Consider the following 115,343-nt stretch of genomic DNA (forward strand, 5'->3'; position numbering starts at 1 on the left):
CAGAACTGACGACATCCGGTGATGCGTGGATCTGCCATTCAGGGCGGCTCGCCAGAGCGTCTCCCCAGCAGGCTATTCCGCCTTCACCGTCGTGAATTTCCTGCCCTTGTCCGATAAGGCAGATGATGGCCGCAAATCCGTCATGCCGGTGCATGATGTCGAGGAGATGCGCGGGTTCAGACTGCGTCAGACGAACAGGCCGTTGTGCGCTTTTGCGAATAGCCTGATCGGCGTTCCAGGAACGCTGGGCTTCGTCGATGACCATGATCCGTTCTGGCGGGCACTCTGCGGCGCGCCCAACATAGTAATCCCGGAATTTGGTCAGGGACTGAATTGTGGATTCCATGCGCTGTTCTACGGCTGCGCGTTTCTGACCCTGTGCCACGGCGTCACGGGTCAGGGCTTCACGCAGAACGTGGACGAGCGTTGGGTTTCCGGTGAGGAATGTCGCGGAGTTGTCGGGCTCCGCAGTGCCGAACGCAGCTTTCAGGCCGCAAAGCGTTTTCCCGGCGCCAGGAATGCCCGAGACAAAAATGATTGTTTTCCGGTGTTGTCTCCGGGCGGCTTCAAGGAGTTCCGTAATACGCTCAGACGTCAGGGTCAGATTGGTCGCGTCTGCTCTCGCTGTGTGAATATCTGCGACGCTGTGCGTGGAATAAATGAGGCGAGCCGCTTCGACGATGCTCGGGACGGGATTGTAGGGTGCCTGTTCCCACTCATCTGGTCGCATGCGCGTTACTGAATGCAGTGTCCGGCGCGCAAGATCCGACAAAAGCTCCGCCAGGTTTGGTGCATTGCACTTCAGAACTGGCGTGACGCCAGATCCTAAGAGGAGCGGCGATGTTTGCGCAGGCTGTGCGGCTTCTGTTGCAATCAGAATGGGGATAATCGGGTGACGTCGGCTGCCCGCGTGAAAGTCTTGAAGGTCCAGCGCGTAACCTTCGGTCTGGGCAAGAGCCGCAGCGTCGAATTGAGACGCACCAACCTTGAATTCAAGAACGAACGTCGCGTCCGGGGAAATGAGGACCGTGTCGATCCGGCCGCCCAGACGGGGAATGGGGAATTCAAACAGGATTTGCCAGCCTGCCGTGTGCGGCAGGGCGGTTAGCGTGGTGCGGAGAAGATCAAGTTGGGTGGCCCAGGCACGGAGTTGCTGGGGTTCGCTGGAGAAGCGCCTCCGCCCGGCTTCGTGGGCGAGGCGCTCTCCAATACGATCCGGGTCCGTATTGAGGAACGTGGCGACTGGGCCGGACCACCACGCTCCCATTAGGCTCAGCCCTCGATCTGACCGAAATCGGCGATCAGGGCTGTGGTTGTGCGGAAGGTGGCTAGAAGCTTCAGGCGGTTAGCGCGAATGTCGGCTTCCGGAGCATTGACGGTAACAGCATCGAAAAAGCGGTCCAGCGTCAGCCGCAGGGTCGCAATGGCCTGCATGGCATCGGTGAAACGCTCGTCTTTCAGGGCTCTCTCGATCGCAGGCACGGCACTGTTCAGGCCATCTGCCAGAGCGCGCTCTTCGTCCTGCGCGTAGAGAGACGCATCCGGTGTTCCCTTATGGGGACCGTCCTTCTTGTCTTCGATGCGCAGAATGTTGGCGGCGCGCTTGGCTGCAGCGAGAAGGTTTTTGCCGTCTTCCGTCTGGATCATGTCAGACAGCGCCGAAGTACGAGCCAGAAGGCGTACAAGATCGCCGTCCAGACCGCCTGCCAGGGTGGCAGCCAGAACGTCGTGGCGCTCGCCTTCACTGCGAAGCTGAACGCGCAGACGGTCTGCCATGAAGTCCAGCAATTTGGCGAGTTCCCCGCCAGTGCGACCATTTGCCGCCTTGGCAAAGAGGTCCGTCAGATCCAGGCGCAGGCCGTTGTCACGAATAGTGCGGATTACGCCCAGTGCCGCACGACGCAGGCCGTACGGATCTCCGGAGCCGGTTGGCGTCTCGCCAATGGCAAAGAAGCCAGCCAGCAGATCCAGACGATCCGCAAGGGCCACGGCAATCGAGACAGGCGCTTTTGCCGTATCGTCGGACTGGCCGCGCGGCATGTAATGCTCGGCCACAGCCTTTGAAACGGCGTCGCCTTCGCCATCATGTGCTGCGTAATAGCCGCCCATGACGCCCTGAAGTTCCGGGAATTCGCCGACCATACCGGTCGTCAGATCAGCTTTAGACAGCAGGCCTGCGCGCTTTGCCTGTTCGATCTGCTCTCCGCTCAGGCCCATGGCAGAAGCGACAGTTCCGGCGAGGTCGGAAATCCGCTTGGCGCGCTCGCCCTGCGTTCCCAGCTTCGCATGGAAGGTCACGGCATCGAGGGCTGCCACGCGGTCCGCGAGCTTTGTTTTGCGATCCAGATCCCAGAAGTGGCGGGCATCGGCGAAACGGGCACGCAGAACGCGCTCGTTTCCGGCGATCGTCAGCTTGCCGCCATCCTTGAACGGCAGGTTAGCGACGAAGGCGAAGAACGGCGCGGCTTTGCCGTCTGCATTGCGCAGGGCGAAATAGCGTTGATTGATGCGCATCGAAACCTGCATGACTTCGGCAGGCAGGTCCATGAATGCGTCGTCGATGCGGCCCAGAAGTGGAACCGGATATTCGACCAGACCGGCGACTTCATCGACCAGTCCTTCGTCTTCCACAACCGTGATGCCCTGCTGTTCAGCCAGACGGTGAACACCGGTACGGATCATGTCGCGGCGCTTGTCCGCATCAACGATGACGGAGCGTGTTTCCAGCTCTTCCAGCCAATGATCCGCCGAACGGACTTCAAACCCGCCGGGCGCCAGAAAGCGATGGCCTTCGGACAGGTTGGAGGACTTCAGGCCGTGGGCATCGTCGCCATCGCGGGCGAGCGAGAAGGGAACGACCTTACCGTCAAGAAGGCAGGTAATGCGACGGAGCGGGCGCACCCATGAGAAGTTCGAGCCTGCACCCCAGCGCATGGACTTGGCCCAGGGGAACTTCCACAGAAGGTCTGGCACGACTTCAGCCACGCGGCTTTCCGCGCTCACGGGATCAAGCTGCTTGTTCAGAACCCAGAAGCCGTTTTCCAACGTCAGTTCATCAACTGTGACGCCATGCTTGCGGGTAAAGCCTTCAAGAGCCTTTTCCGGCGCGCCTTCACGGGGGCCACGCTCGGAGACGGTACGAGCCGGGATTTCGGCGTCGACGTTCAGGACGGTCGCGATGCGGCGGGTGCCGTAAAACGTCTGAACATCGGACGGGTTAAGGCCATCAAGAGCCTTGGTCAGAAGGGCACCGAGTTCGCTCGCAGCCTTGGGCTGCATGCCTGCCGGGATTTCTTCGCAGAACAGTTCAAGCAACAGTTCAGCCATTGGACGTCTCCTCCTCGCCAGCAAGCCACGCTTCACAGGAGGCTTTCGCCAGCGTCCGGACGCGTCCGATATAGGATGCGCGTTCAGAGACGGAAATCACGCCGCGGGCATCCAGAAGATTGAAATAATGGGAAGCCTTCAGGCACTGATCGAACGCAGGCTGTGCGACGCCAGCTTCTGCCAAACGGATGGACTCTTTTTCCGCATTGTTGAAATGCGTGAGCAGCATCTGCGTGTCGGCCAGTTCGAAGTTGTGACGGGAATAGTCACGCTCGGCCCTCAGGAAGACGTCACCGTACTTGAGGCCCTTGCCGTTGAAATCCAAGTCGTAAACGTTCTCAACGCCCTGAACATACATGGCCAGCCGTTCCAGACCGTAAGTCAGTTCGGTGGAGGGCATGACGGTCGGGATACCGCCGACCTGCTGGAAATACGTGAACTGCGTGACTTCCATGCCGTCACACCAGACTTCCCAACCCAGCCCCCAGGCGCCGATCGTCGGATTTTCCCAGTCGTCTTCTACGAATCGGATATCGTGCTTTTCGGGATCGATCCCGATGGCGCGATAGCTCTCCAGAAGCAGGTTCTGACTCTCTTCCGGTGTTGGCTTCAGCAGGACCTGATACTGGTAATAGTGCTGGAGGCGGTTCGGGTTCTGGCCATAACGACCGTCCGACGGGCGCCGGCAGGGCTGCACATAGGCCGCAGCCCATGGCTTCGAGCCCAGGGCGCGCAGGGTCGTATGAGGGGAGAGCGTTCCGGCTCCGACTTCTGTGTCATAGGGCTGCAAAATGGCGCAGCCCTTTTCAGACCAGAATTGATGAAGGCGCAGGATCAGGTCCTGAAAGCTGAGCGGCCGGGTCGCAGACAATTCAATAGGCTCCGGTTGGCAAAATTGGCCGTTACCTTACAGCCTGAGGTCCAGAACCGGAAGTGAGCGGGGTTATTGGACTGTTAGATCGTTGAAAATTCGCTGCTAGCCTTATCAAACGCCGCTTTACCGCCAGAGCTGGTGCTTATCCAGGCTGTTACTTTCAGCACGTGGGTATGTCTTCTGTCTGAGCCGCAAGGGGGGGGAGAAGGTCGAATACACATCTGCAGCAATTTCGTTCAGGGCGAAGCTCCGGCCATCACATGATTCGACGTGGCTTGCTATCGCCTTGGATGCGGCCGTGACATCGCGGATGTCCTCGTCAAATGGACGAATCGCTATGATACGGGAATGGCTGGAAAGGCCCGGGTAGCCCAAGCATGAAACTAAAGATCAGACACTGTGTTTGACTGCATGATATGCAGGTCGTCGTGAGCCTTGAAAGCAGTCAGGTGCGTTACGTCTAATTTAGTAGCAGGCGTGATGGAGCTGCAGGTCGATCCCTTGTCGATTGAGCGCTGGTGCCTCATATGATGGGGGAGAACGTAACTTCTTCGTCTGGAAGGATCAAAGACGATGAACAACGAAGAACGCGAAGTCATTTCCCGCTTTATCGGCCGTGTTGGTGGTGCGCAGCAGGGGGGGGGCTTCAGCCAGCAGCAGATGCCAGCTCTTCCGCCGATCGACCCTGAGGCTGATCGCTTCATTGCTGATAACTTCCAGAAATATCCGGAAGCCCGTTATCGCGTGACGCAGATGGCGGTTGTGCAGGAAGCAGCGCTTGCTCAGGCACAGAACCGTATCCGCCAGCTGGAATTTCAGCTTCAGCAGGCGCAGCAGCAGCTCCAGCAGGCTCAGCAAAGCCGTCCATCCGGAAGTGGCGGGCTATTTGGTGGTCTGTTCGGCGGTGGCAACAACAACCGCCAGCAGGCTTCTGCTCCGCCTCCGGGCTGGGGAGCGCAAGGCGGCGCCATGCCTCCGCCAAACTTCCAGCCGCAGCAGCAGTATGGTTATCCGCCAGGATATCAGCCGGGCATGTTCCAGCGCGGCGGGTCAGGCTTTCTGGGTTCCGCTCTCACCACGGCTGCCGGCGTGGCTGGCGGCATGATGGCAGCGAATGCGCTTGAAGGTCTGTTCAGCGATCATCACGGTGGTGGTGATGCCGGTGCTTTCGGCGGTGGTGGCGAAACCATTATCAACAACAACTATGGTGACGCTGGTTCCGATCCCTTTGGTGGCGCTGGAACGGATGCTGGCGGCGGCTTCACGGATTCCGATTTTGGCGGCGCTGGAGGAGACTTCGGCGGTGGCGGAGACGGTGGTGGCTTCGACGACATGTTCTAAAGGCGCACAATGTTACGCCTAAATAGACGTCGCATCACAAAAACCCGTCGGGCTTAGTCCGGCGGGTTTTTTGCTGTCTGCCAACCTGGGTGCCTATACTGCGTTGGTTTTTGTAACGAGATTTTCCACTATTTTCAGGGGCTGTCCGATGAGCACCAATGATTTTCGCGACCTAGTGGCCTTCAAGGATCTGGAAGAGGGACAGATTGCCTCTTTTTCCATGGAGGGCACTTCGGTTGTTCTGGTGAAGGACGGCGAGGAGGTGCATGCCCTGGGTGGCAAGTGCCCTCATAAAGAAGCGCCGATGGAGCAGGGCGCGTTCTGCAAGACTGAAAAAGGCAGTGTGTTGGTCTGTCCTTGGCATAAGGCAGTTTTCGATGCAGTGGATGGCAGCCTTGTAGAGCCGCTCGCTCTTGAGCCGTTACCGCGTTACCCCGTGGAAATTGTCGATGGGCGGGTGCTGGTCGGAACCAACCCTACGAAAAGGGATATGCCGTCGGCGCATCAGGAAGATGAAACGGTCCTGATCCTTGGTGCAGGTGCTGCGGGAGTGATGGCTGCGGTGACACTTCGTCAGGGAGGGTTCGCCGGAAAAATCACGATGGTGACGGAAGAGAAACACCGTCCGTATGATCGGACTGCATTGAGCAAGACTGTATTGCTGAGTGAGCCGGAAAAGGCCCATGCCCCCTCGCTGCGGAGCGAGACTTTTTATGGGCAGCATCGCATCAGTGTGAAGCACGCAACAATTCTGACCTTTGATCCAGCCTCGAAGACAGCGGAATTGTCAGACGGAACGAGCCTAACTGGCAATCATGTTTTGATCGCAACGGGTGCGCGTTCAAAGCGTCTGGATATCCCTGGCTCAGATTTGAAGCGCGTCTTCACGCTGCACCGGGAACAGGATGCGGAAGACATTGCCCGTGTTGTTGACCCGGACCAGGCAGTGACCATCATCGGAGCAGGTTTCATTGGGCTGGAAGTCGCCTCATGCCTGCGGCAGCGGGGAGTAGGGGTCACGATTATCGCCGATACCGATGTGCCGATGGAAAAGCATTTTGGTCGGGAGATCGGAACGCGTTTGCGGCAGTTGCATGAAGAAAATGGCGTGGCGTTTGTCTCTGACGCGAAGGTTGTGAAAATCTACGGAGACAAAAAGGCGGAAGGGGTGGAACTGGAGGACGGTATGAAGCTGCCAGCCTCTTTCATTCTGGCTGGCATCGGAGTAACGCCCGTAACGGACTTTGTGCAGGGGCTGGACCGGGATGATGACGGAGCAATCGTCGTAGATCATCTGATGCGGGCTGCTCCCGGTGTTTATGCGGCAGGTGACGCGTCTGCGATCCTGCATGAAGGTAAACCTCGGCGAATCGAGCATTGGCGCCATGCGCAGGTGCAGGGGCGTATCGCTGCCTTGGCCATAATGGGACATGAAACAACCCATCTGCCAACGCCCTGGTTCTGGACGCAGCAATTCGGAAAGAAAATTGAGTTGCTTGGCTGGGGCGAGAGCTTCGATAACGTCAGCCTTGAAGGGGATATCAAGGGCTTCAGCTTCCTTGCGACCTATCTTAAGGATGGAAAGCTCGTTGCGCTGGCGGGCGCGGGTCATGCGTACGACATGGCCAGAGCCGCCGTCGATTTCGAAGGTTTTGTGCAGGAAAAGGTCTGAACCGCGCACGAAGCTTGACATGAGCGGGCCGTCCCGGCTTCCTGCGCCCACTTATCCGCCAGGACGTTGAAGAGGCCCGACATGCATCCATACCGCACCCATGACTGTAGCGCCCTGCGTGAACAGGACGCCGGACAGACCGTCCGCCTGTCCGGCTGGGTGCACAGCAAGCGCGACCATGGTGGCCTGCTGTTCATCGATCTGCGTGACCATTATGGCGTGACCCAGGTTGTTATCCCGGCTGGCACGGACCTGCTGGAAAAGGCCGAGCGCCTTCGCGTTGAGAGCGTCATTACCGTCACCGGTAAGGTTGTGGTCCGTCAGGGTTCCCAGCGGAACCCGAACCTGCCGACGGGTGACATCGAAGTTCTTGCAGAAGAACTCGAAGTGCGGTCCAACGCGGCTGTTCTGCCATTTCAGGTGGCCGGTCAGGAAAACTATCCTGAAGAACTGCGCCTGAAGTACCGCTACATCGATCTCCGTCGCGAGAAGATGCATCAGAACATCCTGCTGCGCAGCCGGGTCATCACCAGCCTGCGCCAGCGGATGATCGCGCAGGGCTTCACCGAGTTCCAGACCCCTATCCTGACGGCGTCTTCCCCTGAAGGAGCTCGTGACTTCCTCGTGCCGGCGCGTCTGCATCCGGGCAAGTTCTACGCGCTTCCGCAGGCTCCCCAGCAGTTCAAGCAGCTTGCGATGGTGGCGGGTTTCGACCGCTACTTCCAGATTGCTCCGTGCTTCCGCGATGAAGCCTCACGCGCCGACCGTAGCCCGGGTGAGTTTTATCAGCTCGACTTCGAGATGTCCTTCGTCACTCAGGAAGATGTCTTTACGGTTCTGGAGCCGGTTCTGGCTGGCGTGTTCAATGAGTTCACGCCGGAAGGCTGGAAGATCACGGACGGCGCATTCCCGCGCATTCCGTATGCTGACGCCATGCGCGATTACGGCTCTGACAAGCCGGATCTGCGTAACCCGTTGATCATCAAGGACGTGACAGATGCTTTCCGGGATTCCGGTTTTGGTCTGTTCGCCAAGATTGCGGCTTCCGGCGGTCAGATCCGTGCGATCCCGGCACCGGGTGCGGGTGATCGTCCGCGTGGTTTCTTTGACAAGCTGAACACCTGGGCCCGTGAGAGCGGTGCGGGTGGTCTGGGCTACATCATTTTCGAGGCAGAAGGCGGTAAGGGCCCGATTGCCAAAAACCTTGAGGCTGAGCGCGTCGAGAGCATCCGTGAGATCTGTGGCCTGAAGGCTGGCGATGCCGTGTTCTTTGCTGCGGGCAAGGGTGACGAAGTTGCCAAGTTCTCCGGCGTTGTCCGCACCAAGGTGGCAACGGAGCTGGACCTGATCGAGAAGAACGCGTTCCGCTTCTGCTGGGTTGTGGACTTCCCGATGTTCGAGCTCAACGAAGAGACGGGTAAGGTGGACTTCTCCCACAACCCGTTCTCCATGCCGCAGGGTGGCCTGGACGCGCTGAACACGCAGGACCCGCTGACGATCAACGCCTATCAGTACGACATCGTCTGCAACGGCGTGGAACTGTCGTCCGGCGCAATCCGGAACCATCTGCCGGAAGTCATGCTGCGCGCGTTCGAGATCGCAGGCTACGGCCCGGAAGTTGTGGAAGAGCGCTTTGGCGGCATGCTGAATGCCTTCCGCTACGGCGCTCCGCCGCATGGTGGTGCTGCTCCGGGGGTGGACCGTATCGTGATGCTGCTGGCTGATGAGCCGAATATCCGTGAAGTCATTCTTTTCCCGCTGAACCAGAGCGGCGAAGACCTGATGATGGAAGCACCGGCCCCGGTTGAGCCAGCGCGTCTGAAGGAACTGCATCTGGCACTGGATCTGCCAAAGCCGAAGCCTGCCGTCACAAAGTAAGCCTTCCAGCTTTCGGAACGGAAAAGCCGATGCTCCTGATGGAGTGTCGGCTTTTTATTGGAGATAAGATTGCGGTGGGTCGGTATAAAAATCACTAATCAAGAATTTTATCAGTATCAAACCAACCTGATTTGGTAGAGTTTTTGAACTGTATTTGTGTAAGGAATGTATCTCTGAAGAAGGGTGGAATATGATTTCATTGATGGAAAACTTTTCCATGGAACGACCGTTTCTGTAGCTATCTGTAGCGATCAAGAAAGGTTTTTCGGTGAGTAGCTCCCTTCCGGAACGAGATGGCGTCACTGTGCAGGGTCGGGTGCAACAGGGGCGGCGAAATGCTTTTCTTTTTGCTGGTGCAGCCGGCCTGGCCGGTTTGATGTTCGGGCTAGATACCGGTGTCATTGCTGGGGCCCTGAAATTTATGGGGGCAGACCTTCAGGCCAACGAACGCGCGCTGGAATGGATCGTCTCTTCCCTGATGCTTGGAGCTGCGGCTGGCTCGTTACTCGCCATTCCGCTGTCTCATCATCGAGGGCGCCGCGGAGCGATGTTTTATGCAGGATTACTCTTCCTGCTCGGCACGGCCCTATGTTCGCTGACGTCTTCCATCCCCGTCATGATTGCAGGGCGTGTCTGTCTGGGGCTGGGGGTTGGTTTTGCCTCTTTTTCGGCCCCGCTTTACATCGCTGAAATCACGGAAAAAAGCCGACGCGGCAAGATGATCTCGATGTATCAGCTTGTCATTACAGCAGGCATGCTGCTGGCACTGCTATCAGACAGTCTGCTGTCTTATGGCGGCCATTGGCGGTGGATGCTCGGAATTCTGGCTGTTCCAACAGTCGTTTTCATTCTCGCAACCTTACAGGTTCCCTATTCTCCGCGCTGGCTAGCCATGCGTGGGCGTCGACAGGAAGCCCATACGGTTCTGCAGAAGGTGCGTGGTTCCAAGAAAAGGGCGACGGAAGAACTCAACCGCATTGAAGAAAACCTGCGCAAAACAGAGGGGAACGGGTTTGCTCTGCTGAAGTCTTCTTCGGGGTTCCGAAAGACTTTTGCTCTAGGAATTGGTTTACAGATTTTTCAGCAACTCGCGGGCATCAATATCCTGATGTACTACGCACCGCATATTCTGGAGCATCTGGGTTTCTCCACATCGGCTGCCGTCTGGTGCACAACGCTGCTTGGACTGGCCAATATGGTGTCAACGTTTGCCGCTATTGTTCTGATTGACCGTTGGGGGCGGCGCCCTTTGCTGCTTGTCAGCACTGTCGTGGCCTCTCTAAGTCTCGGCGTGTTTGGAACTCTGCTTTACCTGCATGTTGGCGGGATGTTCGGACAGATCGCTATTGTCAGTCTGCTTGTCCTGTTCATTCTTGGATATGCGTTTGGGGAAGGTCCCATTCCCTGGACAATGTGCACGGAAATTCAGCCGCTGCAGGGACGGACTCTCGCAATCGCCTGTTCCACATTCGCCAACTGGATCACGAACTGGCTGATCAGCAACGTCTTTCTGTCTGTCATGGGGGCGATTAACGACTATGGCGTGTTCTGGCTGCTGGCAGGCTTCAATGCGGTTTTCTTCGTGATTGGCTATGTGTTTGTGCCAGAAACCAAAGACTGCTCGTTGGAAGATATCGAGCAGCGGGTCGAAGCGGGAATGCCCTTGCGGGAAATTGGTCAGCCAAGTCGTCCCGAGAAGGCCTCTCCTGCGAACTGGTAGGAGGCAGAGTCACTGTCTGCATGATCGGCCATCGTGGTTTCGGTTTTTGGGTTGTGCTGTCATGGGGAGGGATCCTGTGAGATCGTGAGGTGTGACAGAGTCTTTTGGAAGATCCCGGTATGTCCTCTTCTCATGGTCCCTCTATCCTAAATCGACTTCGTTTAGGGACGGAATTTCTGGCCCTTTACGGAGGTGGCCCTCTTCTGATTTTGATGGAGCGGCGAGCCGGGCTTTTGTTCGGGCTGATCTGGATCGCTGCTTTGCTGGCATTTGTCTGGATGCGGCAAGATCGGCCTGAACCGCATCAGTTTCCATTTGAGGTGCGGGGTATTCTCGTAAGATTTGCGGTTCTCGCGCCGCTTGTTGTGTTGCTGGCATGGTGTCTGTGGCCGGACACTTTTCTCAGCCTGCCACGGCAAAAGCCACTTTTCTGGCTGATGATCATGGGGTTGTATCCTCTGTTGTCCGTCTGGCCTCAGGAAGTTCTGTACCGGGCATTTCTTTTTCGGCGTTACAGCGTTGTCTTCGGATCAACAGAACGAACGGTTCTTGCGAGTGCTGTGGCTTTTGGGTTCGCACACGTCATTTTCCTGAACTGGATTGCTGTTGTCATGACCACGCTGGGTGGTCTGATCTTTGCCCGGGATTACGGGCGGCACCGGTCATTGAAGCTGGTCTGTCTGGAACACAGTCTTTACGGGTGTCTGATTTTTACGGTCGGGCTAGGACGGTTTTTCTACACCGGCGCTGCCTGGCATCATGGCTAAAGTATTGAAACGACTGTTGCATATTGCAGCAGAGAATCTTTTTTCCGCCACAACTCCGCCTGATCACTGCCTTGTGAGGGCAGCAATGTAGCACTCCTACGCAGCGCCTTTTGTAAGAGGAGTGAGACGCTATGTTGAAACATCTGTCGGGCTTGCTCGCCGTGTCGGCGCTTTTTGTCGGAGCCATGGCTCTGCCACCCATCAGCGGAACGGCCCAGGCTCAGTTCGTTCCTTATCAGGGCCCGTATCGCCAGACGCCGCCTCCACCGCCACATCCTCCCAATGAGAGGATTCCGCCGCATGCACGGACCATGCAGTGGGTCCCGGGGCAGTGGAAATGGGTTGGAAATGGCTATCAGTGGGTGCCAGGCCATCTGGTTCGAGTGCAAGCCCATAGGCCGCCGCCATACTCGCCGCGGGGTTAAAACGGAAAAGCCGCTCCTTGAAAGGGAGCGGCTTTTTTGTGGCTTACCGGAGGGTCACAATCACCGGAACATGGTCTGAAGCTTTTTCAGCCGAACGCTCGTCACGGTCGATCGTGAACGAGACAAGCCGTTCGGTGACGCGTGGGGAGAGCAGGGCGTGGTCAATGCGCAGACCTGAGTTCCGTTGGAATGCGGCGGCCTGATAGTCCCAGAATGTGTAGTGACGACCCGCTGGGTGAATAGCGCGTAGAGCGTCTGTCAGACCAAGCCATTGCAGGCGGTGGAAGGCTGCGCGGGTTTCCGGTCGCACCAGCGCATCAGTAGGCGACAGAGCCTTGGGCGCGAGATCTTCATCTGTGGGGCAGACGTTATAATCTCCGATGAAGGCGAATGACTTTTCGCTTTCCAGAAACTCTTTCCCCCGGACCGCAAGAGCCTCAAAGAACGCGAGTTTTTTGCTGTAGCCATCTTCTCCGCCGGAGTTTCCGTTGGGAAGGTAGAGGTTACCAATCGTCAGACCATCAAGCTCACATTCAACATAACGAGCCGTGGGGTCATCGAAGCCGGGCAGGGTGTGCGTTGTAACGTCAAATGGGCGGCGGCCAATGAACGCTACGCCATTGTAAGCTTTCTGGCCTGTCGTGGCGACGTGATAGCCTGCGTCCTTGAAAACCGCCGGGAACTGGCTGTCCTCACACTTGATTTCCTGAAGGCAGAGCAGGTCGCACTCCGGATGACGCTCCAGCCAGTCCTGAACGAGATGCGCGCGGGCGCGGATGGAATTGATGTTCCAGCTTGCGAAGGTAAAGGACATTCGATCAGACCAGCGAGAAGCTTGTACCGCAGCCGCAAGCTGAGGCTGCGTTGGGGTTCGTGACCGTGAAGTGCGCCCCCATCAGCTTGTCCACGAATTCCAGCTCGGCGCCTTCAAGCAGATCGAGGCTGGTTTCATCGACATAGACAGTCGCGCCATCGCGTTGGATCAGAACGTCATCATCGTTCTTCGTGCGATCCAGCTTGAACTGGTATTGGAAGCCATTGCAGCCTCCTGCCAGAACAGCGACGCGCAAAGCCAGCCCCTCGGGTTCCGGCTGGGCGGAAATGATTTCCATGATCCGTGCCGCCGCACTGGCAGACATGGTGAAGGAAGGGGTTTCGGACATTGCTCGTTCCCGGTTTCTGGAGGGCTGCTGAAAGGCAGGACGGTTCTGGTCCTGATTATATGGTCAGACTGGGGTCAGGGGCAAAGGGGTAGAGTTGCGCTGAAGGGAGCCTGTCGTAGAATGAGGCGTTTGATCCAGCAATTAGAGTGCTTTCCGCGCCTAAGGATCATCAGGGGAGTGTGTTGATGCCTGCCATCTATGCGGTTCAGGAAAAAGGTGCGCGAGGCCGACTCTACCCGGAGACAGAAAGCCCTGTCCGTTCTCCATGGCAGCGGGACCGGGATCGCGTCCTGCATTCCGCCGGCTTCCGGACGCTTCAGTACAAGACGCAGGTGTTTATCAATCATGAAGGTGATTTCTTTCGCGCCCGTCTGACCCATTCCCTGGAAGTTGCCCAGATTGCCCGTTCGATTGCCCGAAGCCTCGACCTGAATGAGGACCTGACAGAAGCGCTCGCGCTAGCCCATGACATGGGTCACACGCCGTTTGGTCATGCAGGAGAAGATGCTCTGGCTCTTGCCATGCAGGATTGGGGTGGTTTCGATCATAACACGCAGTCCCTTCGCCTCGTGACGTCGCTTGAGACGCGCTATCACGCTTTCGATGGCCTGAACCTGACATGGGAAACGCTGGAAGGGCTGGCGAAGCACAACGGCCCGGTAAAGCGCCCAACGCCGTATCTGGCTGAATATGATGCGCGCCATCATCTTGATCTCGGCAGCTATGCGTCAGCGGAAGCGCAGGTTGCAGCCATGTCAGATGATATAGCCTATCATGGGCACGATCTGGATGACGGGCTAAGAGCCGGTCTTCTCACGTTCGACGACATTGAAGATCTTCCCCTGGTGGGTGATGCGCTTCGGGCGTCGCGTGAGATGGAGCGTCGCACGGGGCGCGAAGCGATGGATCAGGCACAGCGTGTCCGTCATGAGACAATCCGCGTGGTGATTAACGCCCTCGCGACGGATCTCACGGATCAGACGCGCCGCAATCTTGAGGCTCTTGATCCGCAGTCCGCGGATGATATTCGCCATGCCGATCATGCGGTTGTGGCGTTCAGTCCCGAGATGCGGGAAAAGAACAAGGCTATTCGCAAATTTCTTTATGCCCGCATGTATCGCCACTGGCGGGTTAATCGCATGGCGCGTAAAGCGAAGATCGCGCTGGCTGAAATCTTTACGATCCTTTCAGAAGAGCCGGGCCTTCTGCCAGACCCGCTCAAGGATCGTGCCAAGGCCGCAGATGATATGGAACGTCGGCGTCTGGTGGCCAATTATATCGCCGGAATGACCGATCGTTTCGCGATGGAAGAACATCGACGGTTGACGGACCTCTCCGTGCTGGGCTGATAAAGCCCCTCCAAGACGATACAGGTTACAGGAATCGAGCTGAAATGGTCGCTGCACCCACTGCCCATACGACTGACTGCCTTTTTGCCCGCGCCAGAGACCAGGTGTGCGAGGCGCTGCGGTCCGTTGTCCCCGGCCTGCCGGAAGAGGTGGTGCAGCGCGTTGAAGTGACGCCGCCGCGTGACCCGTCCCATGGCCATATGGCGACCAATGCTGCTTTGCTGGCCGCAAAGCCTGCCAAGCGCAAGCCAGCGGAGATTGCGGCAGAACTGGTACAGAAGCTCGCCGACCTGCCAGACATAGATCATGCTGAAGCCGCCGGTCCTGGTTTCGTGAACATGACGCTGAAGCCATATGTCTTGCAGGGCGTGGCGAAAGCTGTTCTGGAGGCCGGTGAAGCCTTCGGTCGTTCCTCGATCGGGCAGGGAACGCGCGTCAATGTTGAATATGTCTCCGCCAACCCGACTGGCCCAATGCACGTGGGTCATTGTCGTGGCGCTGTGGTGGGGGATGCGCTTGCAAACCTGATGCAGGCGGCAGGCTACAAGGTCACGCGCGAATACTACATCAATGACGCCGGAACGCAGGTTGTTGCACTGACATGGGCAACTTACTGGCGTTACCTGCAGGTTATTGGCACGGACATTGATGCTGACACGTTCAGCCCGCTGACCCCGAATGGTTTGCAGTATCAGGGTGACTATCTGATCCCGGTTGCCAAGAGCATTGCTGAAAAACATGGTCGCGCTCTCGCCAACGATGATGGCAGCCCGGCTGATCCGTCTGTCTGGTTCGATATCATCCGCGCTGAAACGCTGGTGCAGATGATGGCCGCAATTCGCGAGGATCTGGAAGGGTTGGGCATCTCCCATGAAGTCTTCGCCAGTGAAGCGGAAACGCTGGCGAGCGGACGGGTTGATGCTGCGATTGCCAAGCTGGAAAGCAAGGGCCTGCTTTATGAAGGCGTGCTTGAGCCACCCAAGGGCAAGACTCCCGAAGACTGGGAACCGCGCCCGCAAACCCTGTTCCGCTCTACCGATTTTGGGGACGATCAGGATCGTGCACTTCGCAAATCTGACGGCACCAACACCTATTTTGCCAATGACATCGGATATCACGCTCAGAAGGCCGAGAACTCAGACGTTCTGATTGACGTGCTCGGTGCGGATCACGGCGGTTATGTCTCCCGCATGCGCGCTGCAATTTCGGCGCTGACGGATGGCAAGACCGGCTTTGAAGTCGTGATGTGCCAGATCGTGCGCGTTGTGAAGAACGGCGAGCCCGTCCGTATGTCCAAGCGTGCGGGCACGTTCGTGACGCTGCGCGATCTGCTGGATGAAGTTGGACGTGATGCCGTGCGCTTCACGATGCTGACCCGTAAGGCCGATGCGCAGATGGAATTCGATCTGGACGCTGTTGTCGCACAGACGCGTGATAATCCGGTGTTTTACGTTCAGTATGCTCACGCCCGCTGCCGCTCGGTTCTGCGTTCGGCAGAAGCGATGTTTGGTGCTGCATCCGTGACGCCTGAAGCGCTGGCAATTGTTGATCTTTCCGGTCTGTTGTCAGACGTGGAACTGGCCGTTCTGCATCGTATCGCGTCTTTCCCACGTTCTGTCGAAGCGGCTGCTGCAGCGCGTGAACCGCATCGGATTGCAACGTATTGCATTGATCTGGCGTCTGATTTCCACACACTGTGGAATCGTGGACGCGAAGACACGACCCTGCGCTTTCTGCATGAGAACGATCGTGAGACGAGCTTGGCAAAACTGGCGCTTGTTTCTGCGATTGCCGGCACCCTGCGTTGCGCACTGACCATTCTTGGCGTTGTGCCAGTGGAGGAAATGCGATGAGCCCTGACAGCGAGAATAATCGCGATTTCCGGGATCCGGGTGATTACGGCGCGGGACCTTCTTCTCCCCGCCCGTCGTCTGCCCCGCGTGCGGAGCGTGAGCGCCTGAGCAACGACTACGATGATGACGCCCCACCGCGTCGTCGTGCGGCGGCAGTGCCGGAGACTGCGAGCCGCGCCGGTGGCCTTGCGTCCCTTCTTGGCAGTGATCCGGCGACGCGAAAGCTTGTCGGTGGCGCCATCGGCATCGGCGCCGTGTTGCTGCTCGCTGTCGGGGGATGGTCTCTGACGGGAGGCCATCACGGCGGAATTCCCATTATTGGCCCACCGCCAGGCCCTGTGAAAGACGTTCCAACCGATCCGGGAGGAATGCAGATCATGGGGAGTGATAGTGGCGATACGGATCTGACAGGCAACGGGGAAGCGCATCTGGCTCCGGGACCGGAGCAGCCGGACGCGAAGGCGCTGGCTCGTCAGTATGGTGTGCAGCCCGGGACGCCTCCTGCGGCTCAACCGGACAAGCCAGCAGCGCCCGCTGACGCTACGCCTCCTGACGGTGCGGCTCCTGCTGCTCCAGATGCTGCAACAGGCAAGGATAAGACTGCCGCTGAACCGTCGGCTGTGCCTCCCGCGGCTCCTGAAAACAAAGACGCCGCTTCAGCGCCTGCGGACGCCGAGACGCCTGAAGAGGCTCCAGCGCCCAAGCCGGTTCCAGCCCTCAAGCCGCAGCCTAAGGCCCCTGATGCGCCTGTTCACAAGGCTGTTCCGCCCAAGCCTGTGCAGAAGCCCCTCCCAGCCCCTGTGGCTGAGCCAGAAAATGCTGTTCCTCAGCCGAAAACGGCTGCTGCTCCGAAGGCTGAGGCTGGTGGTGCACGCGAAGTTCAGCTTGCCGCGCTCGACAGCGAAGCCGCAGCGCGCAAGGAGTGGGACACACTGCGCCATCAGGCACCCGGACTGTTCGCAGGTCACTCACCGCTCTTTGAGAAGACTGCTCATGGGGACAAGACGTTTGTGCGGCTGCGTATTGGTGGCTTCGCGGATCTGAAGGCTGCCCGGGCGTATTGCGTGAAGCTGCATGCACAGTCCATCGCCTGCACTCCGGCACAGTTCTGAGAGACCGGGCTTGAGCGAGGTTCTGCATCTGACGCTGGACGGGTTTGAGGGGCCGCTGGATCTGCTCCTTGACCTCGCCCGGTCCCAGAAGGTGGACCTCGCAAAAATCTCGATTCTTCAGCTTGTCGAGCAGTATCTGTCCGTTGTGGAGCAGGCTCGCGTGGAGGCGAGGGCATTGCGGCTTGAACTGGCAGCAGACTGGTTGGTGATGGCAGCGTGGCTGGCCTGGTTGAAGTCCAAACTGCTTCTTCCTGCAGAAAATAATGGGGAAGATGCCGAAGAAGCGGTGGAGCAGCTTCAGGAGCGTCTGTTCGAACTGGAACGTATGCGGGCGGCCGCAGCCTGGCTCATGAAACAACCCAGGCTTGGTATGGATGTGTTCCGTCGCGGTGAAGGGGAAGACCACACCGAGATTGACCGTTCGGGTCTGCGAGTGGACTTGTCAGCGCTGATCACGGCTTATCTCTCTGCCCGCAGGCGCACGAACCGCAAACGTGTCTATGCGCCACGCACCCGCCGGTACTGGAGCGTGCAGGATGCGTTAGCCCGTCTGCGCCGCATGCTGGGCACAGATGCCGTGGCTGACTGGCAGACGCTGACGTCCCTTCTGCCCGAACATCTGGGGGAAGGGCTGGAAGCTGGTCCGTATGATCGCAACGCCGCTCTTGCGGGAACGCTCCTCGCAGGACTGGAAATGGCTAAGGGTGGTGCGGTGGAACTCCGACAGCCAGAGGCTTTTGCTGAAATTGAATGGCGGGCAGTCTCGTGATGTCGTCCGATATGGAGCGCGCCTGCCTGCTGGTGGAGGCGCTTGTTTTTGCAAGCCCTGAGCCGGTGCGCCTTTCCATCATTGCGGACCTTCTGAGGACACAGGGTCTGAAAATCGCGGCCGCGGAAGCTCTGGTAGCCGTTGGGGAGCGTTATGCGACCCACGCTATCGAGCTTGTTGAAGTGGCCGGAGGCTGGCAGTTTCGGACGCGCGCTGAATATGCGTCTGCGCTGACCAAGATCGTGGAGAAACCCCGTCGGCTCAGCCGGGGGGCGATGGAAACGCTGGCAATTATTGCGTATCACCAGCCGTGCACACGGGCAGAAATTGAAGCGATCCGTGGTGTATCCCTGGGGCAGGCTATTCTGGATGCGCTGCTGGAAGATAGTCTGATTGCGCCGAAAGGCCGAAAGGAAGTGCCCGGGCGTCCCGTTCTTTGGGGAACGACACCCATCTTTCTGGAGAGTTTCGGACTGCCCGATATCGGGTCATTGCCGAAGCGTGAAGACTTCCTGCTGGACAGGGCTCCCACTGAAGCAGCACCGGATGCGTCTTCACCCGTAGGCGAGACTGACGGGAAGGGCTAGGATTGTTGCATGTTTGACTTCAGTTTCTCTGAAATTGCCCTTTTTGTCGTCGTGGCAATGGTTTTCATTCGGCCGAAAGATCTGCCGGTTGCCATTCGGACACTCTCGAACGGTATCAAGGCGATGCGCCGGATGGCTGGTGAATTCCAGTCTCATATTGACGATATGGTACGGGAAGCGGACCTGTCTGAAGCGCGGGATCAGTTTCGGGATCTGAAGAACTTCAATCTGCGGGACCGGGTCACGAAGGCGATCGATAGCGATAATTCCATTCGCCGTAGCCTGGACATTGATACCAGCGGCGCAGCCGTTTCGTCCTCCAGTGTCAACGATCTGCCACGGGTCCCGGCTCCTCCACCGATGCCTCCATCTTCTTTTGGCGGTGGTGAGAGCCGCCCCTACAACGCGATGGTGCAGGATCAGGCGGAAGAAGAGCTCAATGATGACATTGTGGACGCGCCATCCATTCTTCCACCCGCAACAGCACGGCGCCTGATGCATGAGCGCCCCCGGTGGCGGGCGCCCGATATTCTGCCGCCTGTCCGTGCACTTCATCATGGCCGGCGCGTTGCCATTTCGAGCACGGAGAAAGACGCATGACGGACTCCGATACGATCCAGGACACCCCGATGCCGCTGCTCGACCATATTGTCGAGCTTCGACGTCGACTGATCTGGTCCATTGCCACGTTCGTGATCGCCTTTGCGATCTGCTATCATTTTGCAGGCGATATTTACCGGTTTCTGGCGGCTCCTCTTGGCAACATCATGCGAGAGAAGGGAGAGCAGCCACACCTGATCTATACGGCGCTTTATGAAGCGTTCTTCACCTACATCCGTGTGGCGGTGTTTGGCGCGACATGCCTGTCTTTTCCGATGATTGCCATTCAGGCGTGGATCTTCATCGCGCCGGGTCTGTATCGCAGTGAGAAGAAGGCGTTTGCACCGTTCCTCGTCGCAACGCCTGTCATGTTCACCGTTGGCGCCGCGTTGGCCTATTACGTCGTGTTCCCGTTTGCCTGGAAGTTCTTCCTGTCGTTCCAGACATCGGGTAATGGCGGAATGGACATTGAGCTTCAGGCCAAGGTGTCTGAATATCTGACGCTCGTGACGAAGATGATCCTCGCATTTGGGATCTGCTTCGAGCTTCCGGTGATCCTGACCTTGCTGGTGCGTGTGGGGCTGATCGGGACGGCGCAGCTCAAGAAATTCCGCCGTTATGCGGTGGTGGCATCCTTCGCCGTGGCGGCCGTGATTGCCCCGCCTGATGCCATTACCATGCTGAGCCTCGCCATTCCGCTTGTGGCGCTGTACGAGGTATCCATTCTTGTGGCGCGGCTGGTTGAGCCGAAGCCCGTGACTGACGAAGAAGACTGACGGAGCCCTGAACCATGCATGACCTGAAAGCCCTGCGCGCCGATCCGGCCGTATTTGACGCTGCTCTTGAGCGTCGGGGCCTGTCACCTGTGGGGCAGAAAATCGTCTCGGAAGATGAAGAGCGCCGCGCCGCTCTGGCGGCGTTGCAAGAGGCTCAGGCGACCCGCAAAACGCTGGCCAAGGAAATTGGGCAGGGCAAGCGCACTGGCGCCGATACGTCGGCTCTGGAAGCGCAGGCAGTCGAACTGCGTGACCGGATTGTGGGTCTGGAAGAGCGTGCGGCCATCATCGAAAAGAGCATCGACGATGTTCTGGCCTCTCTGCCGAACCAGCTTGACCCGTCCGTGCCGGATGGGAAAAGCGAGGATGAGAACGTCGTCGTTCATTATCGTGGTGAGAAGCGCGAATTCACATTTGAGCCGAAGCAGCATTTCGAGCTGGGTGAAGCTCTTGGTCTGATGGACTTCCCGACGGCGGCCAAGCTGTCCGGGACGCGCTTTGTCGTTCTGCGTGGTGCGCTGGCCCGTCTGGAGCGCGCACTGGGTCAGTTCATGCTGGATACACATACGACCGAGTTTGGTTACAGTGAAACCAGCGTTCCGCTTCTGGTGAACGATGCAGCGATGTATGGCACCGATAAGCTGCCGAAGTTTGCGGAAGATTCTTTCCGTACGGAAGATGGTCGCTGGCTGATCCCTACAGCAGAAGTTCCGCTGACAGCCTCTGTCATGGGCGATATTCTGCCCGCCGATGCGCTGCCGATCCGTTTGACGGCACTGTCCCAGTGTTTTCGTTCCGAAGCAGGCTCTGCGGGCCGTGATGTGCGCGGGATGTTGCGTCAGCATCAGTTCACGAAGTGCGAACTCGTTTCCATCGTGAAGCCCGAAGACAGCGATGCCGAACATGAGCGCATGACGCAGGCTGCGGAGACTATTTTGGAGCGTTTGGGCATCACGTTCCGTCGTATTCTGCTGTGTGCTGGCGATACGGGTTTTGGTGCGGCCAAGACGTTCGATCTGGAAGCGTGGATCCCTGGGCAACAGGCCTGGCGCGAGATTTCATCCTGCTCCAACACCCGGGCCTTTCAGGCGCGTCGTATGAAGGCGCGGTATCGGTCCGAGAACGGTCCGGCCTTCGTGAATACGCTGAATGGTTCCGGGCTTGCCGTGGGCCGGACCATGATTGCTGTCATGGAAACGTATCAGAATGAAGATGGCAGCATAACCATTCCTGAAGTGCTGCGTTCCTATATGGGTGGATTAACTCGTATTGGCTGAGGACCGTTTCTAACATGATGACACGCCGTTTCGCTCTTTCCCTTATGGCAGGAAGCGCCTTTGTGCAGGTGGCAAAGGCTGATCCTCTGGAAACCTTGAGCGGGACGGTGACGTACCGGGAGCGTATGGCGCTTCCCGCTGGGGCTGTACTAACAGTTCAACTGGAAGATATTTCCCGCGCAGATGCTCCGGCAATTATTCTGGCGGAGAGTCGTCAGGATATTCTTCATCCGGGCCCGATTGCTTACACGTTGCGTTATCCCGTGCTGAAAAGTGGGTTCCGATATGCTTTGCGTGCAGAAATTCGCGTAGGGAATACGCTGCTTTTCACCACTGAAGATTTTCATGGGCCTGATCAGCCGAATATTCTCGTCCGGCGCGTCTCTTCTAGTGTAGCGCCATCCCTTTATGGAAGCTGGAGTGTACAGGTTCTGGATGGCAAGCCATTAGAACAGGCAGTTAGAAAGCCTATATTAACGCTGGATCAAAATGGTCGCGTTTCAGGGTTTGGGGGCTGTAACAGACTGATGGGCCATGCCGTGATTAAGGGCAATGCAATACGGTTTGCGCCTATGGCTATGACCCGAATGGCCTGTATTGGTTCAGGCATGGATGTTGAAAGTCATTTCGTGAAAAATTTGGAGGATGTTCGATCCTGGTCTATTGGGCAACGGGGAGAACTGTCTCTGAATTCACAGAGTGGAAACGCCATGGTTGTTTTGACTGCAACAGTTATTGATAGTCAAAAATAACAGCATTTTTAAAAATATTTTTATTTTTTTGGATGTTAAGTATCTAGCGCTTTAATTCGACGCGTCAGATTATTTTTAACTTCGGGGGCGGATAAAAATTATTTGCAAATTGATGAAGTTTTTCCGATAGCTGCGGGCTTGTTGATACCTTCTCAATCTGAAGAGCGTGCGTTTCAGGTGCTTGAAGGTACGGTGATGCTTGGGATGAAAAAAATGACTCAACCTACGGAAGAAAATGGGCCAGAGCGGGTCTCCCCGGGGCTGGAGCTTGGACGCCGTATCCGTCTTCTTCGGGAAATGGTTGGACTGAATCAGCAACAGCTTGCAGATCGGGTCGGAATTTCGCGCTCGGCTGTAGCTTTTTGGGAGACCGGGCGCTCCGGGCATGTCGGTAAGCATCTGGGCGCACTGGCTGAGGCCCTCGGGGTGGATGCTGAAGTGCTCCTGACCGGCATGGCGTACAAGGAAATCCAGGAAACGCTGACACCCGATGAAAGCATGTTCCTCAACCTGTATCGGCAGCTGAGTCCGCTCATCAAATTGCAGGCCCAGAAATGGGTAGAACGGCGCGTCCGACAGGCTGAGGAAGCCGCCGAAGGCTAAGGTACTCCGAAGGGCAGGATGTTTCGTGCCCCTCGGAGCGGTTTTTCAGCTTCGTTTCCGAGGGAAGCCGCCAGGCTTCCCTTTTTTCTTGAAGCCCGGCTTGGCAGGATGGCCTGATTTTCCGGCAAAAGGCTTGTCACTGCGGCCTCTCGGCGTGAACCCGCCGCGCTGCTGCTTCTGGCTTTCGCGCATCCGGCTCTGGGTGCGAAGAACCTGCTCAATCCAGTCATTCAGGATCGACGTATTGATCTCAGCGTTCTGCTGCGCGGGATAGGCTTCCGGGAAGCGCAATGCGAGCCAGCGCCAGGCGACGAGGCGCTTATGGCGCTTTTCGGCCCGTTCCAGCTCCTCACGGCCTGCCTGTTCCGGATGGGGCAGGCGACCCGTTCCCGGGGGCGGAACCGGGCGACCAGCAGCGTGATCCGCTGCCCAGCTCACCAGTCGCTGAATCCCATTGTCCCGCTCATCAATCGGGCACATGGCGTAGGTCCAGCGTGTGGTCAGATCGAGGTTTTCCACGCCTTCCAGGGCTGCCGCAATCTCGAGAGACTGTTCCATGTCCGCCAAGCGGTAGTTTGGATCATCCGGCCGCAGAACAGCGTGCTTGATGCGCGTCAGAACACCATAGAGGCTGTCGCTGCCGATTTCTTCAGCAACGGCACGCACGATGTCTGAGTCTGGCTGGACCAGTGGCCGCAGCTCCGTCACAGGTTCTGGAGGAGCAGCCAGCATGTGGCGAACGAAAGTCGGGCTTCCAGATTCTGCAAGAACGCAGACAAGGCCTTCCTCGTGCTTGCCGTAGCGGCCAGCACGACCACCGATCTGTTTGACCTCTTGCGAGATCAGATCGCGGGTCTGGCGCCCGTCAAACTTGCGCAGGGCGCTAAAGACAACGCGGCGGATGGAGAGGTTCAATCCCATTCCGATAGCGTCTGTCGCAATCAGAATGTCTGCATCGCCATTGTTGAAACGGGCGGCTTCTGCGCGGCGCACTTCCGGGCTGAGGGCGCCATAAACAACGGCCACCCGGCGTCCACGGGCCATAAGCTCGGCTCGCATGTCCAGAACTTCACGCCGTGAGAACGCAATGACGGCATCGCCGACCGTCAATTCGCTGAGATGAACCGTTCCGCCAGCTTTGAGCGGACTTTTTCGTTCGAGATGGATCTCGTCCACCGGATCGTCACAGAGTTCGGCAATCCGTTTGACGAGCGGGATACAATCCGCAGCGCCAAGAATGTACACGTGCCGAGCCGGTACACCCATGATTGCGGCTGTCCATGCTGCACCCCGATCCGGGTCCGCCAGCATCTGGGCCTCATCAATGATGGCAACGTCCACCGGCTTGTGAAACGGGCACATTTCGACCGTTGCTGCCAAGTGGCGGGCACCGGGCATTTCAATGCGCTCCTCGCCCGTGGCCAGAGATGCGGGGACGCCACGGGTCAGCAGAGCTTCCCGGAATTCATGCGCCAAAAGGCGGAGGGGAGCGAGCGCCAGGCCGCTCTCCGCATTGGCGAGAGCATTGAGCGCTGTGTAGGACTTCCCCGAATTGGTCGGGCCCGTAACGAGCGTAATGCGGCGCTTGAGAGAACGCGCCGTGCGGAAATGAGCCGCAAAACGATCCAGCGCTGCAACGCGGGCAATGGCGGCATTGCCGACTTTGGTGCCACGTTCCAGCTTCTCCGGACGATCCGGTGTGCCGCTGCGCCACTCGGGAAGGCGTGCACGAAGCTTCTTCAGTTCGTCTGGATCGAAGAAAAACAGCTCGATGCCGTCGTCACGTGTTTCGCGTTTGGCAATGGGAAGACGGTTTTCCGCCACCCATCGCAACGCTTCACGCCGGGAACAATGGAGAATGCCCGGGACTTCTTCAAACCCGGCAAGATTGGCTTCCCATTCTTTCAGGCGTTCGAGTTCGCGCTCCCGGCGACGTTCTGCGCGGGCCTGAATATCAGCCTGTTCACGGGCGCGGCGCTCTTCGGCCAGGCGCAGGTCATCCTCGAAGCCGAGATCAACGCTTCCGAAAGCGCCTGCAATGCTGCGGGACAGTTTTTCAAGCTGACCGCCAGAGAGGATTAATCCGGCATCTGCCAGATCAGCCCGAACTTCTTCCAGAACACTGCGTGGCGAGTCTCCCAGATCCTGCCAGCGCGAAACCAGAACATCGTCCAGTGTGAGGCGCAGGGCTGCAATGTCGGCACGAGGGTCATGCGTGCGGGCTGCAGCTTCCTGTGTGTCGGCCTTCGTGACCCAGACTTCACCGGCACGGCGGGCGACATTCATGAGCTGGGACGCCCATGTCTTACGCCGAACGACGCACAGCGCGTCGATCAAGGCGTCGTGGGGGAGGGTCGCCTCATTGCCTTCAAGCCGCCGGGCGACCTGTCGGAGCAGGGCTGGCCGCTCACGAGGGGTAATATCCAGAGGTGTCCCGAAATCGGCTACAGCCTGGTTCAGGGCACGTTCGGCGGGAGAGAGGGGGGCGTCGCTCACGGAGTCGTCTGTCATGAAAAGACTTTTGCGTCATTCGGCTAGCAGGTTCAACGCGCATGGGTTTTCCGAAACGTGATGATTGCGCTAAAAGGTCCGGCTCTTATCAGGTCCGAGACCTGTTATCCGTGCCACACCGGAGACAGAAACCGATATGTCCACCCCGAGTTTTGCCGCCCCGACTCCTGAGATCGACGAACCCATTACGGGCCTGACGCCGTATGAAGGCCATCCGAAACAGTATCGTCTGGCTGAACCCAGCAAGGAATACGCTCATCTGTATCCTGCAAAGGTTCTGACCGTTCATCACTGGACGGACCGTCTTTTCAGCTTCACCACAACGCGTGATCCGGGCCTACGGTTCGAGAACGGCCAGTTCGCGATGATTGGCATTGAAGTCGAGGGCAAGCCGCTTCTGCGTGCTTATTCCATCGCGTCTGCCAATTATGAAGACCACATGGAGTTCCTCTCCATCGCCGTGCCGGAGGGGCCGCTGACGTCCCGTCTGCGTCATGTGAAGGTGGGCGATACGGTTCTGATCGGTCGTAAGCCGGTGGGGACGCTGCTTCTTGATAACCTGAAGCCGGGTCGTAACCTGTACTTCCTGTCCACAGGCACAGGCCTTGCGCCGTTCATGAGCCTCATCAAGGACCCGGACGCTTACGAGCGTTACGAGAACGTGATTCTCAGCCACACAGTCCGTATTTCGGGCGAACTGGCTTACGAGAACCACATCCGCCACGAACTGCCGGAGCATGAGTTCCTGGGTGAGTTCGTTGCCGACAAGCTGAAGTACTATCCGGCTGTAACGCGTGAAGACTATGCCGTCACGGATCGCATTACGAAGCTGATCGAAAGTGGCAAGATCTTCGAGGATCTGGGCATCGACAAGCTGGACCCCGAGCATGACCGTGTCATGATCTGTGGTTCGCCGGAAATGCTGGCAGATACGGAAGCGCTTCTGGAGCGTATGGGCTTTGAGGAAGGCAATATGAGCCGTCAGGGTTCTTATGTTGTCGAGAAGGCGTTCGCAGAGCGCTGAGACCACAGGCACGGAAGGCCGGGATTTATGCAGGAATTCGATCTTTTCGTCATCGGAGCCGGATCGGGCGGGGTACGCTGTGCGCGTATCGCTGCCCAGAACGGCGTGCGCGTCGCGATTGCGGAGCGTCGTCACTGGGGCGGAACCTGCGTCAATCTCGGCTGCGTGCCGAAGAAGCTGATGGTTTATGCGGCGGAATATGGCCGCGAGATCGATGATGCCCGCGCCTATGGCTGGGACGTGACGCCGGGACCGCATGACTGGCGCACGTTGATTGATGCCAAAGATCGCGAGATCGAGCGCCTGAATGGCATTTACGTCTCAATGCTGAAGAAAGCTGGTGTTGAGCTGTTCACGGGCGATGCGCGCTTTGTGGATGCGCATACGGTTGAAATCGGTCCGTCTGAGCTTGCTCCGGATGCTGCGGTTCAGACCGTTCGTGCCAAGAACATTGTCATTGCGACGGGTGGTGCGCCGACGCGTCTCGATATTCCCGGCGCAGAGCACGCGATTGTCTCGGATGATGCATTTTATCTGGAGAACCGGCCTGAGCGCGTTGCCATTATTGGCAGCGGTTATATCGGGATCGAATTTGCAGGAATTTTTGCGGGCCTCGGCTCGCAGGTGGACTTCGTTTATCGACAGGATCTGCCGCTGCGTGGGTTTGACGAGGAACTGCGTCGCCATATGGCAGAGCTGGTGCCCTTGAATGGCATCACGTCTCATCCGGGCAGCACACCGGAGCGGATTGAAAAGACTTCTGAAGGGTATCGTCTTCACCTAAGGGGTGGAAAGGTCATCGAAACCGACTGCGTTTTCATGGCAACCGGGCGGCATCCGAACCTGACATCCCTGCGGCTGGATCTGGCCGGGGTCGAAGTCACAGACAGTCGCATCGTGACGCGCCTTGAAGATGCAAAGACGAACGTTCCGGGCATCTATGCCATTGGGGACGTGACCGATACCTATAACCTTACGCCGACCGCTATCGCCGAGGGCCATCTTCTGGCGGAGCGTCTGTTCGGTCAGGCGGGGCGTGAGTGGTCTTTTGCCACGACACCCAAAGCCGTGTTCTTCAGCCAGCCGCTCGCTTCGGTAGGTCTGACCGAAGAAGAGGCTGTTGAACACCACACACTTGATATCTACACCTCGTCCTTCACGCCGATGCGCCAGTCGCTGCCCGGCCGTAAGGGCAAGGCCTTCATGAAGCTGGTCGTGGATTCAAAAAGCCAGGTCGTGCTTGGTGCCCACATGATTGGTCCGGATTCACCGGAGATCATTCAGGGGCTGGCCATTGCCGTCACGGCAGGTCTGACCAAGCGCGATCTTGACCGCACGATCGGCCTTCACCCTACAAGTGCGGAGGAGTTCGTGACCATGCGGACGCCAACGCGCCATGTTCCTCCTTCCTCCGACAAACAGAACTGATACTCCGATGGCTCATGACGATCCTTTGCCGCCCCTGAAGATCATGAGCCATCACATAACAGGGCAGGTGCAGGCGTGAAACTCGGCTGGCTGTTTGCGCCGTCCATCACGTCCGTGATGTTCGCCCTGCGTACGACGATTGCCTCCCTGCTGGCCCTGGCCATTGCCTTGTGGATGGAGCTTGGTGAGCCACAATGGGCCGCCATGACGGTCTGGATTGTGGCCCAGAATTCCCGTGGAGAAAGTATTTCCAAGGGTCGGTGGCGTCTTGTCGGCACGGTCGTTGGCATGGTTGCCGCCATCGCCCTGATGGGAATGTTCCCGCAATACCCTTGGCTATTTCTTCCCGCTTTGGCGATCTGGGTCGGGCTTTGCGCCGGGTTTGCCACCCTGACGCATAACTTCCGAGGCTATGCACTCGTTCTTGCCGGTTATACCTGCACCATCATTGCCCTTGGCGCCGTCAAAGAGCCGGACAATGTGTTCAATATCGCCATGGCGCGCGGAACATACATTTTTCTGGGCGTGATCTGCGAGACGGTCATGGGAATGGTGTTCGTTCCCAATGTGGCAGACCGCGCCCGGGAAGAACTGCGAAAGCGGTTACAGGCTATTCTCACAAAAGCCAGTGGTGCCCTGACGGATGTTCTGAACCAGAAAGCCAACGCCACAGATACGCTCTGTGCCCTCATGGGATCGCTTCAGGCTTCCAGCGATCAGATTGAGTTTTCTCGGATTGAAATTCGCAGCCAGGGTAACGAAGTCGAACACGCCTATGTAACGCTGGGCCTCGTGGCGCGTGTTCTGTCGCGCGGACTGGGCCTTAAGACGCGTATGACGTCCGTGTCTCATATTCCAGACGCACTGCTTCCTTTTCTTCACGATATGGGCGTTGCCCTTGAAGGACTGCCTGCGCGTCTGGAAAGTGACCGTCGCGGTATTGCGGCCCTTGTCCAGACCGAGGCGCTACTCGCGGAATGCCGGGGGCGAATGCAGGCCGTTTTACCGCGCGACGATGAAGACTCCCTAAACGAAGGCATCATTCTGACGGGTGTGGAGGTCATGATTTCGGACCTCTGCGAAACTCTGCGCTCCTATCGCGCCAGCGTAGATGGTGCCCCGATTTCCGAACGTCATCGCCTGACCCGGAATACGGACTGGCGAGCGGCTGCCCGAAACGGGGTGCGGACCATGGCGGCACTTCTTTTCGGGGCGTATGTCTGGGAAGTGACAGCATGGCCGCAGGGAAGCGTCTTCCTGACCTTCATTGCGGTGGTCTGTGCCCGTTTTGCAACTTTCGAAAATACCGTCCTGCTCAGCGCAGCGTTCTTCTACGGAGCCGTTTTCGCGGCACTCGCCAGTGTCATTCCCGTCTTTGTCGTGATGCCGGTCACAGCCAGCTATGCGTTTTTCTGTCTGACAGTGGGCTTCTTCATGATGCTCGGCGGTCTTGCGACCCGGAATCCGGGAACGGCTGTGATGGCGGCGTCTTACGGCACGTTCTTTCCCTTCCTGCTCGGCATGGACAATCAGGGGCGTATGGATGAGCTATCATGGCTCAATACGACCATTGCGCTGCTGCTCGGTCTGGGGGGCGGTGTGGTCATCTTCCGTGCGGTTCTGCCATTTACGCCGCGTCGGGCCGCGGAAGTTCTTCGCTATCAGCTCAAGCGCAGTCTGCGGCGACTGGCATTGCCGGGTGTTGTGATGGACGAATATGTCTGGATCAATGATGGCACGCAGAGCATGGAACGTGCGGTTCGCTTCGCTGGCTCTTTGGAGAGTGACCGTGCGGAGGAAATGTTACGTGGCACTCTCTCGGTCATGACAGTGGGACGCAACGTGCTGATGCTGCGCAAGCTGGCCCAGCATGGCAGCCTGCCGGAGACCGCTGTGGCAGCCGTGGATGGTCTGATCCGAAATCTCTTGCGTCGGAAATTACCGCTTACCCATACAGCCGCAACAATTGAGCCCACGTTGACAGAGCTTTATGCCCTTGAGCGGGCGTCTCAGGACCCGTCCATTCGCCATGATCTGGTTCTGGCGATTGGTTCCCTGCTGATCGTGCAGTCAGAACTGCCGACCAGCAGGGCATTTCTCAGGGCAACGACCTGAGCCGGGAGGTCAGGACGCCAGGAATTCCAGCAGGTCTGCATTGACCTGCTCGGCATGGGTCAGGAACAGCCCATGTGGCGCCCCGTCATATTCACGGAAAATCGATCCAGGGATCATATCGGCAGCCCGGCGTCCGGCGATATCGGCCGGGACTGCCGAGTCAGCCGTTCCATGGATGATGAGCGTCGGAATGGTGAAGGACTGAAGGTCTCCGCGGAAATCCGTTTTTCCCCAGGCATCCACACAATCGAGCGTAGCCATTGGGCTCGCCATGCTGGCCAGCGTGAAGGACCAGTCGAGCACGCCTTCACTGACCGGATGGTGCAGCATCGTTGTGCCATAAAAACCTGGAAGGAAGCTCTTCAGGAAGCCAAAACGATCCTGTCGGATTTCCTGCTTGATACCGTCAAAGACGGAGATATCCACCCCATCAGGATTATCGGCGGTCTTCAGCAGGAACGGAACGATGGATGCCAGAAGGACGGCCTTGGAAATTCTGGCTCGGCCGTGCCGTGTCAGATAGCGGGCCACTTCGCCGCCGCCCATTGAGAAGCCAACGAGAGTTGCGTCCCATAGATCAAGCTGTTCCAGAATGACGGCAAGATCATCAGCCAGAACGTCATAATTGTAGCAGTTGATGGGGTGGCCTGAGAGACCAAAGCCGCGACGGTCATAGGTAATGACGCGGTAGCCGGCTTCGACAAGAGCGAGGGTCTGTTTTTCCCACATGTCGCCGGTCAGCGGCCAGCCGTGGATCAGAACAACCGGGCGTCCAACGCCCATATCCTTCACATGAAGGCTCGTTCCGTCAGTGGCAGTAATATATGGCATGGAGTCTGCTCCTCATACGATCTGGCTGGATAATACCAGCCGCATCCTGAAGAGCAGAACCCCGGCGCCAGAGATTGGTTTCGTTTTACCAGCCGTTGCCGCGTGGAGCCACATAGCCGTTGCCCGTGGCATCACCGAGCTGGCCAGACTGGGTGTTGTTGCTGCCCTGATAGGCCGACCCGAATTTAGAAAGATTGGCGCCCGTTACGCTATCACGCTCCACACCGGCTTCATGATCCGGATCTGGCCCGTGCTCGAATTCCGTGCTCGGGGCATCTTGGTAGCCAGGCGGGAGGGACCGATGACCGCGGGCACGGAAATGCTCGCCACCATTGGCTTTCTGTTCGGCGCCCGGCACCTGGGACTGAGTGCTGTTCTGCGAGGGTGCTGCATCATAAGGCTGGCCGAAAGTGGCAGTCTGCGCCTGAGCCACCCCTCCCAGTAAAGCAGTTGCCAGCAGGGCGTGGCAGAAAAAGTGGGAAGAGGGCAGCATGGGATCTGGTCCTGAGCCAATTCATGGAAATCAACGGCCCCATCACCATATGGAAAGCAGAACCGCATATTTTTTTATAATCGGTCCGCTTGGGCTGAGGTTCAAGAGTTCTTTTCATCTCGAATTATTGGAGCAGGAGGAAGACGTGGAGGATCTCTTTGCTGGAATGCGGGGCCGTACGGACCTTGGAAGTGGTGCGGTCTGGCTCCCTGGCTTTGCCGACTCCGTTGCAGAACAGCTGTTGCAGCATGTCCATCTCCTCTCTCAGGCTTCCCCTTTCCGCTTCATGATAACGCCGGGTGGTCGGCCTATGTCCGTCGCCATGACCAGTTGCGGGGCCTGTGGGTGGTATACGGACAAGCGCGGCTATCGGTATGTTCGGCAAGACCCGTCGACTGGTCATCCATGGCCGGAGATGCCGGATATATTTCGTCACATCGCTGTAGCCGCAGCAGTTGAGGCAGGGTTTCCGGATTTTTCTCCCACGTCCTGTCTGGTGAACCGCTATGAGGCGGGCGCGAAGATGGGGCTCCATCAGGATCGGGATGAAGACGACCTGGCGTCTCCGATTGTGTCTGTTTCTCTGGGCGTTCCAGCCCGATTTGCTTTTGGCGGTATGCTAAAGACAGACCCGGTCAGGCGCTTTGATCTGAGGCATGGAGATGTCGTGGTCTGGGGTGGGGCTTCCCGGCTGGCGTGGCATGGCGTTTCCCCTGTGCGTGAAACATTCCATCAGCAGACAGGTGCCATGCGTTACAATCTAACTTTTCGCGCTATCAACCCGGCGCTTTTTCAGCCATAAACAGCGCCCCGCAATTTTGTTCACTTCCCGACCCCCGGAGGGCATTCAATGCACCCCTCGACCAAGACCCAGACGTCCACCAACACGATGTCATGGTCTCCTGCAAGCTGGCGTTCCCGTCCGATCGTCCAGGCCCCGTCTTATGAAGACGAAGCTGCGCTTGCTGCTGTCGAGGCTCGTCTGCATCGATATCCCCCGCTGGTTTTCGCGGGTGAAGCCCGCCGCCTGAAGACGCGTCTGGCCGCAGCATCCCGCGGTGAAGCCTTTGTGCTTCAGGGTGGGGCCTGCGCGGAAAGCTTTGACGAATTTACCGCAGATATCGTCCGCGACACCTTCCGCGTGCTGCTTCAGATGGCTGTGGTTCTGACATTCGCCGCCAAGGTGCCTGTCGTGAAGATTGGCCGTATGGCGGGTCAGTATGCCAAGCCGCGCTCGTCCAATACGGAAACGATCGATGGTGTGACGCTGCCGTGTTACCGCGGTGACATCATCAATGGTCCAGAATTTACGGCGGCTTCCCGTATTCCTGATCCTGCCCGCATGGAAACGGGGTATTTCCAGTCCGCTGGCGTTATGAATCTCCTGCGTGCGTTTGCAAACGGCGGCTATGCAAACCTGCATCAGGTCCATAGCTGGAACCTCGGCTTTGTGGAGCGCTCACCGCTCGCAGCGCGCTATCAGGATCTGGCGCATCGTATTGATGAAACGCTGTCCTTTATGCGGGCTTGTGGCTTCGACAGTGCCGCATCCCAGATTGATGAGACGGAATTCTACACCTCTCACGAGGCGCTGCTCCTGCCATATGAGCAGGCCCTGACGCGGATCGACAGCACCAGTGGTGACTACTACGATTGCTCGGCGCATTTCCTGTGGATCGGGGATCGCACCCGTCAGCCGGATGGCGCGCATGTCGAGTTCCTGCGTGGCGTTCAGAATCCGATCGGCATCAAGGTTGGTCCGACGACCACAGTTGAGGATCTGGAGAAGCTGCTCGAAATCCTGAACCCGAACGATGAAGCCGGCCGGATCACGCTGATCTCGCGTATGGGCAAGGACAAGGTGCGCGAGCATCTGCCGCCGCTGCTTGACGCTGTCATCAAGACGGGTCGTACGGTCACATGGCTCTGCGACCCGATGCATGGCAACACCACCACGACATCCAGCAAGGTCAAGACGCGTTCGTTCGAGAGCATTCTGGGCGAAGTGCTTGGTTTCTTCGATGTGTTTGAAGCCGCAGGCCGTCGTCCGGGCGGTATCCACCTTGAAATGACAGGTCAGGATGTGACCGAATGCATCGGTGGCGCCCAGTGTCTGACGGAAGCTGATCTGGGTGATCGGTATGAAACATTCTGTGATCCGCGCCTTAATGCGGAACAGTCGCTTGAAATGGCGTTTCTACTTGCGCATGAACTGACAGGCCGACGAGCAGGAAAGCAGGAATGAATTCTTCCGTTTCTCAAAGCGCATTAGAACAGTCCAGCGGTGCCATTGGCCCGCTGGATCAAAAAACAATTGAATCCAGGACAGACGCCTACTTCGGGCGAACCCGAAAAATCGTCGAACATTTTGGTGATGCGAAAGTCACCTATGCAGTTTTTATCCGTCGCCCGGTCATTGCGGCCTGTGGCATAGCAGTGACCTGGCTGCGGAATGTGGCCAAGGCCCAGAGTTTCGATCTCCATATCCGCGAAGTTTATGAAGAAGGGCAGTGGGTCGGCGCGGGTGAACCGCTTCTGTATCTGACTGGCCCGTTCACAAAACTGGCTCCTCTGGAAACTCTCGTCCTTCAACGCCTGGGCGCTGCTTGCGTGGCTGCCCACAATGCTTACCAGATGGCCATGGCATTACCGGAAGTCCCGTTCCTGGCGATGGAAGCGCGTCATTGCGCGGGCTTCGAGATGCAGGAACAAATGGGCTATGCGGCAGCCGTCGGCTCCCGTGCGGCCCAGAGGGAAGGGGCGCGTGGTTTCATTGGCAATGCCAACGATGCAACGGCCGGATTCTTTGGGCAGGAGCATGGTCTTGGGACCATGCCGCACGCCTTGATCGGTTATGCCGGTTCAACGCTCCGGGCGGCCGAGATGTATGCGGAAGTCTACCCGAATGACCCCCTGACCATTCTGGTAGACTATTTCGGGCAGGAAGTGACGGATGCGCTGGAAGTGTGTCGACGTTTCCCGGAGAAAGCTGCTGCCGGGCAGTTGAGTGTCCGCCTCGATACGCATGGTGGGCGCTTTCTGGAAGGGTTGGACCCACAGTCGTCTTACGCCGTGCTGGAACGCTACACGCCGGGCACGATCCGTCGTTACCGCTCTGACGCAGAACTGCGGGATCTGGTTGGCACGGGTGTTTCGGCTGCTGCAATCTGGCGGATGCGCGAAGCTCTGAACGAGGCTGGTTTTCCGAAGGTGAAAATCACGGTGTCGTCAGGGTTCAATGTGTCCAAGTGCACGAGCATGCGGGATGCTCATGCGCCGATTGATGTTGTCGGCAGTGGCTCTTTTATTCCGGATCGTTGGTCCGAAACCTATGCAACGGCAGACATCGTGGCCTATGACGGCACGCTTCGCGTCAAGGTTGGGCGTGAATTTCTGCTGAACAAGGCAAAAGCCGAACAGGAGGTCTCATGAGTGACGAACCCGAAAACCCTGGAACGGAAACCGCCGGGCAGGGCCAGTCCTGGAGTGTCAGGATCATCGATCTCTCCGGCGCATCTGAGGACGATACTGTGGAAGTCGTAAAAGACTTCATGGACCTGATGCACGCCAATGCTTACGCCCGCGCCTATGTGCGAGACAGTATTGAGCGCTGCCGTGTTTCCGGTGCGACAAGTCGTGAAGTGCTGGAAAGCTGGATGGCTTTTGGTGAGAACGCGGAAGTTGTTGATGCGGGAGATGATGGCTGGAAGTCGTCCACGGAACTGGATGACTTCGTTGCCAATCGGGCGACACCCATGGAGCGCGACTGGCGCGCTATTGATCCGCGTCGTCTCGTGGATGACGACGAGATTGCTGGTCCTCCAGACGATGACGAAGATGATGAAGACGACGAAAATACCCACGAAGTCATTCGTCACTGAATAAATGGCTGCCCTTGTGAGACTACTGTTTCACAAGGGCAGCATCCCCGCACCGAGTGGGGTCACAAAATATCCACATGACTTGGGATCTGTAACTGTTACGTTACATTGACCGATACACTGATGAAGTCATGTCGATGCATATTTTTCAAAAGACATTTCTGGCGATTTCCCTGCTCACGGGTCTGGTCTGCTCAACGGCTTATGGCGCAGACATTGGGCGCGAAACTTTGCCGAATGGTTTGCGGGTGGTTGTGGTCCGCAATCCGATCGCCCCTGCTGTCAGCGTGCAACTGACCTATATGGTGGGGTCTGCTGAGGCTCCAAAAGGCTTTCCGGGGACAGCCCATGCGCTTGAGCACATGATGTTCCGTGGAACGCCAACGCTCAGCGGAAATCAGCTTTTAACAGTTATAGGAACGCTGGGAGGTCAGTTCGATGCTTTTACGCAAACCGACCTGACTCGTTACCACTGTTTGATACCGGCGCAGGATCTGGATGTTGTCCTGCATATGGAAGCTGACCGGATGCAGCATCTCTCACTGGATGCAGGGCTCTGGGCGAAAGAGCGGGGTGCGATCGAGCAGGAAGTATCCAGGGATCTTTCGAGCCCTAATTTCAGGCTGAAAGAACAAATGAATTCTATTCTGTTTGAAAACAGTGGCTACGATTATTCGCCGTTAGGAACCCGGCCGTCTTTCGAGGCGACAGACGTGAAGCTCCTACGAGATTTCTACAGTAAATGGTATGTGCCCAATAATGCTGTTCTGGTTATTGTCGGAGATGTCGATCCGGCTGCGACCCTGAAGCATGTTGAACAGATCTTCGGGTCTATTCCCGCACATCCGCTTCCAGAGCGCCCGAAGGCTCCTGTTGCACCGGTTGTTCCCCAGTCCTTGAGTATGCAGTCAAATTATGCGGTCGATGGGGTTGGGCTATTCTGGAGAGGACCCACTCTCCGCGATAGCGATGCTCCGGCTGCAGTTCTATTGGACGCAGTTCTTTCGAACCGTCGTGGGCCCCTCTACAAATTGGTGCTGCAACATAAGGCGCTGTCGGCGGACTTGGGTATCGCTCGGGGTCTTCACACGGGAACCGTTCAAGCATCTCTGACAATTCCCAGAGGAGGCGACCCAAAGGCGGCTATGGCCCTTCTCAAGGCGACACTTATTGAAATTCGGGCCAAGGGTGTATCGGCGGATGTGCTCGAGGGTATGAAAAAAGGGGCGCTTTCCTCTAAAGATTTTGAAAAGAACTCCATTGCAGGGCTCGCTAGCCAATGGTCTGCCGCTCTGACAGCAGAGAATGCCGATAGCCCCGATGCTGTCTACGATCGTTTTGCGAAAGTGACTGTGCAGGACGTCAATGCTCTGGCGCGTAAACTGCTGGATCCGGAACGTGCCGTTGCGGTGACGATGCTGGCATCAGATCATGCAGTTTCGCCAGCAGGAAAAGGCTTTGGTGGTGCAGAATCCTTTGGCGGTCAGGCGGGCGCGACGGGGCCGCTGCCTGATTGGGCCAAGCCGATTGAGAACGTTCCCGCGCCCCCAATCTACGTCGCGCCGGATGCAGACTTCATGCTTCCAAATGGTCTGCGGGTGCTGGTGCGAACCAGACATGTCAGTCCAACGGTGTTTTTGTTTGGGTACATAAAGTCCGACCCTGACATGCAGGCCCCAACCGGAAAAGAGGGCGTTGCCGCCCTGACAGGTCAGTTGTTTTCGTTCGGATCAGTTACACGAGGCCGGGAGACATTAGAGAAAAATCTGGATGATCTGGCAGCTACTGCAAGAGGCGGGACCAATTTTTCCATCCGGAGCCGGACACAGGATTTCGGTGCCGCCCTTACCATTTTGGCAGACCTGGAACTGCATCCGGCGTTCCCCCAATACGCGTTTGATTTGATACGTCAGAACATGATCCGTCTGCAGGCAGGTGCTGAGCAGATGCCTGCCTATCGTTTTCAGAGAAGCATCACGAACACATTGATGCCGGAAGGTTTTCCCTCTCGTCGCATGCAAACCGTGAAGACACTATCGGATCTGACCCGTGAGGATGTGCTGTCCTATTACACGTCCGTTTATCGGCCAGATATGACGACGATAGAAGTTGTTGGTGACATTTCCGTCGAAGAGGCACGCAGAAAGATCACAGCGGCCTTTGGGGATTGGAAAGCCAGCGGACCAAAGCCAGATGTGGATTTGCCAGCCCTTCCATTGCGTACCCTTCCGGAAGTCCAGTCCGTCAATGATCCTGTTCGGTCACAGAATATGGTGATTATCGCACAGGCGAATGCCCACGGATGGAATGATCCTCAGCGTTACAACATGATGCTGGCTGATACCATGTTAACCAACGGCCCCGACAGTCGCCTGTATCGGGATCTGCGGATCAGAACGGGATATGTTTATACTGTCGGATCGATGGTCTTTGCCCAGAAAAATTTTGGAACCTACAGTGTGAGTTTCGGGGCTGATCCGGGCTCCGTGAAGGTCGCGCGGCAGCATGTTCTGCAAGAGCTGCAAAGCATGGCAGCAAAGCCAGTCCCAGTTGAGGAACTGAACAGGGCCAGAGCACATCTGATCCGCGAAATGATTATCTCAAACGCGACCATGGTGGCGCCCAGTCGCAGGGACGCAAATCTGATATTGCGCGGACTTGGCTGGGAGCATTTGAACGATGCTGCCAGAGCCTATCAGGCCGCGACCCCGGAGAGCGTTCGTGATGCTTTTAAGAGCTATGTCCGCCCGGATGAATTTGCGACGTTCGTATTGGGGCAGATGCCTCAAGGTTTGAATTAAGAGCAGGATATTGCCGCTTGTGAATAACAGAATTCTGGTCAGTGCCTGTCTGTTGGGTCAACCAGTCCGATATGATGGTAAGGCAAAAACCCTTCTGCATCCTGTGCTTCAACAATGGCAGGACGAGGGGCGACTGATCGTGGTTTGTCCTGAACTGGCGGGCGGTATGTCTGTGCCGCGGCCTCCGGCAGAGATAGAAGGGGGTCAGGCAGGCGGAAATGTCCTGAAGGGCGAAGCGCGCGTCATGGATACTTCCGGAGCGGACGTTACGGATGAATTCGTCGCCGGTGCACGCATCGCGCTCAACGTTGCCCAAACGCAGGGATGCAGGTTTGCATTACTGATGGAGGGCAGTCCGTCCTGCGGAAGCCAGACGATTTATGATGGCAGCTTTACAGGCCATAAACATGCCGGTGCGGGGGTAACGGCAGCTCTCTTGCAGCAGAATGGCATCCAGGTTTTTAGCCAGCATACAATCGAAGATCTTGAAGCGGCGTTGCGTCTGGCAGATTGAAACCGCACTTTCCGATCTGCTGGTTGCAATTACTACGGATTTGTCATTAAGCACCCGTTTGACCAGGCGGCTCAGCAGTCTAAATTCAGGGTATGAACAGTCTACACCCTTTCGCGCCTGCTGGCCCGTCCGCTCCTCCTGCCGAGAGCGGTACGCCGCCCCGCTGGGACCTGTCCGATCTCTATGCGTCGCTGGAAGACCCTGCGATTGAAAAAGATTTCGAGTCTTTGACGGTTGCGGCAAAGACTTTCAGCGAAACCTGGAAAGGCAAGCTCGGTCAGGCAGAAGGTGCTGCTCTGGCGAAGGCATTCGCAGAGTATGAGCGGATCGAGGAAGGGCTGGGGCGCATCGGCTCCTTCGCCCAGCTGGGTTTTGCCGCTCATACGACAGATCCGGTCTGGGGCCGCTTCACGCAGGGCGTTCAGGAGCGTGTCACTGACATTTCCGCTGACCTGCTCTTTTTCTCGCTGGAACTGAACCGTCTGGAAGACGACGTTCTGGCTAAAGTGTCAGCGGCGCCAGAAATGGCTAAATGGCAGCCGTTCCTGCGTGATTTGCGAGTGTTCCTTCCTTATCAGCTCTCGGATGAAGTCGAGCAGGTTCTGATGGACAAGTCCGTAACGGGACGAAGTGCCTGGAACCGGCTGTTTGACGAGACAATGGCGAGCCTGACCGTCACGCTCGATGGTGAGATCAAGCCGCTGGGCGCCGCGTTCAATACCCTAACGAGCTCAGAGCGCGAAAAGCGCGCTACAGCGGCCGAGCAGATCAGTGCTGTTCTGGCCGATAATTCCCGTCTGCTGACGATGATCACGAACACGCTCGCCAAGGACAAGGCGATCGGAGACAAGCTGCGTGGTTATCCGCGTCCGTCCAGCAGTCGCAACCGTGGCAATATGGTTGAAGACGAAGTTGTGGACGCGCTGGTCAGCGCCGTTGATGAGGCTTACCCGCGTCTGTCCCATCGTTACTACGCGATGAAGGCCAAATGGCTCGGTTTGGAAAAGCTGGAACACTGGGACCGGAACGCACCTCTGCCGGGCGTGGCTGACACGATTATTCCGTGGGAGAACGGCAAGGAGATCGTCCTGAATGCCTATACGGGTTTCGATCCGGCGCTTGGCGATCTGGTAAATCGCTTCCTGACGCACCCGTGGATTGATGCGGAAGTTGCGCCGGGCAAATCTTCGGGGGCGTTCGCACACCCAACAGTACCCTCTGTCCATCCTTATATTCTGATGAACTATCATGGCCGTGCCCGCGACGTGATGACGCTGGCTCATGAGCTTGGGCATGGCGTGCACCAGATCCTTGCAGGCCAGAAGCAGGGTTATCTGAACTCTGCGACGCCTCTGACCCTGGCTGAAACAGCGTCCGTTTTTGGTGAGATGCTGACGTTCCAGTCTCTGCTCGACCGGGAAACTGATCCGAAGCGCCGCTGTCATCTTCTGGCAGCGAAAGTGGAGGACATGCTGAACACGGTAGTCCGCCAGATCGCGTTCTATCAGTTTGAAGTTCGTGTGCATGATGAACGGGCTAAAGGCGAGCTGTCAGCCGAACAGCTTGGTGCCATCTGGCGTGACGTGCAGGAACGCAGCCTCGGCCCGGCGTTCCACTTCACGCCGGACTACGACACCTACTGGTCCTATATTCCGCACTTCGTGCATTCGCCGTTCTATGTGTATGCCTATGCGTTCGGGGACTGTCTCGTGAATGCGCTGTATGGTGTTTACCAAGATCAGCCAGACGGTTTTGCTGATAAATATCGCACCATGCTCGAAGCAGGCGGAACACTACGCCACAAAGAACTTCTCGCTCCGTTCGGTCTTGATGCGACGGATCCGGGTTTCTGGCGTAAAGGACTGGATGTGATCTCGGGTCTGATTGATCAGCTCGAGCAGGAGGGCTGAAAATACCATGGCGCGCGATCTCGATAATACCGGTTTGATGGGCGAACTCCGCCGGATGGCTCGGACATCTGGTGCAGTCGGCGGTATCGCTGCGCGCCTGGCTGGAAACCGTCTTGGCATCAAGACGGACAAGGGTGTCCACGCTGAAGGCCTGAAGTCTTCGCTGGGCAATCTGAAGGGGCCGCTCATGAAGGCCGCTCAGCTTCTGTCCACCATTCCCGGCGCTCTGCCGGACGAATATGCGGAAGAACTGGCTCATCTTCAGGCCAATGCACCCCCGATGGGCTGGAACTTCGTGCGTCGTCGGATGACGGCGGAACTGGGTGCTGGCTGGGAAAAGAACTTCCGCTCTTTCAGTCATGACGCTGTTGCAGCGGCGTCTCTGGGGCAGGTGCATCGGGCCCGTCTGGTTGATGGACGCGAAGTGGCCTGCAAGCTCCAGTATCCGGACATGCAGGGCGCGGTGGATTCTGATCTGCGGCAGTTCCGTGCGGCTCTAGGCGTGTATAAGCGGTTTGAAACAACGATCCGTCAGGACGAGGTTTACACCGAACTGTCTGACCGGCTTCGGGAAGAGCTGGATTATCGTCGGGAAGCCAGTCATCTGCGCCTGTATCGGGACATGCTGTCTGAAACCCCGACTGTGACCGTTCCGGCACCCATTGAGGAACTGTCCACCGGGCGTCTTCTGACGATGGACTGGGTGTCTGGTCGCGGCATGAAGGCGGTTTTGGCGTCTGAGGCGACGCAGGAACAGCGGGACGATATGGCGCGGGCGTTGTTCCGCGCCTGGTACACACCGGTTTATCGCTATGGTGTCATCCACGGTGACCCGCATATGGGCAATTTCACCGTGCGCGATGATTACGGTCTGAACCTGCTGGATTTCGGGGCCGTCCGCATTTTTTCCCCTCGCTTTGTTGAAGGTGTTGTGGATCTGTTTGCGGCGCTTCGGGATAACGATGAAGACAAAGCCTTCCACGCCTATAGCAAATGGGGCTTTGAAGGCTTGTCACGTGAGACGGCTGAAGTTCTGAACGAGTGGGCACGCTTCTTCTATCGGCCGCTCATGACGGATCGGGTCTGCTCCATGCAGGAGAGCAATGATCCGGCGGAAGCCAAGCAGGTTCTGGAACGGGTCTATGATGGACTGAAGCGAACGGGCGGTGTGAAGCTGCCGCGCGAGTTTGTTCTGATGGATCGCTCGGCCATCGGTTTGGGAAGCGCTTTCCTACGTCTGGGAGCTCGTCTGAACTGGCATCAGATGTTCCAGGAACTCATTGAAGGCTTCGATGTGAATGTTCTGGCTGAGCGACAGAAAGAAGCTTTGGCCAAAGCCAAGGTGCCACCTGCGCTATCCACACTCTGAACGCAAAAAGGGTGTCTCCCATGCGGGAACACCCTTTTTTAATTTTTGTTCAAGGTGATGATCGAAGGTATCGTTAGTTTATCTTGTCAAGAATAGCTTTGGCGCTTTCGTTCCACGGAACGGGTTTGAAGTCTGAACGCACCTGTTGGGTCCAGGCTTTCAGGCCATCGGCATCCTCGATGGTCTTACGAACGAGCGTGTAGGCCTCGTTGATATTGTCGGGGTTGAAATAGCGGGTGAGCTCTCCTCCGGCTTCTGGAATGGATGTTGTCCCTGATGCCAGGCAAGGGCGTCCCATGGAGAGACTTTCTGTCACCGGCAGGCCCCAGCCTTCGAAAAATGAAGGAAAGATCGTGAAGCTGCAATCAGCGTACAGACGTCGCAGTTCGGCATCAGTAGGATTTTGAACGAAACGGATTTTCCCATCCAGCCAGCGAGCGTTTTCAAGCTGCTGCATGAGATCTGAAACGAGCCAGCCTTCTCGTCCCGCAAAGACGAGAGTGGGGACGCTTTCTGCGGGCATGTCCTCAAGCAGTTTGCGCCAGACCCGGAAAAGCAGGACATGGTTTTTACGGGCTTCGATGGTGGAGACGAAGAGGACGTATGGTTCCTGCACAACGGGTTCAGGAGCCATGGGAGCATCCGCGAGACCAAAGCCCGTACCCAGCGGAATGGTCTGAACGGTGACATTGGTGCCAATGTCCTGTTCGGCCAGATAGGACTGCACATCGCGCGCTGTGGCATCGCTATTTGCGAAAATCATGTCTGCCAGTGGTAGAATTGCGCTGTGCCAGGCCTTGAAGGTCATGATAATCCCACGGTCGCACCATTCGGGATGACGAACCGGAACCAGATCATGCATGAGCATTCCGAACGACATACGCAGTTCATCACGCATCCATCGGATGCTCTGAACATAGTTTGGATGATGCCAGGGCGCTCCAAGAGTCAGAAAAACATCGCCGGGCTGGGCGGCATCAGCTAGCCTGGTCCCTTCATCGTACTGGATGGAGGATTGCCCTTTCTGACGTTCCTTTATCTTGGAGCGGCCCATGTCCAGAGCAAGGTGAGCAAGGGCGCGGGGTAGCGTGCTGAGTTCCCGGAGTGCCCAGCTTTCTGCTCTAAAGAAGGTTGTCAGAACGTCCTTTGAGGCAATTTTGTCGATCGGTGGTGTAACGGGAAATGATCCGGGGGAGGAAGAGCCCGCTTTGGCAGTCTTGCCTTCCATGATCTGCCGGAACAGGGTCTCAATAGACGTCCAGTCCACAGTTCGGAAACCGCGAGGGTCTCCGGAGTCTGGGCCCCGGCGAACGAACTGGACTTCATGTCCGCGGAGTTCCCGCAATCCTGCGCTGATCTCGAAAACGACACGTTGAATTCCGCTCGGTCGACTGTGATGCAGAAGGTGGAACAGAAGGTCGTCAATATCTACCCAGAGCGTCATGATTGGTCCCCGCTCAGATAGGCGGCATGACAGGCGTCCAGCACGGCATTTGCACTGTCTTCCCAAGGAACGGGTTTGAACTGTGTGCGGACCTGATCCTGCCAGACTTTCAAGCCGGCCCTGTCTTCGATTGTCCCGCGTACAACACGATAGGCATCGTCAAAATCTTCCGGATCAAAGTAACGGGTCAGCGGACCGCCAGCTTCCGGAATGGAAGTCGAGTTGGATGCCACGCAGGGGCGGCCATTCACGAGGCTTTCGGTAACCGGCAGGCCCCAGCCTTCATAGAGAGACGGGAAAAGAGTGAACATGCAGCCGTCGTAAAGATGGGCTAGTTCATCGTCACTGGGGTCGCGCAGAAGGCGAATTTTCCCGCGGAGCCATTCCGTGTTTTCAAGTTGCTGCATGAGGTCAGAAACCAGCCAGCCAACGCGTCCTGCAAAAACGAGCGTCGGAACCTGATCTCGCGGCAGGTCAATGACCATACGCCGCCAGATCCGAAACGCCAGCAGGTGGTTTTTGCGGGCTTCAAGGGTCGAAACGAACAGCACATAGCTGTCTTTTGCGGGAAGTCCCTTGGGTCTTTCGCCCTCAGCGTGTCGAGGGGGCCCAAAACCACTGCCAATTGGAATGGTCTGGACCGGGCCCTGTAATGTCAGGCGCTGTTTGCGAGCATATTCCTCGACACTGTTGGCTGTGGAGTGGCTGATTGCCAGGAGGCGTCCGCACTGTGGCAGGGTCGTGTCCAGCCAGTGTCGGAAATCGCAGATCAAAGAGAGGGCACACCATTCCGGCCTGACGGCAGGAATGAGATCGTAAACAAGGAGAACAGGTTTAACGCCAAATACCTTGCGGAGGCTGGCCAGGCGCTCTCCAAAGTCTGGCTCGGACCATGCGGCACCAAGGATCAGGAAAATATCACCTGGCCGAGGGGAGGCATCAGAGTTCGCTGATACAAAGGCAGCAGAGGGCTGAGTAACGGGCGCTGGTTGAGCGGGCGCAGAAGATGTGCGGTGCAGTTTCGAACGTGCATAACGTTTCAGTAACTGCAATGCACGCAGCTGATTGACAGCAATATTCAGCAGAGGGCGTGCAAGTTCTGGCGGCAGACTTTCAAGGCGCCGGATCAATGCGTGACGGAGTCCGCGCAGGAGCGAACGAGCATCCTGTCGTTTTTTAGGTGCGGTTTTGCGTGTAGAGGCAATTTTTTCTTCCGAACGGACAGAAAAAAGAGCTTCCAGTTCTTCAAAAGAGACGGACGAGAGAAGGTGTGTTTCCCCTTGGCCGCGGCGCGTCAGAACAATGCGGCCAATACTAGGTTTCTGGGCAGCCTGCTGCCGAATGACATGCAGTATTTCAAAGACAACGCGCTGAATTCCGCTGGGGCGCGCATTGTTTTCGAAGTACTGAAAGATGTCTTCAACGTCGATCCAGATAATGTAATCTTTGTTCATGGGTCCAGGCTAGCTTCAGTAGGGCCGACGAAAACGGCAGTAATTCAAGATATTTTGAGTGATGATTGTAGAATAAGTGTCCTTGGGTAAGCAAGGGTGAGGGGCTAACTTCCCAGGTGTCGATAAATTGTTATTTATTTCTCGGTATTACTTTGTTTTTGACATAATTGATCAGGACGCCATCGATCAGATCGCATCTGAAGCAGAGGCAGATATCAGACGTCTTTGAGAGGATGGGGAAAGGTCTGTGTTCTTCAACCTGCCTGCGTGACAGTCCAATTTAAAAGCCTCGCCGTTACTGGGTTTTTGATATGGACACACAAAGCCAGTGCTACTGAGGTATGAATATTTGCACTTATTGGAATGAACCTCTGTGGGAAGCCAGTTCGGCGAGAGTGGACGGGCCAACGCGAATACCTTTAATTCCAGCTGCGTCAGCCGCCTGAATATCGGTAGGCTGGTCTCCAAACATCACACATCGGGCCGGGTCTAGTTCCCATCGTGTGATTAAGTCTAAAATCATTCCGGGCGCTGGCTTACGGTCAGGACTCTGCCCCCGATACTGTTCCACCACCGCTTCTGGATGCATGGGGCAGTATCGCCAGTCATCAATGGTGCCACCGTGTTTGCGGATAGTCTCGATGACCCAGTCCATAAGCTGTTTGAGATCGTCTTCAGTGTATAACCCGCGGGCAACGCCCGACTGGTTTGTGACGATAAAAACATGATGGCCGCTATCCGTCATCTGAGCGATGGTTTCGAGAACGTCTGGTTCCCACTCGAAGCGCTCGCGTGTTCCAACCCACCCATGATCGCGGTTGATAACGCCATCACGGTCAAGAAACACAGCTGGACGGCGTAGTCTCTTCGGTACATCGTTTTCGGCCAAGACCAAATCTGCCGGCACGCTGAGGTTATGGATGTCGCTGGGAAGGGACAGACCCTTCAGATCTCCACAACGAAGCAGAGTTGGTAGAACATCCTGCTCCAGTGAGCAGTTTCCCGTCAAATGCTGGAATATGGAGTGATCGAACAGGGCGAACAGTAACGTCCTTTATAGTGACAGACCATTCGCGGTGGCTTGCTGTAGGCTGTCTCTGTAAATATCGTCCAATGTTTGCAGCCATGGAATACGAGGGGCCCATCCGAGAGTGCTTCTGGCGAGGGTGGCATCACCGCGTGCGATGGGTGTGTCGGAAGGGCGCAGGCGAGTAGGGTCGATGATAATATCAGCCTTGATCCCGCTGATAGCGATCAGATCGTCCAGAATGGACCGAATGGATCGTGTCTGTCCGGAGCAGAGATTGAGGATTGTACCGCGTTCGAGAGAGGGGGCGGTCATCAGGACATCAAGATACGCATCGCAGACGTCCCGTACGTCCAGGAAATCACGTTGGGCATCAAGGTTGCCTACGTGAATTTCCGGCGGCTGAAGGCCCTTGGCAATGTGAGCAATCTGCGAGGCGAAAGCCGGGACGACAAAATCGACTGACTGGCCCGGACCCGTGTGATTGAATGGCCGCATCCGGATGACATTCAGGCCCTCTTTCGCCATGGCGCCCAAAGCAAGGTCGGCTGCGGCTTTTGTTGCTGCATAAGTATTGCCAGGAGCAAGGGGGGCATTTTCCGTGACGGGAAGGCCGCGCTGGAATGTGGAGCCGTAGGCTTCAGCCGTTGAGGCGAAAAGGACTGTGCCTTCCGGGGCATGGCGCTGCATGCTTCGTGCAACATGGAGCGTGCCGTGCAGGTTGACCTGCCAGGCATGATTAGGATCCTGCCTGGCGTCGCCGATGCTTGATATGGCCGCAAGATGAATACAATGGTCCGGCTTACAGGCCGCAATAGCGGTATCAACCGCTTCTGCGTCACGGATGTCTGGACTGGAAGAAAGGATCTCGCTTTGCGGAAAGCGAGCCTTCATCCGGTCTTTTAAATGCTGCCCGACAAAGCCCCGCTGGCCCGTAACAAGAATACGCATGAAGCGTCCTTAAATAGTCGCCCGGTTGCGATGGCGGGCGAGGTCAGCGTCCACCATTTCGGCAACCATGCTTTCAAGCGTTGTCTCGGCTTCCCAACCAAGAACTCTTTTGGCCTTACTTGCATCCCCCAGTAGAACTTCTACTTCGGCTGGACGCAGGAAGGCCGGGTTTGTGACCACATGGTCTTCGTAGTTGAGGTCTGCGTAAGAGAATGCGATGCGACAAAGGTCGCGAATACTGGTGGTACGGCCGGTAGCGACGACGTAGTCGTCCGGCGTGTCCTGTTGCAGCATGAGGTGCATGGCGCGAACGTAATCGCGGGCATGCCCCCAGTCACGCGTTGCGTCCAGGTTACCGAGCGGCAGTTCCTTTGCCAGCCCCAGTTTAATACGTGCGACGCCATCCGTGACTTTGCGGGTTACGAATTCGATGCCGCGCAGGGGACTCTCATGGTTGAAGAGGATGCCCGATGAAGCATGCATCCCGAAGCTCTCACGATAGTTCACTGTCATCCAGTGAGCGTAAAGTTTGGCAACGGCGTAGGGTGAGCGGGGGTAGAACGGCGTATTTTCGTTCTGAACCGGCTGCTGGATCAGGCCGTACATTTCAGACGAAGATGCCTGATAGAATCTGGCCTTGCTCTGCACGATACGCGCCGCTTCCAGAACGTTGACGGCGCCTATGCCCGTTACATTTCCCGTGAGAAGCGGCTGCTGCCAGGAGGCCGCGACGAAGCTCTGAGCTGCGAGATTGTAAATCTCGTCCGGTCGCACAGTTTCCATGATACGGATTAAGGACGAAAGATCGGTCAGGTTGCCATCGATCAATTCAACATCGTCAATAATTCCGAGCCAGCGAAGTCTCTCTCCGACTACATCTGCAGAGGCAGAGCGACGCAGGAGACCTACAACGCGATAGCCTTTTCCAAGCAGAAGCTGGCTGAGATATGCGCCGTCCTGGCCGGTGATTCCTGTGATGAGGGCTGTAGTCATGGTTTTCCTGATCTCGGTTCTGGTACCGATCCGCGCCAGTCATCTGGCCGCATGAGTCTGTTGTGGGTTAGCGCTTTAGGCTGAATACGGTCAATGCGTGGGCGCATGATGTTGTGGCGGAAGATGCTGGCAAAGGAGCGTGTCCGTTGTGCAGCGGGCGCACGTGCCCCCTTCATTCTGCATCAGAACTGGGAGATTTAAAAAATCTCTTTGATCAGATCATTTCCAATGCTGAACCCTGCACCGGCTTCCACGGAGCGCGCAAAACCGGAGTTAAGGATATTGGAGAAAAATCCGTTGTCAGATGCCTGTTCAACAGCCTGAACGGGTGGTTGAGCAGTGTAGGACGATGATGCAGTGATCGTCTCTAGTTGGCTGTTCGCAGCATTTTCGAGTGCAGCGTGCAATTGCTGAAGCAGGTTGGTGACCTGTTGCTGCTCCGCCTGAAAGGACAGAGCCAACTCACGCAGGTCCAGAGACCACTCACGAGCCTGCAAGTCTCCGGTCTGTGCGGCAGTCTGCATCTTGCCTCCCAGCGACTGAAGCGCCTGGGCGGATTGCTGGGCCTGTTGTTGAAGCTGATTGTACGTCTGCTCGATCGTCTGGACGTCCATGATCGGTCTTCCCTCCGAAATGTGCTCGCCTCAATAGCGCGAGAAAACGAGTCTCACTATCCATTTTTAGAAATGTTATGTCATAAATTGAGTTTCGCAGATTTCTGTATTCCCGGGACACGCGGTTGGCGCGATGGCTTTGGTTCTGGAAACAGAAGATTGGCAATCATCACGATTTTCATCATTCGTCATTGCAGAACGAAACGACAGGCCCGGTGAGACGCTCTTGTGATGTTCCCGTTTCTTTCCCATCTTGGACCCTATGGCCAAAAAACCTTCCGCGCTCCGCAATGCGACCGAAATGCCCCTGACGGCATTCATCCCTGAAAAGCAGCCTGCCAAGGCCAAGACGCGGAAGTTTGTGGTCAAAGCTGACTATGAGCCCGCAGGGGATCAGCCCACCGCAATAGGGGAGCTTGTTCAGGGCGTAGAAGCCGGAGAGCGGGATCAGGTGCTGCTTGGTGTGACGGGGTCGGGCAAGACGTTCAGTATGGCCAAGGTCATTGAGCGGACACAGAAGCCTACCTTGATCCTTGCGCCAAACAAGACGCTGGCTGCCCAGCTTTACGGCGAGATGCGGCAGTTTTTTCCTGATAATGCCGTCGAATATTTTGTCTCGTACTACGACTACTATCAGCCGGAAGCTTACGTTCCACGGTCAGATACGTATATCGAGAAAGACAGCCAGATCAACGAACAGATCGACCGGATGCGCCATGCAGCAACGCAGGCTCTGCTGGAGCGGAATGACGTTATCATTGTTGCGTCCGTATCCTGCATTTACGGTATCGGTTCGGTTGAGACGTATTCGAAAATGGTGGTCCGGCTTGAGGTGGGCGGCGAGATTGATCGCGAGAAGCTCATCAAAGCCCTTGTCGAGCTTCAGTATCGTCGCAACGACGCGGCCTTTGAGCGCGGGACATTCCGTGTGCGCGGCGAACAGATCGACATTTTTCCTGTGCAGAATGAAGACCGCGCTTGGCGTGTGTCTCTGTTCGGGGATGAGATTGATCAGATCACCGAGTTTGATCCTCTGACGGGAAATAAAACGGCTGATCTGGCTGAGATCAGCGTTTACGCAAATTCCCATTATGTGACACCGCGACCAACGCTGAATCAGGCGATGATCGGGATCAAGAACGAGCTTCGGCAGCGGCTTGCGCAGTTTACCGAAGAAGGAAAATTGCTGGAGGCAGAGCGCCTGTCACAGCGGACGACGTTTGATCTGGAAATGATCGAAACGACGGGGGCGTGCAAAGGCATTGAGAACTACTCCCGTTACCTTTCAGGCCGTGGCCCCGGTGATCCGCCGCCGACGTTGTTCGAATACTTGCCAGAAGATGCACTTCTGATTGTAGATGAGAGCCACGTCACAGTGCCGCAGATTGGCGGCATGGAGCGCGGAGACAGAGCGCGAAAATCTGTCCTGTCTGACTTTGGATTTCGGCTGCCTTCTTGCATTGATAATCGCCCGCTCGCCTTTGGTGAGTGGAATGCTTTCCGGCCGCAAAGTATCTTCGTCTCGGCAACGCCTGGTCCGTGGGAAATGGAACAGACGGGGGGTGTGTTTGCCGAGCAGATTATTCGTCCGACAGGTCTGATTGATCCGGTAACGGATGTGAAGCCTGTGGAAGGTCAGGTTGATGATCTGCTGCACGAAGCGCGTGAGACGATTGCCAAGGGTGGACGCATTCTTGTCACAACGCTGACCAAGCGGATGGCGGAAGATCTGACGGATTATCTGGGCGAAGCGGGGATCAAAGTGCGTTATCTGCATTCTGATGTGGATACGCTGGAGCGGATCGAGATTATCCGTGATCTGCGTCTGGGTGCTTTTGATGTTCTGGTCGGGATCAACCTGCTGCGAGAGGGTCTCGACATTCCGGAATGTGCCCTCGTCGCCATTCTGGATGCAGACAAGGAAGGCTTCCTGCGATCCCGGACATCGTTGATCCAGACAATCGGCCGTGCAGCTCGTAACGTGGATGGTCGAGTTCTGCTGTATGCGGACAAGATGACGGACAGCCTCAAATTCGCGATTGAGGAAACCGCTCGGCGACGCGCAAGGCAGACCGAGTGGAACGAAGCTCATGGGATTACGCCCATGACGGTGCGTTCGAAGATTGGTGATGCGCTGTCGTCTATCTTTGAGCAGGACTACGTCACTGTTGCACCTGACGATGCTGGCGACACGGAAGAATTCGTTGGCAAGTCTCTGCCTGTTACGATTCAGGAGCTGGAAAAGCGAATGCGTGAAGCCGCCGCCAATCTGGATTTCGAGCAGGCTGCCCGGCTGCGTGATGAGGTGCGGCGTCTGGAAGCCATTGATATGGGCCTGGAGCCACCACCGCTTGCAACGTCAACCGCCGGGCGACCGGGGGGCGGGAAAAAGCCAAAAGGCCCAACACCCCTCGGGCCGGGCGGCGGCGGCTATGACCCGAATAAGCGCAAACGTGGCGGGCGTCGCTGATCCGGCTATATGAGGGCCCCGGGTTGCCCATGACCGACCGCCATTATCAGGATTGCAGACTGTCATGATTGAACTGAGTTGCGGCAAGAGCCGGCTCACTATTCTTCCCGAAACGGGAGGCTCTGTCGGCCTCTGGCAGCGGGATGGAAAAGATATTTTTCTACCAACCCCAAATGCAGCTTTGCGCGCGCTGAATGGAGTGGCAGTTGGGGCGTACCCGCTAATTCCGTATTCCAATCGTATTGCCGAGGGGCGCTTTTCATTTGGCGGAAAGAGTTACGATCTGGCGCCGAACATGGGAGACCATCCGCACACCATCCACGGGAATGCCTGGGAGCAGCCTTGGACTATTGCTCATCAGGAGGCAAACCACGCAGTTCTGACGCTGTATCATGTCCCGCAAGAGAATGATCAGGCATGGCCTTTTGCCTATCGTGCTGCCCTGTCTTACCAACTGACAGACGCAGGTTTGGATGTTCAGATTGCCATTGAAAACCGGGATGATGTGGAACAGCCGGTTGGGTTTGGCTTTCATCCGTTCCTTGCCGCAGCAGAAGATGCAACGTTTTCGTTCGATGCTGAAAAGGTCTGGCTGACGTCTCCGGATGGTTTGCCTGTTCAGGATGTTCCTTGTGATGGGGAATGGTCTTTTCATACGCCCAAGCCCGCTCATGACCGTTTTGTCGATAACTGCTTTGCAGGATTTGGGGGACGGGTTGTTTTGAAGCGGCCGAATGATGGGCTGGCAGTGACGGTCGAGGCAGACCCGATCTTCAAGCATCTCGTCGTCTTTACCTCCCCGGATAGTCCTTTTGTTGCTGTGGAACCTGTTACGAACATGACGGACGCTATCAATCAGGCGGATGTTGTTGCTAGCGGGCTGCATCTCCTCAAACCAAAAACACGGATTGGCGGTCGGATGCGCTTTCGGGTCCAGGCGCTCTAATGTCTGAAAAAACACCACTCTCGCATTATCTTTCCCCGCGCGGTGCTGAGGTCATGCGGGCCGAGCTCAAGGAACTGGCGCAGAAAGAGCGTCCGCGCATTGTCGAAATCGTCTCCTGGGCCGCAGGCAATGGAGATCGGTCTGAGAATGCCGATTATCAGTACGGCAAACGCCGATTGCGGGAGATCGACCGGCGTCTGAGGTTTCTGGGAAAAAGGCTGGAAAATGCGGTCATCGTTGATCCTGCGGCGCAGACCACGCGGGATCGGGTCTTTTTTGGCGCGACCGTGACCTATGTCGATGAGGACGATGTCGAACACACCGTAACGATCCTCGGTGTAGACGAGTCGGATCTGGTACGGGGGGAGGTCAGTCTCATTTCACCCATCGCACGTGCCCTGATGCGAACCCGTGTCGGGGATGTGGCCATGTTGCAGACGCCTCGTGGCCCTGTCGAAATCGAAATTCTCAAAATCACTTATCCTGAGTCACAGGGTTGAAAGAGGGCGTCGTGCAATCTGAACCGCGTGTTGGATGTGGCGCTGCCATTCTCGTGGATGGAAAGCTTCTGCTGATTCGTCGCAAAAAGGCGCCCGAAGCCGGATGCTGGGGACTACCCGGCGGTAAAGTAGATCTGTTTGAGCCTGTTTCGCGTGCTGTCGAACGGGAAGTTGCAGAAGAACTGGGCATTACGATCCACGCCCGGGACATGCTGTGTCTGGTCGAGCAGTCTGATCGGGAGAGCGGTACGCATTGGATCGCCCCCGTTTATCTGGTGACGAAACTGAATGGAACGCCGAGGCTCATGGAGCCAGAAAAGCATAGTGATTTTGGCTGGTTTCCTTTGGGTGAGCTTCCCTCTTCCCTGACCACACCGACAGTGCAGGCTATGGCCGCTTTGCGTAGCCGGGCCGACATCTTTTGAGAGCGAGCTGTGGGTGGCTTTGAAAAAGCTATTCTGGCCGCTACAGAATAAAATCCCATTTTTCCTTAGCCGGAGTTTCCGACATGTCCCGCTCACTCCGGGTCGCCGTACAGATGGACCCGTTAGAACAGGTCAATATCGATGGCGACTCTACTTTTGCCCTCATGCTTGAAGCGCAGGCGCGTGGACACGAGCTCTGGGTTTATCCTGTAACCACGCTCAGTCTGATTGAAGGCCAGGGCAAGGGCGGCCGCCTTCAGGCGCGCGCGCGCCGGGTTGAGGTTCGCCGGGTCCGCGGAGATCATGCGACGTTTGGTGAAGAAGAAATTCTTCCGCTGGGCGAGACCGATGTGATCCTGATGCGGCAGGACCCGCCGTTTGACATGGGGTACATCACCGCGACCCATATGCTTGAGCACGTTCATGGGGTGGGCGAGGGGCTGTCACTGGTCGTGAACGATCCAGTCGCCGTCCGGAATGCGCCTGAAAAGCTGCTTGTCACGCATTTCCCGCACCTTATGCCGCCGACATTGGTTGCATGGGATAGCCGGGATATTCTGGCATTCCGCGAGCAGCACAAGGACATCATCGTCAAGCCGCTTTACGGCAATGGCGGCGCCGGAATTTTCCGCATCAAGCCGGATGATGAAAATCTGAAGGCTCTGCTGGAAATGCATTTTGCCCGCACCAACGAACCGTTGATGATCCAGCGCTATGAGCCCGCTGTGCGCCTTGGAGACAAGCGCATTATTCTCGTGGATGGAGCGCCAGTTGGGGCCATTAACCGCGTTCCAGCTACAGGGGAAGCGCGGTCAAACATGCATGTTGGCGGGCGTGCAGAACGGGTGGAACTGACGGAGCGCGATCGGGAGATCTGTGATTCGATCGGTCCGTACCTTCGAGATCATGGCCTAATTTTCGTTGGTATTGACGTGATCGGGGACTGGCTGACGGAGATTAACGTGACGTCTCCGACAGGCTTGCAGGAACTGGATCGCTTTGAGGGCATCAACAGTGCCGGGCTGGTTTGGGATGCGATTGAGCGGCGCTATCCATCCTGAAGTGAAGGAACAAGAAAGACGTCTGGGCGGTACAGCTCAGGCGTCTTTTTTCTCTGTTTCAGGGGGCACCGCATCATAGCGGATAGGAAGCTGCAACTCGGGTGCAGGCTCGTCCTGCGCTTCCGGTGGTTTGTCCTTTACAAAACGATTATCCCACCATTCCGTGATTTTTTCCCGAAAATGAAACACGTAGACGCCGGCCCATGTAACGAGGCAGAGCACGATCAGCAGAAAATTCAGCATCCGGGACCTCCAAAACGGTGAAAAACGGGTAACTCGCCCGTCATCCGCAACGCGTGTCTTGCCAGATGCATGTCTTGAAGGGCAAGAAGGACCCAACTGAACGAAGTTTCCGGACAAGCTCTCCAGTCTTGATGGGGAGCGGACACAGAAGGTCGCATATATTATGTCTTCAACCCTCTCCCCGCGTTCTGCACTGGATGCGGAGGCCGTCAAGGCGGCCTATCGTCGATGGGCGCGAGTTTACGATACTGTTTTTGGTGGTATCTCCGGCTATGGACGCAAGAGGGCTGTTGAAGCCGTAAACGCCCTCCCAGGAGAGCGGGTTCTTGAAGTCGGCGTTGGGACAGGCCTCGCGCTGCCGTCATATTCTCCGGATAAACGCATTACCGGCATCGATCTGTCGGAAGACATGCTTGACCGCGCACGTCAGCGCATTCTTCAGGACCGTCTGACCAATGTCGATGACCTGCTGGAAATGGATGCAGAAGCCACGACTTTCGAAGACAACAGCTTTGACATCGCAGTTGCGATGTTCGTAGCGTCCGTCGTTCCACACCCCGACCGTCTTCTCGCCGAACTGAAGCGTGTTGTTCGTCCGGGCGGTCACATCCTGTTTGTGAACCACTTTCTTGCAACGGGTGGCCTGCGTCTGACAGTAGAACGCGGCATGGCCCGTGCCTCGCGTTCCCTCGGCTGGCATCCGGACTTCGCAATCGAGTCTCTTCTGCCACCAGAAGACCTGAAACGCGCGACTATGACGCCTGTTCCACCTGCCGGGCTGTTTACACTCGTGACATTGCCGCAATGCGAGAGTAAAAGCGATGCCGCAGCCCTGGTCGCCTGATCGGCGTATGGCTCCGGTTAAGCCGGCGCCGAGTATTCCGACGCTCGCTGCGGTATTCCTTGGCAGGGACCGACTACGCGATCATGACTTATCAGGCCTTCGACTCTACCCCCGCTCTTTCCAATAGACGGATCGGCGCATCCTTTATTTTACTGGCACTGTTTGCTGGTCTTCTGGGTGGGTCGTTGGCTCTGCCATTCCTTCAGATTCATCCAACTGCCGGGCAGGCTTTCTGCCACGGCATTCTGATGGCTTTCTTTGTAATCTGTCCGGCTGCGCTCGGTGGATTCGGCCAATGGCTCCTCCCTGCCGAGCTTGGAACAGACAGAACGACTCTTCCGGCTCTGACACTGACGGGCTTCTGTTTCCTGTCATCCGGCATTGTTCTTCTTCCAATCCAGCCAATCATTGCACTTGCGCTCTGGGCCGTGGGTGTTTTCGCTGTTGCGCTGGATGTCATCACAACTTTTCTCGAAGGGCGTGTTCTTCAGTTCCGGAAGCTCTCTCCATTGGCTTGGTCCATGCTTGCGACAGCATCCGGTGTGACGATTGTCGCGCCTGTCCTTGCTGCAATCATGACGCGGATGATGATCAATGGTGCTCCGGCCAATGCTGCTCATGAGCTGGTCAGCATGCTTCATCTTCCAGAAACATCTCTGATGCTGACCCCAGCGCTGGGGTTGGTTTGCTATCTGTTGTCATCCAGCCGGAATAAGCCGGGACTGGCTGACCGGCTGGCTCCGTATGCTTTTGGCGTGATGGCTGTCGTGGGCCCGCTCTTCTGGATGGACGGCCTCTTCGGTGGTGTGCCTGCGGCAGTGCAGGGAAGCCTCGTGGTGTTGACCCAGCTTGTGCCGTCGGTCCTGCTGGTAACTGCGCTTTGCGTTGACGTCTGGAAGCAGCGCCAGGAGCTGGATGGGACGACGCTCTGGGCTCTAGGAAGTGTGATCCTTTTCTCTGCGGGTTGGATTGCAGAGTTCATGCCGGGGCATGGAACAGATCATTCAGCCGCGGCGTTTGGTGGCATTATGGCTCTCTGTGGTGGTTTCTATGCCTGGATGATGCGTGTGCTCCCAGATCATATTCCGTCTCCACTGAGCCGCATGCATGCAGGCCTGACCTTTGTGGGAGCTCTTTGCTCTCTGACACCAGCGCTGATGGTAGTCGGAGAAGGCCTGATGGGCCTCAGCCTGCTGACATTCGGCATACTCGGACTTTTCCTGATCAAGGAGACCGGGCGCGCCCGGGCCAAAGCATGAGTGAAGCAACACCCTTAGCCCCCTCGGGGCTTTTTTCAGTTCTGGGCGATAAAGGAGACTCGTCGCTCAAGGACTGGCTGGCTCTGCTGAAGCCGCGGGTTATTTCCCTTGTGGTGTTTACCGGCGCTGCGGGCATGGCTGTGGCTCCACAGTGGCCGTCCATCCCCATTGGCCTCATTACCATCCTGTGCATCTGTATCGGTGCTGGCGCCGCCGGTGCGATCAATATGTGGTACGACCGCGATATCGACGCAGTCATGCGCCGAACCAATGTACGCCCGATCCCTGATGGCAGAATGCCAGCGGATAGCGCGCTGGTTTATGGTATCGCGCTGTCCGTACTGTCTGTTGTCGTGCTGTGGCTCGCCACAAATGCTCTTGCCGCAGGCATTCTGGCGTTCTCGATCTTTTTCTACAGTGTCGTTTACACGATGTGGCTCAAGCGGAGTACGCCGCAGAACATCGTGATTGGGGGTGCCGCAGGGGCGTTTCCTCCGATGATCGGCTGGGCAGCGACTATGAATTCCATGGCAGTTCTGCCCGTTGCCATGTTCGCCATTGTGTTCCTCTGGACGCCACCGCACTTCTGGTCTCTGTCGCTTTACGCGTGCAAGGATTACGACAAAGCGGGGATCCCGATGCTGCCGGTCGTCAAAGGCGCCCGTCACACACGCTGGCAGATCCTTCTTTATACATTCATCCTCACGGCCGTCTCACTGTGGCCATCTTTCGCGCATGAATGCGGAATGTTTTACACAGTGACGACAAGCCTGCTGGATCTGGGTTTCATCCTGTGCGCCTTGCGTGTGCTGATGGACCAGCAGGATGCAACGGGCGTAAGCCTGACAAAAGACAAGCCAGCGCGCTTCGCTTTCCGATATTCGCTGGCTTATCTGTTTTTTCTATTTTGTGGTCTTCTGGTGGATCGGGTTCTGCTGTCATGAAAACAACGATGCCTGATCTCGCAGCGAAACGGCGTCAGAGCCGTATCGTCGGAATTGCAGGAGGGGTCATTACCCTCGCTGCAATTTTCTATGTGATTACACTGATCCGTTTCTAAGAACGGGCTTTCAGCCAGCCTGCTGGATGGCTGAAAGGATCCAGTTCCCGCGCCCGTCTGCGCGGACAAACGTCCAGAGTTCCGTAACGGTTACGGGCTCTGTTGAGCTTCCATCAATCACATTGCCAAACGAGTCGGTTGTGACGTCCGTCATGGAATAACGCATGGCAACCGTCGCATAGGTCAGGTTGCGTTCGCGCCAGGCTTCAGACAGATCGCCACGCTGGAACTGAACATTGGAGACAATGTTACGTGCGCCACGGCTGGTGAGATCAGAAAGCTGTTCGTTGAAGTATCCAGCCATTTCCGGTGTGGTCATGCTGGAAAGCGCACGTGTGTTCTGTGCACTCCAGGCTGCCTGGATATCAAGAAGGAGGCGCTGGAAGCTGGTATAATCGTCGTTGCTCAACGTAACGGGAGCGCTTCCTCCAGCCGCACTGAACGGAGCGCTGCCAGACATTCCGTTTGCTGCCGTCTTGCGACGATTAAACAGCCGAAGAACGAACATTATCAGGGCACCAATCACGAACACCTGGAACAAAAATCCAAGGAATGACGTGCCGCCGTTCATGCCACCAAAGAACCCGTGTCCACTCAGCATTCCGAACAGACCAGCGCCCAGCAGGCCTCCTGCAAAACCTGTCATGAACGGATGGCGGTTTGGAAAGGACGGGCGATAACCCGGCGTCATGGGTGCCATCGGACGAGGAGCGGTCTGTGCACCATAGTTGGACTGCGGCGCCATTGTCCGGTCCATTGGGCGTGTCCAGCTCGGCGTGATGGATGTCCGTGGAGGCGCACTCCAGGTGCGTGAACCACGGCTCCCCATAGAGGCACCGCCACCCGGACGGGCATCGGCGGAACCCAGCACGCAAAGTAGCGCACAGGCGACGGAGAAAAGACGAAAATTACGCATCAAAGTCCTGCAATGCTCATGCCATCAATCCGGATGCTCGGCGCATTCACGCTGCTCCGGAAGGAAAGATCGCTGGCTGGAACCATACGGGAGAACATGTCCCGAAGATTTCCAGCAATCGTGAGTTCAGCAACGGGCTCAGCAAGCTCGCCGTTACGGATCATGAAGCCGGAAGCCCCTCGGCTGTAATCACCCGTCAGCATATTGATGGATGACCCCATGAGTTCCGTGACCAGTATTCCTTCCTTTATATCGGAACGCAGATCCCCTGCGGAAAGATCACCTAGTTCAAGATGAAGATTTGTCACACTTGGGCTCGGTGGACCTGAAACGCCTCTGCTTGCGCGCCCGTTGGACCGCAGGTCAAGCTGACGGGCGCTTCTGGAATCCAGCAGCCATGTGGTGAGAACGCCGTCCGAAATCAGATCCAGAGCTGTCGCGGGGCAGCCTTCACCGTCGAAGGGACGCGAGCCCGCACCACGAATACGGCGAGGATCGTCACGGACTGTCAGGCCAGCGGACAGAATACGTGTCCCCATGGCTTCTTTCAGGAATGACGTGCCTCTCGCAACGGATGCGCCATTGATGGCACTCGCCAGATGACCCAACAGGCTGGAGGAAACCCGCGGATCATAAATGATGCTGTATGTGCCAGTCTTCGGACGAGAGGGGTTCACGCGCGAGACAGCACGTTCTCCTGCCTCACGGCCGATAAGGGCAGGTGCGTCCAGATCTTCCAAATGGACGGTGCCGTGATGAGCATAGTCCCGCTGCATCAGCGCGCCATCACCGGCCAGTACGCTGGCGCTGATGGAGTGCCCTGTACGGCTGTAACGCCCCATGAAGCCCGCAGACGTACCAAGCGCAATAACTGTGCGGCCATGTCCGGAAGAAGCGCCGTTGGTATTGGTAACACCAGATACAGCCAAGGCAGCGTCTTCCGCTTCTCGTGCGCGCGCCAGAAGGGCGTCCATGTGCGGTGCTGCCGTGTCTTCCAGATCCAGACCGGACGCATCAAAATGTCCAACCATGCTGTCAGGCGCAAGACCGCCAAAGCGGTCTTCTGGCACGACAAGCGCCATGGCACAGGCCTGTTCTGCCAGGCGATCAAACTCGGCTTCATCCAGAACGCTGGTTGACACCGATGCGGCTTTTTGGCCCCGGAAAACACGGAGGCCCAGCGCAACACTTTCTGAGCGCTCTATGCCTTCAGGGACACCTTTCCGAACCATCGCGGATTCGGATTCATTTCTGATGAACACGGCATCGGCGTGATCGGCACCATGTCGTTTGGCAGCGGCGAGGAGGGCTTCAATGGGCGTAGTGGTCATGCAGCAAGCCTCGCAGTGATGTCTTCAATGGCAGGCACATTCTTCACGGGCCCGATAGCCGTGAAAGTTGGAGTGCCTGCAAAGATGGTCTTCGCAACCCGTAGGATGTCAGCTTCCGTTACGGCATCAATTTTACCGACTGTCTCCGTGACAGGAACAGGGCGGCCATGAACCTGGATCTGGCGTGCCAGCTGTTCGCACCTGCTACCCGTGCTCTCCAGAGACATGAGCAGGGATGATTTGAGCTGCGCCCGGGCACGAGAAAGCTCTTCAGGTGTCAGGCCGTCCTGAAGGCGCTTGAGCTCGTCAATCATGACCGGCACCAGCTCAGCCACTTCGGCTTCGCCCGTTCCCGCATAAAGTCCGAACAGACCACTGTCGCTGAATGGGGAGGCAAACGAATAGACGCTGTAAACCAACCCGCGACGTTCGCGAATTTCCTGAAAGAGCCGCGAAGACATGCCGCCGCCCAACAAGGTGGACAGGATCATGACAGCGTAATGATCGGGGTGGTGATAGCTGACAGACGGGAAGCCCATCACCAGGTGGGCCTGATCCAGCTCGCGTGTGGTGCGGATGTCACCGCCGGCATAGTCCGCATTGCGGGGCGTTGAGGTCTGATGAGTGGGAAGGTCGGCGAAGTGCTCTTTCACGAGATCCACGACCTGCTGGTGATGCAGGTTGCCGGCCGCGGCGATCGTGATGTTACGCGTGGTGTAATGTTCACGCATGTAGCCCATCAACGTCTCACGCGTCATGCCTGAAACGAGCTCTTCCGTCCCTAGCGTCGGGCGGCCCATCGGTTGCGCCGGGAAGGCACATTCCTGGAAGTGATCGAAGATGATGTCATCTGGTGTATCGTTGGCCTGACCGATTTCCTGAAGGATGACACCACGCTCACGCTCGATTTCGGCATCCAGAAACGTGCTGTGCGTGAGAATATCCCCGATGATGTCTACACCAAGCGGCAGATCCTCCTTGAGGAGCTTGACGTAATATGCGGTGGTTTCCCGCGCAGTGTAAGCATTGATATGACCACCGACATTCTCGATCTCTTCGGCAATACGGGCTGCGGACCGTCTTTCTGTGCCTTTGAAAGCCATATGCTCGAGAAAGTGGGAGACGCCGTTGTTTTCTGCAGTTTCGTCGCGTGTGCCGATCGAAACATAGGCGCCGAAGGATACGGTCTCAACGCGTTCCATGCGTTCCGTGATGATGGTCAGACCGTTGTCGAGCGTGGTGACTTCAATCGTATCGGGCATGAGTTTCCGTAAAATCATAAAAAGACAGGCTCCCTGAGATGGGGAGCCTGTAGGAAGGAACAAGCCTGTCAGTGGCGGCGGATATGGCTGCGAACCGCATCCTGAATACCGGCGAGCTGACTGCTCATGGTGTCATAGCGCTCTGGGCGCTCGAAAAGATCAGCGAGGTGAGGCGGCAAAGCAGCCTTGATTCCGGTCGCCGCGAAAACGGCATCCGGGAATTTGGCAGGATGTGCAGTGGCTGCAGCGACCATCGGAATGCCCGGCTCTTGGAAGCGCTTGCCGACTGCCAGGCCGATCGCCGTATGGGGATCCGCCAGATAGAGGCTTTCGCTGTAGAAGTGACGCATGGCTTCGCTGGTCTGCTCATCACTGAGCGTCATGCCGTCAAAGACGTCTTTCATGCGCGTCCAAGCATCGTGGGGTACGGCCATTCGGCCAGTTTCACGAAACTCTTTCATGATCGCAGCACAACGCGTCGGGTTGCGGTCCAGAAGTTCGAACAGCAGACGTTCGAAATTGGACGAGACCTGAATGTCCATGGACGGCGAAAGGCTTGGCTCCACCGTACGGACGCTCATATCGTTTTCAATCAGAAAGCGCGTGAGAATGTCATTGCGGTTCGACCCAATGCACAGGCGACGGATGGGGAGACCCATCTGGCGTGCGGCCCAGGCTGCCAGCACATTGCCGAAGTTGCCGGTCGGAACGGAGAAAGATACTTCGCGATCTGGTGCGCCTAATGCCAGCGCTGCCCGGACGTAATACGGGATCTGGGCGGCGATACGGGCCCAGTTGATGGAGTTGACGGCGGAAAGAGAGACTTCGTCGCGGAACGTCGTGTCTGCGAAGAGGGCCTTTACCATGTCCTGACAGGTATCGAAGTCACCCTCGACGGCAATGTTCAGGATATTGTCGTCCGGAACCGTTGTCATCTGGCGGCGCTGAACTTCTGACGTCCGGCCTTTTGGGTGAAGAATGACGACGGACAGGCGCTCGCGGCCACGGCAGGCTTCGATGGCAGCCGAGCCGGTGTCACCGGATGTTGCACCGACGATCGTAACTTTATGGTTCCGCTGCGTCAGGACATGATCGAACAGGCGGCCGAGCATCTGCATCGCCATATCTTTGAAGGCGAGCGTAGGGCCATGGAACAGTTCAAGTGAGAAAAGGTCCTGCTCCACTTCGCAAAGCGGCGCGACAGCGGCGTGATCAAAGCCCGCATAGGCGTCCCGGGCCATGTCGCGAAGAGTATCGCGGTCAATGGCGCCTTCGGAAAACAGCGAAATGACTTCGGCAGTCAGGTCCGCGTAGGAGAGCGTGCGCCATTCACGGAACGTCTGGGCGCTGATTTTTGGCCAGCTCTCCGGCATGTAGAGACCACCGTCTCCAGCAAGGCCGGCAAGGAGGATGTCGGAGAAGTTGGGTGCGTCGGCGGTCAGGTCGCCGCGAGTAGATCGGTAGCGCATGGGAAGTTTATATCACGACCTTCTATGGCAAGGCGATGCGAAGAATGTGCGGTTTTCCATCTTCTGATGTCAGAACGGCAACCTGATGGCTGTCAGAAACCGCCAGTGCTCCAGCCTCGAGAAGGCGAGTGTCCCGGATGAGGATCAGGGGATTGCGTTCGCTGCCGAACTGAAGGAGAGCGCCATCCGTAAGGTCAGACATGTAGAAGACGTTTTCAGGGCTTAGGGTGATGCCGCCGAGGCTCGGCGTGTCGCGCCATTCTACAATGCCATCAAGCTGCTCAACGGGCGTGAAAGCCGGATCTGTCAGGAGGGAAGCGTCAATCCGATACAGGGGGCCGCAGGCAGGCATGTAAAACAGCCATTGCCCCTTTGCGTCGAGCGCCAGAAACCGAACATTTCCGCCAGTCAGAGGGTGCCCGTCTGGTCCGTTGATAATTTGTGCGTTGCGCGTGAACGGTCTGCGTCCTGTGACGGATGGATCGTACGGCAGAAAGCGCTGTGCTTTACCGTCCTTCAGGGAAACGACAACGAGGGCCGGTTTTCCTTCGTCCGTCACATAGGCAAAACTTCCATGGACCTGAAGTGCCGTGAGATTGCTGCCTTTCAGCGTTCCGCCGACGAAGGGGACCGCTCCAAGAAGCTTTCCATCCACAGAGAGATGAACAAGCTTAGCCTGAGGCGATACTGTCAGGCCCCAGTAATCCGATCCTGCCTGCGTCAGAAATGCGAGGGGTGGGATTTGTCCCTGCTCAGCGGCATCAATCGGAAACGGATGAGTGTGATTTTGGGAATCGAGTAAAACAGGGCGACCCTCTTCACTCAAAGCCAGGAAAGTGTCTGCGCCATGTGGAAGCAGGGAGCCAAGCTGAACATGATCAAGCGCAGCATCAGCAACAATCTGTGCTGACTGCGGAGCATCTTTCCACGGATGGTCTGCATAAGCAGGTGAAGAGAACAGACCAGCAGCGCCCAGAAGGACGCTCGCGACGGAATATAAAAACCGGCTTTTCATAGCTCCAGACATCGGCCCGTCCAGAAAATTTGGCAAGCCTCAAACAGGACTAATAATCCAGCGTGGCTTCTCGCTCCGTTTTTTCTTCTCGGGTTTTCGAAGAAAGAATGCGGGCTGCATGACGTTGCACAGGCGACAGTGCCGGTCGCGGGTTGGACAGCCAGGGGGCGTGTTCATGCTCAACCGGGAAAAGCACGGCTGCATGCATAAGCAACGCCGCATCTACGGTCATGCATTCAATGGACCAGCGTTGGTCGGGCATGCGAGCAATGTAATGACCGGATGCAGTCTGTCTGATTTCAATAGGGAACGTGCGCGTGGTCATACCCTGGCGCACAGTTGCATAAACCAGGCCCGGAACGCTGCCTGTCCGTTGTTCAAGATGCATGGTCAGACGCCTCTGGCTAGTCTTGTTACAAGACGTTATGACGCCCAGAGTCTGAAAACTTCGTTAACGCCTCATGGTGTTTCTTTGGGGCGTCTTGCCGAAATCTTCTCGAAAGAATGGATTTTCAGGGCATTTGGCCGCATCACTGACGGATGACAGGTCATTACAAGCCAGATCCGACGCGTTTTGCTTTTGACTGCTTCGCCGGAGGCGACCTCGCGAGCGCCGAAAAATCCTTTCGTGACATCCTGGCTCATGACCCTAGGCAACCTGATGCGTGGCACGGCATGGCCTGTCTGGCTCGTGCTCGCGGGCAGAATGCGACAGCTATTGCGATGGCGGGACGGGCTTTGCAGTCTGGTGGCCTTCCAGCATCAAGATCAGCGCGTGTTCATATCACATTGGGGTTGGCACTCGCTGCAGAGGGCCATTTTGAACCCGCACGTGCGGCTCTCTCCGTAGCGCGAACATTGCAGCCTGCTGACCCGCGCGCCCATGCCGCGAGTGCTGAAGTCTTTTTGCTGCTGGGGCAGCGTAAAGCGGCCTGTGAAGCTCTGGAGGAAGCGTGCGCCCTTGCGCGCGACGATGTCGAATATCTCACAAGGCTTGGTGAAATCTATCTGCAGGACGGGCGTCCGGATAAGGCACTTTTCTGTTTTGACAGAGTGACGAAACGTGCGCCGCGCGATGGGCGTGGCTGGGCTAATCTCGGAGCGGCGTTTTTTGAAAGCAGGCTTTTAGAGTCAGCCCTACAGGCTTTGGAAAAGGCATGTGAGTTGGGAGCCCGAACCGAAGCAACACTGAATAGTCTCGGCTTGGTTCAGATGGCTCTTGGGAATTTGCCGGAAGCACGCAGAGCCTTGGAAGAAGCATTGGGCTTTGCTCCCGAAGATGCCCGGATTGCTAATAACCTTGGAACGGTTCTAATGGAGATGGGCGAGGAAGAGACAGCCAAGCGGCTTTTTTCGGCCATCACTGATCGGACGTCTGGTTACGAGCAAGCCCAGGCGCGCTTCAATCACGCGACTATTCTGCTGGGAGAAGGTGAGTTTTCGGAAGGCTGGCAGGAATTTGAAAGTCGACATCGCCTTCTAAAGACGCCGCAGTCTTCTCCAGCGTGGGATGGCTCCGAGGGGGAATTACCGATTGCCGTGACGGCAGAGCAGGGTCTGGGAGATAGCATCCAGTTTCTGAGGTTTTTGCCTTTAGCCGCTGCCAGACGACCTCTCCGACTGCATGTCCCGGTAGATTCGTTAGTAAGCCGGATGTCTACGATGGAACATGCTCGGATTCTGGAACCAGAAGGACCTGTCGCAGGAGAAATCAGTCTTCTGAGCTTACCATTTGTTCTGGGGCTGGCGGGCCAGGGAGGAACAGCGCCCTATATGAAGTCCCCGTCGATCCCGGAGCCGCGGGTTGTTGGACTCTGCTGGGCTGGAAATCCGTCTTACAGGTTTGATCGTCGTCGCTCTCTAAATTTGGAATGGCTGAAGCCGCTACAACGTGTTGAGGGCGTTCGTTTTGTATCCCTTCAGCAGGGAAATTGCCCGGAATGGATGGAAAAGGTCTCTCTCGAAACACCCGGAGAGCTCGCGGACGCCGTAGGGCGGTGCTCGCTTGTTATTAGTGTGGATACTGCGGTGGCACACATGGCCGGTGCCGTGGGTCGCCCGCTTTGGCTGTTGAATCGCCGAGGCGGTGACTGGCGGTGGAAAACAACTCCCTGGTACCAGAATGTGCAGCAGTTCAGGCCGGAAGGCTTCCTGCCAGAAGCATGGCCACCCGTTGTGGAACAGGTGGCCGAAAACCTCAGGAAGTGGGCGCAGCAACAGCCTTCTTGATGGTTTTTGGCGTCAGGGAAGCAAGGAGTGTCTCACGTATGTGAGCCAGGCGCGTTGGATCTGTGATCTTCATGCCCAGAAGGTCACGAACATAGAAAACGTCCACAGCTCGCATTCCATAGGTGGTAATGTGAGCAGAGGAAATCTGAAGCGACTGCTCGCTCAGCGTCGTTGTGATGTCATGGAGCAGGCCAGATCTGTCACGACCGTTGATCTCGATGACGGTGTGCCGGTCCGAAGCGGTATTATCGATCACTACACGGGGCGGAACGTGAATAGCGCGCATCCGGCGGGAAGCTCCGCGATGACGCGCTTCTGCGATACCCTTCTTCAGGTCGAGGCGACCAGATAGGGCCTGCTCGACCAGATGATTAAGACGCCCAAGCTGGTGAGGATCTTCAAAGGAACATCCATCAGCGTCCTGAACCCAGAAAGTATCCAGAGCCATGCCATCGCTGAGGGTGTGAATGCGGGCATCCACGATCGAGGCGCCTGCGACAGCAAGGGCGCCAGCAATCTGTGAGAACAGCCCCGGATGGTCAGCACAGAGCACAGTGAGCTCCGTCACGCCGCGTTCCGGAATTGGATAAGCCTCGACCGTGACCGGTGAGCGATATCGGTCCGAATCGTGGATCATGCGCGCATGGCGCATGTGGGTATCGGTGTCGAAACCGAGCCAGTAGCTGGGATATCCGAGAGCCAGAAAATGCTCGATACTGCTTTCTGGCAGTAGCGAACTCAGACCATCCCGGGCCAATTCGCGGGCATGTGTAACGCGGCCGTCCTGCTCTGTTGCGGCCAGTCCGCCTTCCAGAACTTCTGCCACACGGGAAAACAGTTCACGGAGAAGCGTGGCTTTCCAGGCATTCCAGACTTTGGGGCTGACGGCGCGCATGTCAGCGATTGTGAGGAGGAGGAGAAGGCGAAGGCGTTCCGGAGACTGAATGGTGTCTGCGAGATCAAGGATCGTCCGGGGATCATCAATGTCTCTGGTGAATGCTGTCTGGGACAGCAGCAGATGATGCAACACGAGCCACGAAACTGTCTCTGTCTCTTCAGGGTCCAGACCTAGTTGCGGGCAGATGGTGAGGGCAAGATCCGCCCCGAGCTCCGAATGATCGCCGCCACGGCCCTTGGCAATGTCATGGAGAAGGACCGCGACATACAGGGCCCGGCGTGAGCGCAGATCCTTGGCAAGCCCATATGCAAGCGGGATCTCATCCGCCATATGACCCGCTTCGATCTGGCCCATCATGCGGACGGCCTCAATGATGTGCTCATCCACTGTATAGATGTGATAGCTGTCGAACTGCATCTGGCCGACAACGCGTGACCAGTCTGGCAGCAGGCGACCCAGTAGACCGGTTTCGTTCAGAATGGGAAGCCAGAACGGAACGGTCTTTGTCTCATCCGCACTCGGTTCACAGAGCAGATTAAGAAAGATCTGCGCTGTTTCCGGATCATCCCGCAGTTCAACGGCATGCCGTTCGTTGCGGATAAGCTGCTGAATGGCAAGTGGGTGCAGTTCCAGATCATGCCGGCGCGCGCAGTCCAGCATTCGGAACATGTCACGCGGGTTCTTCGCAAACGTGACCGGATCAACAGGGCAGAGACGTCCGGCAATACGTTCGAAGCCTTCTGGCCCCGGGAGTGCTTCCGGATGAGTGTCGCTGGCCTGATCCTGCAGGCGCATCAGCACGATCGGCTGAAGAACATGCGTCAGGCGCATGACGTCTCGTGCCGTCAGAAAGTAGTGTCGCATGAAGCGTTCGACACCGCGCTGACGTCCGTGCGTGGCATAGCCCATCCGGCCACCGATGACGGGCTGAACGTCAAAGGTGAGTCGCTCTTCCGCGCGGCCGGTGATGTAGTGAAGGTGCAGCCTGACCGTCCAGAAAAAATCCCACGCACGCCGGGCGCGGTGGGTTTCACGGTTGGTCAGGAGGCCAAAGGAAATAAAGGATGGTGTCGGGACGGCTTCGGCCGGGGCCGTGCTCTGGTCTGGCGTTGTAATGGCGCAGCCAAGAGCGGCACGGCCCATCCAGTTCAGCGTTTGAAGATCACGGAGGCCGCCGCGGCCTTCCTTGATGTTCGGCTCAACCATGTAGGGGTTGTCGCCAAAACGGCGATGGCGCAGCTCACGTTCTTCAATCTTGCCACGGACAAAATCGCACAGCGTGTCGTTCTGGAGGTCCGCGCCAAGGGCGGAGCGAAGATTACGGGCGAGCGTCCGATCACCATAAAGGGGGCGCAGGTCCAGAAGGGCCGTGCGGATGGTCAGATCTTCGGCCACGTCCTTGATGCAGGCACTGATGGAGCGCGTCGCATGGCCGACTCGGAGGCCAAGATCCCAGAGGGCATAGAGAATGAACTCAATGCGTGTGGTCAGGGCCGGAGACGCATCTTCCGGAATGAGAAACAGGATATCGATATCGCTGAAGGGGGCGAGAAGGCCCGCTCCATAGCCGCCGGTGGCACACAGACAGAGTGGCTCTTCGGAGGACGCATTGTCCTGCGCGGCAGAAAGATCAGCCAGCGCACAGACAACGCTGTCGGCCTGAGCCGCGAGCGCGCGTGCCGCATCAATCCCCGAGATCAGGCGCTTTTCGAACCTGATGCGGATATCTGCATGGCCATTGCCAAGATGACGACGAAGGATGGAGAGGACGTCATCTCGGGACGTCAGCCCCTGTGCGGCGGCAGTCTGAAGAGCTGTTTGCAGCGACGGGGTCATGGCTTTGCGGTCAGACAGGGTCGTATCCGTATCGTCAGCGAAAGGGGAAGGAAGACTTTCGCCCCAGAAACCAGCACTTTTCAAGTCCTGTCTCCTGTAGCGAGGCGTTTAAGATCATATAGCGCGGCTAGCGCCTCTCGGGGAGAGAGATCATCCGGATTGATGGTCGTAAGCGCATCGAGGGCCGGAGAGTGCAGAACCTGCGGCTCCGGGGCGTCTTCTGATGCGTCTGCAACGGCTTCGAACAATGGCAGCGAAGAGCGGGCTTCAGCCTGTTCACGTTCGAATGTGCTGAGAAGCCGGGAAGCACGGTTCACCACCGATTGCGGAATCCCGGCCAGTTTGGCCACATGCAGGCCCCAGCTCTTACGGGCTGAGCCAGGGCGGACTTCATGCTGGAAAATGACCTCGCCCCGCCACTCTTTGACGGCCATAGTGTACGGAGCCAGACGCGGCAGAAACTCGGTCAGAGCGCCCAGCTCATGGAAGTGCGTAGCGAAAATCGTGCGCGAGCCAAGCTGGGTATGGAGCGCTTCAAGCGTAGCCCAGGCAATAGAGAGGCCATCCAGCGTTGCCGTTCCACGTCCAATCTCGTCGACGACGACAAGAGATTTGGGACCAGCCTGATTGAGGATGGCAGCGGTTTCAGTCATTTCCACCATGAAGGTGGAGCGGCCACGCGCCAGATCGTCTGCCCCGCCCACGCGGGAAAATAGCCGGTCCACAACACCAATTCGGGCGCTTTTCGCCGGAACCGGCAGCCCGGCCTGCGCCATGATCACGGCAAGCGCAGTCTGGCGGAGGAATGTGGATTTACCAGCCATATTCGGGCCGGTGAGGAGCATGGCACGGTGTTCTGGGGGAAGAGCGCAGTCATTGGGAATGAAGCGTGCGTCCGCGCTGCCGGTTTCTGTGAGGGCGGCTTCGACAACGGGATGTCGGCAAGCGACCAGCTCGAAATCGGTATCGTCCGTGACAGTTGGGCGGCACCACGAGCCTCCCTCTGCCAGAATTGCGCAGGATCGTAAGACGTCTGTCAGGGCAAGATATTCTGCGACTTCGTCCAGCGCTGGAGTTTCGAGGATGCGGGTGCAGAGCGCTGTGAAAAGGTGGCGCTCCAGCGTGCTCGCTTTGTCTGCGGCCTCGAGAATGGCGCGGTCCAGCGCAGCGAGTTCTTCGGTGGAGAAGCGTGCGAGGCTCGCTGTGCCCTGTCGGAAAGAGAACTCAGGTCGTTCTTTCAGCTTCGCCCCGGCTGCAACAGGGACCTCAATGACGTAACCCAGCTGGGCATGATGGCGGATCTTGAGATTGCTGATCCCGTACTCTTCGGAGAGGCGTCCCTGAAGTGCAGCGACAATCCGTCGACTTTCGTCCCGGAGTGTCCGGTATCGATCCAGCTCAGCATCAAATCCGATGGCGATGAAACCACCGTCCTCGATGCGTGCAGGCAATTCTTCCGCAAGCGCAGCTTTTAGCGTGTCCAACAGGGCATCGGCGCGGCCATAAAGGCCAGCAGTTAGCGTGCGGATCAGAGATGGTGTGCTCTTATCACAGGCCGGCTGGAAAAGGGCTGTCAGATCGTCAGCGGCAATCAGAGTATCGCGGATGGATGCGAGATCGCGCGGTTGGCCACGTCCTGCCGACAGCCGGCCGAGGGCGCGAGCCGGGTCTGGTGTGCGTTTAAGAATATCGCCCAATGCGGCTGTAAAACCCGGAACGGATTGAAGCCACAGCCATGCGTTCTGACGCTCGGTGATGGTAATGGCGTTAGTGAGTGGAGAGGAAATCCATTGAGAAAGCAGGCGGGAGCCTGCTGCTGTGACGGTGCGGGAGATCACACCGAACAGGCTGTATTTTGTCTCCCCATCACGGGTACGCAGAATATCGAGGCTGGCGCGGGTTGCTGGGTCGATCCCGAGCACGCCGCTGATGCCCTGCGGCATCGGGCGCGAGAGTCTGGGAAGCGCTCCGGCCTGACTGCGCTGAACGTAATGAAGTGCCATGGCACAGGCGATGGCCTGCTCGTCCGGGAAGTCTCCGAGCGCATCAATCTGTGCCACCCCATAGGCACGGGAAATCAGAGTACGGGCGCTATCCAGAGACGGCGGAACAGCGACTGGTGCAAGCCGGCTGGCGTGGTCTGCCGGGATGAGCTCGGGATCTGAAAGAACTTCCGCAGCGTCCAGGCGGGCCATCAGCTCTGGAAGGGCGACTTCAGGCACGGACGTTGTCTCGAACGCGCCTGTAGAAATATCGATCCAGGCTGCGCCAATCATTTTGGAGCGGCGGTCTCCGGAGCGGGCAATAGCCAGAAGCAGATTGGCGCGGCCAGCTTCGAGCAGTTCGTCTTCCGTCAGAGTGCCCGGAGTGACGACACGGACGATCGCACGGGGAAGGGGGCCTTTCTGGCCTTTTTGCGGTGCCTGCGTTTGCTCCGCAACAGCAACGCGAAAGCCTCGGCGAATCAGACGAGACAGGTAGGCCGGTGCCGCTGCAACAGGAACGCCGCACATGGGAATCGGCTCGCCGTTGTGATTACCCCGTGCTGTCAGCGCGATATCGAGTGCCATCGCGGCGGCCTGGGCATCTGCGAAGAATAGCTCGTAGAAATCACCCATTCGGAAGAACAGAAGAGCATCTGGCTCCTGATGCTTGAGCGCGAACCATTGCGCCATGGAAGGCGTAGCATTGGCGGCAGAAGGCAGGGGCATGAACGTGCCGATGGGTCCGGTCTCCGGTGGTGAGATATGAGGAGGGGAGGGGAAACTACCGTGTCCCTGCCGGTGTGTGAACCGGCAGGATCAGTGTCTTAGCGTGTGCGTCTTCTGGCGATGCGCGTTTGCAACGCTGCGAGCACGTCACTGAGTTTCAGAACCTTCAGGGCGTCGAGAGAAATGGCGTAGACCACGCCCCCGAACACGATCAGTGCGCCCAGCATGCTCAGGCGCCAGATTCCGTGCCAGTTCGGCAGGTCGGGAGCGGCGAATTTCTGTGCTGCGGCAACCCAGAGGGCCATCATGAGAGAGGCGCCAATTATCCGGGCTGAGCGGCTTTTCAATCGTGGGTCAGGCTGGAAGATGCCACGGCGATGCAAAAGCACGGCCAGAATGGCAACGTTCACGACCGCTGCAATCGTGCTGGCCAATGGAGGGCCCACATGAGCCAGTGGCTTGTAGAGCAACAGATTGAGCGCCAGATTCAATCCAAGGGTAAAGAAACCAATCCGGACTGGCGTGCTGGTATCCCCTTCCGCGAAAAAGCCGGGCGAAAAGACCTTGATGAGTACAAATGCTGGAAGCCCGAGGGCGTAGGCCCGGAGGGACTGGGCGGACTTCAGCGCATCTGCGACCGTGAAGTGACCGTAGCTGAACAGGCCAGCCATGATCGAGGGAGCCAGTGCAATCAGGCCCATCGTTGCGGGAAGCGTCAAAAGCAGGGCGTAATCGAGGGCCCGGTTCAGGCTGGCATGTACGGAAGCGCGGTCGTTGTTGGCCACGTGTCGGGTGAGAAGCGGAAGAAGGGTTGTACCCGCAGCAGCACCAAGAACGCCAAGAGGGAGCTGGTTGATCCGGTCCGCGAAGTACAGAATCGACGGGGAGCCAACGGGCAGTCTGGTGGCAATGATCGTGTCCACCATCAGGTTCATCTGTGTGACACCCGATCCGACGAGACCGGGTCCCATCCGGCGCATCAGACCACGGATATCTTTTGAAAAGCTGGGGCGGACGAGATGCGGCGCAACACCGGCACGATGAGCGGCCCAGTAGAGGGCACCCAGCTGAACGATGCCCGAAATAACGACACCCCATGCACTGGTCAGCGCAACACTGTGCCAAACATAGGCCCCCAGAAAGATCGCTGCGATGCCGATGATGTTGAAACTCAGATAGACAGCGGATGCAGCGCTGAATTTCCCCAGACCATTCAGCACGCCGGAAACCAGAGCCGCCGCACAGATCATGACCATGTAGGGGAAAGTGATCTGTGTCAGCGTCAGGGCCATCTCAAAACGCTCGCCCTGAAACCCAGGGGCAAGAATCGAGATGATGAGGGGCATGCACAGTTCACAGATGATCGTCAGGATCACCAGCCATGCCACCAGAGCGGACAGAGCCTGCCCTGCAAAACGCAGGGCTGCGGTGCGTCCCTCAGTCTCATACTTGGCGGTAAACATCGGCACGAAGGCTGCGTTGAACGCGCCTTCTCCGAACAGTCGCCGGAACATGTTCGGCAGGCGCAGGGACACCAGATAGGCGTCTTGTGCAGGGCCGGCTCCAAGGAAGGCAGCAAGAAGCTGGTCACGAATCAGGCCCAGAACACGCGAAAGCATGGTCCAGCTGCCAACTGTCAGGAAATTGCGAAGCATTTCCTGTCTCTAGCGTATCCCGCTGACGGGTAACATATCCTCCTGAAGCCAGAAGGAACGATTTTTAGCGAAGAACAGTCTCGCGAGCGTAAAGTTTTTCCGAAGGACGCGTCATGGAGGGGCGAACGGCAGCCAGACCGATACAAAGCAGAACAATTTCCAGCGTCAGCATGACACTCGCCCAGAAGATACCGGGTAGGCCCAGAAAGCTCGTGACGTGATGTGCGACAGAAGGCGTGAAGGCGCCAAGGGCAGCAACGACCAGAAGCGGCAGAATGGGCCGAAGGAGAGACGCTGTCATGAGAAGTCTCCTGTCATATTCCTGTCATGAGGCTCGCGTTTTTTGATACGCTGCGTCAAGGAAAAAGAGGAAACTCTCGATCCCGTCTGCGTGTTATTTTGTATCATGGTCAAAACCGCATTTTCCTCATCTCCATCAGACACCGCAGAACTCTTACGAAGGCTGGAGCGGCTCAAGCGTCTGGCTTGGGTTCTGAACTCGGCTGTCCGAATTCCCGGGCTTCGCATGAGAGCAGGTGTTGATACGGTCTTGGGGCTCATTCCCGGAGGAGGGCTGGCTCTTGGAACGCTCCTGTCCCTCTATATTGTCTGGGAAGGCCACCGGATGGGTGTGGGAGCAGCAACCGTTCGCAAGATGCTGATTAATGTCGGCATTGAAGCGGTGTTTGGTGTTGTTCCGCTAATGGGGGATCTGTTCGATACCGTGTTCAAGGCTGACATGCGCAATGTCCGCCTGATTGAAGAGGCGCTGTCCCGGTCGGAAACCGGGGCACCATATAATTCAGTGATCGAGAAGAATCCGGCGGACGGCCTCTTCTACCCGTCCGGGCGTCGGTTTTGAAAGCGGTGTGAACCACCGCACGAGATGCCCTTCGCGGTTCACGAGGTACTTATAAAAATTCCAGCGGGGGCGAGATAAAAATCCGCCCTCTTTACCCAACCATTTGAAGAGCGGGATGGCATCTGGCCCTTTGACATGGGCTCTGGCCGCCATAGGGAATGAGACCCCGTAATTGCGGTGGCAGAATGTCTTGATCTCTTCTGCCGAGCCCGGCTCCTGCTCTCCAAAGTCATTCGAAGGTACGCCGAGAACGGTCATGCCATCCGGGTAGTCGCGCCCATAGAGGGACCAAAGATGCTGCAAGCCTTCATACTGGGGGGTAAAGCCGCATTTTGAGGCCGTGTTGACGATCAGGAGTGGCCGACCACGGAACTGGGAAAGATCGATCGTTTCCCCAGAGAGCCCGGGCAGGTGGAAATCATAGGCGCAGGTCATGGTTTCTCCCCCTCATTTTCATCTACTGTAATATCATACTGCTAAAGAGGCGAGAGCGGGGCTGGACATGGCGCTGTCATGCAGACAGGTTGTGCAACCGTTCTGTTTTTGAAAGGGAGCTTGCCTTCGTGATCCTGCGCGTCCTGATCGGCATGGCCGGTCTTCTCTGTCTTGGCGCGTTATTTTCCACGAATTGGCGGGCGATCGACTGGAAACTGGTTGCGCGTGCCTTAGCCCTTCAGGTGGCTATCGCAGCCGTAATTCTCTGGATTCCCGCCGGGGCACATGGGCTCCACATGATTTCCGGCGCCGTGACGAAGGTCCTGTCTTATGGGGATCAGGGAAGTGCCTTCCTTTTCGGTGGTCTTGTAGGGCCGAAAATGGACACGGTTTTCGGGGACGGAGGATTTATCTTCGCCCTCAAGGTTCTGCCTGAAATCGTGTATGTCGCGGCGCTTCTGGGGCTGATGCAACACTGGGGTGTTCTTCAGTTCCTGTCGCGCGTCATCGGTGGCGCTCTCGCGAAAATTCTTGGCACCACACAGTTGGAATCTTTTTCAGCCGTTCTGACCATTTTCCTTGGTCAGAGTGAAATGCCGATTGCACTCCAGACCTGTCTCGCCGGACTTTCTCTTGGAGAACTGGCGACGGTTCTGTGTAGCGGGACGTCATCCATCGCAGGCTCGGTTCTGGCAGGTTATGCGTCGCTAGGGGTTCCGATGGAGAACCTGCTCGCTGCATCTGCAATGGCTATTCCTGGTGGACTGCTGTTTTCACGTGTTCTGTTCCCCGGCCCGAGGCATGTCAGCACAGAAATTGCTGGGGCGGATCATGGCCATCACAGCATGTTTGAGGCCTTGGCCGAAGGTGCCATGAACGGTGCCAAAATCGCGGTTGCAGTCGGGGCGGTTCTGATTGCCTTTGTTGGCATTATTGCCCTGACAGATGGTCTTCTGGCGATGGTCGGGCTGTCTCTCGCGCAAATCCTTGGTTACGTTTTTGCGCCCTTCGCCTGGCTGATGGGCGTGCCGTGGTCTGAGTGTGTGGTGGCGGGTGGATTGCTCGGCCAGAAAATCGCTTTCAATGAATTCGTCGCCTACGTGAATCTTTCTCCCATGATTCACGCGCATGTCCTGTCGCATCGAACCATCACGATCCTGTCTTTCGCACTGTGTGGATTTGCGAATATTTCCACCATTGGCATTTTGATTGGTGCGTTTGGGAGTGCGGAGCCGCGCAGGCGGACGGATGTATCGAAGCTGGCGGTTCGCGCTGTGGTGGCCGGTACACTTTCCAACGCCATGAGCGCCGTGATCGCCGGGCTGTTCGTCTGAAAAGCCAATTATTCCAGCGTCGGAGGCCGGTCCAGCAGCAGCATTCTGGCTTCTTCCAGTGTAAGTTTTTCTGAAAGCAGATGGGTGATTGTCTCAAGGATCGGGACGTGCACGCCCATCTTGTGAGCGAGCGCCACAAGCGCCGGCGCGGTCAAAACGCCCTCTGCAACCGTTGTACGGGAAGCAAGGATTTCCGACAGGGGGCGACCCTCTCCGAGCTCAATGCCGAGACTGTAGTTCCGTGAGCCCCGCCCGGTACAGGTCAGGATCAGGTCTCCAACGCCAGATAGGCCCGCCAGAGTGGCAGCACGTCCGCCCAACGCTTCGGCCAGGCGCGCAATCTCTGCGACAGCCCGGGTGATAAGGGCTGCCCGGCCATTTTCTCCCAGGCCTGCTCCGATCACGATACCCGCGCCGATCGCCACAACGTTTTTTGCTGCTCCGGCAAGCTGCACTCCCGCAATGTCGTCACTGGCATAGAGACGAAACGATGACGAGTTGAGGATACTGGTGAGATGTTTTGCCAGCGTCAGATCTGTGCTGGCCAATGTCGCTGCTGCCGGAAGGCCTTTTGCAATTTCAATGGCGAAGTTTGGCCCGGAGAGAACGGCAGTTGGCCGATCAGGCATCGTTTCGGCGAGTGCGGTAAGTGGCAGAAGCGAGGTCGCCTGTTCCAGGCCTTTGCAGCACGTCACGACTGGCACACCTGAAGCGAGAACACCTTCCAGTGCGACGGATACGGATCGGGCAGTCTGAACAGGCACAACCAGAAGCACAACGTCCGCATGTGTTGGGAAAACGCCTGTAACGGTAACCGCATCAGGAAGCTGAATACCGGGCAATCGAGGAAGCTCCCGGACGCCATCAGGAACTGGAGTTCGCATCCAGAGTGTAACGCGTGCTCCGGTGCGGGCCGCGGCACATGCGAGAGCCGTTCCCCAGGCGCCTGCGCCGATGACTGCGATATGGCGCCCGTTCATGTTCATTCCTCTACCAGACGTTCGATATGCACCTGCATGTCGTCTTCCGGGTCATCCGTCGCAAGCCCCTGCTTCAACGCATTCAGGACGCGCGCGGCATCCTCTTCAAATCCGAAAGGAGCATTCACCACCAGCATTCCGCATCCATTCAGGCGAGACGGATCCAACGCCGGGCGCAGAAGAAACTCACATGCCAGAATGTCGCGAATGCCTGCACCCTTCAGGGCATTGTAAAATGCCCGAACCGGGGTGCGGTGCTTGATGGGATACCAAACCGCGACAATGCCTGCGCGAAAGCGATTGCGGATCAGCGAGATCGCCTCAGCACATTGCGTAAAGTCGTCCAGCTTCTCAAATGGCGGATCAATCAGAACCAGACCACGCTTCAGATCTTTCGGGGGGAGAAGCGCGCGCAGAGCTTCATAACCGTTGCGATGATGAATGGAGACCTGCGGATCATCCCGGAAAAGGCGACGTAACGGGCGAACATCTTCTGGGTGAAGTTCGCAGGCCACAAGCTGGTCCTGGGGGCGCAGCGCATGGCGAGCGAGGGCCGGTGATCCCGGATAAAGGCCGAGGTCGCGCACGGCGGAGAGATAATCCTGAAGGGCTGGATCTTCCGAGTCCAGAAGTTGGCCGATCCCGCTTTTCCATTCGCCGGTTTTCTGGGCTTCCTCAGAAGACAGGTCATATTGTCCGCAGCCTGCATGTGTATCGAGAACACAAAATCCCGCAGGTTTGCGCGCGAGGGACTTCAGAAGCACCAGAAGGATCGCGTGTTTCATGCAATCCGCAAAATTTCCGGCGTGGTAGGCGTGTCTGTAGTTCACGGGAGACAGGTTCCGGCTATGGAATCAGGAAGGGCTATGAGCGGGATGACGTTCCGCAAGAGGCCAACGGGGGCGGGCTGCGACATCTATTTCGTTGGGATGCTCACCCGCATGGAGGCGCTCAAGGGCTGCCCAGCCGATCATGACAGCATTGTCCGTGCAGAGGCGAAGCGGAGGAGCGATAAATGGGATACCGTGGCGGTCTGCGACAGTTTCCAGCGCACCGCGAAGGGTCCGGTTCGCAGCCACACCACCTGCGACGACGAGTGCAGTCGTGTGAGGCGCCATTGCAAGCGCATGTTCCGCACGGTCTGCCATGACATCTGCCACAGCCTGCTGGAAGGATGCGGCGACGTCGGCAGCGAACTGGCGCGGAAGAGCGCCTGATCCCAAGGGCTCAATCAGGCGGCTGACGGCTGTTTTCAGGCCGGAAAAAGAAAAGTCGCAGCCTTCACGCCCTTTAAGCGGGCGGGGAAGCGCAAAAGCATCAGCGCGGCCTTCCTGTGCCAGTTTTTCAAGAGCAGGCCCACCCGGCCAGCCAAGACCAAGCATTTTGGCAACTTTGTCGAAAGCCTCGCCGGCGGCGTCATCAATGGTGCCACCAAGGCGCACGTACTGGCCTGTCTGTTCCACGGAAATGCACTGGCAGTGACCGCCTGAGACCAGCATCGTCAGGAATGGAAACTGAAGATCGGCCTCAAGAGACGGCAGTCGAGCCGTCAGGACGTGCCCTTCAATGTGATTGACGGCGATAAAAGGTCGGCCCAGTGCGAGAGCCAGCCCTTTTGCATAGGAACTGCCCACAATCAGCCCACCAATCAGGCCCGGGCCAGTCGTTCCTGCGAAGGTATCAATGTCCTGCAAGGTGAGGGCGGCCTTGTCGAGTACGGACTGGACAAGGGCAGGCAGGGCATCAAGATGAGCTCGTGCTGCAATTTCCGGTACAACGCCACCAAGAATGGCGTGATCGTTCTGGGAAAGAACACCTTCAGCGAGAATGGTGCCGTCATAGGCCAGAATAGCGCAAGCGGTATCGTCGCAGGACGTTTCGATCGCCAGAAGGGGGCGGGATGCAGCAGGGTCAGACATGGCATGCATTATGACCGAGTCTCTCATATCATGACAGCCCCGCCTGAATGAGCTACAGGTGCGGTCCATGAATGCTTCCGTCCTGTCTTCCGACGCCCTTCAAAAGGTCGCGGCGGAAGCCGTCCGCCGATCTCATGCCGCCAGCCCGTCCGGCCAGCGCAAACTCCCACTTAGAGTGGGCTCGCGCGCGTCACCGCTGGCGCTGTGGCAAACGCGGACGTTCCTGACACGTCTGACCCGTTTTTGTCCGGTCCTGCGTGACATGGGAGCATTCCAGGAACATCAGATCAGCACTGAAGGTGATCGTAACCTCAGCCAGCGTCTGGCGGAAATTGGTGGCAAGGGCCTGTTTGCCAAGGAAATCCACGAAGCTCTTGTAGCGGGCCGGATCGACTTCGCAGTTCATAGCCTCAAGGATCTCGAAACCAATCTCCCTCCCGGCCTTGTCCTGGCGTGCACGCTGAAGCGTGAAGACGCCCGCGATGCCATTATCCTGCGTGACCGGTCCACCAAAGTTGACCCGGCTGATCCGTATGCGTCCCTGCCAGAGGGTGCCTTGATCGGTTGTGCGTCCGTCCGTCGACAGGCGCAGATGCTGAGCCGTCGCCCGGATCTCCGGTTTGGGCTGCTGCGCGGCAATGTTCAGACGCGTCTCGACAAGCTGCAGGCGGGGGCGTGTGATGCCACGCTTCTGGCTCTCGCGGGACTAAGGCGTCTCGGAATGGAAGATCGTGTCGATATCGTGCTTGAACCAGACCAAATGCTTCCAGCTGCAGGGCAGGGTATCGTCGGTGTGACGGTCCGCGAGAGTGACACGGAACTGCGTGAGCTTCTGTCTGCCATCGAAGACCCGGAAGCCCGGGCCGTTTCGACTGCTGAGCGTGCTTTGCTGGCTGAGCTTGACGGTTCCTGCCGAACGCCAATTGGCGGATATGCCAGAATTGAAGCTGGCGTACTGAAACTGACGGGTATGGTTGCAAGCGAAGACGGGACGTTCCTGATCCGCCGTGAAATCACTGGTGCGCCACTTGAGGCCGCCCGGATGGGAACGGAACTGGCAGACGAGCTGCGCCGCAATACGCCGGCAGCAATTTTCGCCGAGATGACACGCGCCTGATCATGGCGCGGCGCGCTGTTCTGGTCACGCGTCCTGAGCCGGGTCTGGCGTCTACCTCGGAGGCCCTTCAGCGTCAGGGATGGGAGGCGATTGCCTGCCCTATGCTGGAAATTCAGACCTATGAACCCATAGCCGTGACTGACTGCGCGGCTGTAGCTCTGACAAGCGCCAATGCGCTGGCCGCTCTCAAAAATTGGCCGCGAGACCGTTTGATGGTCACGGTAGGAGCAAAGACGGCTGAACATGCTCGCACCATGGGCTTTTCCAATGTTCATGCCGCAGATGGCGACGCTGAAGCCCTGCTGGAGTTCTGCCGTCGTCACAACCTGACGGGACAGTCCCTTATGCTGGCATGTGGGAAGGGTTATGGCATCGAGCTCGCAGCAGCGTTGGGAGCACAGCGCATCGATGTATACGCAGTGACGAAGAGGAAAACTCTTACGGATGCTGCGCGAGACGCTTTGTTGAGCGATCGTATTGAAGGGGTTGTTCTTTATTCCGGAAAAACGGCTGAAGCCTTCATGGAGGCTTTGGGTGCGCCGGAGCGAAATGCTCTGTCCGGTGTGAGGGCGCTCTGTCTGTCAGGGGCCATCGCTGCACGCCTGACCGAAAAGGACTGGCGTGCAGTGGAGTGGCCCGATCCACTGGAACGGCTCGGGCCTTTCGTCACCTGAAGGATCAGGCTTCGCCAGCTGGCTCTGGGAACTGCTGGGCGCGCTTGGCCTGCCATAGGGCAACGAAGTCGATCGGCTGCAGAACCACCGGCGGGAAGCCACCGTCACGGGTGACGTCGCTGATGATGGAGCGCACATACGGGAAGATCAGGCGCGGCACTTCAACCAGCAGGATCGGCTCGACGAGTTCCTGCGGAGCGTTGCCGAGAGTCACGATGGCGGCATAGGTCAGCTCGGCAATGAACACCGTGCGGCCAGCCTTGCCACCTTCTTCTGCTGCGGGCTCAGCAGCTTCGGCGCGGACGGCCAAGGCAACTTCATAAACGGGCTGCTCTTCTTCCAGGCGGTTTGCCTGAACATCGATGTTCACAGAGATCTGCGGTGCAGCGCGCAGGGTAGCGAAAATGGAAGCGCCAGCCGGGACTTCAAAGGACAGGTCCTTCGTGTACTGCAGATTGACGGCAAGCGGCATCTGCGGCGGAGCGCCTTCCATGTTCTGTGCGGTGTTGTCGGTGGTATTCTCGGACATGTACGGTCTCCGGATCCGCGAGGCGGATAGCGATGGAACGATTGCGATACAGTGGCGGTAGCATGATGTGTCATGCGCGCCAAGACGGGGTTCCTGCATGCGGAAGGTTGAGATTGGTCCGCTGTCGCCCTATCTGTAAGACAACGGAAATTCCAACGATCTGTGTGAAACATAATCTTCATGTCTTCTGACGACATTCATCTTCCCTCCGCTCTGATGGGCCATTCCGGCCACGCGTTCCCATGGGACATCGTGGTGCTGGCAATTCTGGCGATTGCCTTGGGCTTTCGCCTGTACCGCGTGCTGGGGCGTCGCATTGGCATGCAGGGTGTGCGTCAGGAGCGTCCGCCGGTTTTCGCTGCTGGTGGGCAGGCTTCCGCCCGTCCGACGCCTCCACCGCTGCCTGGTACAAGCCAGCGGGGTGAGGAAACGGTCGTGGCGCAGGTCGAATACGACATTCCCGCTCCGGCAACCCGGGTGGGCAGCGTACTGGGTCGTATGACCCAGCTTGATGCGGGTTTTACGCCTCAGGCTTTTCTTAAGGATGCTGAAAGCACGTTCCGCCAAATTGTTCCGGCTTTTGCTGCGGGAGACCGCGCGGCTCTGTCAGGTCTGATGACCCAGGAGACGGAAGAGGCCTTTCTCTCCGCGATCAACGCGCGTGCCGAAGCAGGCGAAACACAGCGCAGCGATCTGCGCGGTATCGAAAGCATGGCCATTCTGGATGCGATGCTTCCCACCGACGATGCGGCTGCCCAGATCGGTCGAATCGAAGTTCGGATCGTGTCCCGTCAGGTTAATATGCTGACGGATCGCAACGGAGACCCTGTACAGGGCACGGATGCCGTGACGGAATTCCACGATCTGTGGCTGTTTGAACGTCAGTTCGGGACGTCGGACGCGCGGTGGCGTCTTGCGGCATCGCGCCCAGCCTGAAAATAGTTCGTCCATTATGAAAAAGCTGCTGAGTCTGGCTGCCCTGACCCTGTTGGTCGGGTGCACCACGTCAAATGAACCGTCATCTTCTGTTTCATTGACGCCTGTAGGTTTCGATGCACTCGCGGGGTGGGATCGGGAGGATTTCGCTTCGCTCTTGCCTGTTTTGCGGCAGGAGTGCCATCGGCTGACGCAATTGCCGCCTGAAACGCCTCTCGGGGGGGCTGAGACCCTTCCGTATGGCCGTCAGGTTGGAGACTGGTCTGGTGCTTGTGCCGGACTGGAGAGTGCTGCGGATGCCAAATCTTACCTGCAGACATGGTTTCAGCCCTACGAGACCGATACCAAAGCGTTTTACACCGGGTATTTTGAACCTCAGATTGAGGCATCTCTGACGCGCGAGGGGCCATACCAGACGCCTCTTTATGGGCGCCCGGCAGATCTGGTTCGTGCCAAAGCAACCAACGGTCAGATGGTCACGGGACGTTGGGAGAACGGTCAGTTCAAACCGTATTACGATCGTGCCCAGATTGACGGTGGTGCTCTAGCGGGGCGCGGGTTGGAAATCGCATGGCTAAAAAGCCCTGTGGACCTGTTTTTTCTGCAAATTCAGGGCTCCGGTCGTCTGATCCTGCCAGATGGATCACAGATCCGGGCTGGTTATGACGGCAAGAATGGCCAGCCTTATGTGCCGCTTGGGCGTGTGCTGGTTGAGGATAACGAACTGGCTCCCTCTGCTGTCAGTATGGAAAGCATCCGTGCATGGCTGGAGGCGCATCCGGATCGCATGATGGCGATGATGGAGCGTAACCCGAATTACGTTTTCTTCCGCAAAGATACGGGAAGTCTGGCGCAGGGCGCGACAGGAGCATTCGGTGTGCCGCTGACCGCTGGGCGGTCCGTTGCGATTGACCGATCGATCGTGCCGTTTGCGACCCCGCTCTGGGTTGAGACAAAGCTGCCGGATGCAAAGGGCCAGCCAGCACCATGGCAGCATCTCGTGTTCGCTCAGGATATCGGAACCGATATCAAGGGAGCGGGACGTGCCGATCTGTTCACCGGATGGGGGGCTTTTGCCCAGTATGTTGCCGGCAATCTGCATGAAAATGGCCGAATGGTCATTCTGTTGCCGCGTCCTCCAGCGGATTCGCCCACGCCATGATCCGGAGCCGCCGGGAAACACTCGGCGCCCATACGCTGATCCGGGGAGACTGCACCACAGTTCTGCGGCGTATGTCGTCGCAGACGGTGGATGTCGTGGTGACGTCTCCGCCCTATAATCTTGGGATTGAATATCGCACCTATCAGGACCAGTTGCCGGAAGATGCCTATCTGGACTGGATGGAAGACGTCTGTGCCAGTGTGAAACGGATCATGAAGGACGATGGATCGTTCTTTCTGAATATCGCTGGATCATCTTCACAGCCCTGGCTGCCGTTCGAACTGATGTCCCGGTTGCGGAAGCTTTTTGTGCTTCAGAACCATATCACCTGGATCAAGTCGATTTCGGTGGGTGAAATTACCTATGGGCATTTCAAGCCGCTGAATTCACCCCGCTTTGTTAACCGTAATCACGAGCATATTTTTCATCTGACGAAAAAGGGGGACGTCAAAGTCGCCCGGTTGGATGCTGGCGTTCCATTTACGGACAAGAGCAATATCTCGCGCCGACAGCATGAGATGGATCGTCGATGCCGTGGAGACACGTGGTTCATTCCCTATGAGACCGTGCGAAGCCGAAAAGAAAAATTCAGCCATCCGGGGACGTTTCCAATCGCGTTGCCGGAAGCCTGTCTGCGGTTGCATGGCGCCAAGCCGGGCGGCGTCCTGCTGGACCCGTTCATGGGAGTGGGGACCAGCCTGATTGCGGCGGAACGCAAGGGGTTGTCCGGCATTGGCGTGGAAAAAGACACACGTTACGTCAACATCGCCCGTAAGCGCCTCAGGGCTGCGATTGGGACCCGGGAGGAAGACTGGGAAGACGAATGATCGGTCAGACCTGTAGGTCTGACAGGATCAATCGTTTTGACTTCTTGTGTTACAATCTCCAAACCTCACATTCTCGTGACAGTGAGGAGATTTGCGGTGCGTCGCAGCACAATTACCAAAGGAATTGCCGGTCTGGTGGCACTGGGCGTTGTCGCCTGGGGCGGAACAGTCACCTATCTTGAGCATTTCGATCATGCTGGTGCGCCGCAGCTTCCCGCGAGCAGCCCCACACGGCATGACCCTATCGCCATGACAGCGTTTGCAGCGTTTCAGGAAGTCCGTTGTGACTACTGCCACACGCGCAACGCCGATCTGCCATTCTACTTCAAACTGCCGCTCGCCAATCAGATTATGAGCCGTGATCTGGAGCAGGGGCAGCGTCATTTTGAGTTTGCGCCGATCATTGAAGCATTCCAGCAGGGCAAGCCGCCATCGGTCGAGCAGCTTTCCCGTATTGAGGAAGTGATTGTTCAGAACCGTATGCCGCCTGCGGCTTACCTGACGATGCATCCCCATGCTCATCTGGACGAGAAACAGCGTGCGGACATTCTGAAGTGGGTACGTGATCAGCGTGAGCGCTATTACGCCAGCTCTGATGTGGCGCCAGGATTCCGTGGCGAAGTCCTTCAGCCGATCCCGGAAACAATTGCCGTAGACTGGAAAAAGGCTGAACTGGGCCGGACCCTGTTCTTCGACAAGCAGCTTTCAGGGAATGGCCAGCTCAACTGTGCGAGCTGCCATGGCCTGAACAAGGGCGGTGTGGATAATCAGACCACGGCGACCGGCATTAATGGTCAGACCGGCCCGATTAACGTACCGACGGTTTACAATTCCGTCTTCAATATCGGTCAGTTCTGGAACGGTCGTGCCAAGGATCTGGCTGAGCAAGCTGCAGGCCCAGTGATGAACCCGCTGGAAATGGGATCCCATGACTGGGCATCCGTTGCCGATCGTGTGCGTGCTGAGCCTGGATATGCTGACCAGTTCACGGCCATCTATGGTTCGGACGATATCACCAAGAACACGGTGACGGACGCGATCGCCGAATATGAAAAAACACTGATAACCCCAGACAGCCGCTTTGACCTGTACCTGAAGGGCAAGGCAGACGCGATTACGGCTCAGGAAAAGCGTGGCTATGAACGCTTTAAGGCAATTGGCTGCTCGGGCTGCCATAGCGGTGTTGCGGTCGGTGGAGACGCTTACGAAATTCTGGGTCTGGAAGGGCCGTATTTCGAGGACCGTCACACCAAGCTGACGGCTGTGGACGATGGTCGCTTTGCCTTCACGAACAATCCGTCTGATCGTGAGCGTTTCAAGGTCCCCAACCTGCGGAACGTGGAACTGACAGGCCCGTGGTTCCATGACGGATCAGCAAAGACGCTGGACGCTGCGGTTCGTGCCATGGCCCGTTATGAGACGCCCGATCATGACATCACAGAACAGGATGTTACAGACATTGTGGCCTTCCTGAAAACTCTGACAGGAAAGTATCAGGGCATTCCGCTCAAGGATGTTCCGGCAGATGCGCCCCTTCGGGACGCGCAAGCCAACTGAATGTTCCAATGACGTCAGCGAGCGGCTCCGAAGAAATTCGGGGCCGTTTCTGATTCTGGGTTATTCTTCCTGTAATTTGCAATCTGCCGCCTGATCAATTTCATTTCTTTCTTCCGGCGTCAGGAGACCGCGTTCAAGCTCCTGCGTTGCGCGCGCTTTCGCATTTCGTGCCCGAGCCTTTGTGTCGACGGGGTAGGCCCTTTTTTCAGGAAGGCCGAATTCATCGTCGGGTAGGCTGTCTCGCTCTTCTTTGGTCAGTTTACTCACGGTCTGTCTCCTTCATGAGAAGACTTGGGAACGCTGCTGACGGTTCTACAAGGCGCAGCTCGGACAAAAATAATGGTCTCTTTCTGAATTGATACTGCGCCTGAAATGTTCGGATCTCTCGTGAGCGGGCAGTGCCACCTTAGCCAGTCATAGAGTTGTAGGACCGAACGTTCTGAAGAAGAGCCTGATGCCAAAATTGCGAGAGGCCTGAAATTACGTCTTTTCCATTGTTCGATCGGCATGGAAACAGTTACACGCAGTGCAGGTTATTTGCGGGATGCAAGACTGAGTCAGGTCAGGTGGGGTTCTTTGGTGGCAAAACGGGTTCTGAAAGAGGAGGAGGAAAGCCTGTGGCGCATGGTCGTGCGCGACATCGTGCCGCTACACCCTTCCAGACCCAAATCCAAACCCGTTCCGCCACCCACGCCAAAAGTCGAAGCGGTAAAGCCTGCTCGGGTTCCGCTTGTTTCGCCTCCACCCTCTGAACAGGACCTGTCATTCCGCGCTCTTTTGGCGCGTCCAGTTCTTCGTCGACCAAGACCGCAGGATCTGCGGGTCGGTGTTCGATCACCGGGTCTGGATGATACGAGCTGGAAGCGCCTCTCCCGCGGGGAGCTCAAGGTCGATGCGAAGCTGGATCTGCATGGATATATTGTGCAGGACGCTTTTGAGCGCCTGCTGGACTTCATGCATCGCGCCAAAGCACGCAACTGGCGGTGCGTTGAAGTCGTGACAGGGCTGGGAAGTGGTGCCACGAGTGGACTGATCCGTCGGGAACTGCCGCTCTGGCTCCAGAGAGCGGACATCCGGCCCATGGTGCTGGCCGTTGTCCACCCTCATGCTGCCAACCATGGCTCCGTCCGGATTTTGCTGCGGACAAAGCGCCGGTAAAAGGTCAGAGGGGCCGCGTTTCCTGTCCGATACGCCAGCGCGGAGTATTCATGGCAATCCAGCGTCTCAGAGCAAGGATCGCGCCAATATCAGGCGTCGCCCTGGACAGGAATGGCGCCGCATTGTCGCCTGCAGCCAGCATAAAATGGTGCTTTTCCGCCCAGTGGCGGACGGTAGGATCTACAGCTGCGTCCCAGCAGGCCTTTTTCCAGCTTTTTACCATGTCTGGTGGGGTGAGCATGGGAAGGGCAACGGTCAGGGCTGTGTAGGTGCTTGCGGAGACCGCCTGCCATGCCCGGTATAGCGCTCCTTCCGGTGGCCGCCGCCGGGCTTCCTGATAAGCTTCCAGAAAATTGGGGATCGTGTCTGATCCGGTGTCTGACAGGTCCCCGGTATGGTAGAGCGGTGCTGTACCTGGCGGCAGTTTGGCTAGAATGGCCTCTACCGGGACATCAAGTGTATACGGAAGCACCTGAACGGCATCGACCTGATTGTTCGCGAGCGCTTCCAGTGCATCTTCCGTCCGGCTGAAGCCGGACACTGGAATAGGGCGCAGCCCCAGTAATGTCAGTCCTAGCAGTGCGTCGAGTTCGGTCCCTGTTGGGCGAGAAACAGCCAAGCGGACCGGATGATCGTGGAAAAACCCCTTCAAGCGACTGCGGAGCGTTTTGTGCAGTTCTGCACGCGCAATCACGATAGTTGTCGTGTGAGCCGTCAGAAGGGGAATCCACCGTGCGAAATCATAGTGGACGCGAGAGTCTCCTGTTAGGGAGGCGAGCAGGGCACTTCCCGGTGCAATCAGGGCCGTGCTTCCATCCGGGGCGCTGTTGGCATCGAAAAGATTGGCAGCGCGCACCCCATCCTGACCAATGTCAGGAGTGATTTCGAGTGGGGCGTCGAGCCCCAACGTGCGGGAAATGACTCCCGCAGCGAGTTCCCCGAACTGCCCCTGGATCGACGCTAATGTTCCGCCAAGAAGGAGATGTGCGTCAGGCAGATCGGCGGCACGGGCCACCAGAGAAGGCATGGCGCTTCCGGCACCGAGCAGGGCCAGTCCTTTCAGGCAGTCACGGCGGGTCGGGGAGCGGAACATCACGGCCAGCGGACTTCCGGAGGCATGCTCATCAGGATTGCTTCCGTGTTCCCGCCGGTTTTTAGGCCAAACAGGGTTCCGCGGTCATGCAGCAAATTGAATTCCACATAGCGGCCGCGGCGGATCAACTGTGCGTCTCGGTCTGCATCCGTCCAGGGAGTAAACATGCGGCGACGAACAACGGCAGGGTAGGCGTCGTGGAAAGCCATGCCGATGTCTTTCGTAAAGGCGAAGTCACCTTCAAGGCTGCCAGTCGAGAACTGATCGTAAAAGATGCCGCCCAGACCGCGGGGTTCGTCACGGTGATGCAAATGGAAGTACCGGTCACACCATTCCTTGAAGCGTGGATAGTGTTCCGGATCATGTTTGTTGCAGGCCGCTTCGAACATCTTGTGAAAGTAGTTGGCGTCGCTACGGGCTTCGGCGCTGTCGGGAAACATCGGCGTAATGTCGCCACCGCCGCCGAACCAGCCCTTCGTCGTGATGATCATGCGCGTATTGAAATGTGCGGCACTGACATGCGGATTGCAGGGATGAGCAACGAGGGAAACGCCTGTCGCAAAGAAGCGCGGGTCTTCAGATGCACCCGGAATGTTCTTGCGGAATTCGGGAGAGAATTCACCCCACACTGTGGAGACGTTGACGCCAACCTTCTCGAAGACGCGTCCACGCATGACGGACATGACGCCGCCGCCGCCTTCCGGTCTGCTCCATGCCGTCCGGGTGAAGCGGCCGGCTTCCGTGCGGTCTCGCAGAACCTGCGAGCCACCCTCAACGGCTTCGTCTTCAAGTTGCTCGTAGGACGCGCAGATCCGGTCCCGGAGAGATTCAAACCAGGCCTTCGCCTCACGCTTCAGCGTATCATGAGGCACATCCGGGCGAACGAGTTCAGCAAAAACGGGGCTGATCTGGTCCATTTTTCTCTCCCCTACCATCCTAAGGACGAATTCTTGTTACGCGGAGTGTCCTAGCAAATTGCGCTCAAGACGAACAGTTGGCTGGCTGCATGTCTGCTGTCGCTCTGTGGCGCGATGATGGCAGAGAGCATTTTGCCACTCCGTAAATGCCTGCGTGATTTTTTTTCGACACGGATCAGCGGAGACTTGCGCCAATCTTCCGTCTCGTGTTCCTGAACGGTCCTCAAACATGTTCATCAGGGGCGGACTGAACAATCATGTCTTCGGAAACAGAAATCCAGCCGGTTATCGGCGTTATTGGTGGCTCCGGCCTCTATGATATTGACGGTCTGGAAAACAAGGAATGGCGTCGGGTTGAAACACCTTGGGGCGAAACCTCTGACGAGCTCCTTTTCGGAACGTTTGAAGGCATCAAGTGCGTCTTCCTGCCCCGTCATGGTCGTGGTCATCCGATCCCGCCCTCACGTCTGAATTTCCGCGCAAATATTGATGCTCTCAAGCGCTCAGGCGTGACGGATATTCTGTCTCTTTCAGCTGTGGGCTCTTTAAAGGAAGAACTCCCGCCAGGTCGTTTCGTGCTTGTCGATCAGTTCATTGATCGCAGCTTCGCGCGCGAAAAAAGCTTCTTTGAGACTGGATGTGTGGCTCATGTCGGCATGGCGGACCCGGTGTCTGCTCGTCTGCTGGATGTGCTGGAAGCAGAATCCCGCAAGCTCGATATTCCGGTCACGCGTGGTGGAACCTACATCGTCATGGAAGGGCCACAGTTCTCGACGCGTGCCGAGAGTGAGCTCTACCGGTCATGGGGTTGTTCGGTTGTTGGCATGACCAACATGCCAGAAGCCAAGCTCGCCCGTGAAGCCGAGATGACCTACGCCACTGTGGCCATGGTCACGGATTATGACTGCTGGCACACCGAGCATGACAGCGTCACTGTTGAAGGCGTGGTAAAGGTCATGAAGGGGAATGCGGATAACGCCCGTCGCCTCGTGAAGGCTGTGATCCCCGTTCTGGGTCAGAAGCGCCCGCTTGATCTTTCCGCCGAGCGTGCGCTTGATTTTGCGATTATCACGGCACCTGAAAAGCGTGATCCGGCACTTGTCGCCAAACTGGATGCTGTTGCCGGTCGCGTTCTGAACAAAGCCTGAGTTGATTGCCGCCCGCGTAAAAACGGGTGGCAGTAGGGAAGGGCAGTCAGTGCCCTTCCTGCTTCTCGTCAATCTGAGCGTAGCCTGGCTGGCCCGCATCGGTGCTAGGGTCATCCAACAGTTCGCGTTCTTCCTTGCGATCCGCGACAGGGAAATGGCGATGGTCACCCTGATCCGTACTGCGTTCAGGAAATTCCCCGAGGTTTTCCTGTAAGCGCGGGTCTTCGATCTGAACATCTGCCAACTCTGGCGATGGCAGATCTTCAACAGGCGTGCCCTCTGGAACGCCCTTGATGGAGATCAGGTCCGTTGCTTTATCCAGATAGGCTTCAGGGCCGCCGTCTGGCTTGCCGTCAGCTTCCCACAGTAACTTGGCTTCGCGGCGGATTGCTGCGTCACGTTTTGGATCTGCTTCGAGTGGGTTGTTGCTCATGATCAGAACTCCTGAAGGGTTGGGCGCAGGACAATCTCGTTGATGTCCACGTCGTCAGGTTGTGAGATAGCGAAAGCGATGGCCCTCGCCACGGATTCCGCCGGAATTGCAATCTTGTAGAACGCTTCAACATGCTGACGACTTTCGCTGTCGCCGCTGCCCGCTTTGAGTTCGCTCTCCACTGCGCCCGGTTCGATAGACGTAACGCGAAACGCGTTGCCAGCCTCCTGCCGGAGGCCATCGCTAATGGCCCGCACGGCAAACTTCGTTCCTGAATAGACGGTGCCTCCAGGGGCGAAGACCTTGATCCCGGCAACCGAGGACAGGTTAATGACATGTCCCGATTTCTGACGCTCAAAGATCGGTAGTGCTGCGGCAATGCCGTAAAGAACGCCTTTGATGTTGATGTCGATCATCCGGTCCCATTCGTCGACCATCAGTCGTTTCATGGGGGCAATCGCCATAAGCCCGGCATTGTTCACGAGGACATCAAGACGTCCGAAGTCCTGCTCAACGGCTTTTACAACGTCGGCAACGTTCTGGCGGTTTGTGACATCCAGTGTGTAGGCCCGTGCAGTTTGGCCAAGTGCTTCGAGTTCGGAGACAATTTCGTCCAGTCGGTCCCGGCGCCGGGCGGCAATAGCAACGTAAGCCCCTCGTGCTGCGAGATAACGCGCGGTTGCTTCACCAAGGCCGCTGCTGCCGCCTGTAATGAGAACAATTTTTCCTGCAATGCCTTCCATGTCAGGCCTCACGCACGCTTGATGTGATGCTTCAGAAACGCAACGCTCCGGCTCCAGGCCAGATCACGGGCATCCTGATTGAAGCTGGAACGTTCGGGGCACCCAAAGCCATGTCCAGCCTGGTCATAGAGGAAGACCTCGACTTCCGGGCGGCTTGCGCGAATTTTCTGAACGTCGCCTGGCGGAATAGACGCATCTTCTCCACCAAAATGGAGCTGCGTCGGGCAATGCGGGGCTGTGTCACAATGGTTGGCAATACCGCCGCCATACCATCCCACGGCAGCATTAAAGTGGTGCGTCCGTGTCGCAGCCAGCCAGGCGATGAGGCCGCCCCAGCAGAAGCCGATAATCCCGACTGGGCGGTGACCATCATCCTGTCTCAGTTTCTGCGCGCAGGCTTCCAGATCCTGCTGGATCAGATCTGGCGAAATGCCACTTCGAAATTCCAGCCCTTCCTTTAGGCCAGTCTCGTTGTACGCCAGAACCGTATGGGGTTTAACGCGGTCAAAGAGGGCAGGGGCCAGAACATGGAAGCCCTGCTGAGCCAGATCAGAGCAGACGTCCCTGATGTGTCCGGTCAGGCCAAAAATTTCCTGCACGACGACAATGGAGCGTGCGGATTCGGGGGAGCCCGTCTCCCATGCCTCGAATTCGTGACCGTCTGCTGCCTTGAGGCGAATCATGCGGCCCTCGGTCTTTTCTTGGGAATGCTTGTGGTCCATTGATTTCTGTCCAGTCTCTGTAACGCCGGAAAGGCAGATGCCATGAGCGACGTCATCAATCTCCGTCGGGAACGCAAACGCCGCAAGTCCGCAGAGGATGCGAAGGAAGCTGAGACCAATCGTCGTCTTCATGGCAGAACGAAAGGTCAAAAAATGGCGGATATGCTGGAGAAAAGGCGTTCCGAGGCCCTGTTAGACGGAAAGAAAATTTTTTCTGCCGAGGGCGATGGTTCTTGACGAAAACGGGTGGCGGCACTACCTCTCTTGGCACTCTCGATATGGGAGTGCCAACTGCGCTGCAGTAATTGAGCGCGTAACCCGGCCGCGTCGCTTTGTAGAAGGGCACGGCCTAAAATGGAGCGATCCATGACGACATTTCGTCCCCTGCATGACCGCGTTGTAGTCCGCCGCCTGACCGGTGAAGAAAAGACCGCTGGCGGCATCATCATCCCTGACACCGCCAAGGACAAGCCGACCGAAGGCGAGATCGTTTCCGTAGGCCCGGGCGCCCGGAACGAGCAGGGCCAGATCGTGGCTCTCGACGTCAAGGCAGGCGACAAGGTGCTGTTCGGCAAGTGGTCCGGCACCGAGGTGAAGATCAACGGTGAAGAGCTGCTGATCATGAAAGAGAGCGACATCATGGGTGTGATCGGCTGAAAAGCCGTCCCCGTTTCCTCTCGTTAAAAACCTCAACAGGAGATTAAGAACATGGCTGCCAAGGAAGTTAAGTTTGGTGCCGACGCCCGCGACCGTATGCTGCGTGGCGTTGATATTCTTGCAAATGCCGTCAAGGTAACGCTGGGCCCGAAGGGTCGTAACGTTGTTCTCGACAAGAGCTTCGGCGCACCGCGCATCACCAAGGACGGTGTGTCTGTCGCCAAGGAAATCGAACTGGCTGACAAGTTCGAGAACATGGGCGCTCAGATGGTACGCGAAGTTGCGTCCCGTACGAACGACCTGGCTGGTGACGGCACGACGACGTCCACGGTTCTTGCTCAGGCAATCATCCGCGAAGGTGCCAAGGCTGTTGCCGCTGGCATGAACCCGATGGACCTGAAGCGCGGCATCGACAAGGCTGTCCTCGTCGTTGTTGAAGAGCTGAAGAAGAACAGCAAGAAGATGACCTCCCCGGAGGAAATCGCTCAGGTCGGTACGATCTCCTCCAACGGTGAGCGTGAAATCGGTGAGATGATCTCTTCTGCCATGCAGAAGGTCGGCTCCGAGGGCGTCATCACGGTTGAAGAAGCCAAGGGTCTGCACACGGAACTCGACGTTGTCGAGGGCATGCAGTTCGACCGCGGCTACATCTCCCCGTACTTCGTGACGAACCCGGAGAAGATGACGGCTGATCTCGATGCGCCGTACATCCTGATCCATGAAAAGAAGCTGTCTTCGCTTCAGCCGATGCTGCCGCTGCTCGAGAGCGTCGTACAGTCCGGTCGTCCGCTGATGATCATCGCTGAAGACGTCGATGGTGAAGCACTTGCCACGCTGGTCGTGAACAAGCTGCGTGGTGGCCTGAAGATCGCTGCCGTCAAGGCTCCGGGCTTCGGTGACCGTCGCAAGGCCATGCTGGAAGACATCGCGATCCTGACGGGTGGCCAGGTCATCTCCGAAGACATCGGGATCAAGCTGGAATCCGTTACCCTCGACATGCTGGGCCGCGCTAAGAAGGTTCACATCGAGAAGGAAAACACCACGATCGTTGAAGGCGCTGGCAACAGCGACGACATCAAGGGTCGTTGCAACCAGATCCGCGCTCAGGTTGAAGAAACAACCTCTGACTACGATCGTGAGAAGCTCCAGGAGCGTCTTGCAAAGCTGGCTGGTGGCGTTGCCGTCATCCGCGTCGGTGGCAGCAGTGAAGTTGAGGTGAAGGAGCGCAAGGATCGCGTTGACGACGCCCTGCACGCTACCCGCGCCGCTGTTGAAGAAGGCATTGTCCCGGGTGGTGGTACGGCTCTTGCCCGCGCTTCCGTTGCTCTGAAGGGTCTGACCTTCGATAACGACGATCAGCGTATCGGTGGCGAGATCGTTCGCAAGGCGCTTCAGACGCCGCTGCGTCAGATCGCTGAGAACGCTGGTGAAGACGGCGCCGTGATCGCTGGCAAGGTGCTCGAGAACGACACCTACAACTTCGGCTTTGATGCTCAGAACGCTGAGTACAAGGACCTGGTTGGCGCAGGTATCATCGACCCGACGAAGGTTGTTCGTACGGCTCTGCAGGATGCCGCTTCGGTTGGTGGTCTGCTGATCACGACGGAAGCCATGGTTGCCGAACGCCCTGAGAAGAAGGCTCCGGCTGCTCCAGGTGGCATGGGCGGCATGGGCGACATGGATTTCTGATCCAACGCTTCAGATTTCCCGGCTGTCAAAAGCCGGGGAGTGTGTCGAATAGATACAAAAAAGCCGTCTCACCTCAGGGTGGGGCGGTTTTTTTTTGACTTATTTTGATATGCGTCCGACACATATGTGACCCTTATGCAACGCTTGTCACAAAACCATCACGTAACAATCTAATGCGTTGGAAGTTGGGGTGACACTTTCGCAATGAAATGTCTAAAAGGCGTCACTGCCTTTAGAAGGATTTCGTTTCATTATGATCGTATCGCGTCGCAATACGTTACTTTGCGCATCGGTGCTGGGGATGGGGGCGCTTTCGAGCGTTGCTTATGCTGCAACCGAAAGCACTCACACCTCCTCACATGTGCGCCACAAGACTGTGACTCATAGTCCGGTGCGTTCTGCTGCGACGCCTGCAACAACCGCTCCGGCATCGCTGGCTCGTCCAGTCGCAGCTCCGCAGTTTGCTGCGCCTGTAGCGGTCAATCGATCTCACGCTGTTCGTTCCATTGATTCTGGAACGCAGGAGAGCGTGGTTGTTACCGGTTCGGCTTTGGGAACCTCAAACAACACCAACGCCAACCCGGTGCAGATCGTTACTTCTAAGCAAATCCAGCAGACGGGTGCGACAACACTTTCCGATTTTTTTCAGCGTCTGCCGTCGGTAGGCTCCGGCAGCCAGCAGAACACTGACACCAACGGTGGTGGTGGTGTCAGCTGCACGGATATTCGTAACCTTGGTACGAACCGCGTTCTCGTTCTGATCGACGGAAAGCGCGCCACGCTGAACAGTCAGACGTCATGTTTTGATATGAATGCTGTTCCCATCCAGCAGGTGGCGAGTGTCGAAATCCTGAAGGATGGTGGTTCAGAGCTTTATGGTGCGGACGCGGTGTCAGGCGTCATCAACATTAAGCTGCGTCACGATCTGGATACCGGCAACATCACGATACGCGGTGGAATCACGGGGCATGGTGATGCGCCGCAGGGCGTAATTTCCGGCTTTAAGGGGTTCAACTTCGACCACGGCAAGGGTAACGTCACCGTGTTCGGTCAATACATGACGCAAGGTGGGGTGCGTCAGCGCAACCGTTCCTGGTCACGAAATAACATCCAGATCGGAAATGATGCTGATCCTTCCCAGAACCGGTTTGGATCGAGCTACTCGCCATATGGCTCGTTCTTTGGTGCCGAAAATGCCTACCGGAGTGATCTGAACGGCAATCTGGTTCCGGGAACAAGGCGCTACAATTTTGCGCGCGACACATCCCTGACAAACAACCTTCAGGATGCCACCCTGAATGGTGACGCGCATTACGACGTTAACGAACATTTCTCGCTCTATTCGAATGTGATGTACTCACATTCGAACTCCATGACCAACATGGCAGCTGAGCCTGTGCAGGGTGGACTGTCTGCAACCGGGCCTTACCCGACGTCCGTCACCATCCCGTCGAACTACCCAGGCAACACGACGGGTGAGGATCTCCAGATGCTTCGCCGCTATAATGAGTGGGGCCCTCGTGAGACGCAGACAGCCAGCGACACGCTAACGGCCAAGGTTGGCGCACAGGGCGTGATCTACAAAGGCTGGAAATACGACATCTCGTATACGTATGGCTCAAATATGTATACCTACCAGCAGAGCAACATGGGCAGCTATCCGGCCCTGCTGAACAGCTATGGTCTGGAGCCGACGAACTTCGGCGATCCGGATTCTGGCATGACGTATAATTCCAATCTGTGTGCATCGACGCCGAATTGTGTGGCGGGAAGCCCATTCTCCTCGCTTTCCCCCGCTGCTGCACAGTACTCCAACCTTAATACCACGACGCATGGCCATTATCAGCTTCGTGATCTTAACCTGCGTATCCATAACGATCATGTCGTGAAGATGCCGTGGGCTAATGGTGGCGATGTCGGTATCGCGATGGGTATGGAGCATCGCGGCGAACAGCTGACCTATACACCGGACCCGGCTATCCAGGCAGGGACGGCGCTGACGAACCCGCAGGGCGTGACGTCAGGCGGTTTCAACGTGACGGAAGGTTACCTCGAAGGAAAGGCGCAGCTTCTCAAGAACGCCTTCCTCGCTAAAGATCTGACCGTTGACGCTCAGGGTCGCTATTCGTCCTACAACACGTTTGGAGGCGTCAAGAACTGGAAGGCTTCCATCGACTGGGCTCCGACGCGTGATATCCGTTTCCGCGGTACGATCGGAACCTCGTTCCGTCAGCCCAATGTTAATGAGCTTTATGGTGCGCAGGCCCTGAGCTACGAGACGTCGCTTGATCCGTGCGCTGGAGCCTCCAATCCGGTTGTCGTTGCCAGCTGCATGAGGGCGGGCGTGGCGAATCCTGCCACGTTTACACAGCAAGGTGCAGGGCAGGTGGCGACTATTCAGGGTGGTAATACAAAGCTACGCCCTGAAGCAGGCAGGACTTACACATTTGGTGCAGTTCTGACGCCGCGCTGGATCCCGAACCTGTCTACCTCGGTGACGTTCTGGCATTATAATGTCAGTTCTACGGTTGGCTCACTTTCAACGAACTATATTCTAAACAACTGTTACGACGGCTCCAATACGGCGCTTTGCAACTTGGTAAGTCGCTCAGCTAACGGACAGATTGCGCAGGTCATGGCTGTAGGTCAAAACCTGGGAACCATGAACACAAGTGGTATTGACTGGGATTTTGACTATCGGATCCGTCTGACGAGCATGGATTCCATTACGATTAGCAATAACTTGCAGAATCTGGTCAATTTCTCCCAGCAGCAGACGCCGGGCGGCCCGTATTATCACTACACCAACGCGATCTATTACCCGAACGGCACATCCAACCCGCGCTGGCGTGATTATGCCACCGCGACATGGCAGCATGGCCGGTTCTCGTTCACCTATATGGCAAACTACACCGGTGGCCTGCATTACAACGACACCTCGTCGTTCATGCAGATGTCTGATGGGTATGGTCGTGTAAAGGCACCCGCAATGGTGCAGCAGGACATTGCCCTCGGCTACCGCTACAACTCGTGGAACTTCACGGGGGGTATCAACAATATCACGGACAAGGCTCCGCCATTCTTCCCTGATGGCGCAACGAATACCGATGCTTCGACCTATTCGTCGTTCGTTATCGGACGTAATTTCTGGTTGCAGATCAGCAAAGACTTCTAAGTTCAACTGTCATTTGACCAAATGACAAAGCAAAACCCGCAGCTTCTTATAAGGCTGCGGGTTTTTTCTTTTAGCGGTCTTTGAATCTTCTGCTTGTACTTTGTTCAAAAATACGTAGTAGAAAAGATCGTTTAGGGCGCATCCAACCTTCTGCTCTTCCAGCAAAAGGCGGCTCTGTCTGGCCAAAATGGGGGAAGAATTTGAAGTGTGCCAGCTGCTGTGGCTACGGCGTCGTCTTCTCGGAGGACGGGCACTGAAACAGCTGGTTAGAAGAGCTGGAACTTCCTGTGCGGCATGAACCGCTGGTCTTCTGACTATCCGGTCACACTAACAAAGCGGTGAAGTTTTCATCGCCGTTTTCTATGTCACACTGTCGTTTGAAGAAGTTGGTAACGGAGGAGTCAGAAACTCCGCAATATCACTGATGGTCTCTGCTAGACTTAGTCGGCGGACCTCAACACCATTCGGGAAAGCAGAGAGCAGGCGAGAAGGCATTCGGCGATCAAGCATCACGAAAACACCCCTGTCGTCGCCCTTCCGGATCAGGCGGCCGAAAGCCTGTCTTAAGCGCATTCTGGTGATGCGATCATCATAATCACCAGGTCGTCCTTCTGAAAGAAGGCGGCGTCTCTCGCGATGCAGGATATCCGGGCGCGGCCATGGTGTCTTTTCAAACACCACCATGCGTAATGCTTCTCCCGGAACGTCCACACCATCCCGCATAGCATCGGTGCCCAATAAGCAACTGTGGGTTTCCGTGCGGAAGACATCGACGAGTGTCGCGTTGTCCATCGCATCAACATGCTGGGCATATACGGGGAAGCCCTGAGCCTCCAGCGGCTCGTTAATGCGACGATGGACCTCGCGCAGCCGACGGATTGCCGTGAAAAGCCCAAGAGCTCCCCCACCCGCTGCTTCGAATAATGCTCGAAATGCATGGGCAAGAGACGCGATTTCGACGGAAACGTCGGTCACAACATAAGCGCGCGTCTGCTTGGCGTAGTCGAACGGGCTCATGAGCGAAGCGCGGATTGGTGGCTTCATGAAATGCGTGGCCCCAAGCCTCAGTTCTGCTGCGTGCCAGCTTTCTTCTCCATCTTCTGAGCCGGTCTGATCGCGTAAAGTGGCAGATGTCAAAAGCAGACCGTGAGCTGGGGTCTGAATAGTCGACGCAAATGGAATTGTCGGGTCCAACCAGTGACGATAGAGGCCAACGTCATGGTCCCCCTGCGCCCCACGTGTTCTGGGAAGACGTTCAGTCCGGATGAAATCAATATGGACGGGTGTCAGGTCAGGTTCAGGGGGCGTCTGAAGGGCATCCAGCATTCCGACCCAGCCTGTAACGCGGCTGATGGCGCGGCGATGCAAAGTCCGGATGAAAGCCTCGATCCGCTGGCGCGTGGGGGCTTCCATTTCCGGATCGTCTTCTACTGTTGCTTCAAGCCGTTTTGTCAGCTGGATCAGTGGGGTTTGAAGGCGCCGCAACGCTCTGGCCAAGTCCACTGCGCTCGTTTGCACTGTATCATTCGTGGGGTGCAGATCGCACTCGGTGGAGATGTATGTGGTGTCCTGTTGCGGGCCTTGGGTGCGTCGGGCTTTGAGTTGATGGTCGAGGGCCTGAAGAAACAGTTCGGCAGGGTTGTCCAGTTCCGGCTCGGGTGCCATGAGCGGGAGAAACGCGGGTGCTTCGTCTTCCTGAGGAACCGGCGCGTCCATTCCGTTTTTCAGTCTTACGCTCCAGCCCGGAGCTGGTAGCGCTCGCGCTGCTTGCAGCACGGCATGCAGTGGAGCGTCTATTGTCGGAATACGTTCAACCAGATCATCAAGGCGCCGCAGGAGTCCGCGTGCTCTGGATCGGCTTCCTTCTGCACCCAAGAGCCAGCGTCTGAGTTCGGCTGTTTCAAGCCCTGACAGAACCATGGCAAACGCGCTGTCTGCTGCTTCAGGGACGTGGTGTCCTTCATCGAAAACATATCGCGTTGGCGTCGCATCTTCATCGGGGAGGCCGGGGGGTGCGAGGGCAGTCCAGGCCGCCTGCGACATGACAAGCGCATGATTGGCGACGACAAGATCTGCCTGTCTGGCACGACGAATACCATGTTCCACGAAACAGGTTTGGTAATGCGGGCACGCAGCATGGATGCATTCGCCACGCCGGTCTGCCACACCGTGCAACGTACCCTGGCCGAAGAGATCGCCGAACCATCCCGGAAGGTCGCCGCCCATCAGATCACCGTCGCGGCTCGCTTCAGCCCATCGTGCGAGAAGACTGAGGGGTAGCAGGGCCGCTGCTCCGTCATTCCCCCGAGAGGTGGCGGCATTGAGCAGATCCTCCATATTCAGGAGGCACAGGTAGTTCTCACGTCCTTTGCGGACGACGACCTTTTGTCTCAGCGTTGCCTCATCGGGATAGAGACGATGAAGTTCCTGCTCGATCTGCCTTTGAAGATGTCGCGTGTAAGTGCTGACCCAGACGGCTCCATCATTCTGCTCGGCCCACAGGCTTGCAGGCGCAATATAGCCAAGGGTCTTTCCCGTGCCTGTTCCGGCTTCGGCAAGTACGACATTGGGTGATCCGAGCGTTTCCCGGGGCTCGAAAGCCGCAGTGGCAACAGACGCAAAGTCAGCCTGTCCGGGGCGTGCTTCTGCATTCTTGCCAAGGATCTGGCGTAGTCTTTCACGCGCGGCCTGCGGCGAAACGGGCTGGCTGCCGGGAGCCGGTCTGGGGGCTGTTTCCTCCCAGCGTGGCAGGCGGCGCCAGACGCGTACGGCATCATAAGGGTGCGCACTGCCCGGATCGGAGGCGGAGCCAATGGCATCGGCCACTTCGCCACTCCAGATCCAGCCGGCGCGCGTCAGCGGGAGCAGGAGGGCCCGTAAGCGCTTTCCTTCAGGAGTATCAGCTTTTTCCCGTAACTTGCCGAGAAGGGTCTCGCAGAGCAGCGGCAGGAGGTCCGCCGTAGTGATTTCTGGTGGCGTCAGTCCAAGTGCGATAGCCAGTCCACGCGGTGTGGGGGCGACGGTTGTGGCGGGACACACGAACAGAAACAGATCCAGAAGATCAAACCACGGGACGGGCTGGGACAGCGGCGTAAGATCGAGGGCGCGCAGGGCTGCTGGGCCATGAACAAGAAGCGGAGGAGGAAGTTGTGACAGCTTCTCCCGTACTTCGTCAGCGGGAAGATCCAGAAGCTCACCATCGGGTGTCAAAAGGGAGGACAGGCCTCGTCTCGCGACAAGAGCAGGTGCGTCAAACGGAGATGGGAAAGATGGCAAGCGCGGCATTGCGGTCAGTCTAACTGGAAGGATAGGAGCGAGCGAGTGCTTTAAGGAACAGACCGTGAAAGAACGAGGTTGCGTATGCTGTCATGTCACTGCCGGGAGGGTGTTGACACATTTCGTCATGGTTTGACGCCTGTGCAGAAACTTCGTTTGCTCTCGTACTGCTTGACCCGGGATACGTGTCTGCCTACGTTTTCCGGTAATCATGCACAATTCCAGAACACATAACATTCCGCCCCTCGCACCTGACGCGCCGTTGCCAAAGGCATGGCCGTTCGAAGAGGCAAAAAAAATTGCCGCGCATGTTGGCGCGCGCGACCCAAAAGTGCCTGCCCTGCTTGAGACGGGATATGGCCCGTCCGGGCTGCCGCACATCGGTACGTTTGGCGAAGTGGCCCGTACGACCTGGGTTCGGCAGGCTTTTGAGGCTCTGACAGGCCGTCCGACCCGCTTGCTCGCGTTCTCGGATGACATGGACGCCTTGCGCAAGGTTCCAACGAATGTGCCGCAGCAGGAACTGCTGGCAAAGCACCTGGGTCTGCCTCTGACCCGCGTTCCCGACCCTTTCGGTGAATACGAAAGTTTCGCTGCTCACAATAATGCCCGCCTGCGCCAGTTTCTTGACGGTTTCGGCTTCGACTACGAATTCGCGTCCGCGACGGACTATTATACGAGCGGGACATTTGATGCTGCACTTCAGCGGATGCTCGAAGTGCATGATGAAGTTGTTGCGACTATTATTCCGACACTTGGTCCGGAGCGCCGCGCGACTTACTCCCCTGTTCTGCCGATTCACCCTGAAACGGGGCAGGTGATGCAGGTCCCGATCATCAAGGTGGACCCGGATGCAGGTACAGTTGTCTGGAAGGACGAAGCCGGCAAGACGTTTGAAACATCCGTCTTCGGTGGACATGCCAAGATGCAGTGGAAGGCCGACTGGGCCATGCGCTGGTATGCTCTGGGTGTCGATTATGAAATGTCGGGCAAGGATCTGATTGATAGCGTGAAGCTGTCTTCGAAGATCTGCCGTATTCTGGGCAAGCAGCCGCCTGCCGGACTCACCTATGAACTGTTCCTTGATGCTCAGGGTCAGAAGATCAGCAAGTCCAAGGGCAATGGTCTGTCTGTCGAGGAGTGGCTGCGTTACGGCACGCCGGAAAGCCTCGGCCAGTATATGTATCAGCAGCCTACGCGTGCGAAGCGTCTGTTTTTTGACGTTATTCCCCGCGCAACGGACGACTACCTGACATTGGTTCAGAAGGCTGAGACGCAGGAACCGGTAGACCTGATGGCAAACCCGGTCTGGTTCATTCACGGTGGAACTGTACGCCCGGAAGATACCAGCCCGGTTTCCTACACAGCGCTGTTGAACCTCGCGAACGTGGCAAACGCAGACAATCCGGAGACACTCTGGAAATTCCTGCGTCGCTATGACGAGACGCTGTCGCCAGAAACGCATCCGTATGTCGACAAGCTCGTTCGTTGTGCTCTGACGTACTTCCAGGAGCAAGTGTACCCGAACAAGGTCTATCGTGATCCGTCCGAGACCGAACGAAAGGGGCTTGAAGACCTGGCTGTCGCTCTGGAACGGCTCCCTGTTCATACGTCTCCTGGCGATGTGCAGGATGTCGTGTTCGAGGTCGGCAAGCGCTACTTTGAGAAGTCTGAGCTGCGCTCCTGGTTCGGTTGCCTGTACGAAGTGCTGTTGGGTCAAAGCGAAGGCCCGCGCTTCGGCATTTTCGCGTCACTCTTCGGTTTGCCTGAGACTGTGGCCCTGATCCGGGGTGCACTGGCTCGCCCGGCTGCCGGGACCTCTCAGGTCTGACGTCGATGTGCCCGCCTCGGGAAGACGACTGGCAAAATGATGGGCTTGCTCTCGACGCGGACGACGAGAGCGGGCCTGTCAAAAGCCGCTGGAAATTACTGCTGACACGTGCTCCGGCAATTGTCGGGCTCGTGCTTTTGATTGCCGCTGTGGTGGTGATCTGGCGTGAGCTGCACAATCTTTCCCTGCGGGACATTGCCAGAAGTCTCAGCGATATTCCGGATGGTGCGCTTCTGGCGGGAGCCGGGGCGACGCTTCTGTCGTATTTTATTCTATCGTTTTATGATCGCTTGGCCTGTCTGCATGTCCGGGCCAATGTGTCGTTCAAGCGCTCATCTTTTGCGGCGTTCTGCTCTTACGTCCTCTCGCATAACCTTGGCTGTGCAGCGATTTCGGGTGCTGCGGTGCGGTTTCGGCTTTATCGGAGCTGGGGTGTCGCCCCTGCGGATATTGCCCAGATCATTGCCTTCTGCTCAGCAACCTATCTGCTGGGAACCCTCGCCTTGGTCGGAAGCATTCTGACCATTGAGCCGCATGCCATTCCGGTTCTGTCCCATCTGCCCGCTTTTCTGCTGCGGCTGGCTGGTCTTGGATGCTGGGGTATTCTGGCTGCGTATGTCGTTTTCTCTCGTATTCGTCGACATGTAAAAATCTGGCGTTACGAGATTGAAATTCCCAGCACGGGTATAGCAATCGCGCAGATTGCAGTCAGTGCCGCTGACATGGCTGCCACCGCTCTGATTGCTTACAGTGTGCTGCCGCCGTTGCCTCCGGAAGCCCATTTTGGCTTCGGGACATTCCTTGCCATTTATATCGCGTCTTACACAGCAGGGCTGGTTGCTAGCGTTCCGGGAGGGCTGGGCGTTTTTGACAGTGCCATGCTTCTGGCATTGCGGCCATATCTTCCGGTCCCGGAAATTATGGGCGCGATCCTCGTTTTCCGCCTGTTTTACTACATTATTCCGCTGGTCATGGCGGGTCTGATGTTTGCCGGGCATGAACTGTTCCTGCGTGGAGAGCAGGCATTGGTTTCTGCTGGGCAGGCACCAAGGCGTATCCGTCCGAGCCAAGTGGTTCGGGAGTCTGAAGCGGACTTCTCTGTCACCATTGCAACCAGCGTTCAGGCTGTAGCCGGAATTCTTCTCGTCTTTTATGCGCTGGTCGCTGAACTGCCACCTTTGCGGACGTCACTCGGTGCTGCGGTTTCGCAGATTGCAGACTTGTTCCTTACCGTATCGGGCGTTGCTCTTGTTGGGCTGGCTCTAGGGCTTTCCCAGCGCGTCGCTCTTGCATGGAAGGTTTCTCTGGGCGTTCTGGGTGCATCGGTTGTCTTGCTGGTGCTTCGTCATGCGCCATGGGAAGCTCCGGTAGCGCTGGGCCTTGTCATGCTACTGATCGCACCGTTCCGGAATTGCTACTACCGTAGAGCGCACCTTCTCGTAGCTCCGTTGACGCCAGCCATGCTGGCGCCAATGTCTTTGTGGGCGCTAGGCCTTGTTGGCGTAGGTTGGGTTGCTGTGCAGCGGCATCTGGGTCCAATCTGGTGGCGCTCCATGATTTATGACGCGCACACGGCGATCGGGCGGTGGTTTCTTGGGCTGTCTGCGCTTTGCGGTCTGTTTGCGCTTTGGGTGGGAATGCGGAGAACACGCATTCGTTTTGAGGCTTGGAATGCGGAGAACGAAAGCCATTATCGAAGCCTGTCTCATGCTTTGCAGGAACTTGGACCGCATCGCCCGAGTGGCTTGCTGCATGACGAAGCAGGCCGAGCCGCCATTCCATTTTTCCGTACAGGTCAGTTCATTATTGGCCTCGGCGATCCGGCAGGAGCCGAGCGTAACTGTATTGCGGCTATCTGGCGGCTAAGGGATCTGGCACGTCAGGAAGGCCGAAAACTTGCATTTGTGCGTGTTGGCCAGTCTCTGATGGCGGTTTATAATGACCTGGGTCTTACGGTCTGTCTGGAAGGGCGGGCAGGGACGATCTGCTGTTTTTCCGAGGACTATCGCATGATCCGGGCTTTCCTCATGGGAGAAGAGCGGCGGGCTCGTAAGAAGCGGGCGTCGTGTCGTCCAGATGTTGCATCAGGCACCACAGGTTCATGAGCCTCCCTCCCAGTCTGGGTAATGCGGTCAATAGTTGGCTGATTGCATTTCCAGCACTGTTTTCGATCATCAATCCCCTTGGTGCGTCTTTGATTTTCGCTCAGGCGACAGAGGGGCGGACACGCAAAGAGGTTATCGAACTGGCGCGGCTTGTCGCGCTGAATTCTCTGGCGATCCTCCTGGTGTCCATCTGGTTTGGCAGCTGGATTCTGAGTTTCTTTGGCATCAGTATGAATGCCCTGCGCATTACTGGCGGTCTTGTTGTGGCCTCGCGCGCGTGGGTCATGCTGCAGCAGCCGGAGACAAGTGAAGCCCGGAAAGAAAAGCAGGCTCTTCAGGGTGGTCGAACCGTTGCTGCGCCTGATCTCAAAGAACGCGCTTTCTTTCCGCTGGCCATGCCATTCACCGTGGGGCCAGGGAGCATCTCCGTAGCAATCGCTCTGAGCTCTTCATGCCCGCCGCATATGCCTGCGCCGGATTATTATATGGGCGTATCAGCAGCGGCGACTGCCATGGGCATCGTCGTTGCCATCGCGTATGCCTATGCGGAGCGGATCGTTTCGATGCTTGGTATCACTGGCGCGCGGATTGTCAGTCGTTTGGCCGCGCTTATTCTTCTGGCTATCGGAATCCAGATTTTCATCTCAGGCGTACAGGGCGTTCTTGTTGATACTTTACGTCTGGCTCGACACTGATATTTCAATCGGAACTGAGTATCTTCTGGACCTGTTCCCGAAGGGCAGGGATGACTTCTTCCTGAAACCATGGTGCTCTTTTTTCCCAGACACCCGTTCTCCATGAGGGATGAGGCAGTGGAAAATAGTTCTCAGGCAGATAATGGCGAAAATTCCTGACGCGCTCCGTGACCGACCCGCGACCCAAGACGTGATTCTGGGAATAACTACCAACCAATAGTGTAAGGCGAAGAGCGGGCATCAGGGATAAAACCCTGTTTCTCCAGATTGGTGCGCATTCCGGGCGGGGAGGGCAGTCTCCTCCTTTGGGGAGCCTGCCCGGGTAACAGAGACCCATTGGCAGAATTGCGACCTGTCTGGTGTCATAGAATATGTCTTCCGAGAGCCCGAGCCACTCTCTGAGACGAACTCCGGACGGATCCTTGAAAGACGTATTGCTGAGATGCGCTTTGGTTCCAGGCGCCTGACTTGCAATCAGGAGCCTGGAGGTTGCTGAAACGTGGATCAGCGGACGTGCACCAAGAGGAAGGTGCTCTTCACAGACCCGGCAAGCGCGGACTTCGCGAACCAGAGCTGTCAGGCGATCTTGTGTCGTTGGGCTGGAAATCATTCATCCTCAGGAAGAAGTGGCATTTCAGGGTGCCAGGCATATTCGGCCTGCGCGACATAGACGTGCTGGTCGTAACCGCGAAGACTCTCAAAGAGCGTAACGTGCTCGACAGGCATTGGCTCACTTCTGAAGAGATTATGTCTCTGAACCCAGCGAGCTGCGTCAGCTCTCTGCGTTGTTGCGAGATGGCCGAGAGTGACGCTGGGTTGGAAGCGGCGCTTGGCAGGTGCGCATCCTGCTTTGCGGAGTGTTTTTTCCACTTGTGCCTGAAGCGTCTCCAGAGCGGCAGATCGTTCGATGCCGATTGTCAGGCTGTCAGATGTCATGCCCTCTCGCAGTCCGGCACCCGAAAACGAGATATCGAACGGCTTCCAGGATAGTCGGGAAAGGGCGAGATCGATCTCGCCCATCACGTAGCGATCGGTAATTTCACCAATAAAGCGCAAGGCCAGATGGTAATTTTCCGAAGGCACCCATTGCACGCCAGGGAGCGTTCCACGGAGGAGAGCAAGCGCTTCGCGCTGGGAGGGGGAGAGGTCGAGTGCGACAAAAAGTCTCAAGAGGCTCGTTTCCCGAGGAAATGAAACACAGATATGAAGGGTCTTCTTGACCGTACAGTGAAAAGCCCCACATTCAGGGAAAGTACGGGCGAGCTTGTAAGGTTCGTCAAGCGCCCTTTTTAAAAGGGTCTTTTACTGGAAAAGGTGTCATGGCTTTTAATTCCAACTTCGGCAGGGCCGGCACTCAGGCAGGCGCAGGCAGTCTCGATGCCGGTCTCCGCGCCTATATGTGCCGCGTCTTCAACTGGATGGCGATTGGCCTCGTTGTCACGGGGCTCGTTGCTTATGGTGTGGCGGAAACATCTCTGCGCACGCTGTTCTTTCACATTGCAGAAACTTCAAGCGGCGCCTTTGTGCTGCGGCCTACTTTTCTGGGCGGCATCATGATCTTCGCGCCACTGGCGTTCGTGATGGTCCTGTCCTTCGGGATCAACCGGCTGTCGCGCCCCGCAGTGCAGGCGATCTTCCTGCTCTTCAGTGCGACGATGGGGGCCAGTATGGCCAGCTTGCTGCTGAGTTATACGGGTGTTTCCGTCGCACGGACGTTCTTCATCAGTGCGGCAATGTTCGGCGGTATGGCTCTGTGGGGATACACCACGGGGGCGAACCTTCTTCGACTCGGTTCCTTCCTGTTCATGGGCCTGATTGGCCTCATGATCGCGATGGTTGTGAACATCTTCCTGCACAGTGCACCGCTGGCAATGCTCGTTTCTCTAATCGGAGTTGCGCTTTTTACAGGTCTTGCGGCTTACGATACCCAGCGTATCAAGATTAACTACCAGCAATATATGTCGTTTGCGTCTTCGGATGATATTGCTCGACTAAGCATTTACGATGCGCTGTCGATGTATCTCAATTTCGTGAACCTCTTTCAGTTTCTTATTCAGTTCACGGGTGTACGCTCCAGTAATAGCGACTGACAGTACATTAGCGTTACTCGAAAGTTTCCAGAGGGAGCGACAGTCAATGTCGCTCCCTTTCTTGTTTGCGGACTAAAAAGGTCTTGAATTATTTCCGTCTCATTCGGGAAGGTTTACATTAAAAAATTGTAACTTTATCGTTTAATGAAAGCGGTAATGAAATCAAATGTGGCGAAAAACAGCCATTTGCAGGGGAGAGAGGGTCATGCCCCATCCCTCACGAAATCCGTGATAAGCCTTGTCTTCCGGGCGATTCAGGCAGAAAAAACCTGAGGAACCGGGACAGTCGTGTCCCATGCTGAATGAATTTCAGGATCGGATCTTTGATCCGGTTCCTGACGTCAGGATACGAACGAGAAAGGCAGCAGACTATGGCAGCGTTCGGCAGCTCTGATGCGGCCCTTATCGTGTCAAACCGTTTCCCGGCGAATACTCCATGCCGGAACGGATGATGAAAGCAGGACCGATGAAAAAACTCTGGCGATATCTCCCAGCGTTGCCGGCGCTGATGCTATCGGGTTGCACGGTTGATCTGCTTCAGCCGCGCGGTCCGATCGCAGAAATGAACCGCGATGTCATGGTGGCAGAATTTGTCATCATGATGTTCGTTGTGGTTCCGACCTGTATCGCAACGCTTTACTTTGCTTGGAAGTATCGTGCTTCCAACACCCAGGCCGAGTATCTGCCGACCTGGGATCACTCAACGAAGATTGAGTATGTTATCTGGGGCGTACCTTCCCTGATCATTATCGCTCTTGGCGCGATCAGCTGGTACAGCACCCACGCTTACGACCCGTACCGCCCAATCCAGACGGCTGATAATGTTAAGCCGCTGAACGTCCAGGTGGTCTCTCTCGACTGGAAATGGCTGTTCATCTATCCGGATCTGGGGATCGCAACGATCAACCAGCTGGATGTCCCGACGAACACGCCGCTGAACTTCCAGATCACCTCTGACACCGTCATGACGTCTTTCTTCATCCCGCGTCTGGGATCGATGATTTACTCCATGCCAGGTCAGCAGACGCAGCTGCATCTTCTTGCAACTGAGTCCGGTGATTATCTGGGTGAAGCTTCCCAGTTCAGTGGTCGCGGTTTCTCTGACATGAAGTTCCGCACCCTCGCCATGGCACCTGAAGAATTCAGTGCCTGGGTCGAGAAGGTGAAGAGCGGCAGCGAAAACCTCGATGACACGACATATCCGAAGTATTCCGCCCCGCAGGAAGCTGCGCCGGTTCAGTACTTCGCGCATGTCCAGCCGGATCTCTTCGACGGCATCGTCGCCAAGTACAACAATGGCATGATGGTTGAGAAGACGACGGGCAAGGTCATGCATATGCAGTCCGCTTCCAGCGCTGCACCGTCCGACACTGGCATGAAGGAATAACCGACAGATGCTCGGAAAACTCTCCCTTTCAGCCATACCTTTCGATGTGCCGATCCTTGTCGGCACATTCCTGGGTGTGGCTGTCATCGGCCTTGCCGTGCTGGGTGCCGTTACTTACTTCGGTAAGTGGGGTTACCTGTGGCGTGAATGGCTGACGACAGTCGACCATAAGCGCCTTGCCGTGATGTATATCATCCTGGCAATTGTCATGCTGTTCCGCGGCTTCGCGGACGCCATCATGATGCGTACCCAGCTCGCGCTGGCCTATGCCGGTAACCCTGGTTACCTTCCGCCACACCACTACGACCAGATCTTCTCCGCTCACGGCACGATCATGATTTTCTTCATGGCCATGGCGTTCATGACGGGGCTGCTCAACCTGGTGGTGCCTCTCCAGATCGGTGCGCGCGACGTTGCGTTCCCGTTCCTGAACTCGCTCAGCTTCTACATGACGCTGGTCGGCGCCCTTCTGATCAACCTTTCACTGTTCATCGGTGAGTTTGCTCAGTGCGGTTGGCTGGTTTACCCGCCTCTGTCCGAGATGCAGTTCAGCCCGGGCGTCGGCGTTGACTACTACATCTGGGCCGTTCAGATTTCTGGTGTCGGAACGCTTCTGACGGGCGTGAACTTCTTCACGACCATCGTTAAGATGCGTGCTCCTGGCATGGGCTGGATGCAGATGCCGGTCTTCACGTGGACAGCGTTCTGCACGACCGTGCTGATCATGGTGTCCTTCCCGGTTTTGACGGTTACGCTGGCACTGCTCAGCCTCGACCGTTACCTCGGCATGCACTTCTTCACGAACGATGCCGGCGGCAACGTCATGCTGTATCTGAGCATGATCTGGACCTGGGGCCATCCGGAAGTTTACATCCTGGTCATCCCGGCCTTCGGTGTTTTCTCTGAAGTTACCTCAACGTTCTCCCGCAAGCCGCTCTTCGGCTACAACACGATGGTTTACGCTACGTGCTCCATCATGGTGCTGTCGTTCGTCGTGTGGGTGCATCACTTCTTCACCATGGGCGCAGGCGCCAACGTCAATACCTTCTTCGGTATCATGACGATGGTTATCGCAGTCCCGACTGGTGTGAAGATCTTCAACTGGCTGTTCACCATGTATAAGGGACGTGTTGAATTCACGGCTCCGATGTACTGGACGATCGGCTTCATGATCACCTTCTCCATCGGTGGCATGACGGGCGTCATGATGGCCATGCCGGCCGCTGACTGGATCCTTCACAACTCCCTGTTCCTCATTGCCCACTTCCACAACGTCATCATCGGCGGCGTGTATTTCGGTTACATTGCAGGTATGGGCTTCTGGTTCCCGAAGGCTTTCGGCTTCAAGCTGAACGAAGCCTGGGGCAAGCGCGCGTTCTGGTGCTGGTTCGTTGGCTTCTATCTTGCCTTCGTTCCGCTGTATGTCCTCGGTCTCGAAGGCATGACGCGTCGTATGAACCACTACGACAATCCGGACTGGCGTCCGTGGCTGCTGATTGCAGAAGCTGGTGCGGTTGTTATCGCTCTGGGTATCGTCTGCCAGCTCACGCAGCTTTACGTCTCCATCCGTGACCGTAACCTGCCGGAAAACCTCGACCTGACGGGCGATCCATGGGGTGGCCGTACGCTGGAGTGGTCCATTTCTTCTCCGCCGCCGGCTTATAACTTCGCAGTGATCCCGGACATTCACGGTCTGGACACGTTCCACACCGAGAAGCAGCTTGGCCGTCGTGCACACAACAAGCCGCTTGCTCCGATCCACATGCCGAAGAACACCGCTGCTGGTGCCTTCATCGGTGCGTTCGCCTTCATCTTAGGCTTCGGTGCAATCTGGTACATCTGGTGGATGGCTGGTCTTGGTCTGATCGGTATCGCTGTCACCATGATCATGCGCAGTGCAAACCGTGATATCGACTACTACGTCCCTGTCAGCGAAATCGAGCACAACGAGGAAGTTTATTCCCGTCGTATCGCCGCTGCTCAGGCAGCAGAGTAAGGGGGGCATAGCTAATGGCTCACGAAGCAACCATGTCGCCTCTGGCACACGCTGACGGTCACGACCACGAGCATCACCACGAGAGCCCGAACGTCTTCGGTTTCTGGCTCTACCTGATGACCGACTGCATTCTCTTCGGGTCGATCTTTGCTGCTTTCGCAGTCCTCCGGAACCAGTACGCCGGAGGCCCTTCGGGGAAAGAACTGTTCGATCTGACGAATGTCGGGATTGAGACGGCTATCCTGCTGTTCTCGTCCATCACCTACGGCTTTGCCTCGCTTAGTGCGCTGGCAAAGAACAAGGGGATGGTTCTTCTGTGGCTCGCCGTGACGTTCGTTCTGGGTCTGTCTTTCGTTGGTCTTGAGGTGACTGAGTTCACCCACATGATCGCAGAAGGAAATGGTCCTGACCGTTCTGCATTCCTCTCCGCGTTCTTCACGCTGGTTGGAACGCACGGTCTGCACGTCACCTGCGGTCTGATCTGGATGGCAGTTCTGATGGTCCAGATGATGGGCCCGCAGGATCTGTCTCCGCGGATGATGGACAAGCTGACTTGCCTCAGCCTGTTCTGGCACTTTCTGGACATCGTCTGGATCTGTGTTTTCTCCTTCGTCTATCTCGCAGGTGTGATGTAATGGCCCAGGCACATACAACCCACGATGGTAGCCACGGCTCCTATCAGTCTTACATCATCGGGTTCGTTCTTGCGGTCGTCCTGACTGTTGCGTCTTTCGCAGCAGTCATGACACACGCACTGGCCCCGGGGATGGCACTTGCAGCTCTTGGTGTTCTTGCGGTCGTTCAGATCGTGGTTCACCTGGTGTTCTTCCTTCACCTGAACACCAGCAATGAGCAGAGCTGGAACCTGATGTGCTTCATCTTTGCAGCAGCATCGGTCATCGTCATTGTCGGCGGTACGCTGTTCATCATGCATGACACGGCCATCAACATGATGTCCCGCTAAGATCCTTCAAAGGATCACGGCAGGAAAGGCTGGCGGGAGAAAACCTGCCAGCCTTTTTTAATGCCTGCTTTCTGGCTCGGAAGGGCCCTGCTGCATTCTACGTCTTTGCAGTCGCAGGCTGAGCAGTAGCGCAATAAAAAAGCCCGGCACTATGGCCGGGCTTGATGTCTTTAAGGCAAAGAGGTCTCAGTCCTTGTGAGGAGCCTCTGACAGCATTGCTGCCTTGCCGGGCTTGTCCTTCCACTCTTCCGCATCGGCCGGCTGCTCGCCCTTGCGGGTGATGTTCGGCCACTGGGCGGCAAGACGGGAGTTGATCTCGATCCAGGGAGCTGCACGGTTGTCGCTGTCCGGGAAGATGGCTTCTGCCGGGCACTCAGGTTCGCAAACGCCGCAGTCAATGCATTCGTCCGGATTGATGACGAGGAAATTTTCTCCGGCATAGAAGCAGTCTACGGGGCAAACTTCCACGCAGTCCATGAACTTGCACTTGATGCAGTTTTCCGTGACCACATAGCTCATTGGTGTCTCCGATCCTCATTCGGGCCCGGCTGTGCGGCCCAATTTCATATTGTGCGGGATGATATGCGAAGGATTGGCCTAGGAAGCAAGCTTCTTAGGCTCTTCTTTCACGATCTCGTATAGCTGGGATGCTTCTTTCGCGGGGCCGCGCCTCTCTCCAAGGTCCAGAACGCGCCAGACACGGACGTCTTCCCCTGGGCTGAGAGGGGGGAGGGTAACCACATCTCCTACTCTCAACTTGGCATGTGGCTTGCTGGTCGGCTGTCTGTTCACCCGGATGCGCCCTTTGCCGACAATGGTAGCACAGAGCGGGCGTGTCTTGGCGACACGGGCGTAATACAGCCACTGATCCAAACGCTGATAGGCATCACTCATGGGGCGGCACGATCTCTCAGAATGGCCAAAGCGGCGAAAGGGCTGTCTGGTCGGACAATGGGGCGTCTTGCGTTGCTGGCCGCTCCTGACGGTCTGGACTTTCTGCGTGTTGCTTGATTGCGGCGGTCAGCCAGAAGCATCAGTGGTGCAGGTGGCCCAGCATGCGTTTGGCTGGGAGAGCACGGTGGTTTGTGGGCAACGCCAAGGGCGCCAAGAACCTCTGGAAGAAGGTCGGCTTTGAGTCCAAGGCGTGAGGCGAGACCGACAGGAGCGGGATGATCCCGCTTGCGGGTCAATTGCTCCAGCTCTTTAACAATACGTTCGGCGATATCGAGTCTAACCCCTGTCTTGGCTGCCTGCAGCCAGCCTGGAACGCCTTCCACCATATGCCATGGCAACGAGACACGACCGGCTGGCGGAGGCATCAGGGGAAGGCCAAGGCGAAGTTGTGTGAGAAGTGTCAGAAGGGCCGATGCTCGTGGACGCAGAAGTGCGGGACAGAAAACGGCAAAACGACCCACTTCCACGCCGAGCTTCCGCAAGGCGCGTTGAGCTGGTGGCGGAAGGGACTGATCTGACGGCAGGACAGAAGAGATACCGCCATCTTCATGCAATCGATGAAGAATGCCTCTGAGTTGAGGCTGATCCGTTACGGCGCTCTGCGCTTTGTAGAGAACGGAGAGATCCCGTTGAAGCGTGCTGTCCACATATCGGAGAAGGCGCTGCTCAACCTGAATTCGCTGATTGGTGTCAGTGAACTCAGCGGAAAACAATCTGACGGCTGGCTGCAGAAACGTTTTTCCAGCCGTCAAACGGCCGAGGGGAATGTTGTCCCACGATAGAATGCCGGTTTCTGTTTCAAGGGACAGAGCACTATCTGGCGTTTCTTGAAAAAGGCGGACCCGACGTGGAATTTCCTGCAGAAGAGCTTTGCGCCCGGCTTTGAGAACGATCTGATGATCAGGCCCGTTTGTGGTGTCTGTTTGGAGAGAAAAGCCACGGATCTTGCCGATGCTGTGGCCTTCAACAATGACCTCTCCGTCTGCGGTGACGGCGGACAGGAGATTGCGATCTGTCTCAGCATCCAGCCGGCGAAGCAGAGACGTGGCGCGCCGGTCTACAAAGCGGGACGTCAGGCGCTCATGCAGCGCGTCTGAAAGCAGGTCTTCTACTTCCCGGGCGCGTTGTTGCCAGACAGATGAGTGACGGCTCCATTCTGTTCTGGCGGCCACATAAGAGCAGACCCGTACGCCCGTCAGGCGATGCATCAGGGTATCAATGTCGCCTTCGGTGCGCGCGAAACCCTTGATGTGTCCTTCCATCCAGTTTGCCGGAACAGCGCCATCTTTGAGGATATGCAGGAACAGGCGTGCGCAGAGCCGTGTATGGCTGTCATCGCCAAGTTTGCGAAAATCGGGGATCTGGCAGACTTCCCAGAGAAGAGACGTCGCACGCTTTCCTTTGGCGACCTCCCGAATTTCCGGGTCAAGTATCAGGGATTCAAGGGTCACAACGTCAGACGCAACGCGGCCTGCCATCAGGCCGCGGGAGGGCGGCGCGACCGTAAGGCTGGCGAGAAGAGCCCGGGGATTGCTGAAATCCAGTGCGTGATTGCGCCAGTAGAGCCGTTGAATCGGATCGAAGCGGTGCTGTTCCACGGCATCTATGGTTGCGGCAGACATGGGCGGACAATCAGCCGTAGTGCCAAATGTACCGTCCTTCATGCCCCGACCTGCTCGGCCGGCAATCTGTGCTATTTCCTGCGGGAAGAGCGGGCGGGGTGTTGTGCCGTCAAATTTGGAAAGCTGGGCAAGCGCAACATGGTCCACATCCATGTTTAACCCCATCCCGATGGCATCGGTGGCCACCAGGTAATCGACTTCCCGGTTCTGGTAGAGCTCGATCTGGGCGTTTCGCGTCCGCGGGCTGAGTTGCCCCATGATGACGGCACAACCACCTCTTCGGCGCCGTATGACTTCGGCCAGAGCATAAACTTCTGACATCGAGAAAGCCACAATGGCTGATCGGGGCGGAAGGCGAGAAAGCTTGGTTGGTCCGGTGCTGACGAGACTCGACAGGCGTGTGCGTGTGTCGATTTCGATTCCGGGCACCAGTTTTTGCAGCAGGGGGCGAATTGTTTCCGCACCCAGGAAGAGTGTCTCTACGGTTCCCCGGGCGTGAAGAAGGCGATCCGTAAAGATGTGTCCACGGTCCGGGTCAGACGCGAGCTGGATCTCATCGACAGCGACGAACTCGGCTTTTCGGTCCAGTGGCATAGCTTCGACCGTGCAGGAGAACCATCGCGCACCTGGAGGAACAATTTTTTCCTCACCTGTTATAAGGGCGACGAAACGCTCCCCTTTGGCCGCGACCAGACGTTCGTAGTTTTCGCGCGCAAGAAGGCGCAACGGAAAACCGATGATGCCGGAGGAATGAGCCATCATGCGAGTCAGGGCATAGTGCGTCTTGCCCGTATTGGTTGGGCCAAGTGCCGCACGGACGCTTGCTGGCATGATATGATGAGCGGAATGGTTACCGCGGTGTGCACCCTTCATGTGTGAATGGTCGGGTGCCTGCGGAACAAAAGCAAGCGTTCGAGCCAAAAGGTTCGATCTTTTAAGGAAAGAGGTTCATGAGTTCTCACATCCAGCTCCCTTTTGTTTCCGCCAGCGAGGCTCCAACACCCCGCGTTGTACATCTGGTGAAAGCACAGGATGCCAAGACGATTGCCGGTCTCTTGGGAGAGCACGCGTCTTTTCTGACGGCGCAGGGGTTCAAGGCAAAAGATGGCGCTTTTACGCTTCTGCCCGGTGACGGTGGGGCGGGAGCGGCTCTACTCTGCGTCGATGAGGGGCGCCTGAATGACCCGACAGCCTTTGGTGTGCTGGGAACGGTTCTTCCGGAGGGTGACTGGAGCCTTCTGCCGCACGGGATGGAAAGCGCCGTTCAGGAAACTGCTCTTCTCGGGTTCGCCATGGGAACATATCAATATCGTGTTGGGGTCGTGCGGTCATTCACCACGCGATTGGTTGTTCCGGACGACGCGGCTACCGTTATTGCCTATGCGAAAGCAAACTGGTTTGGCAGGGATCTGATCAATACGCCCGCCAATCTGCTTGGCCCGCAAGATTTGGCCCTGTCGGCTTATCGGGCTTTAGAAAATCGTGGAGCAGACGTTCGTATTGTTGAGGGCGATGACCTGAAGGCCGCATATCCATGTTTGGCAGAGGTAGGTGAGGGGTCTGAACGCAAGCCTGCTGTCGTCGTTGCTCGCTGGAAAGCCCGTGAAGGCGCGCCACGTCTGTCTCTTGTTGGGAAGGGCGTGTGCTTCGATACGGGGGGATACGACCTGAAGCCCGCAGCAGGCATGCTGCGTATGAAAAAAGACATGGGTGGTGCGGCCCTGCTTCTGGCCGTCATGTGCGCGGCGATTGATCTGCAACTGGATGTGGATCTGGAACTGCGTCTGGGATGTGTGGAGAACAGTGTGTCTGGCCATGCCATGCGCCCCGGCGATGTTCTGCGGACGCGAAGCGGAAAAACGGTCGAGATTGGCAACACGGATGCAGAGGGGCGTCTGGTGTTGTGCGATTTGATAACGGAAGCCGCTGAATCTGCCCCAGATTACATTGTGGACGCTGCAACCCTGACCGGCGCTGCGCGCGTAGCTCTCGGTCCAGACCTTCCAGCGGTGTTTAGCAAC

The 115,343-nt window shown here is 57.1% G+C and carries 101 protein-coding genes (2 of these 101 cut by a window edge); 59 read left to right on the plus strand and 42 right to left on the minus strand.

Going from position 1 to position 115,343, the window contains the following annotated elements:
• The 3 genes in view from JN414_RS02355 to JN414_RS02365 are tightly spaced (at most 5 nt apart) and all read right to left on the minus strand, a layout consistent with a single transcriptional unit that may run on beyond the window.
• A protein-coding gene (locus tag JN414_RS02355; RefSeq protein WP_202206521.1) for a DUF2075 domain-containing protein crosses the window boundary here: on the minus strand, positions 1-1,267 show its 5' portion. The gene continues 755 nt to the left of window position 1, outside the view; the window shows 1,267 of its 2,022 coding nt (coding positions 1-1,267); the start codon lies at positions 1,265-1,267; its stop codon lies beyond the left edge, outside the window.
• 5 nt (positions 1,268-1,272) lie between these two features.
• A complete protein-coding gene (gene glyS, locus JN414_RS02360; RefSeq protein WP_202206522.1) occupies positions 1,273-3,327 on the minus strand; it encodes a glycine--tRNA ligase subunit beta in 2,055 nt (684 codons plus the stop codon).
• Positions 3,320-4,198 carry a glycine--tRNA ligase subunit alpha gene (locus tag JN414_RS02365; RefSeq protein ID WP_202206523.1) on the minus strand — a complete coding sequence of 293 codons (879 nt, stop codon included), beginning with the start codon at positions 4,196-4,198 and terminating at the stop codon, positions 3,320-3,322. Before JN414_RS02365 ends, glyS begins: the two co-directional genes overlap by 8 nt.
• Before the next feature lie 576 nt (positions 4,199-4,774).
• Here JN414_RS02365 and JN414_RS02370 point away from each other — a divergent pair.
• The 6 genes from JN414_RS02370 (at position 4,775) to JN414_RS02395 (ending at position 12,004) form a co-directional block, all read left to right on the plus strand.
• Positions 4,775-5,542 (plus strand): DUF2076 domain-containing protein, encoded by a 768-nt coding sequence (locus JN414_RS02370; RefSeq protein WP_202206524.1) that lies wholly within the window; start codon positions 4,775-4,777, stop codon positions 5,540-5,542.
• Between the two features lie 148 nt (positions 5,543-5,690).
• Entirely contained in the window at positions 5,691-7,214 is a 1,524-nt protein-coding gene (locus tag JN414_RS02375; RefSeq protein WP_202206525.1) for an FAD-dependent oxidoreductase, read from the plus strand.
• 81 nt (positions 7,215-7,295) lie between these two features.
• A complete protein-coding gene (gene aspS, locus JN414_RS02380) occupies positions 7,296-9,092 on the plus strand; it encodes an aspartate--tRNA ligase (protein ID WP_202206526.1) in 1,797 nt (598 codons plus the stop codon).
• 268 nt (positions 9,093-9,360) lie between these two features.
• Positions 9,361-10,812, plus strand: coding sequence for a sugar porter family MFS transporter (locus tag JN414_RS02385; protein ID WP_202206527.1), 1,452 nt, complete (start codon positions 9,361-9,363; stop codon positions 10,810-10,812).
• Between the two features lie 119 nt (positions 10,813-10,931).
• Entirely contained in the window at positions 10,932-11,579 is a 648-nt protein-coding gene (locus JN414_RS02390; protein WP_202206528.1) for a CPBP family intramembrane glutamic endopeptidase, read from the plus strand.
• Between the two features lie 131 nt (positions 11,580-11,710).
• Positions 11,711-12,004, plus strand: a complete 294-nt coding sequence (locus JN414_RS02395; protein ID WP_202206529.1) for a hypothetical protein — start codon at positions 11,711-11,713, stop codon at positions 12,002-12,004.
• 43 nt (positions 12,005-12,047) lie between these two features.
• On the opposite strand, the gene JN414_RS02400 is transcribed toward JN414_RS02395, so the two are convergent.
• Both JN414_RS02400 and JN414_RS02405 read right to left on the minus strand, forming a co-directional pair.
• Complete coding sequence (locus JN414_RS02400) at positions 12,048-12,818, minus strand: exodeoxyribonuclease III (protein WP_202206530.1); 771 nt, start codon at positions 12,816-12,818, stop codon at positions 12,048-12,050.
• A gap of 4 nt (positions 12,819-12,822) precedes the next feature.
• Positions 12,823-13,167, minus strand: coding sequence for an iron-sulfur cluster assembly accessory protein (locus tag JN414_RS02405; RefSeq protein WP_202206531.1), 345 nt, complete (start codon positions 13,165-13,167; stop codon positions 12,823-12,825).
• A gap of 185 nt (positions 13,168-13,352) precedes the next feature.
• On the opposite strand from JN414_RS02405, the gene JN414_RS02410 reads away from it, so the two are divergent.
• The 10 genes from JN414_RS02410 (at position 13,353) to JN414_RS02455 (ending at position 22,845) form a co-directional block, all read left to right on the plus strand.
• Entirely contained in the window at positions 13,353-14,516 is a 1,164-nt protein-coding gene (locus JN414_RS02410; protein WP_202206532.1) for a deoxyguanosinetriphosphate triphosphohydrolase, read from the plus strand.
• 44 nt (positions 14,517-14,560) lie between these two features.
• Positions 14,561-16,369, plus strand: a complete 1,809-nt coding sequence (argS, locus tag JN414_RS02415) for an arginine--tRNA ligase (RefSeq protein ID WP_202206533.1) — start codon at positions 14,561-14,563, stop codon at positions 16,367-16,369.
• Positions 16,366-17,481, plus strand: coding sequence for an SPOR domain-containing protein (locus JN414_RS02420; RefSeq protein WP_202206534.1), 1,116 nt, complete (start codon positions 16,366-16,368; stop codon positions 17,479-17,481). The genes argS and JN414_RS02420 overlap by 4 nt, the downstream gene beginning before the upstream one ends.
• 10 nt (positions 17,482-17,491) lie before the next feature.
• On the plus strand, positions 17,492-18,250 hold the full coding sequence (locus JN414_RS02425; RefSeq protein WP_086634581.1) for a ScpA family protein: 759 nt from the start codon (positions 17,492-17,494) through the stop codon (positions 18,248-18,250).
• Positions 18,232-18,837 carry an SMC-Scp complex subunit ScpB gene (gene scpB / locus JN414_RS02430; protein ID WP_202206535.1) on the plus strand — a complete coding sequence of 202 codons (606 nt, stop codon included), beginning with the start codon at positions 18,232-18,234 and terminating at the stop codon, positions 18,835-18,837. Before JN414_RS02425 ends, scpB begins: the two co-directional genes overlap by 19 nt.
• Before the next feature lie 9 nt (positions 18,838-18,846).
• On the plus strand, positions 18,847-19,437 hold the full coding sequence (gene tatB / locus JN414_RS02435; RefSeq protein ID WP_202206536.1) for a Sec-independent protein translocase protein TatB: 591 nt from the start codon (positions 18,847-18,849) through the stop codon (positions 19,435-19,437).
• Positions 19,434-20,213 (plus strand): twin-arginine translocase subunit TatC, encoded by a 780-nt coding sequence (gene tatC / locus JN414_RS02440; RefSeq protein ID WP_202206537.1) that lies wholly within the window; start codon positions 19,434-19,436, stop codon positions 20,211-20,213. Before tatB ends, tatC begins: the two co-directional genes overlap by 4 nt.
• 14 nt (positions 20,214-20,227) lie before the next feature.
• Positions 20,228-21,490, plus strand: coding sequence for a serine--tRNA ligase (gene serS / locus JN414_RS02445; RefSeq protein ID WP_202206538.1), 1,263 nt, complete (start codon positions 20,228-20,230; stop codon positions 21,488-21,490).
• Between the two features lie 14 nt (positions 21,491-21,504).
• Positions 21,505-22,242, plus strand: coding sequence for an META domain-containing protein (locus tag JN414_RS02450; RefSeq protein ID WP_202206539.1), 738 nt, complete (start codon positions 21,505-21,507; stop codon positions 22,240-22,242).
• Positions 22,243-22,455: 213 nt separating this feature from the next.
• Positions 22,456-22,845, plus strand: coding sequence for a helix-turn-helix domain-containing protein (locus JN414_RS02455; protein WP_237389836.1), 390 nt, complete (start codon positions 22,456-22,458; stop codon positions 22,843-22,845).
• A 45-nt stretch (positions 22,846-22,890) separates the two neighbouring features.
• Here JN414_RS02455 and JN414_RS02460 read toward each other — a convergent pair whose 3' ends face one another.
• Positions 22,891-25,356, minus strand: coding sequence for a helicase-related protein (locus JN414_RS02460; RefSeq protein WP_202206540.1), 2,466 nt, complete (start codon positions 25,354-25,356; stop codon positions 22,891-22,893).
• A 136-nt stretch (positions 25,357-25,492) separates the two neighbouring features.
• Here JN414_RS02460 and JN414_RS02465 point away from each other — a divergent pair, with 136 nt between their 5' ends.
• The 3 genes from JN414_RS02465 to JN414_RS02475 all read left to right on the plus strand — a co-directional run bounded on the left by JN414_RS02465 (position 25,493) and on the right by JN414_RS02475 (position 29,923).
• Complete coding sequence (locus JN414_RS02465; protein WP_202206541.1) at positions 25,493-26,380, plus strand: ferredoxin--NADP reductase; 888 nt, start codon at positions 25,493-25,495, stop codon at positions 26,378-26,380.
• A gap of 27 nt (positions 26,381-26,407) precedes the next feature.
• Entirely contained in the window at positions 26,408-27,808 is a 1,401-nt protein-coding gene (gene gorA, locus JN414_RS02470; RefSeq protein ID WP_202206542.1) for a glutathione-disulfide reductase, read from the plus strand.
• 75 nt (positions 27,809-27,883) lie between these two features.
• Complete coding sequence (locus JN414_RS02475) at positions 27,884-29,923, plus strand: FUSC family protein (RefSeq protein ID WP_202206543.1); 2,040 nt, start codon at positions 27,884-27,886, stop codon at positions 29,921-29,923.
• A 9-nt stretch (positions 29,924-29,932) separates the two neighbouring features.
• Here JN414_RS02475 and JN414_RS02480 read toward each other — a convergent pair whose 3' ends face one another.
• Together JN414_RS02480 and JN414_RS02485 are read right to left on the minus strand one after the other, a co-directional pair.
• Positions 29,933-30,754 (minus strand): alpha/beta fold hydrolase, encoded by an 822-nt coding sequence (locus JN414_RS02480; protein WP_202206544.1) that lies wholly within the window; start codon positions 30,752-30,754, stop codon positions 29,933-29,935.
• Positions 30,755-30,839: 85 nt separating this feature from the next.
• A complete protein-coding gene (locus JN414_RS02485; protein WP_202206545.1) occupies positions 30,840-31,247 on the minus strand; it encodes a hypothetical protein in 408 nt (135 codons plus the stop codon).
• Positions 31,248-31,392: 145 nt separating this feature from the next.
• Between JN414_RS02485 and alkB the strand changes: the two genes are divergently transcribed.
• From alkB to JN414_RS02525, 8 genes are all read left to right on the plus strand, one after another.
• A complete protein-coding gene (gene alkB, locus JN414_RS02490) occupies positions 31,393-32,049 on the plus strand; it encodes a DNA oxidative demethylase AlkB (RefSeq protein WP_202206546.1) in 657 nt (218 codons plus the stop codon).
• Between the two features lie 48 nt (positions 32,050-32,097).
• Positions 32,098-33,492, plus strand: coding sequence for a class II 3-deoxy-7-phosphoheptulonate synthase (locus JN414_RS02495; protein ID WP_202206547.1), 1,395 nt, complete (start codon positions 32,098-32,100; stop codon positions 33,490-33,492).
• Positions 33,489-34,679, plus strand: coding sequence for a nicotinate phosphoribosyltransferase (locus tag JN414_RS02500; protein ID WP_202206548.1), 1,191 nt, complete (start codon positions 33,489-33,491; stop codon positions 34,677-34,679). Before JN414_RS02495 ends, JN414_RS02500 begins: the two co-directional genes overlap by 4 nt.
• Entirely contained in the window at positions 34,676-35,128 is a 453-nt protein-coding gene (locus JN414_RS02505) for a hypothetical protein (RefSeq protein WP_202206549.1), read from the plus strand. Before JN414_RS02500 ends, JN414_RS02505 begins: the two co-directional genes overlap by 4 nt.
• A gap of 131 nt (positions 35,129-35,259) precedes the next feature.
• Positions 35,260-37,929: a pitrilysin family protein gene (locus tag JN414_RS02510; protein WP_202206550.1), complete on the plus strand. Its 2,670-nt coding sequence runs from the start codon at positions 35,260-35,262 to the stop codon at positions 37,927-37,929.
• A gap of 19 nt (positions 37,930-37,948) precedes the next feature.
• Positions 37,949-38,443, plus strand: a complete 495-nt coding sequence (locus JN414_RS02515; protein ID WP_202206551.1) for a DUF523 domain-containing protein — start codon at positions 37,949-37,951, stop codon at positions 38,441-38,443.
• 92 nt (positions 38,444-38,535) lie between these two features.
• Positions 38,536-40,353, plus strand: a complete 1,818-nt coding sequence (locus JN414_RS02520; RefSeq protein WP_202206552.1) for a M3 family oligoendopeptidase — start codon at positions 38,536-38,538, stop codon at positions 40,351-40,353.
• A gap of 7 nt (positions 40,354-40,360) precedes the next feature.
• Positions 40,361-41,722, plus strand: coding sequence for an AarF/ABC1/UbiB kinase family protein (locus JN414_RS02525; RefSeq protein ID WP_202206553.1), 1,362 nt, complete (start codon positions 40,361-40,363; stop codon positions 41,720-41,722).
• A gap of 73 nt (positions 41,723-41,795) precedes the next feature.
• Here the strand turns inward: JN414_RS02525 and JN414_RS02530 are convergent, their stop codons facing one another.
• The 6 genes from JN414_RS02530 to JN414_RS02555 form a co-directional block, all read right to left on the minus strand.
• The gene (locus JN414_RS02530) at positions 41,796-43,166 is read right to left on the minus strand and encodes a glycosyltransferase family 1 protein (protein ID WP_237389837.1); all 1,371 of its coding nucleotides are present in this window, start codon (positions 43,164-43,166) and stop codon (positions 41,796-41,798) included.
• Positions 43,163-44,620, minus strand: a complete 1,458-nt coding sequence (locus JN414_RS02535; RefSeq protein ID WP_202206554.1) for a glycosyltransferase family 1 protein — start codon at positions 44,618-44,620, stop codon at positions 43,163-43,165. The genes JN414_RS02530 and JN414_RS02535 overlap by 4 nt, the downstream gene beginning before the upstream one ends.
• A 355-nt stretch (positions 44,621-44,975) precedes the next feature.
• Entirely contained in the window at positions 44,976-45,509 is a 534-nt protein-coding gene (locus JN414_RS02540) for an HAD-IIIA family hydrolase (RefSeq protein WP_237389838.1), read from the minus strand.
• A gap of 165 nt (positions 45,510-45,674) precedes the next feature.
• A complete protein-coding gene (locus tag JN414_RS02545) occupies positions 45,675-46,598 on the minus strand; it encodes a GDP-mannose 4,6-dehydratase (protein WP_202206555.1) in 924 nt (307 codons plus the stop codon).
• Positions 46,599-46,607: 9 nt separating this feature from the next.
• The gene (locus tag JN414_RS02550; RefSeq protein ID WP_202206556.1) at positions 46,608-47,591 is read right to left on the minus strand and encodes a GDP-mannose 4,6-dehydratase; all 984 of its coding nucleotides are present in this window, start codon (positions 47,589-47,591) and stop codon (positions 46,608-46,610) included.
• A gap of 197 nt (positions 47,592-47,788) precedes the next feature.
• Positions 47,789-48,205 carry a hypothetical protein gene (locus tag JN414_RS02555; protein ID WP_202206557.1) on the minus strand — a complete coding sequence of 139 codons (417 nt, stop codon included), beginning with the start codon at positions 48,203-48,205 and terminating at the stop codon, positions 47,789-47,791.
• A gap of 262 nt (positions 48,206-48,467) precedes the next feature.
• On the opposite strand from JN414_RS02555, the gene uvrB reads away from it, so the two are divergent.
• The 5 genes from uvrB to gshB all read left to right on the plus strand — a co-directional run bounded on the left by uvrB (position 48,468) and on the right by gshB (position 53,607).
• Positions 48,468-50,675, plus strand: coding sequence for an excinuclease ABC subunit UvrB (uvrB, locus tag JN414_RS02560; protein WP_304599224.1), 2,208 nt, complete (start codon positions 48,468-48,470; stop codon positions 50,673-50,675).
• 64 nt (positions 50,676-50,739) lie between these two features.
• Entirely contained in the window at positions 50,740-51,621 is an 882-nt protein-coding gene (locus tag JN414_RS02565; protein WP_202206558.1) for an aldose 1-epimerase, read from the plus strand.
• Positions 51,621-52,121, plus strand: a complete 501-nt coding sequence (greB, locus tag JN414_RS02570; RefSeq protein ID WP_086634557.1) for a transcription elongation factor GreB — start codon at positions 51,621-51,623, stop codon at positions 52,119-52,121. Before JN414_RS02565 ends, greB begins: the two co-directional genes overlap by 1 nt.
• A gap of 11 nt (positions 52,122-52,132) precedes the next feature.
• Complete coding sequence (locus JN414_RS02575; RefSeq protein WP_202206559.1) at positions 52,133-52,546, plus strand: NUDIX domain-containing protein; 414 nt, start codon at positions 52,133-52,135, stop codon at positions 52,544-52,546.
• A gap of 83 nt (positions 52,547-52,629) precedes the next feature.
• On the plus strand, positions 52,630-53,607 hold the full coding sequence (gene gshB / locus JN414_RS02580) for a glutathione synthase (RefSeq protein WP_202206560.1): 978 nt from the start codon (positions 52,630-52,632) through the stop codon (positions 53,605-53,607).
• A 36-nt stretch (positions 53,608-53,643) separates the two neighbouring features.
• On the opposite strand, the gene JN414_RS02585 is transcribed toward gshB, so the two are convergent.
• Entirely contained in the window at positions 53,644-53,850 is a 207-nt protein-coding gene (locus JN414_RS02585) for a hypothetical protein (RefSeq protein ID WP_202206561.1), read from the minus strand.
• A 163-nt stretch (positions 53,851-54,013) separates the two neighbouring features.
• On the opposite strand from JN414_RS02585, the gene JN414_RS02590 reads away from it, so the two are divergent.
• From JN414_RS02590 to JN414_RS02600, 3 genes are all read left to right on the plus strand, one after another.
• The gene (locus JN414_RS02590; protein ID WP_202206562.1) at positions 54,014-54,694 is read left to right on the plus strand and encodes a class I SAM-dependent methyltransferase; all 681 of its coding nucleotides are present in this window, start codon (positions 54,014-54,016) and stop codon (positions 54,692-54,694) included.
• Between the two features lie 83 nt (positions 54,695-54,777).
• Positions 54,778-55,953, plus strand: a complete 1,176-nt coding sequence (locus JN414_RS02595) for a cbb3-type cytochrome c oxidase subunit I (RefSeq protein ID WP_202206563.1) — start codon at positions 54,778-54,780, stop codon at positions 55,951-55,953.
• On the plus strand, positions 55,950-56,897 hold the full coding sequence (locus JN414_RS02600) for a heme o synthase (RefSeq protein ID WP_099210406.1): 948 nt from the start codon (positions 55,950-55,952) through the stop codon (positions 56,895-56,897). The genes JN414_RS02595 and JN414_RS02600 overlap by 4 nt, the downstream gene beginning before the upstream one ends.
• Positions 56,898-57,023: 126 nt before the next feature.
• On the opposite strand, the gene JN414_RS02605 is transcribed toward JN414_RS02600, so the two are convergent.
• The 6 genes from JN414_RS02605 to JN414_RS02630 all read right to left on the minus strand — a co-directional run bounded on the left by JN414_RS02605 (position 57,024) and on the right by JN414_RS02630 (position 63,394).
• Positions 57,024-57,929, minus strand: a complete 906-nt coding sequence (locus JN414_RS02605; RefSeq protein WP_202206564.1) for a TIM44-like domain-containing protein — start codon at positions 57,927-57,929, stop codon at positions 57,024-57,026.
• On the minus strand, positions 57,929-59,260 hold the full coding sequence (locus JN414_RS02610) for a TldD/PmbA family protein (protein WP_202206565.1): 1,332 nt from the start codon (positions 59,258-59,260) through the stop codon (positions 57,929-57,931). The genes JN414_RS02605 and JN414_RS02610 overlap by 1 nt, the downstream gene beginning before the upstream one ends.
• Positions 59,257-60,522 carry a pitrilysin family protein gene (locus tag JN414_RS02615; protein ID WP_202206566.1) on the minus strand — a complete coding sequence of 422 codons (1,266 nt, stop codon included), beginning with the start codon at positions 60,520-60,522 and terminating at the stop codon, positions 59,257-59,259. The genes JN414_RS02610 and JN414_RS02615 overlap by 4 nt, the downstream gene beginning before the upstream one ends.
• A 68-nt stretch (positions 60,523-60,590) precedes the next feature.
• Positions 60,591-61,991, minus strand: coding sequence for a threonine synthase (gene thrC, locus JN414_RS02620; protein WP_202206567.1), 1,401 nt, complete (start codon positions 61,989-61,991; stop codon positions 60,591-60,593).
• Between the two features lie 22 nt (positions 61,992-62,013).
• Positions 62,014-63,018, minus strand: a complete 1,005-nt coding sequence (locus tag JN414_RS02625; RefSeq protein ID WP_237389839.1) for a major royal jelly family protein — start codon at positions 63,016-63,018, stop codon at positions 62,014-62,016.
• Positions 63,019-63,055: 37 nt separating this feature from the next.
• Positions 63,056-63,394, minus strand: coding sequence for a hypothetical protein (locus JN414_RS02630; RefSeq protein WP_233126245.1), 339 nt, complete (start codon positions 63,392-63,394; stop codon positions 63,056-63,058).
• Positions 63,395-63,546: 152 nt separating this feature from the next.
• Here JN414_RS02630 and JN414_RS02635 point away from each other — a divergent pair, with 152 nt between their 5' ends.
• Positions 63,547-65,235 (plus strand): tetratricopeptide repeat protein, encoded by a 1,689-nt coding sequence (locus JN414_RS02635; RefSeq protein WP_202206568.1) that lies wholly within the window; start codon positions 63,547-63,549, stop codon positions 65,233-65,235.
• On the opposite strand, the gene JN414_RS02640 is transcribed toward JN414_RS02635, so the two are convergent.
• The 4 genes from JN414_RS02640 to JN414_RS02655 all read right to left on the minus strand — a co-directional run bounded on the left by JN414_RS02640 (position 65,204) and on the right by JN414_RS02655 (position 72,636).
• Positions 65,204-68,053, minus strand: a complete 2,850-nt coding sequence (locus tag JN414_RS02640; RefSeq protein WP_202206569.1) for a [protein-PII] uridylyltransferase — start codon at positions 68,051-68,053, stop codon at positions 65,204-65,206. The genes JN414_RS02635 and JN414_RS02640 overlap by 32 nt on opposite strands.
• Positions 68,050-70,680: a DNA mismatch repair protein MutS gene (mutS, locus tag JN414_RS02645; protein ID WP_202206570.1), complete on the minus strand. Its 2,631-nt coding sequence runs from the start codon at positions 70,678-70,680 to the stop codon at positions 68,050-68,052. The genes JN414_RS02640 and mutS overlap by 4 nt, the downstream gene beginning before the upstream one ends.
• 98 nt (positions 70,681-70,778) lie before the next feature.
• Positions 70,779-72,335: a murein biosynthesis integral membrane protein MurJ gene (gene murJ, locus JN414_RS02650; protein WP_202206571.1), complete on the minus strand. Its 1,557-nt coding sequence runs from the start codon at positions 72,333-72,335 to the stop codon at positions 70,779-70,781.
• 64 nt (positions 72,336-72,399) lie between these two features.
• Positions 72,400-72,636 carry a hypothetical protein gene (locus JN414_RS02655; RefSeq protein WP_046899673.1) on the minus strand — a complete coding sequence of 79 codons (237 nt, stop codon included), beginning with the start codon at positions 72,634-72,636 and terminating at the stop codon, positions 72,400-72,402.
• A 105-nt stretch (positions 72,637-72,741) separates the two neighbouring features.
• Between JN414_RS02655 and JN414_RS02660 the strand changes: the two genes are divergently transcribed.
• Positions 72,742-73,197: a DUF4112 domain-containing protein gene (locus JN414_RS02660; protein WP_202206572.1), complete on the plus strand. Its 456-nt coding sequence runs from the start codon at positions 72,742-72,744 to the stop codon at positions 73,195-73,197.
• Here JN414_RS02660 and JN414_RS02665 read toward each other — a convergent pair.
• Complete coding sequence (locus JN414_RS02665; RefSeq protein ID WP_083956279.1) at positions 73,138-73,632, minus strand: glutathione peroxidase; 495 nt, start codon at positions 73,630-73,632, stop codon at positions 73,138-73,140. The genes JN414_RS02660 and JN414_RS02665 overlap by 60 nt on opposite strands.
• Before the next feature lie 89 nt (positions 73,633-73,721).
• Between JN414_RS02665 and JN414_RS02670 the strand changes: the two genes are divergently transcribed.
• Positions 73,722-74,966, plus strand: a complete 1,245-nt coding sequence (locus JN414_RS02670) for a NupC/NupG family nucleoside CNT transporter (RefSeq protein ID WP_237389840.1) — start codon at positions 73,722-73,724, stop codon at positions 74,964-74,966.
• Between the two features lie 8 nt (positions 74,967-74,974).
• On the opposite strand, the gene JN414_RS02675 is transcribed toward JN414_RS02670, so the two are convergent.
• The 3 genes from JN414_RS02675 to tsaD are packed head-to-tail and all read right to left on the minus strand — an operon-like array spanning position 74,975 to position 77,874.
• Positions 74,975-75,952 (minus strand): NAD(P)H-dependent glycerol-3-phosphate dehydrogenase, encoded by a 978-nt coding sequence (locus JN414_RS02675; protein WP_202206574.1) that lies wholly within the window; start codon positions 75,950-75,952, stop codon positions 74,975-74,977.
• Complete coding sequence (locus tag JN414_RS02680; RefSeq protein ID WP_202206575.1) at positions 75,949-76,776, minus strand: 23S rRNA (adenine(2030)-N(6))-methyltransferase RlmJ; 828 nt, start codon at positions 76,774-76,776, stop codon at positions 75,949-75,951. Before JN414_RS02680 ends, JN414_RS02675 begins: the two co-directional genes overlap by 4 nt.
• A 24-nt stretch (positions 76,777-76,800) precedes the next feature.
• Positions 76,801-77,874: a tRNA (adenosine(37)-N6)-threonylcarbamoyltransferase complex transferase subunit TsaD gene (tsaD, locus tag JN414_RS02685; RefSeq protein ID WP_202206576.1), complete on the minus strand. Its 1,074-nt coding sequence runs from the start codon at positions 77,872-77,874 to the stop codon at positions 76,801-76,803.
• Positions 77,875-77,932: 58 nt separating this feature from the next.
• Between tsaD and hemC the strand changes: the two genes are divergently transcribed.
• Both hemC and JN414_RS02695 read left to right on the plus strand, forming a co-directional pair.
• On the plus strand, positions 77,933-78,982 hold the full coding sequence (hemC, locus tag JN414_RS02690) for a hydroxymethylbilane synthase (protein ID WP_064273994.1): 1,050 nt from the start codon (positions 77,933-77,935) through the stop codon (positions 78,980-78,982).
• A 2-nt stretch (positions 78,983-78,984) separates the two neighbouring features.
• Entirely contained in the window at positions 78,985-79,656 is a 672-nt protein-coding gene (locus JN414_RS02695) for a uroporphyrinogen-III synthase (RefSeq protein ID WP_202206577.1), read from the plus strand.
• A 4-nt stretch (positions 79,657-79,660) separates the two neighbouring features.
• Here the strand turns inward: JN414_RS02695 and secB are convergent, their stop codons facing one another.
• Entirely contained in the window at positions 79,661-80,185 is a 525-nt protein-coding gene (secB, locus tag JN414_RS02700) for a protein-export chaperone SecB (RefSeq protein WP_046899665.1), read from the minus strand.
• 180 nt (positions 80,186-80,365) lie between these two features.
• On the opposite strand from secB, the gene JN414_RS02705 reads away from it, so the two are divergent.
• The 4 genes from JN414_RS02705 (at position 80,366) to JN414_RS02720 (ending at position 84,667) form a co-directional block, all read left to right on the plus strand.
• Entirely contained in the window at positions 80,366-81,121 is a 756-nt protein-coding gene (locus tag JN414_RS02705) for a Tim44/TimA family putative adaptor protein (RefSeq protein WP_202206578.1), read from the plus strand.
• A gap of 16 nt (positions 81,122-81,137) precedes the next feature.
• Positions 81,138-82,283: a murein transglycosylase A gene (locus JN414_RS02710; protein ID WP_202206579.1), complete on the plus strand. Its 1,146-nt coding sequence runs from the start codon at positions 81,138-81,140 to the stop codon at positions 82,281-82,283.
• On the plus strand, positions 82,280-83,110 hold the full coding sequence (locus JN414_RS02715; protein WP_046899662.1) for a site-specific DNA-methyltransferase: 831 nt from the start codon (positions 82,280-82,282) through the stop codon (positions 83,108-83,110). Before JN414_RS02710 ends, JN414_RS02715 begins: the two co-directional genes overlap by 4 nt.
• 96 nt (positions 83,111-83,206) lie before the next feature.
• Entirely contained in the window at positions 83,207-84,667 is a 1,461-nt protein-coding gene (locus JN414_RS02720) for a cytochrome-c peroxidase (protein ID WP_202206580.1), read from the plus strand.
• A gap of 60 nt (positions 84,668-84,727) precedes the next feature.
• Here the strand turns inward: JN414_RS02720 and JN414_RS02725 are convergent, their stop codons facing one another.
• Complete coding sequence (locus JN414_RS02725; protein ID WP_202206581.1) at positions 84,728-84,934, minus strand: hypothetical protein; 207 nt, start codon at positions 84,932-84,934, stop codon at positions 84,728-84,730.
• Positions 84,935-85,246: 312 nt separating this feature from the next.
• Between JN414_RS02725 and JN414_RS02730 the strand changes: the two genes are divergently transcribed.
• Entirely contained in the window at positions 85,247-85,825 is a 579-nt protein-coding gene (locus tag JN414_RS02730; RefSeq protein ID WP_099211080.1) for a Smr/MutS family protein, read from the plus strand.
• A 4-nt stretch (positions 85,826-85,829) separates the two neighbouring features.
• Here JN414_RS02730 and JN414_RS02735 read toward each other — a convergent pair whose 3' ends face one another.
• Entirely contained in the window at positions 85,830-86,918 is a 1,089-nt protein-coding gene (locus tag JN414_RS02735; protein WP_237389860.1) for a hypothetical protein, read from the minus strand.
• On the minus strand, positions 86,918-87,835 hold the full coding sequence (gene hemF, locus JN414_RS02740) for an oxygen-dependent coproporphyrinogen oxidase (protein ID WP_202206583.1): 918 nt from the start codon (positions 87,833-87,835) through the stop codon (positions 86,918-86,920). Before hemF ends, JN414_RS02735 begins: the two co-directional genes overlap by 1 nt.
• A gap of 257 nt (positions 87,836-88,092) precedes the next feature.
• On the opposite strand from hemF, the gene JN414_RS02745 reads away from it, so the two are divergent.
• Positions 88,093-88,983, plus strand: a complete 891-nt coding sequence (locus JN414_RS02745; protein WP_099210368.1) for an S-methyl-5'-thioadenosine phosphorylase — start codon at positions 88,093-88,095, stop codon at positions 88,981-88,983.
• 46 nt (positions 88,984-89,029) lie between these two features.
• On the opposite strand, the gene JN414_RS02750 is transcribed toward JN414_RS02745, so the two are convergent.
• Genes JN414_RS02750 through JN414_RS02760 form a run of 3 tightly spaced genes read right to left on the minus strand, consistent with a single transcriptional unit; the run spans position 89,030 to position 90,881 of the window.
• Positions 89,030-89,416: a DUF2934 domain-containing protein gene (locus JN414_RS02750; RefSeq protein WP_202206584.1), complete on the minus strand. Its 387-nt coding sequence runs from the start codon at positions 89,414-89,416 to the stop codon at positions 89,030-89,032.
• Positions 89,417-89,418: 2 nt separating this feature from the next.
• Positions 89,419-90,159 carry an SDR family oxidoreductase gene (locus JN414_RS02755; RefSeq protein ID WP_202206585.1) on the minus strand — a complete coding sequence of 247 codons (741 nt, stop codon included), beginning with the start codon at positions 90,157-90,159 and terminating at the stop codon, positions 89,419-89,421.
• 8 nt (positions 90,160-90,167) lie between these two features.
• Positions 90,168-90,881, minus strand: a complete 714-nt coding sequence (locus tag JN414_RS02760) for a dienelactone hydrolase family protein (protein ID WP_202206586.1) — start codon at positions 90,879-90,881, stop codon at positions 90,168-90,170.
• A 42-nt stretch (positions 90,882-90,923) separates the two neighbouring features.
• On the opposite strand from JN414_RS02760, the gene JN414_RS02765 reads away from it, so the two are divergent.
• The 4 genes from JN414_RS02765 (at position 90,924) to JN414_RS02780 (ending at position 96,402) form a co-directional block, all read left to right on the plus strand.
• A complete protein-coding gene (locus JN414_RS02765; RefSeq protein ID WP_202206587.1) occupies positions 90,924-91,118 on the plus strand; it encodes a DUF4169 family protein in 195 nt (64 codons plus the stop codon).
• A 129-nt stretch (positions 91,119-91,247) separates the two neighbouring features.
• Positions 91,248-91,538, plus strand: a complete 291-nt coding sequence (gene groES, locus JN414_RS02770) for a co-chaperone GroES (RefSeq protein ID WP_046899653.1) — start codon at positions 91,248-91,250, stop codon at positions 91,536-91,538.
• Between the two features lie 51 nt (positions 91,539-91,589).
• On the plus strand, positions 91,590-93,227 hold the full coding sequence (gene groL, locus JN414_RS02775; RefSeq protein WP_064274005.1) for a chaperonin GroEL: 1,638 nt from the start codon (positions 91,590-91,592) through the stop codon (positions 93,225-93,227).
• A gap of 253 nt (positions 93,228-93,480) precedes the next feature.
• Entirely contained in the window at positions 93,481-96,402 is a 2,922-nt protein-coding gene (locus tag JN414_RS02780; protein ID WP_202206588.1) for a TonB-dependent receptor domain-containing protein, read from the plus strand.
• A gap of 360 nt (positions 96,403-96,762) precedes the next feature.
• On the opposite strand, the gene JN414_RS02785 is transcribed toward JN414_RS02780, so the two are convergent.
• On the minus strand, positions 96,763-99,687 hold the full coding sequence (locus JN414_RS02785) for an ATP-dependent DNA helicase (protein WP_202206589.1): 2,925 nt from the start codon (positions 99,685-99,687) through the stop codon (positions 96,763-96,765).
• Positions 99,688-99,889: 202 nt separating this feature from the next.
• Here JN414_RS02785 and JN414_RS02790 point away from each other — a divergent pair, with 202 nt between their 5' ends.
• From JN414_RS02790 to JN414_RS02800, 3 genes are read left to right on the plus strand one after another with little or no spacing between them, the layout of a single operon-like run.
• Positions 99,890-101,509, plus strand: a complete 1,620-nt coding sequence (locus JN414_RS02790) for a lysine--tRNA ligase (protein ID WP_202206590.1) — start codon at positions 99,890-99,892, stop codon at positions 101,507-101,509.
• Between the two features lie 5 nt (positions 101,510-101,514).
• Positions 101,515-103,614 carry a lysylphosphatidylglycerol synthase domain-containing protein gene (locus tag JN414_RS02795; protein WP_202206591.1) on the plus strand — a complete coding sequence of 700 codons (2,100 nt, stop codon included), beginning with the start codon at positions 101,515-101,517 and terminating at the stop codon, positions 103,612-103,614.
• On the plus strand, positions 103,611-104,309 hold the full coding sequence (locus JN414_RS02800) for a MarC family protein (protein WP_046899648.1): 699 nt from the start codon (positions 103,611-103,613) through the stop codon (positions 104,307-104,309). The genes JN414_RS02795 and JN414_RS02800 overlap by 4 nt, the downstream gene beginning before the upstream one ends.
• A 4-nt stretch (positions 104,310-104,313) precedes the next feature.
• On the opposite strand, the gene JN414_RS02805 is transcribed toward JN414_RS02800, so the two are convergent.
• Together JN414_RS02805 and thpR are read right to left on the minus strand one after the other, a co-directional pair.
• A complete protein-coding gene (locus JN414_RS02805) occupies positions 104,314-104,919 on the minus strand; it encodes a uracil-DNA glycosylase family protein (protein WP_202206592.1) in 606 nt (201 codons plus the stop codon).
• Entirely contained in the window at positions 104,916-105,479 is a 564-nt protein-coding gene (thpR, locus tag JN414_RS02810) for an RNA 2',3'-cyclic phosphodiesterase (protein WP_202206593.1), read from the minus strand. The genes JN414_RS02805 and thpR overlap by 4 nt, the downstream gene beginning before the upstream one ends.
• Positions 105,480-105,628: 149 nt before the next feature.
• On the opposite strand from thpR, the gene JN414_RS02815 reads away from it, so the two are divergent.
• The 5 genes from JN414_RS02815 to cyoD all read left to right on the plus strand — a co-directional run bounded on the left by JN414_RS02815 (position 105,629) and on the right by cyoD (position 110,746).
• A complete protein-coding gene (locus tag JN414_RS02815; RefSeq protein ID WP_202206594.1) occupies positions 105,629-106,399 on the plus strand; it encodes a Bax inhibitor-1/YccA family protein in 771 nt (256 codons plus the stop codon).
• Between the two features lie 448 nt (positions 106,400-106,847).
• Positions 106,848-107,786, plus strand: coding sequence for a ubiquinol oxidase subunit II (gene cyoA, locus JN414_RS02820; RefSeq protein ID WP_046899644.1), 939 nt, complete (start codon positions 106,848-106,850; stop codon positions 107,784-107,786).
• Positions 107,787-107,793: 7 nt separating this feature from the next.
• Positions 107,794-109,782, plus strand: a complete 1,989-nt coding sequence (cyoB, locus tag JN414_RS02825) for a cytochrome o ubiquinol oxidase subunit I (RefSeq protein ID WP_202206595.1) — start codon at positions 107,794-107,796, stop codon at positions 109,780-109,782.
• Positions 109,783-109,796: 14 nt separating this feature from the next.
• Positions 109,797-110,417: a cytochrome o ubiquinol oxidase subunit III gene (cyoC, locus tag JN414_RS02830; RefSeq protein ID WP_046899642.1), complete on the plus strand. Its 621-nt coding sequence runs from the start codon at positions 109,797-109,799 to the stop codon at positions 110,415-110,417.
• Positions 110,417-110,746: a cytochrome o ubiquinol oxidase subunit IV gene (gene cyoD / locus JN414_RS02835; protein ID WP_046899641.1), complete on the plus strand. Its 330-nt coding sequence runs from the start codon at positions 110,417-110,419 to the stop codon at positions 110,744-110,746. The genes cyoC and cyoD overlap by 1 nt, the downstream gene beginning before the upstream one ends.
• Before the next feature lie 186 nt (positions 110,747-110,932).
• Here the strand turns inward: cyoD and fdxA are convergent, their stop codons facing one another.
• The 3 genes from fdxA to JN414_RS02850 form a co-directional block, all read right to left on the minus strand.
• Entirely contained in the window at positions 110,933-111,265 is a 333-nt protein-coding gene (fdxA, locus tag JN414_RS02840) for a ferredoxin FdxA (RefSeq protein WP_202206596.1), read from the minus strand.
• A gap of 78 nt (positions 111,266-111,343) precedes the next feature.
• Positions 111,344-111,640 carry an RNA-binding S4 domain-containing protein gene (locus tag JN414_RS02845; RefSeq protein ID WP_202206597.1) on the minus strand — a complete coding sequence of 99 codons (297 nt, stop codon included), beginning with the start codon at positions 111,638-111,640 and terminating at the stop codon, positions 111,344-111,346.
• Positions 111,637-114,195, minus strand: a complete 2,559-nt coding sequence (locus tag JN414_RS02850; RefSeq protein WP_202206598.1) for a helicase-related protein — start codon at positions 114,193-114,195, stop codon at positions 111,637-111,639. Before JN414_RS02850 ends, JN414_RS02845 begins: the two co-directional genes overlap by 4 nt.
• A gap of 77 nt (positions 114,196-114,272) precedes the next feature.
• Between JN414_RS02850 and JN414_RS02855 the strand changes: the two genes are divergently transcribed.
• On the plus strand, positions 114,273-115,343 hold the 5' portion of the coding sequence (locus JN414_RS02855) for a leucyl aminopeptidase family protein (protein WP_202206599.1). It continues 321 nt past the right edge of the window; the window shows 1,071 of its 1,392 coding nt (coding positions 1-1,071); the start codon lies at positions 114,273-114,275; its stop codon lies off the right edge, out of view.

Source organism: Gluconobacter sp. Gdi, assembly GCF_014132155.1.
Classification (GTDB): domain Bacteria; phylum Pseudomonadota; class Alphaproteobacteria; order Acetobacterales; family Acetobacteraceae; genus Gluconobacter.

Coding starts and splice junctions, on each gene's coding strand:
- JN414_RS02790 (WP_202206590.1), top strand. CDS start 99,890: ATGCACAATTCCAGAACACATAACATTCCGCCCCTCGCACCTGACGCG.
- JN414_RS02635 (WP_202206568.1), top strand. CDS start 63,547: ATGACAGGTCATTACAAGCCAGATCCGACGCGTTTTGCTTTTGACTGC.
- JN414_RS02495 (WP_202206547.1), top strand. CDS start 32,098: ATGCACCCCTCGACCAAGACCCAGACGTCCACCAACACGATGTCATGG.
- gorA (WP_202206542.1), top strand. CDS start 26,408: ATGCAGGAATTCGATCTTTTCGTCATCGGAGCCGGATCGGGCGGGGTA.
- cyoD (WP_046899641.1), top strand. CDS start 110,417: ATGGCCCAGGCACATACAACCCACGATGGTAGCCACGGCTCCTATCAG.
- JN414_RS02630 (WP_233126245.1), bottom strand. CDS start 63,394: ATGCATCTTGAACAACGGACAGGCAGCGTTCCGGGCCTGGTTTATGCA.
- JN414_RS02390 (WP_202206528.1), top strand. CDS start 10,932: ATGTCCTCTTCTCATGGTCCCTCTATCCTAAATCGACTTCGTTTAGGG.
- JN414_RS02705 (WP_202206578.1), top strand. CDS start 80,366: ATGTCTTCTGACGACATTCATCTTCCCTCCGCTCTGATGGGCCATTCC.
- JN414_RS02715 (WP_046899662.1), top strand. CDS start 82,280: ATGATCCGGAGCCGCCGGGAAACACTCGGCGCCCATACGCTGATCCGG.
- JN414_RS02755 (WP_202206585.1), bottom strand. CDS start 90,159: ATGGAAGGCATTGCAGGAAAAATTGTTCTCATTACAGGCGGCAGCAGC.
- JN414_RS02600 (WP_099210406.1), top strand. CDS start 55,950: ATGAGTGAAGCAACACCCTTAGCCCCCTCGGGGCTTTTTTCAGTTCTG.
- JN414_RS02750 (WP_202206584.1), bottom strand. CDS start 89,416: ATGAGCAACAACCCACTCGAAGCAGATCCAAAACGTGACGCAGCAATC.
- JN414_RS02460 (WP_202206540.1), bottom strand. CDS start 25,356: ATGACAGACGACTCCGTGAGCGACGCCCCCCTCTCTCCCGCCGAACGT.
- JN414_RS02370 (WP_202206524.1), top strand. CDS start 4,775: ATGAACAACGAAGAACGCGAAGTCATTTCCCGCTTTATCGGCCGTGTT.
- scpB (WP_202206535.1), top strand. CDS start 18,232: ATGGCGGGCAGTCTCGTGATGTCGTCCGATATGGAGCGCGCCTGCCTG.
- tatB (WP_202206536.1), top strand. CDS start 18,847: ATGTTTGACTTCAGTTTCTCTGAAATTGCCCTTTTTGTCGTCGTGGCA.
- JN414_RS02665 (WP_083956279.1), bottom strand. CDS start 73,632: ATGACCTGCGCCTATGATTTCCACCTGCCCGGGCTCTCTGGGGAAACG.
- JN414_RS02845 (WP_202206597.1), bottom strand. CDS start 111,640: ATGAGTGATGCCTATCAGCGTTTGGATCAGTGGCTGTATTACGCCCGT.
- JN414_RS02625 (WP_237389839.1), bottom strand. CDS start 63,018: ATGTCTGGAGCTATGAAAAGCCGGTTTTTATATTCCGTCGCGAGCGTC.
- JN414_RS02610 (WP_202206565.1), bottom strand. CDS start 59,260: ATGACCACTACGCCCATTGAAGCCCTCCTCGCCGCTGCCAAACGACAT.
- JN414_RS02555 (WP_202206557.1), bottom strand. CDS start 48,205: ATGGACGTCCAGACGATCGAGCAGACGTACAATCAGCTTCAACAACAG.
- thrC (WP_202206567.1), bottom strand. CDS start 61,991: ATGCGCTACCGATCTACTCGCGGCGACCTGACCGCCGACGCACCCAAC.
- JN414_RS02465 (WP_202206541.1), top strand. CDS start 25,493: ATGTCCACCCCGAGTTTTGCCGCCCCGACTCCTGAGATCGACGAACCC.
- groL (WP_064274005.1), top strand. CDS start 91,590: ATGGCTGCCAAGGAAGTTAAGTTTGGTGCCGACGCCCGCGACCGTATG.
- tsaD (WP_202206576.1), bottom strand. CDS start 77,874: ATGCATGCCATGTCTGACCCTGCTGCATCCCGCCCCCTTCTGGCGATC.
- JN414_RS02420 (WP_202206534.1), top strand. CDS start 16,366: ATGAGCCCTGACAGCGAGAATAATCGCGATTTCCGGGATCCGGGTGAT.
- JN414_RS02480 (WP_202206544.1), bottom strand. CDS start 30,754: ATGCCATATATTACTGCCACTGACGGAACGAGCCTTCATGTGAAGGAT.
- hemF (WP_202206583.1), bottom strand. CDS start 87,835: ATGGACCAGATCAGCCCCGTTTTTGCTGAACTCGTTCGCCCGGATGTG.
- JN414_RS02535 (WP_202206554.1), bottom strand. CDS start 44,620: ATGAACAAAGATTACATTATCTGGATCGACGTTGAAGACATCTTTCAG.
- JN414_RS02760 (WP_202206586.1), bottom strand. CDS start 90,881: ATGGACCACAAGCATTCCCAAGAAAAGACCGAGGGCCGCATGATTCGC.
- greB (WP_086634557.1), top strand. CDS start 51,621: ATGTCTGAAAAAACACCACTCTCGCATTATCTTTCCCCGCGCGGTGCT.
- serS (WP_202206538.1), top strand. CDS start 20,228: ATGCATGACCTGAAAGCCCTGCGCGCCGATCCGGCCGTATTTGACGCT.
- JN414_RS02550 (WP_202206556.1), bottom strand. CDS start 47,591: ATGACTACAGCCCTCATCACAGGAATCACCGGCCAGGACGGCGCATAT.
- JN414_RS02500 (WP_202206548.1), top strand. CDS start 33,489: ATGAATTCTTCCGTTTCTCAAAGCGCATTAGAACAGTCCAGCGGTGCC.
- JN414_RS02505 (WP_202206549.1), top strand. CDS start 34,676: ATGAGTGACGAACCCGAAAACCCTGGAACGGAAACCGCCGGGCAGGGC.
- JN414_RS02520 (WP_202206552.1), top strand. CDS start 38,536: ATGAACAGTCTACACCCTTTCGCGCCTGCTGGCCCGTCCGCTCCTCCT.
- JN414_RS02510 (WP_202206550.1), top strand. CDS start 35,260: ATGTCGATGCATATTTTTCAAAAGACATTTCTGGCGATTTCCCTGCTC.
- JN414_RS02405 (WP_202206531.1), bottom strand. CDS start 13,167: ATGTCCGAAACCCCTTCCTTCACCATGTCTGCCAGTGCGGCGGCACGG.
- JN414_RS02375 (WP_202206525.1), top strand. CDS start 5,691: ATGAGCACCAATGATTTTCGCGACCTAGTGGCCTTCAAGGATCTGGAA.
- JN414_RS02815 (WP_202206594.1), top strand. CDS start 105,629: ATGGCTTTTAATTCCAACTTCGGCAGGGCCGGCACTCAGGCAGGCGCA.
- JN414_RS02565 (WP_202206558.1), top strand. CDS start 50,740: ATGATTGAACTGAGTTGCGGCAAGAGCCGGCTCACTATTCTTCCCGAA.
- JN414_RS02615 (WP_202206566.1), bottom strand. CDS start 60,522: ATGCCCGATACGATTGAAGTCACCACGCTCGACAACGGTCTGACCATC.
- JN414_RS02745 (WP_099210368.1), top strand. CDS start 88,093: ATGTCTTCGGAAACAGAAATCCAGCCGGTTATCGGCGTTATTGGTGGC.
- JN414_RS02785 (WP_202206589.1), bottom strand. CDS start 99,687: ATGCCGCGCTTGCCATCTTTCCCATCTCCGTTTGACGCACCTGCTCTT.
- JN414_RS02525 (WP_202206553.1), top strand. CDS start 40,361: ATGGCGCGCGATCTCGATAATACCGGTTTGATGGGCGAACTCCGCCGG.
- JN414_RS02660 (WP_202206572.1), top strand. CDS start 72,742: ATGGTCAAAACCGCATTTTCCTCATCTCCATCAGACACCGCAGAACTC.
- fdxA (WP_202206596.1), bottom strand. CDS start 111,265: ATGAGCTATGTGGTCACGGAAAACTGCATCAAGTGCAAGTTCATGGAC.
- cyoC (WP_046899642.1), top strand. CDS start 109,797: ATGGCTCACGAAGCAACCATGTCGCCTCTGGCACACGCTGACGGTCAC.
- gshB (WP_202206560.1), top strand. CDS start 52,630: ATGTCCCGCTCACTCCGGGTCGCCGTACAGATGGACCCGTTAGAACAG.
- cyoB (WP_202206595.1), top strand. CDS start 107,794: ATGCTCGGAAAACTCTCCCTTTCAGCCATACCTTTCGATGTGCCGATC.
- JN414_RS02675 (WP_202206574.1), bottom strand. CDS start 75,952: ATGAACATGAACGGGCGCCATATCGCAGTCATCGGCGCAGGCGCCTGG.
- aspS (WP_202206526.1), top strand. CDS start 7,296: ATGCATCCATACCGCACCCATGACTGTAGCGCCCTGCGTGAACAGGAC.
- JN414_RS02400 (WP_202206530.1), bottom strand. CDS start 12,818: ATGTCCTTTACCTTCGCAAGCTGGAACATCAATTCCATCCGCGCCCGC.
- JN414_RS02410 (WP_202206532.1), top strand. CDS start 13,353: ATGCCTGCCATCTATGCGGTTCAGGAAAAAGGTGCGCGAGGCCGACTC.
- JN414_RS02710 (WP_202206579.1), top strand. CDS start 81,138: ATGAAAAAGCTGCTGAGTCTGGCTGCCCTGACCCTGTTGGTCGGGTGC.
- JN414_RS02695 (WP_202206577.1), top strand. CDS start 78,985: ATGGCGCGGCGCGCTGTTCTGGTCACGCGTCCTGAGCCGGGTCTGGCG.
- JN414_RS02595 (WP_202206563.1), top strand. CDS start 54,778: ATGACTTATCAGGCCTTCGACTCTACCCCCGCTCTTTCCAATAGACGG.
- JN414_RS02455 (WP_237389836.1), top strand. CDS start 22,456: ATGACTCAACCTACGGAAGAAAATGGGCCAGAGCGGGTCTCCCCGGGG.
- JN414_RS02485 (WP_202206545.1), bottom strand. CDS start 31,247: ATGCTGCCCTCTTCCCACTTTTTCTGCCACGCCCTGCTGGCAACTGCT.
- JN414_RS02850 (WP_202206598.1), bottom strand. CDS start 114,195: ATGAAGGGTGCACACCGCGGTAACCATTCCGCTCATCATATCATGCCA.
- JN414_RS02805 (WP_202206592.1), bottom strand. CDS start 104,919: ATGATTTCCAGCCCAACGACACAAGATCGCCTGACAGCTCTGGTTCGC.
- groES (WP_046899653.1), top strand. CDS start 91,248: ATGACGACATTTCGTCCCCTGCATGACCGCGTTGTAGTCCGCCGCCTG.
- JN414_RS02545 (WP_202206555.1), bottom strand. CDS start 46,598: ATGCGTATTCTTGTTACGGGCCAGCGGGGCTTTGTCGGGCAGCATTTA.
- JN414_RS02590 (WP_202206562.1), top strand. CDS start 54,014: ATGTCTTCAACCCTCTCCCCGCGTTCTGCACTGGATGCGGAGGCCGTC.
- glyS (WP_202206522.1), bottom strand. CDS start 3,327: ATGGCTGAACTGTTGCTTGAACTGTTCTGCGAAGAAATCCCGGCAGGC.
- JN414_RS02765 (WP_202206587.1), top strand. CDS start 90,924: ATGAGCGACGTCATCAATCTCCGTCGGGAACGCAAACGCCGCAAGTCC.
- mutS (WP_202206570.1), bottom strand. CDS start 70,680: ATGCCCCTGCCTTCTGCCGCCAATGCTACGCCTTCCATGGCGCAATGG.
- JN414_RS02395 (WP_202206529.1), top strand. CDS start 11,711: ATGTTGAAACATCTGTCGGGCTTGCTCGCCGTGTCGGCGCTTTTTGTC.
- secB (WP_046899665.1), bottom strand. CDS start 80,185: ATGTCCGAGAATACCACCGACAACACCGCACAGAACATGGAAGGCGCT.
- JN414_RS02800 (WP_046899648.1), top strand. CDS start 103,611: ATGAGCCTCCCTCCCAGTCTGGGTAATGCGGTCAATAGTTGGCTGATT.
- JN414_RS02735 (WP_237389860.1), bottom strand. CDS start 86,918: ATGTTCCGCTCCCCGACCCGCCGTGACTGCCTGAAAGGACTGGCCCTG.
- JN414_RS02450 (WP_202206539.1), top strand. CDS start 21,505: ATGATGACACGCCGTTTCGCTCTTTCCCTTATGGCAGGAAGCGCCTTT.
- JN414_RS02655 (WP_046899673.1), bottom strand. CDS start 72,636: ATGACAGCGTCTCTCCTTCGGCCCATTCTGCCGCTTCTGGTCGTTGCT.
- JN414_RS02795 (WP_202206591.1), top strand. CDS start 101,515: ATGTGCCCGCCTCGGGAAGACGACTGGCAAAATGATGGGCTTGCTCTC.
- JN414_RS02605 (WP_202206564.1), bottom strand. CDS start 57,929: ATGCGTAATTTTCGTCTTTTCTCCGTCGCCTGTGCGCTACTTTGCGTG.
- tatC (WP_202206537.1), top strand. CDS start 19,434: ATGACGGACTCCGATACGATCCAGGACACCCCGATGCCGCTGCTCGAC.
- JN414_RS02530 (WP_237389837.1), bottom strand. CDS start 43,166: ATGACGCTCTGGGTAGATATTGACGACCTTCTGTTCCACCTTCTGCAT.
- hemC (WP_064273994.1), top strand. CDS start 77,933: ATGAATGCTTCCGTCCTGTCTTCCGACGCCCTTCAAAAGGTCGCGGCG.
- JN414_RS02585 (WP_202206561.1), bottom strand. CDS start 53,850: ATGCTGAATTTTCTGCTGATCGTGCTCTGCCTCGTTACATGGGCCGGC.
- cyoA (WP_046899644.1), top strand. CDS start 106,848: ATGATGAAAGCAGGACCGATGAAAAAACTCTGGCGATATCTCCCAGCG.
- JN414_RS02780 (WP_202206588.1), top strand. CDS start 93,481: ATGATCGTATCGCGTCGCAATACGTTACTTTGCGCATCGGTGCTGGGG.
- uvrB (WP_304599224.1), top strand. CDS start 48,468: ATGGCCAAAAAACCTTCCGCGCTCCGCAATGCGACCGAAATGCCCCTG.
- murJ (WP_202206571.1), bottom strand. CDS start 72,335: ATGCTTCGCAATTTCCTGACAGTTGGCAGCTGGACCATGCTTTCGCGT.
- argS (WP_202206533.1), top strand. CDS start 14,561: ATGGTCGCTGCACCCACTGCCCATACGACTGACTGCCTTTTTGCCCGC.